Below are 115,343 nucleotides of genomic sequence, written 5' to 3'. Positions count from 1 at the left end.
TAACTTTGGGGGATCTGGATATTGAAGCTCCTGCTACGGTGAAGCTGGCGCCGCATGAAACCATTACAGTTCCTGTAAAGATCAAAGGGGGAAAGACTTCCGTGAACAATACCTATCCGCTGTCGGTTCATTTTGATGCCGGTGCAGATGGCATGGCAGTGCATGATGAAGATATGCATGTGAACCTGATTTCACGGTTAAGTATACACGTTGATGGCCAGCTGGACGACTGGAAAACGGCATTGCCTCAAACGGTAAGCAGCCAGGGCGTTGCAGAGGTTAGTTTAACAGAAGCTGCCTGGTATCCTTTCAAAAATTTTGACACCCGTGCCAATGGCTATGCCAACGGCTATTTTGCATACGACGATCAATACTTTTATTTTGCCGCCAAAACAGCGGACAGCACGCCGCATCCGGGCACTTACCGTTTTGAGCAGCGCCCGGACGATGAGTTCTTTTATCCCGATACCGCCTATGCCATGGATATGCAGGAGGCGCTGATCAGCAAAGAAGGCAGTGCGCCTGCAGAAGAAGAGGCGGCATTGCAGCTCCCCGCCGGCAATGGCCGTATCCTGCATTACCTGGAAAGCAGCGATAATACCAATTCATTCGGTGTAGACCTGCAATTGGATTCACTCACGCAGGTGGCATTGTACCTGCCTGCATTGCGTGTGCCGGGCGTGGTACTGGAAGTATACAGTAACGGCGGCCGTTTGTTGCAACGCAACATCAACAACCTCTGGAATGGCGCCTGGGAGGTATTGCAGCTTTCCGGGAAAGTGAGAATTGTATTGCATAGCAAAGGCTGGTGGTATACACCCAAACTGGCAGCGTTGTTATTCGATGCACCTACTGCTGCTGCCGGTTTTTTTGTAAAAGAAGATTTCGATACCCGTGGCAACTGGAGAAACGTATATGGCAAGGCAGGGTATTATATAGTAGGTGTGCCGCCGCAATTGCCGGCTGGTGTTGTGTTATCGCTGGTGAATAAAGAAGTGAAGTTTCCACTGATTTGGCCTTCGGGAGTGCGGCATTATACCTACCGTAAAAACCCGGTAACACCGGATAATTCCGGCCTGGGATATGCTTACGATAATGTGTTGCTGGCATTTAATGTACTGCCTGAAGGAAAAGACGGGATGCTGGCTTATCCGCCGGGTACCATGCCGCGTTACACCGGGTATAAATGTACTGATTACGAATATGCGCTCAACCAGGTGTCGCCGGAATATGGCGGTGGCACTGAAATATGGCGGTTGCTGGCGCCGGGCTTGAACCGTAAACACTTTTTTCCGCGACAGCCACGGTCGGAAGGGGAAGGACCGGTAAGAAATGGGAAGCTAGCGGTGCGCAGAGAGGGCAATACGCTGATCACAGAGTGTGCTATTCCATGGTCGGAGTTGCCGGAAGTAAAGGCGGCCATTGACAAAAGACAGGCAATTAAGCTATCATTCAGGGTAAACGATAACGGCGCGCCCGGCAGCTGCATGGAGCTGGCAAAGGAGAGGAGCGTATCAAAACTGAATGCGAGGGCGTTTCATCCCGATTGGAAAGCACATTGGGCCAATGAAGTAAAGTTCCGCGCGGAGTGATAGCAACGGGGAATTCCATCAGCCGAATGACTGCCTGAACTCCAAAGGTGAAAGATTGGTTTTGCTTTTAAACAATTTGCTGAATGATTGCGAATGTTCAAAGCCTAATTCATAAGCAATCTCGCTTACTGATAAATCGGTAGTGGATAATTTCTCTTTGGCTTTTTCAATCAGCTTTTCATGAATGTGTTGTTGTGCCGTTTGCCCTGTCAGTACCTTTAATAAACTGCTTAAATATTTAGGTGACACGTTTAATGTACCGGCTATATATTGAACAGTAGGTAACCCTTTTTCCATCAGGTTATCACTGCTGAAATAATCTGTCAGCAATTCTTCCAAACGGTTTAGAATTTTGTGATTGGTAATTTTTCTTGTAATGAACTGGCGATGATAGAACCTTTCAGCGTAGTTGAATAACGTTTCTATTTGCGGGATAATGATTTGCTGGCTGAAATTATCAATATTGGAATGATATTCCTGCTGAATGTTTTGAAAGATGTTATTGATAACTATTTCTTCTTTTTCGGAAAGCAGCAACGCTTCGTTTACAGAATAATCAAAATATTCATATTGCTTAATGGTTTTGGCCAAAGGAGTATTCCATAAGAAATCGGGGTGGATCAGCAGCATCCAACCTGAGCGTTTTGCCGTTAGGTTCGGATTAACTTCAAGCCTGAAAACCTGGTTGGGTGAAATAAAAAACATGACACCTTCATCGAAATCATATTCCTGTTGTCCATACACCACCTTGCCGCTCAAGCCCCGTTTTACAGAGATAGAGTAGAAGTCGCAAATCCAGTTTATCCCGCTGTTTTCTGGATGCGGCATCGTAGCATAATCTATCACACTGATTAGCGGGTGCTCAGGTTTTGGCAAATTCCGGAGTTGATGAAATTCGCTGATTGTTTTAATCCGGTATGTTTTTGTACCTGCCATAATATATTAAACCATTAAGGAACCAGGATTTCCTTAATTCCTTAATGGTTTTATTTTTTAATAATTAAAGATAGTCATTTTGCTATTGATTATAAACCGCCGCAAACTCCTTTACAAAATCAGTAAGTTTAACTTTTCCCAGTACTGGTTTATTCCGGTAATAGTCTTCATACAGCATACCTCTACCCATACCGGCCTGCATTTCTACAAATCCTTTCGCAATTTGCGGGTTCATCCCTGCCGACAGCCAACCGCCCAGCAACTGTTCATCAGGGATGACCAGCCATTTCAGATCAGGCTTCCCGATTGCCTGACCAAGAAAATAAGCAGCTTCATCCGGCGAAAATTCGTCGCTTGCGATATAACGGATTTGCCTCCCTTCAAAAGGTTGCTCCATTTCTTCAGCAATAACATCTGCGATGTCTAAAGGTGAAACCCAGGGTTCTTTGTTGGCGCCTCCGTAATTTTGTATGATAGCGCCTTGTGTTTTTATGGTGCGTACAAACGAAAACATATTGGTGTAAAAGCCAACAGGGCGCATAAATTTAATAGAAACATCATCCGGCAGTTGCTTTAATATGTTTTCTACATTGTGATGAAAGATAAGTATGCCGTTGTCTTTGTCCATATGCGCGCCAACACTGCTGAGATGCACCACACGCTTTACGCCCGATTGCAGGATAGCTTGTTTGTAATTATGGCCAATCTGGTTAATGGTAGCGATGAAGTCAACGTCCTGATCAAAGAAGCCGCCGGCAGCGTCGAGTGTTTCCATAACATACACGATATCTGCTCCTTTGAAAGCGACTGACAGAAAATCAGCGTCTTTTATGCTGCCGATAGCCGCTTTTGCACCTAATGCCTCAATGTCTTTTTGTCTTTCGGCGTTGCTGCTGATAACAGTAACCATATGTCCTTTTTGCACTAAATCCTGTGCGAGCGGTTTTCCAATGTTCCCTAACGAACCTGTAAGTACGATGTTCATATAATTGTTTTGTTGTTGATGCAAAGGTCCGCAGCAATCACAAAACAGATGTAGCCAAAGTACTCATTGTTGTAGTCAAAAGGATGGAATCAGGGAGATGTACTACAGCTCCATGAACTCCGCCGCTGTAATTACATTTGCATAGAGGCCATTAAGGGCGGTCATTCCGGCGAGGTAAGCACTGTTTATTGCTTCGGCCTTTATTGTTTTACCATACAGCTCACGGTTCCGGGTAGCACAGGCATCACCGATAACAATACAGGTGAAACCGAGGTCCATTGCAGCCCGTACAGTGGCATCCACGCACACATCCGTCATCATGCCACAAATAACGAGACTGGTCATACCGTTTTGCTGCAGATATGCCAGCAGTGCTGTTTCCCGGAAGCTATTCGGATAGTTTTTGATGATTACTTTTTCATCCGGGGTGGGACTTACACAGTGATGTATGTCAGCGCCGTTGGTGTTGGGAAGGAAAAAAACTGCGCCTTCGTTAGTGGCCAAGTGTTGTATATGAACAACCGGCATATGCTGTTTTCTTGCAGTTTGTAATACCAGCTGTGCCTGTTTGCCAGCTTCCGCAGCATTTACCAAGGCATGTTTTCCGCCATCAAAATAATCATTCTGTACATCAATAATCAATAGTGCTTTTTTCATATCCTTGTTTTTTAGGCCATAAAAGTAGCGGGCTTCTATTTCCTGGAATTTGAACTAGTTCAAAAAATGCACTATTTGCCGGACAGCTTCTTCCTGATTTTACTTAAAAATTCGTGTGATATACCGAGATAGGCGGCCAGCTGTTGCTGATTGAGGCGTTGTTCGAGGTCCGGGTATTTTTCTATAAATTCCAGGTAACGCTTATCGGCAGTTTTGCCTAATGAAGAAATGACCCTGCGTTGAAAGGTAACCAGTGATTTCTGGTTCATGATCCGGAACATCTTTTCTACTTTGGGGAGCGTTTCGTACAGGAAGTCTTTATCCGGCTTATTGATGAGGAGTACTTCACTGTCTTCCAATGCCTCAATATTCAGGATAGAGGGCTTCTGGTTAATAAAACTGTCTATATCTGTTGCCCACCAGCCTTCTACCGCGAAGTACAGGATCTGGGCATCGCCTTTTTCGTCAGAATAATAAATACGGAAACAGCCTTTGGTTACAAAAGCCTCATATTTGCAGGTGTCGTTTTCCCGCAGAAGAAATGCTTTTTTCTTTATCTTCCTGTGATGAAAATTAACAGTAAACTGATCAAATTCCGCGTCTGTAATCTGGATGTACTGTTCGACATTCTTTCTAAGCAGTTCAAAGTCGGTCATAAATATCTGTTGTGCATCAGCTTTTTGAAGCTGCCAAACTTTCAACGGGTAAACGTTTCTCTTTTCTATTTTTATTGCCTTTCTTCAGCCAATTCCTTACCGGCTCATCGTAAAACCGCAGCACCAGGTACGCGAGTAAAACAGATCCCGCAAATACGGCAGTGGCAGCCAGGTACATTTCTCCCTGACCAGGCTTCTTTGCATTAAGATAGTTGCCAAAGATCCATACCGCCCATATATGCGTCATGTACAAAGGATAAGACAAGCGGCCGGTAAAGGTGCAGAAACTGCGTATCCAGCCATGTGCCGCGGCGCCGGCGCCCAGCGATAAAAGTAACGGGAAGGCAAACATCACCAGTATCATCTCCGTAATCCAGTCGTTGGTACGGTGAGGCGACATAAATATGCCAATCAGCAAACCGCCCAACAGCAGGAAGTTCAGCTGGTTCCTGATGATCAGGTTAAAACGATATACCGAAAGCCCGGCCAGGAAAGAGAAGGATACCCGCGCAAAACCATCCGCAAAAGTAGGTGCATCCCAACCGGTAATGATCCAGCCCCGGTACCTGGCTACAGCCGCAATCCATATGGCTGACAAGCCCAGTAAAACCAGCAGCCAGCGCTTAGCAACGCGTAACAATACCAGCCCGTAAACGATGTTGATGATATACTCCATCAACAGCGACCACGCCGGGGTATTGTATGGAAATAACCCATTGCCTCTTCCCGGGAACCAGGGAAAAGGTAACATCAGCAACGAACATACGAAAGCAAGGACTATTTTGCCTATGCCCGCTTCTGCAACGGAAGCCGCACCGATATAGGGATCGAAGATAAAGCCAAGCAAACCAATTACGCTGCCCCATATCACCATAGGATGCAGGCGTATCAGGCGGTTACGGAAAAAAGTCCGCAGGCCGAGTTGCGGCGCCCGTTCATCGTAGGCATAACCGATCACAAAACCTGATAAGCAAAAGAAAAAATCCACCGCCAGGTAACCATGGCCAATCGGACTTTTGGTATAATCGGGAACCATGAATTCATACAGGTGGAATACCACAATGGAAAGAGCCGCCAGTCCTCTCAAACCATCCAGTACCTCAAAATGTTGCTTTGATTTTAGCAGGCTGCTGTCCATAACGATTGAATATAGTATGATTAAAATAGCTTACCATACCATCAAAGAAAAGCTTTTGATAAAATACAGTTAGTTTTGGTGAAGAAGGTATTATGAAGGGATATTATTTGCAACTTTTTTGTATTTTGTATCAAAAATATCAATATGGCTTTCCTTTTTAAATGTGCCCAGGAACAGACCTATCAGTTTGTTAATCTTGATAATGTTACGCATATTATGGTAGATGCAGATAGCAACGGGATACAGTTCTTTCTTGCTCCCGCAGGGCCTTCACAACAGAGTATTTATTGGAGTTATACGGCTCCGGAACCGTTTAATTATGACTTGAAGCGGCTGGCATCATTGGATGTTATGTTGCCCAGGTAAACTATCAACAGAAATGGCATGAAAAATTCTTTATAACATAAAAAAGCCGGCTATTACAGCCGGCTTTTTTATGCAGAATACTATTTTATTTCCAGCCACCTCCAAGATCCCTATAAACATTAATCACAGCATTGAGCTGTTGTTTTTTTGTTTCAATCAGGTCGAGTTTGGATTCCAAGGCATCCCGTTGTGTCATCAGCACTTCCAGATAATCGGCCCTGGCCGACTTGAACAGGTCGTTGGAAATATCGATGGAACGGGTGAGGGCATCCACCTGTTTCGATTTCAGATCATAGCTCTTTTCCAGGTTACTGATGCTGGAAAGCTGATTGGAAACTTCGAAGTATGCATTTAAAATGGTGCGCTCATAATTATATATGGCCTGCAATTGCCGTGCATTGGCGTTACTGAATTCGGCTTTAATGGCATTCCGGTTGATAAGCGGCCCTGCCAGGTCTCCTGCAAGAGAGTACAATAAAGACTCCGGCATCTTGAACAGGTAAGACGGCTTAAATGCCTGGAATCCTGCTCCTGCAGAAATGCCCAGGGAAGGATAGAATTCTGCCCGCGCAATTTTTACATCCAGTTTCGCAGCAGCCAATTCCAATTCTGCTTTCTTAATGTCCGGCCGGTTAGCCAATAATTGTGAAGGAATACCGGAACTTACCGCCGGAGGCACCGCGCTCAGGAAGTTACCCTTGTCCCGGGTAATCTCCTGCGGATAGCGTCCCAGCAGGAAGTTGATCTTGTTTTCTGTTTCTTTTATATTTTGAAGAATGTCGAATTCCAGGCTTTGCGACTTCAGTACTTCGGCCTGAAATTTCTGCACGGCCAGCTCCGTTACCCTGGTGGCTTCTTTCTGCACTTTTACAATCTCAAGGGCATTTTTTTGCAGCTCAATGTTTTGTTTAACAATCAGGAGCTGGTTGTCGAGAGCCAGGAGTTCATAGTAAGAATTAGCTACTTCCGCAACGAGGTTTGTCAGTACAAAGTTTTTGCCCTCCACGGTAGATAAATACCTGGTTACCGCGGCCTTTTTGGCGTTATGTAACTTCTTCCAGATATCCACTTCCCAGTTGGCATAAGCGCCGATAGACAAATCCGTTAACGGATCGGGCATTTCTTTACCGGGAGTGATTTCCGTAGAGGCGTCACCGGCGCCCTGGCTGGTATATCTTCCTACTTTTTCCACGCCAACACCCGCTCTGGCGGTCACTGTTGGCAGCAACGCACCCTGTCTGAACCGGATATCATTCCTCGCTATTTCCACTTCCTGCAGGGTGACCATCAACTCCTGGTTGTTTTTCAACGCAGTGTCTACCAGGTCCGCGAGGTTTTTATCGGTGAAAAAGTTTCTCCATTCAATAGCTGCCGTATTTGTCGTATCCCCGTTGCCGTTATAAGACCCGGGAACGGACCTGTTCTCAGCCGAGGGCAGGCTGGCCGGCACCCTGCAACTGGCGATGGCCAGGCAGATACCAACCAGGCCAACGCCGCTATGTATCCTGAATTTATACATTGTTATCAATTTCTTCTGTTAAAGGATTTTCTTCTTCGTCTTTCACAAGTGCATGTCCTTCTGCAAGTCTGCCGAAGATGTAGTACAGTCCGGGTATGATCAGCACGCCGAAAATAGTTCCGAAAAGCATACCTCCGGCAGCGGCGGTACCAATGGTACGGTTACCAACCCTGCCTGGGCCGGAGGCCAGTACCAGCGGGATCAGCCCTGCAATAAACGCGAAGGAGGTCATGAGGATAGGCCGGAACCTTACCTTTGATCCTTCCATGGCCGCTTTCAGCACCGTTTCCCCCGCGCGGTGTTTCTGCACCGCAAACTCCACGATCAGCACCGCATTTTTACCCAGCAAACCGATGAGCATCACCATGGCTACCTGCGCATAAATGTTATTCTCCAGTCCCAGGCATTTCAATAAAAAGAATGCGCCGAAGATACCGGGAGGTAAGGAGAGAATTACTGCCAGCGGCAGGATAAAGCTCTCGTATTGTGCAGCCAGGATCAGGTATACGAAACCAAGACAGATCAGGAATATATAGATGGCCTGGTTGCCCTGGGCCACCTCGTCTTTTGAAATACCGGCCCAGTCGATTCCAAACCCTCTCGGGAGGCTCTTTTGCGCCACTTCATTGATTACCTTGATGGCCTCACCGCTACTGTACCCCGGTGCGGCGGCGCCGCTGATTTCCGAGGCGTTGTACATATTATGCCGGGTGATCTCTGATAAGCCGTACACCTTTTCCATTTTCATGAAATCCGAAAACGGCACCATCTCATCACGGTCGTTCTTCACGTAAAGCTTCAGGATATCGTCGGGTAATGCCCTGTACTGTGGCGATGCCTGTACGATCACTTTATACTGGCGATCGAATTTGATAAAGCTGATTTCGTAGTTACTGCCCACCAGGGTGGACAGCGTATTCATGGCATTGTCGATGCTGACGCCTTTTTGCTGCGCGATATCATTATCAATTCTCAGCATATACTGCGGGAAGCTGGCACTGTAGAAGCTGAATACAGACGACAGTTCCGGGCGTTTGCCCAGTTCTTTCACAAAGTCGCGGCTCACTGTTTCCATCTTCTTATAATCACCTGATCCGGCTTTATCCAGCAAACGTAATTCGAAGCCACCGGCGGCTCCGTAGCCCGGCACAGCAGGCGGCTGGAAAAATTCGATAGTGGCGCCCGTGATGTCTTTGGATTTTTCTTCCAGTTCACTGATGATTTCCTGGACAGAATGTTTCCTGTCTTCCCAGCTCTTCAGGTTAATGAGGCAAGTGCCCGAATTGGAACCCGTTCCTTCAGTAAGAATTTCATAACCCGCCAGGGAAGAAACGGATTGTACGCCTTCCACGCCTTCAGCAATTTTCTGCAGCTTTTCAGCAATCTGGTTGGTTCTTTCCAGGGATGATCCGGGTGGCGTTTGTATGATGGCATAGAACATTCCCTGATCTTCGTTGGGAATAAAGCCCGAAGGGACCGTTTTATTCATGACCCATATTCCGGCACAGAAAGCCACCAGTATACCAAAGGTGAGCGCCCGCCTGTTAACGATGACACCCAGTATTTTCTGATACTTTCCGGAGGTGCGGTTGAATGAATTATTAAAGCCGTCCAGGAATTTGCTGAGCGCATTTTTCTTTTTGGCTTCTCCATGTGTATTCTTCAGGATCATGGCGCAAAGCGCTGGTGTAAGCGTAAGCGCTACCACCCCCGACAGGATAATGGCGGTGGCCATGGTGATGGAAAACTGCCGGTAGAAGATACCTACCGGGCCCGACATGAATGCAACCGGGATAAACACTGCTGCCATCAGAAACGTGATAGCCACGATAGCGCCGGCGATTTCATGCATGGCTTTTTTGGTGGCCTTCAGCGGTGAGAGGTGTTCTTCTTCCATTTTTGCATGCACCGCTTCAATTACCACGATCGCATCATCTACTACCACGCCGATGGCCAGCACCAGCGCAAACAGCGTGATGAGGTTGAGCGTGATACCCAAAAACTGCATGAATACAAATGTTCCGATGAGCGACACCGGTACGGCCATAGCAGGAATGAGGGTCGAGCGCCAGTCACCCAGAAACAGGAATACCACCAAACCTACCAGCACAAAGGCTTCCAGCAGAGTATGGATTACCTTTTCAATGGAGGCGTCGAGGAATTTGGATACATCATAGCTGATTTCATAATCCATTCCTTTGGGAAACGAATTGGCTTTGATCTCCGCCATTTTGGCCTTTACATCCTTGATCACCTGGCTGGCATTACTTCCGTACGATTGCTTGAGCACAATGGCCGCCGAAGGTTTGCCGTTCAGGTTGGAATAGATATCGTACATAGAGCTGCCAAATTCCACGTCGGCTACATCTTTCAGCCGCAGTATTTCGCCGTTCGGGCTGGACCGGAGGATCACATTTTCATATCCTTCCTTATTCGTAAACCTTCCGGGGTATTTCAGCACATATTCAAAGGTCTGGGATCTTTTCCCGGAGCTTTCGCCGGTTTTACCGGGAGATGCTTCCAGGCTTTGTTCACCCAGTGCCTTCATTACTTCGTCGGCGGAAATTTTGTAAGCCAGCATGCGGTCTGGTTTCAGCCAGATCCTCATGGCATATTCCCGGTTACCGAGAATGTCAGCGAAGCCAACGCCATCTACTCTTTTTAATTCCGGTAAGATGTTGATATCAGCGAAATTGAAAAGGAATTTCTGGTCCGTTTGCGGATCATCACTGTAAAGGTTGATGTACATGAGCATGTTGGATTCCTCACGGGTGATCTTTACACCTTCACGTACGACCAGTGGCGGCAGTTTGTTCACTACGGATGCCACGCGGTTTTGAACATTCAACGATGCCTGGTTTGGATCGGTACCCAGGTTGAATACGACCTGGATAGAAGCCTCTCCATCATTACCCGCATCGGAGGCAATGTATTTCATTCCCGGAACGCCGTTGATGGCCCTTTCCAGCGGAATGATCACTGATTTGATCATCAATTCACCGTTCGCTCCCGGGTATTCCGCGGTTACATTCACCTTTGGCGGCGATATGGAAGGGAACTGGGTTACCGGTAGCTGAGATATGGCTAAAGCGCCGAGGAAAACGATAATGAGCGATATTACTATGGACAGAACCGGTCGCTGTATAAACTTATTAAGCATTGATCTACACTATTAGATTGAACTATTCCGCTTTTAATCGCAGATGGGAAATAACTTCCTCGGGTTTCCGGTATTCATAGGTGATCTTATCATCATCTTTTACTTTCTGAACACCTTCGAGCAGTATCTTATCAGTTTCTGAAATGCCGTTTTCAACTACGTACATGTCGGGCATCTGCCCACGGATGGCAATGTTCCTGGATTTTACCATGTTGTTTTTGTCAACCACAAAAACATATAATTTATCCTGGATTTCGTAAGTTGCCTTTTGCGGTATGACCAATGCATTTTTAAGCGGAATGGTCATGAGCACTTTGCCTGTTTCTCCATTCCTTAAAAGCTTGTCAGGATTTGGGAATCTTGCCCTGAAGGCAATATTTCCGGTTTCATTGTTAAACTCACTTTCAATGGTTTCCACATCTCCTTTATATTGGAGGGGCTGGTTATTGGCGAGCAGCAGGCTTACTTTGTTGCTTCCGCGGCCTTTTGCATTGGTGGCATAGTCGAGGTATTCCGGCTCAGATACATTGAAATAGGCGAACATCTGGCTGTTGTCTGAAAGGCTGGTCAGCAGGCCACCTTCATCGATAACGCTTCCCAGTTTGAATGGAATACGGTCAATGGTGCCATCGAACGGCGCCCTGATTTCTGTGAACGAGAGGTGGAGTTTCGCCAGTGCCATTTCGGCCTTTGCCTGGTCAAGTTTGGCCTGCGCCATGGCCTGCTCATTTTTTGACACCACATTTTTATCGACCAGGGTTTTGGTATTCTGCAGTTCTATCTCTGCTGCTTTGGCTTCTGCCTCTGCTTTCTGGAGTTCCGCCTCATAAACTTTCGGCATGATCCTGAACAGCAGCTGACCTGCTTTTACAAACTGGCCCTCATCTACATAGATGTTCTGGAGATACCCCCGTTCCTGGACCCTGATCTCGATGTTCCTGACAGATTTTATCTGCGAAACATATTCGTTGGTAAATGAAGTGTCGATTCTTACCGGGCTGGTAACGGTAAACTTGCCCGCCTCTTCTTTTACTTCTTTTTTTGATTTACAGCTTGTATGGCATAACATGACAAACAAGCCCGTAAACATGACAATTCTACTCATAATATTAAATGGATATTAAGCGATGGGATGCTTGTAAGGCAGGGATGCCTATGGACGCAAAAGGATCAGTCGCCGGAGCGGGAGCCCGGAGGAAGTAAAATGAATATACATCCGCCAGGCATGAATAATCACACCCTCGGTAACTGATGTATACTATTGATCAGATTCTTAAAACGCTTTGCGTAATGTATCTATTGGAAAGATGCCCCAGATAAGGTGTGGGGGCTTTAAAGCATTTATGGAGATAACTTAAAACGTCGAGGTCGGGGAGTGTCAGGTAATACCTGGCCAGCAGTTTATATTTTCTGGCCAGAAAATTATTCGCATCTTCCTCTTCAATGTCATCACTTATCAGGCATTCTTCTTCATTGTCTAAATTGCTGACAACAGAATTATCCTGGTTGGTGTCGGTAAATTTAATCCGGTGTTTGTGTTCAACATTCCTGGCGAAAGAGTTGGAAATATCGTTATGATGGGTAGCTGTAAAAGCATAGCCTTCCCCCCGGAGCAGGAGGAAACACAGATATGCGAAAAATATAGCTACTCTCATTTGGGGGCCAAAAGTAATAAAACTTTGAGAGCAAACGAAAAAATCATGAGGTTTTGCTTGTGAAGAAACTGTTATTTTTCGTTTGAGGTGTTTTTATCAAATATGATTAATTATATGAATGTATTTCCCGGAGGGCCCGGAAGCCGTTAGTGGGCGGCATCTTAATCGATGCCCAGGTCACTTGTAAAAGATTTATCAGGAGTTATCTCATAGTAGTCAACGCCTGTTTTGGCAACGGTAATACCCATTACGATAACATATACTTCATATTTACTTTTGATCTCATTTTTATCAATCAGCGTTTTGAAGTTGCGGGCGCATATGGAGGTTGTGAATTGATCGATGGTAATGGTAGTCCAATCATATTTCGGTGCGCGGGCAAAAATATCAGGTTGGGGTACTTCAAGCCGGAGATGGTTTTTTAAAGCTGACCAGCTTTTTTGATCACCAGGAGAGAGGTAGGTGGAGATTTTGTCGGTCAGCTTAATCTCATGATTTGTTGATGAGATACTATCAGCCACCTGTTGAAAGACCTGCGCTTTAAGATCCATAGCATGATCAGCAACATGCAAATGCTTCGCTGCCACATCGACCATATTCTGAACCGTAAAGATTTCCGCCGCTTCAATATCCGGAATCTGAATGCCGAAATAATTCTCAATTTCGACCAATAGGTCAATGCTGTCCAGTCCCATTATACAATATCTTTCTTCGTTAAATCCCGGTGTTTGCCTCCCCAGGCACTTAGCTGTTTAAAGATAGGACCGAACTCCAATGCCATTTCAGTGAGTTCATATTCCACCCGTGGAGGCACTTCCGCATATACGGTTCGTTTAACCAGTCCGTCCTGTTCCATTGCCCGTAACTGCAGGGTTAACATGCGTTCCGTAATGTAGTAGAACTCGTGTTTCAATTCACTAAACCTCATTTTCTTCTCCGCTAATTTATCCAGGATAAGAATTTTCCACCTGCCCCCGATTTTATTCACGGCATAGGTAAGATCACATTCCACAATGATGTTTTCATTGCGGCTATAAGTTGAGTTTTTCTTTCTGGTTGCCATTACTTACACGTTTGTTAGTACCGTACAATTGGTTGTATAGCCTGTAAATTTAGATGCTACCCGCTACTTTTACAAAGAAATTTTCAGCCGTTGTTTTTGGGTATGAAAATGAGTTTTACAAAGATTAATCTAAAAATATGGATCTGTATTTAAGCGGGAAAACCGCAGTAGTAACGGGCGCCAGCCAGGGAATTGGCCGGGCAATTGCAAAAGAACTGGCTATTGAAGGAGTCAGGGTCCTGGCCGTTGGAAGAAACGAAGCGTTGCTGGATAGCTTTAAAGCGGAAGTGGCAGGGGCAGGTGGCATGGAGCCGGTCATTTTTGTCCAGGACCTGGTTGCGCCGGACGGGCCACAAAAGATTGCCGCCGCGGCGTTGTCCATTTTGGGGCACGTGGATATTCTTATTAACAATGCGGGCCGTAGCCGGCCGGTGGATGTTGTTGGGCCGGAGGAGCCGTGGGTAGAGTCGATGACACTGGACTTTGATCGCCAGCGGCAATTAACGCAACAGCTGTTGCCCCATTTTATAGCACGCAAGCAGGGGGCCATCCTGAACCTGATCAGCACGTATGAATTACGCACCATCAATGTGTCGGCGATAGCCAAAGCTGCGGTGGTAGCGTGGTCCAAACAACTTTCGGGTCAACTGGGGAAATATGGTATCAGGGTCAACTGCCTGCAGCCAGGCTTAATAGATACAGAAAATATACGGCCCTACTTTCCGGGCGAGGAACGCCGGAAATTTGCGGAGCGCGAAATCCCGCTGGGTGATTTTGGCACACCACAGGACATGGCCAACATGGCTGTTTTCCTGGTGTCGCCCCGTGCAGGGTATGTTACTGGTGCTGTTGCCACTGTTGATGGAGGAATGCGTTATCATGCGTTCTGATCAATGCCTTATGCTACATCAGGGGTTGGCGGATCCGGAGGGTAATGGATGGTGGTGAAGCTTATGATCTCGACAGTTACGTTGCCGATAAAATCCGGGTATTGTGAGCGAAGTAATGGAAACAGTTCTTCGGGCGCTTCATCACTCACATAGTAAGCATTAAACTGCTCTACAGACAAATTTAACCGGTCAGCGATCTGGGAGTGGGTTACTATAATGCTGTTGTCCTTTGCCCTTTGTTTTAAGGCCCGTATAGTTCCCCGGAAGGTTTCCTTCCGTGTGCAGGATTCTTCGTCTTCGTAGTCTTCTTCTGCCATCATCAGGAATAGTTGCTGGTGAATTTAAAGCTATTCAATTTTTTGTATCCTCACAAACTTTTTAATGGCTGCATTTAAAGTTTAGCTAAATTCATAGGTGGGAACGCTGACCTACCTCGAAGGACGCATATGACGTAAATGATTATACGGTGATTTCCTCCGGAATTATAAATCTCAAAGAATGGAAAAAATGATAGAAAGAAAAATAATGATCAATGCTCCCGTGGCAAAGGTGTGGAAAACCATTACAGATGTTAAGTTAATGACACAATGGATGGGAGGTGCAGAGCTAAATCTCAGTGTTGCAACTACCTGGGAAGTGGGATCACCATTAGTGGTCAGCGGCTTTCATCATGCAAAGTTTGAGAACAAGGGAACGGTGCTGGAATATTCACCAGAACATGCAGTGAGTTACGACTTTTTAAGTTCATTGTCCCGGTTGCCCGATGCCAGGGAGAACTATACCGTTATCCGGTTTGCACTGGCGCCAGAGGAGGAGCATACTTTGTTGTCGCTTACACTCACTAATTTCCCCACGGAGACTATATACCAGCATTTGAATTTCTATTGGAATGGTACGCTGGGGATTCTGAAAAAAATGATGGAAGGTTAAAAAGCAAGTAAAATATTCGGTTGGTTTCCCAAAGCTGGTCATCAGACCGGCTTTTTTTATTCGATAAAATTCGCGTTATCAAGATTGAATTCTGCTGATAATCAACTTGTTGGAAGCGATATTTACTTTTTCACCTGATACCTGTTCTCTTTTCCCGCCAAAAAAAATTCTCCAAATATTTTGCGCAACCGATTAGTTGCTTATATTTGCAACTGATCGGTTGCATGAATAAATTACGGAGAAATGAGAAGAGATGTTTTTCAGGCTATTGCCGACCCGACCAGACGGGCCATCATATTACTTATTGCGGTTCAGGCATTGACACCCAACGCCATAGCTGAACATTTTGAAATAAGCCGGCAGGCTGTTTCGAAACACCTGCGCATCCTGACGGAATGTGAACTGGTGAAACAGGAACAATCCGGCCGGGAAATTTTCTACCAGCTAAATGGTAATAAAATGCAGGAAATTGACAAATGGCTCGGGCAATTCAGGGAATTATGGGAGGGGAGATTTAATGAACTAGACCAAGTATTGTTAACTATAAAAAACAAAAAGAAATGAGTAAGAACTTATCATTTGATTTTTCTGTAAACAAGGAGAACAACACCATCACCGTTAAACGGGAATTTGCCGCGGAACTTCCTTTGGTTTGGGACGCCTATACGAAAAGCGAAATCCTTGACCTCTGGTGGGCGCCAAAACCCTGGAAAGCCAGAACAAAAACAATGGACTTCAGAGAAGGCGGACATTGGCATTATGCCATGGTGGGCCCGGAAGGCGAGGAACATTGGGCATTGGCCACCTACAAAAACATCCAGGTCCAGAAAAAATTCACGGGGCTTGATGCTTTTGCAGATGCAGCAGGAAATATCAATAAAGAGATGCCGCAATCGGAATGGAACGTCACCTTTGTTGACAAAGGGGCCGTAACACTGGTGCAATTGCACATCTCTTATGCCGATCTTGCTCAACTGGAAGCAACCATCCAAATGGGTTTCAAAGAAGGTCTGGGAATGGCTATGGAAGGATTGGACGAACTGTTGCCATCATTAAAAAAATAGAATTTCTCCACAACTCATATTGCGGATATACAGCAGATAAAAATGAAATGTATATTTACGGAAAATAAAAACTATGAAAAACAAAATCCTATTTGTCGTAAGTCTTCTTTTCGGACTTATGTTTATTAACGCGGGACTGAACAAATTCTTTAACTACATGCCGGTACCCAAAGACATGCCTGAAAGCATGATGAAGTTAATGGGCGCCTTTATGCAGATAAGCTGGTTAATGCCGCTTGTTGGAGCAGCTGAAGTGATAGGCGGTGCGCTTTTCATTCCTAATAAAACCAGGGCACTTGGCGCAATAGTTATTCTCCCGGTAATGGTAGGAATTGTTTTAACAAATATCTTATATGCTCCTTCAGGGCTGCCTATCGCACTTGTGATGCTGGCAATTAATATCTGGGTAATCATTGAAAACCGGAAGAAGTATTTGCCAATGGTAAGCTAAGTAGTGCATTGAGATCATTTAAAAAGCCTCCAGGTTATAGAACCTGGAGGCTTTTTGTTTCTTAAACCGGAAGCAGGGTTAAGGCTGAACGTTATACCGGCAAAAAAGATGCTACCAGTACACAAACTGGTAAGGATCAAAGAAACGATATCCTACCGGGTAAAAACTGTCTCCTTCCGTTGCATTGGTTTGCGCCTCGCCGGCTTCCGGATACGCCATATTAGCCCAGAAACCAAACCCGCCTTTGCCGGAGGCAACTTTGATAGTGAGAATATTTTCACCTGCGGAAAGAGAAACCGGGAGGATAAATTCGTTTTCCCTTTTCTGGTGGTTAGCGTCTACACGCAGGATGGATTTGCCATTCAGCCATACTTCCATCCAGTAGTCAACGCCCATACGAAGAATGGCTTTTTGTGCCACCGGGCTGTTCATACTTTTGGTTACATACGCTACCGCATTATCGTCTTTGCCGCCGAAGACTTTACTGAGGTCTACAAAGCCATGCTGACTGGCATTCACCGTTTGCCGCCAATCCAGCACTTTGCCCTCTGCTGTTTTATAAGTAAGGTTCGGATTCTCCGCGCCGGCAATAGCATCCTGCTGCCCCGGAAAAGTAGTCGCCAGTACCTTCGCGCCGCTGGATGTATTGGCAGTATAAGGTCCCAGCACTTTCCAGGAGCTGAGTGTTTGGAAAGAAAGCGGGCGGTTTACCTTACAGAGCCTGCGGGCAGTTGCAGGGGAAGGAGCAGCGCCAAGATTGGTGAGCAATTGTGCTGTCAACTGATGCAGGCGGATCACACTTAACCGGACGGCTTCCTGTTTCTCAGGAGCATTTGCATAACGTTGCGCCAGTTGATCCGGGGTTATTTGCAGATAGATGCTTTTGCCCTTACCGGTGTTTATTACTGAAAGAAGCCCGTCACATAATGAGGATGAAGTAAACGCGGTTACCTGTATGGTATCCCGCCACCGTAACAGGTTGGGGCCGATGGCCCTGAGTAGCTGTCCGGCTTTTCCAGGCTGCGCATGTACGATAGTTTTAGCGATCGTATTTAATCCCTGCTGTGATAAAAATGATGGCTGCTGTGGAAGATAAAATGCAATGCCACCGGCGGCAACAAATGCCTTGACCTGGGGCGGTATGGTCGTTTTGCCTGCACCAAATACCCATATGGCATTGCCGGCGCCGGGGACTTCCCGCAGGGCGATGCCCGCATCGGTGAGCAGTTTCCTGCCGGTGCTGTCGCCGCTATAATATACCTCGCGTAAACCGGGAAGCGACGGCGCCTGCGACGTAAACAGGTTTTTTGCCAGCAGTGTGGCTGCTGGATCAGTGCCAACGCGGCCGGTAAGATCGAGTGAACAAAAAGTTACTTTGCCTTTGCCATACCGCCATTCCAGCAACGGCGTGTACGCCATATCAAATTCAGTTTGCAGGATAGGCGTGAAGCCCGCCACTTCAGGGGTTTTCAGTACTACGGAAGCAACCGCATGGCGATTGGTCCACTTTGGCGCATGCTGCGTGTCGTAGCTTTTTACCTGCCTGCCTTCCGGTAAGAGGTCGGGACTGCCCCGCCAGTTGATCATATCTGCCGGCTGCAATCCCGCCAGGAGCGCACTTTCCCGGTCACGGATAAAAGTATAACGCGGCATGGTTTCTATCGTTTCAAAACCCATACCTTCCCATACGGCAGGTGACTGTTCCAGTATAATCACACGCAAACCGCGCGCAATATCTTTTTCATTATACGGCAGCGTGTCCCCCGGCTGCAGGGCCTCGCGGCCTATCACCAGTATGGCATCAGAGGAGATACGGCGACCTTTCTCCCATGCAGAATATTGTATGCCCAATTGCTTCAGTGATGCTGCCGATTTCCCCGCAGGATCATAAAGCAACACCGGTGCTTTCACCACAGCAGGTGCGGGCCGCGGGAAAACAGTGAGGGCAAACGTATCGTTAGGCACCCCGGCAACGGCAAGCACCAGTTGCATGTCCGCCCGGACAGTTACGGGCGGCGCTTTCAGCGAAAGCGGAAACTGCTTTATTTCGCCGCCATTTACCGCCAATGATACAGATCCCTGCTGAAACACTTTATCGCCTTGTTTAAGCATCCATTTTGCTTCCGGCGTTATTTTATGAGGACCATCCCATACTACGGCCACCGCTTTTTCAAAAGTTTCGCCGCTAAAGAAGGTATGCGTTTTATCGGTGTGCGCCGGCGAACCGGCCAGGTAAACCAGCAATGGCTGATTGGCCTCCTTGAAAATATCGAAGCGTGGGTTGGCCCATGAAGGTTTGCCGGTAAGTGGAGCGGTGAGTGATTTGTAACGTTGTGTGAAGCTTTTCAGTTTTTCCCCGTTGGGATTGCCATAGCCTTCCAGCAGCCAGTACAGCCAGCCTCCGTTGACGCCCCACGTGCGCCATGCACGGTTGGTATTGCGCGTAAATAATTCCTGGAAGCGCCAGAAACCGGGATACTGTTGAAAGTCCATTTGTTCCCAGGTAGCGCTGCTGGCAGCATTGCTTTTTTCTATCGTTTGCCGCAGCCCTTTTTCTCCCTCAGTGGCATAGGCGGCATCACCGAGGTACATGGATAAATATTCCGTGAGCAGGAACTGCTTTCCCTTCCAGAAGTTATTCCAGTAAGGAGGTCCGAATTCAACGGCGGAATAAGGCATATTACCTTCCCTGGCCCAGGCCATCGGCCATTCTTCCCTTTCCTGCAGGGGTACAAAATTCAGGTACACGTTGGCGGACGACATGTCGCCTACGCTGCCATCGGCATGCGCAAACACCAGCCGCGTGGGATCTTCCTTTTTCACGATGCTGCACGCCAGGTCTATCACCTTGCCTTGCGTGGAATAAACGGAATCGCGTTTCCCCATCCTGGCCGGATCAATATTTGATTTTGGATTGGCGCTGTTCATAGCTATCACCCAGGCGAGAATACTGGGGTGATTGCGGTAATGACGGGTAAAGTAAGCAGCTTCTTTTTGATAGTCGTTCTGCAACTCCGGATCATGCAGCAGTTTATCACGCAGCACGGAAACAGAAGGGCCTGGCACAGTACAGCCCATGCCCGTACGGTCCATCTCCTCGAGCATGTCTTCATGAAGGAGCGGCGTTTCTGCATCGTTCAGCCACCACAGTTTATGATGCGGCTGGAACTGTCCAACGTTGTAGCCAATCAGCCGGTAAAGCGACAAACCATATTGATTCGCGCCATACACATCTGTAACCCGCCAGCGCGAGAGATGACCGTTCATAAACAGCTGGTTGCCGGCAGTCCATATTTCCCTGAAACCGAAGGTCACTTCCGGGTAACGGCAAAGCGTTTTACCGCCCTGCACCAATGCCACTTTTGCCTTGTAGAGGTAAGGACTATCCAGTTCCCAGCACACTGGGTTTTGCCATGCGGCCGTTAGGCGGTACACGTGTTTCCCATTTATCAGCTGCATTGTTTTATTGGAAAGAGTGAGTACCCGTTTACTATGCTGATCAATGATCTCCGCCTCCAAGTCGTAGGCGCCGCTTACATTTTTGGCATCCACCTCTACTTCAAGCGTCAGCATTTTATTCCTGAAAGAAGTAATACAGAATACATCGATGATGGCCTGCTGTGCCCTGGCAATAATTGTAACAGGCGCCGTGATGCCCATTGGCCAATCCGCCATGGGAATGATGTTTCCCGCACCGTGCCTCGACACATAACGAAGCGGATCTTCTGTAAAGCCCCGGGAGATGCCGTTATAATCCCTGGTAACAAAAACACGGAGCGTGTTGGGTTGTCCGTAATGCAGGAATGGACCCAGGTTTACTTCACCACCGGGCCGGAGCACTTCTCCTACACGCTGCTGGCCCACAAATACAACAGCGTCGCCCTCTATCCGCCGGAAGTCGGCGATCACATTTTTGGGCTGCCAGTCAGCCGGGATGTTTACCTGCTGCTCATACCACAAACTGTTTACCTTATCCTGCGGCGTGTCGGCCCAGGCGCTGTTTTTACCGGAGGTGATCCTTCTCCAGTCGGTGGCGGCAACAGTGCCCCATTTGCTGCTATCGGGAGCAATATTCTGCGATTGTGCGGGCTGTACCTTCCAGGAACCGCTCAGTCGAAGCGTGTCCTGCGCATGTCCTGCAAGGGAGACCAGGAGGGCGGTAAAAGAAGCAATGATACGGTTGTTCAAAATAGTAAAACTTAAGTGCTGCATATACAACGCATCTTTAGGACTTAAATTCTACGGATATGGGTGAACGGTAAAAATGAATTATTTCAGGTGCAGCACGTTACCCTTGTAATAGTACTGAACACCAGAGGAAATAGCGATATTAGTGAGGAACACATCCAATGGCTTACGCTTGTCGATAGCGCCGGACAGCGTTTCGTTGGCCAGTGCCGGGTTGTCGAATATAACAGGCACTTCAAACCAGCGAGAGATGATCACGGCAATGCTGCTTAATTTTTCATCACGGAAGTGGGTGGTGCCGTCCATCCACGACAGGGTATTGTAGGTATCAAAAGAGGTGGTAACAAATTTTCCGTCTTCATATACCGACTGATAACCGGGAGATAATTTTACTTTGATATCTTCTTTGCTGCTGACTACCGCCCCATCAACAAGAGACGTGGTAACCTTTGCAGGGTCGTAGGCATGGATGTTGAAAGAGGTACCCAATACTTCCACCCTTGTTTCACCGGCATGCACAATAAAAGGTTGCTGCTCATTTTTTGCTACTTTAAAATAGGCTTCGCCAGACAGGTATACCTCCCGGTTACCGCTCTTGAAAGCATAGGGGAAGCGGAGGCTGGACTGTGAGTTTAACCAGACTTCCGTTCCGTCTTTCAAAACTATTTTATAATCCAGTTTTCCCGGTACCATCAGCGTGGCCCATTCATCTGCTGCATTTTCCGGCGCAGTATAAGTAAGACGGTTGCCGCTGGTAACCAGTTTTATAGCACCCGCCGTAATGGTGTTGCCGGCGGAAGCAGACAACGGGATATCTTTCCCGTCCGACAAGCGGAGCAGCAGCGTGTTTTGGGCGAGTGGTAAAGTTGCTGGCCCGGAAGAAATATTTCTGCCGGAAAAATACCAGATCCCGCCGGCAGCTATAATAAGCAATACAACGGCTGCGGCTACACGCCATTTCCGTAGCAGGAATACTTTTGAATGCGATCGCAGTTGCGGTTGTATGTTGTTCCAGCCCCGGGTTTCATCGATACCGGCCATGAAGCGCCGGCTTTTATCATTGTCCAGTTCCTCCCGGATGTTATGCCACATATCGGCTACCGCCGCATCATTTTCAATGGCAGCGGTCACCAGCCGGTTGTCTTCTTCGCTGATAGACCCGGTTACTTTTTCAAAAAGTAATGCTCTTATATGTTCTCTGTTTACTTCCATCTGTAACTTAAAGACGATTTTTGCGCAAAAACGGGTGATCGTTATTTGTAGCCCGCAAACTTTTTTTGTAAGATTTTTAGTGCCAGCTTAAGATGCGTTTTAACAGAGTTAATAGTAATACCCATTTCTTCTGCCGCTTCTTTATACTTTTTATCTTCCAGGTAAACCAGGCTGAAAGCCCGTAAGCGCTGGTTAGGAAGCTCATTGAGGAGAAGGTCCATCTGTTGTGCAGTCTCTTTATTCTCTACAATATTTTCATTGATCTTATCTTCCAGTGTATTGGCATACGCATGAAATCTCTTATGCTCATTTTTTCCCTTCTCAATAAAACTGAGGCATTTATTACGGATAGCAGTGTGGAGGTACGACTTAACGGAGTAGGTAATGTTAAGATACAGTTGTTTATCCCATATTTCGATGAAAAGGGATTGTACCTGATCTTCCGCTTCTGTTTCATCCTTTAACAGGTAGTAAGCGTCAACATTCAGTGATTTGTAGTATTTCTTAAATAATTGTTCATACGCTTTTATATCACCCTGCCGGAGTTGATGCAATAAAAGCCCGTCGTCGTTATTATCCATGAAGAGATACTTATTAACGTGGTAAAAATCTCTATAACGTGTACTTAAAGTTAATATCTCTTTGTTAAGTTTCCCTCATTTATTTTTTATTTCCGGATGCCGGAGCGCTTCATTATTGCTGCTGGTTGGTGATACTGCCCAATAGCAGCAGCCAGCCTGCGTAACAGGCATTTTCATTATATTTTTCCAGGTCGCCGGGCTGGTTATCACCTGTTTTCAGGATGGACATTTTATCTAACTTTTTACCGGATACTTCCAGGTTGATGGTGTGCGGTCCTGCTTCGAGCAGCGGCAGGAAAAAGTAATGCGTGCGATAGTACACGGCGTGACGGTCGAAGCGGGGATACGGTTTGGCGGCTTGTCCGTCTATCGTTACCTCATATTCACCGCATCCGGGGCCCACCAGGTCGTACAAACCTGCCAGGCGCCCGTTGAAATTTATCTGCAGTGATGACCCGGGGTATGTCGATTTAACAAGCAATGGAAAGCGCTGGCGGAATTGAACCGCCACGGTGTCGTTACTGTTGGAAAGATCAGACCACTGCCCGGTACGGGGCAGGTCTTTCACAGCCACCAGCTGTGCATCTTCCCAGTTATCTTTGGTATAGGGAGCAATAAGCGTGTGTTTCAGCGGATGGTCGTTGGTCCTTAGCTGCTGCATGGCGCGCACCAGCGCTTCGGTGTACAGGCGGTGACCTGTTGTGGTGTTAGGGTGTACATTGTCGCCGGAAAAAACAAGTTTGTCCGGGTACTGATCCGGTTTCCCCTGGAACACCAGTTTGCCTTCTTTCAACAGTGCCAATGCCTGCATCCCAAGTTGTACGGAAGGAATGCCATAGTGCTGCGCAATATGTTCCATGGCGAGCATGGTGGGCCATAGCTGTCCCTGTTGCAGCACCGGTAACATATTCCCCGACATGGTATATACAAAGCAAATGTCTGTCGACGGATTGACTTTCCATATCTGCCGCACAATACCTTCCATTGTTTGGTGTACATACGGGCCACCGTCATTTACCGCAAATTCCACAAAAACAAGATCCGGTTGCTGCGACAGCACATCGCGGCGGAGCCGGAAAACGCCCAGGTCGGAGCCGGTCCCGCCTACACCGGCGTTGATCTGTTTTATTTGTGCCTGCGGGTATTGTTGCTGAAACCATTTCACCGATTGATCGCGCCAGCCGCCGGAGGCGGCGGTAATGCTGCCGCCAAAATAGGCAATGGTAAGCGGACCGCCGGATTTCAATTTCGCAAAGAAGTTGGGTAAACCCTGGCGGAGGCGGTATTCCTGCATGGCGTTAAGCGAATCCGTTTGTGCATGCAGTGATAGCGATAGTAAAAAAAGAAGTACTACACCTGTCAATCTTATCGACATATCTATATCGTTAACTCATTTTAAATACCCACACGGCTTCCCCGGCCAGCTGCTTACGCACGGCCTCTGGAATGCTGATGGTGATGGAATCGCCCGTTTGCTCCCATGTCAGTTTTTTTTCTGTACCCAGCAGGGTGATACCGGTTTTACGGCTCACATCTTTCAAAGGTGCACTGATAGTGGCCGGTAGTATATTTTCTTTTTCCGCCGGGAGATAAGAAAGATAACGGGCTTTTTCACTTTTTGTAAAAGCCCATTTATCCTGGCGGTAAGGAGCAACAGGTTTGGTATTGTAAATAGACTCACTGTTTATTTTCATCCATTTGCCGATATCGGCCAGCCGCTGATAGGCTTCTGTGTGCCAGTCGCCATCAGGACCCGGCCCGATGTTGAGCAGGAGGTTACCGTTTTTAGCAACAATGTCCACCAGCATTTGTATCAGCTGCCGCGATGGTTTGTAATTTTCTTTTACAATGTACGACCAGGACCGGCCCAGTGTCATACAGGTTTCCCACGGAACAGGGATGTAGTGGTCCGGGATCTTTTGTTCCGGTGTGAGGTAGTTTACATATTCCGCCGCGCCGTGGCGGTCTACTACAATCAGGCCGGGCTGGTGTTTGCGCGCCATTGTTACAATGGGAGCCATATTGATGCCCGCCCAGCTGCCATCCAGCCAGAGGAGGTCTAATGCGCCGTAGTTGGTCATCAGCTCCTCTATCTGGTTGTACGTGAAATCGCAGAACCGTTGCCACCGCTCCGGATATTGTTTTTTATCGTAACTCTGGTGGCGGTCTTTAGGCGGAAAATACGACCACCAGTAATCTTCCGAGTGCCAGTCGGGTTTTGAAAAGTAAGCGCCAGCCATAAAATCTTTTTTACGGAAGGCATTAAAAATTTCCAGGGAAATATTGCTGCGCGGATTGGATGAAAAAGGTGTTTTGGCGCTGGTAATTTTATAGTCGGTGTACCTGGTGTCGAACATGCAGAAGCCATCGTGATGCTTGGTAGTAAACACTACATAGCGCATACCGGCTGCTTTTGCGGCGTCAGCCCATTTATCAGGATTAAAGTGCACGGGGTTGAAAGTGGTTTGCAGGTTTTCATACGCCTGTTTATACTGAAACCAGTTTGCTGCATAGGGGCCTGTACGTTTGGTAAAGGGATAGTCTTCCGGTGAAAGCGACCATGATTCTACGATACCCCACTGGCTGTAGGTACCCCAATGCATAAACAGGCCAAACTTCAGGTCCTGCCAATGTGATAATTTAGCTTTCACCCGGTCGTCTGTTGGCGCGGCATAGGTTTTTTCAGGGTCGTATGCCTGTGTACCCTGACTGCTGGCCGATAAATGACTGCTGCACCAAAACATGACTAACAGCGTATTCCGGATAATTGATTGCTTCCCCATTTGTATTCTTTTTTCCTGCGCGCTGGTATATAAATGTTATAGACAGATTCTTTCTTAAAACGGGTGAACGCCCGGAAAATTATCCACCACAGGCAGGGCCCGCCTGTGGTGAATGGTTTAACGGATACTATGACCACCAGGGTGGTGAATGGTTTAATAGGTGATGGTATATGGTATGGTAATACTATTGCCTGCACCTGGTTTGAGAAACAGGTTAATAGTAAAACCACTGGTGGTTCTGTTACTGATATAAGGAGTATTGATGAGCAGCAACGGCATACCGGCTGTTACCGCGGGCAGGCCCAGGGAGATAATTGCGGTGTCGGGCAGTAAAAAGTTAGGAACGCTGACCAGCGTAATATCGCTGCTCTGGAAGCTGGATGAATTTACATCTGCAGAAGTAGCCATATCACTGATGGTAACGCTGCCGCAAAAGGTGGTAGCTTTTTCCACGCGCACCGATCTTACGGCGATGTTGTCCCATAGCGGCTGACTGGCACTGTCCCGGAACCAGGCGGAGAAGTCTGCCACCGGCATCGTGGAGGGAATGGCGAAGCCGGTCACCACGTACTGTTTATCTTCGTTGAGCGGGATGTTATTGAAATCCCATCTTCCTAGTAGGTTAGTGCCACCACTGGAAGAACACTGCATGCTGAACCTGCCCGCGGAAGCGCCTGCTGCCAGCCGGCGTAATGTCACTGTTGCTTTCATGGGCGTGTTATAAGGCGGGGCGTTGTCGTATCGCAGTTTTATGCACGACTGGTTATCGCTGATACTACCGGGATCCACCGTTGCCTTAAAGAATCCCCAGGCCGCACCGAACCGCTCCGTAGAGCCGTTGGCGTTAATGAACTGGTTATCTTTCACGCCCCTGGCATCGCCCACAATGTATACGTCGTTGTTGGTTTCGCGGTAGCGTTTTAAAGGAAACGGACCGGTGTTTTCTTTTACAAAGCTCCATACCACCGTTCCGTCAGTAATACCGGCGCCGGTTCCGGTTGGGCCTCCCGCGGCATCAGAGATACCTGTGGTGGTTACGATATAAACATACAACCCGTTTTGTACGGTTTGCCCCATAGCATAGGCTGTAGCGGGCTTCCATCCGGCATACTCCGTATAATACGCCGTAGCGTAGTCGTTGCCTTGCACATCCAGTCGCTGGAAGTCGGTGCCGGAGGTGGCAAGCCCCGTGTTGCCGGCATTTGTGATCACGATCGGGTTATCTTTAAAAGACACACCCCTGGCCACAATCCGGGTAAACATGCCTGCTTCCGCAAGGATGCCGTATTGGGCCCTGCCGTTGTTGGCGCCGGTAGCCGCGGCAGTATTAAATACAGCGCCTCTTTCCAGCAGGAGGTCCGACCGGAAAGGCGACTGGGTACCATCTTTATGCAACCATATCAATGCTTTGGCGGCTGTGCCGGTGCTGCTGCCGTTGTTCACCTCCATAGCAGTGTCGCGGATAATCAGCCCGCCATCCGTATCAATCATTACGCTGTTAGCATCGGGCGAAATGATGAGCGGTTCGGATGTTTCTATTAAGTTCCTGCCGCCTATATAGGAGCCTGTTCTGCCTGCCCTGGTTTGCCGGGTGTAAATGGCCGCCACAGGCGGATTGCCATTGTTGTAAATACCCTGTTGCGTGGTTACATTGATGATGCGGTTCATGAAACACCCGATCAGCTTTATACCTATCCTGCCACCGCGGAGCAGGCACCTGTCGATGGTGCCGAGGTACACTGGCTCCCACCACACGCATGTTTGCGCAGGATCTGCAATTTCTTTTAACCGTATGTCTACATTTTGCAAAGTGGGGCGGTAGCAGTTGGAATAGTTGGTACTGTAATACCGGATGCCGGTAAGGGCTTCGCCGCAATTGAGCGTAAGATTCCTGATAGTGGGACCGGTAGCGCCGATGGTGGCGTCGAAGCTAAGACAATGAATGTTACCGGTGGCGGTGGTAAAGTCAAGAATGGTAGGCGTAGGAGAATCTACAATGCCATAGTCGCCTTGTTCGCCGGTGTAGGTTTGTCCTGTTTTAAGATTGATCTGCGCGGTTATTTTATAATTTCCTTTTGGAAAATAAATGATCCTGCCCGTGGCGGCGGTATCAATACATTTCTGAATGGCGGCGGTATCATCCGTGGAGGCGTTGCCTTTTGCACCAAACCATTTTACATTAAAGAGATTGGTGTCTGCCCGCAGCCACCGGCCATTGCCGGCAACAACGATGATGGTGCCCCGGTTATCACCGGTGGTGTTGGCAGGTTGCCAGTAAAAGTCTCCGCCGCCGCCATCGCCGGGCGCATAATAGCCGAGCAGATTGCAATGTTCATTGGCGGTGGTACCCGCTGTGGTTTCTAAAAGGGAGATGTTTGTGATAGTCATAGTTACAAGGGTTTAATGTATTAAGGGATCACCGGGAATACCGTCATGCGTAGCCTGGTAATACCATAGGGCACCAGGGTGATGGTATCGGTAGTTGTTTCATAGTGGAAAGAACCGGGTTTGGGTAATGGGGGCGTGTAGCGGTTTTCTGATAAATGCCAGTCGTTAATTTTCCTGGCCGGTACCTTAATGGTAACAGCGGCGGCGTCAAAGGGATAAGTATTGTCCTGTTTTTCTGTTACCAGCCATTGTCCGGGACGTGCCAGCAGTGCGTAGTTCCAGTCACCCGCAGGACGGATGTCCAGCGCCGGGAAACCAGGATCTGCAGATTTTTTGCCGCCAAGGTTAGCGTAAGTGGCGGTATCTGTGGTTACTTTTTCGGGAACGGGATAAGCGTACAACAACGGGCCGCGTTCCACGGCAACGCCCCACTGGCCCCATTGTACCAGTTGCGGCGCCATAGGGAATTGTATGCTGATCCGGTCGTTGTTATGAAATTTCCGGTGCAGGGTTACAAAGGAGCCGGGCTTTAACGCGCCGTTGTATCGTTTTCCGTTGATGCTCACCATCGCTGATTGACACCAGCCAGGTATGCGGAAGGTAAAAGGCATAGTGATGTCCTGTTGCATCCGGAAGGTGAACTGCAACTGGTCAGAGAAAGGATATTGCGTGTTTTCGGTAATGCTGAGTGGCTGCCCTTTGTAGCGGAGCGTTTCAACAGAAGGCCCGTAAAGTGCTGCCACCGGGGCTCCTGTGGTATCACGCATCCACATCCGCGCGGCGTAGTTGGGCATAAAGCGATGTACGTTGCCGGCGCAGCATTCTGTTTCATGACAGGGCCAGTAAGCCATCCAGGTAGAGCCGTGCGCAAATTTATTGTGGTTGGACTGCCCCGTAGCGATCACCTGGTTAACGCTGGAGAAGTACTGAAGATTTCTAAAATCTTTGGATACCGCACCAGGACCTGCATTGAAGATGGCCTTCTCCAGTTTATCGGCCCAGCGGCCGTCGCCGGTGGCCATCAGCAGGTAACCCACTGCCCAGGTATAGTCGGTGATATCGCAGGTTTCGTGGCTCTGTAACGGATCTTTCCCTGCCAGGAATTCGTTGGAGCTGGGGATGCCATCGGGTAACATATGATCGCGATCCAGTTTGTACATGGCATTCAGCGCTGCATCGAGATATACTTTTTTACCGGTGTAAGTATACAGGATGGCGGGCAGCTTAGCCATTTCCATATAGGTAACGCCATGCAGCACCAGCGTATCCGGCGAAGAAGCCGTTTGCATGTTCAGCTCAAAACCGCCTTTGGCATAAGCCGCTTCCGCAAGCGCCAGCAGTCGGGAATCATTTGTTTTGCCATACGTCCACAACATGCCTTCAATGTTTACAATGGCACGTTTGGCATTGCCTATTTCTTCGGGCATATAGCTCAGGTAATGTTTATGCAGGGCGGCAATGATCCGCTGATCGCCGGTAGCTGCGTATTCGGCCTGTAACACCCGGAAATATACAGCGATAGGCCATTGGCTGGTGAACATCTCCGGACCCAGGCGGCCATTGGATTGTACGTGTGCCAGCGTGTAGTTAATACCGGCGCGGGCTTTATTCACCAGCGCTGTATCACGCAGCAAATAACCCAACCGGAGTATACCATCGCTGTAGTAGGCAGTTTGTTCGTATCGCCACCAGTTGGCGCCGTGCTGTTCGCCCACCCGTTCTATAACGCCCGCCCATAAGGAGGAATTGAAGGGATACGATAATACTTCCGGATGCCCGGTAAGACCGCTCCGCTGCCGGAGCAGGAATTCTTTCAGCCATCCCTGCGGGCTAACATCAGTGATGGCCTGTTCCCTGAATATATCGAACCTGGCTTGCGCCATTGCGGGCATCACAAAATACAGGGCAGCGCTGATCAGTAAGCATGCTTTTTTCATGTGTGTGGTCTTACGGAAATTTTTATATCGATATTATTCGTTTCAAAGAGTAACGGAACGGCTTCGAGCCCGGGTACAAAATTGAAAGCGCGGTCTGTTAATGCGCGGGTTGTTTTTATGGGCGCACTGGCGGTTATCTCCACAATACTACCCGCTTTGCGTATTTCCAGCTTATTTTCTGAAAGAAGTGTGACGGGTTCGTCGTGCGTACTGATAACAGGCAAACTATAAACGGCCTTTTCATTTTTCGCAGTAGCGTGAATATGAAACACATCTTTCTCAAAAAGATAACTGATCGTACATTCCGGTGAAGCAGCCGGTAACTGGTTTTCATCTACCAGTAATGAACGGGTGTTGAAGGTTATCTGCCCGGTGCTTTCATGATATTCAACAGCGGCTTTCAGATCATTGGTGTGCCGGTACAGCTGTTCGCCGGCCATTATGGTAAAGCCAGGCGTAAAGCAAGCAGGCAACGGATCATTATCCCGCTGCATGTTAAAGCTCTCCACCATTTGATACCGGTTCATACTGGCCACAAGCAGGGGACCGGTATCCTCATGCCAGAGCATAGACAAAGCACCGCCGCTGGCATGACCGCCCTTCATAGAATATTCCTGGTCGTACCCCGTAATGGTGCCACGCCATTTATGCGTGGAGATCAGCCAGGTATTGATTTCAGGAAATGACTTCACCCCGTATATGCGTTCCCGTGGGAGCGGAGCTGTACTACTTTTTATTGAAGACGCCTGGATCAAAACGGTGGTCAATGCTTTACTGTGCGCCAGCGAATGGCTTACACAAGGCAATACCCCGTGTTGTACATAATGCGGCCCGCCATGCAATAATTTATTGTGCGTGCATTGCGCCAGCAGCCGGGTGTTTTGCAAGGCTGCTTTGTAAAATGCAGGGTCGCTGCCGGCCATCAGGGCATAGGCAGGCTGACAGCCATCGCTGGTTCTGCTGCCCCAATAGGTCCATTTAAAGTTCCTGGTTCCCCAGCTGTTGTCCCAGGCGCCGTCGGGCAGCATAAATTCCAGGTGTGCTTTTAAGGAGCGCGTCAACTGATCCAGCAGGGCGGTGTCATTCACCAATTTTGCATACAGCACAAAAGAGGGAAGCGACTCTTCCACGTTATAACCGAGGTCCACCGAATAACAGCCTTTTCCACTTTTCTCGGGCACCGGTTTTCCTTCCCCGTATATCAGGCCATTGGCAGTAAAGTAGGCGAGGCAATCCTTTGCCAGGCTTTTGCCCTTGGTAATAAAATGGGGTTGTTGGAGATAGGTGCCTATCAGGCACAAAGCATAACTGCCGGCGATAGGGTAGTTGATATTACCGGTGTTCACAGTAAAGTTTTTATAGAGATAGTCACCTGCTTTTTGTAACCTGTTTTTCCATTGCTGTGCTGTGGGTTTGTCCAGTAAATGTTCAAAATGAATCAGCGCTTCCGCAAGACTGGTAGCGCCAAACACCGTAATGCCTTTCCAGTCGCTTACATTTACTTCGTTTACCCACGCGCCATCGGGCGTGCTTACCATGTGTTCCATCCAGTTGTACAAACGGATAGCTGCATCTACATACTGTTGTTCTTTTCTTTTACTGGCAAGATATAATAACGGGAAAATGGCATCACCGCAGCGGCCGTGTATGGTGGCGCAGGCGGGGCACAGAATGCCGCCATGCAATCCTTTTGCCTGCGGTTGGTTTACCTGTAGCGCCAGTAAACTTTCACCCCATTGTTGCAGGAGCTGTTCACTCAGGGTTGCCAGTTCATCTTTATAAACGCCCGCCCATGCAGAGATAGGCGGTAATAACAAACCTGTACTGCCAAACGTGGTTATTTTCAGGAATTCCCGTCTTGATGTAAACATGCTTTTATTTTTTTGGTGCGGTACTGTCGGGCCGCGGCAAATGGGTAATGGGCCAATGGTTCACCTGCGCGTTTTCATTCAGCGCAATGGCTGCATCGGGACTGTTGCTTTCTTTTATATTTACATTAAAGCCATCCACCAGTATCATTGGCTTGCTGCCCTGAAGGGCGGCCTCACTGGCTTCTACGGTAATTGTTTTTGTTTCGTTGGGGCACAGGGAAACATAATTATCTGAATAAAAAACAGGTAACACCCTGTCGCCACCTTGCCGGTGAAGTTGCAGGTGCGTCATTACCGCGATATGAGCAGATGGATTATGCAGGCTTACATCCAGCAAACAGTTGCCATGCACACTGCGGCGTTTAACCGTTGCCGTGAGCGTAACCACTGGTATCTTTTCCAGGCCCGCCAGCTGGTCTGATCCCAACGGAAGCGTGTTCCAGTAGAAGTTATCGGAAAGCAGCGCGCCGTTGGCATCATGTAAAGTCAGTTTTACAAAGTGAACGGGCGACAAATCAGCGGGCCATTGCACCTGTCCGAGATCCGTTGCTACGGCGGGAAGGGCCGTAACATTATAATCCTGTTGCAGCACCGGCTTACCGTCTGCATTGAACAGGCTGAGATGTGCACGCGCATTTTTCAGCACCGCCGGTCCGTTATTGATCACCTGTATATTTCCTTCTTTTTCGTTCAGTTGAATATGTACCGGTTCACAGGCCTTTTGAACGGCAAATAAGGCTGAATTAGGCTCCAGGTCGTGATGATAAAGCTGCCATACAAAACTGGGCTGCGCAGGATTGCTCATCCAGGTGATAACACCAGTAGCAGGGTTAAACATTTTTGCATTGCGGCCCTCATACATAGCGCGGAACGATTCATAATTGGTGAGTTGTGATTTTCTTACAAAGTCGGCCAGGTTGGCTACTTCACCAAACCGTTTGGCAATCATGTTCCGGTAGTATTTTGTGGCGAGGTCATGTTCGGCCCAGTCGTCGTTGATCACTTCCCAGTCCTGCTGCGGCATCATGCCCTGCACGGACTCCATTGTTGGAATAGAGAAACTGCCGATTTCCGTTTTGAAAGATTCAGTAAAAACATAATACTCCGCCGGTTTGCGGGTGTAGTAAGGCCCGCCGGAGTGTACGCCGCGCCCGGAGGTAGAACTGGGCTGGTACAGCCGCAAGGGCTCCAGTTCAGCCATCAGGCTGCGAAGTGAATCGTCTATTACTTTAGGCGGGTTGCCTTCATTGCGGGCGCACCAAAGGATAATAGAAGGATGATTGCGGAAACGCAGCATTTTCTCCCGTACGTTGGCGAGGTACAAATTCACATCTGCGGGATCAGGTCCGTCGGAGGGGTTGGGCTGGAAAAATTCATCCCATACCATGAGGCCGTATTTATCGCAGAGGGCGTACAGGTCTTCGCTGGTGCTCTGGCCCACCCAGTTGCGGATGATATTGTAATGCGCCTGCTGATGCATGCGGATCTGTGTTTCCAGTCTCTCTTTTGGAATACGTTTCATCGCTTCATCCATACCCCAGTTGCCGCCCTTACAAAAAACCTTTACGTCATTCACGGAAATGGTGAGATCTTCTGAAGCCGGCGTGGTGTAACTGATTTCGCGGATGCCGAAATCCAATTGTTGTTCATCGGATATTTCTCCCCTGATGTTAAACTGTAGTTGAAGGGTATATAAATTTTGCGGACCGTAACCATTGGGCCACCAGAGTTTCGGCTGTTTTATTTTTAACTGCGGCAGTGTGGCGGGATCAAAGGTAATCCGCTGGCTGCTGTGTGGCGGCAATGCTACCGGCTTACTGAACACTACATTGCCAAAGGCGCCTTTCAGTATGCCTTCCTGCGGCTGGTCTGTTATATTTTCTACGGTAGCGGCTATTTTAACATCAGCGGTATTTAATGCGGGTAATGGAAGATCGGTAGTTACCAATGGATCTTTTACAAGCACAGGACCGGTGGCATCGAGATATACGGATTGCCAGATGCCGGTGTTCCGGTCGCGGATAGCGGGTATCCAGTCCCAGCCCATAGAGCAGAGGAACGTAGGACCATCCATAGCGGTGATGCCTCCGTTTCTGCCCATGCCTTGTGCAATGGTATGCTCGTGTGGCACACCCGGATTGGGTTGTGGGGATACCAATACAGCTATGGCGGCGGTTGCTCCGGGCTTTACGGCCGCTGTGATATCAAAGATGCCCCTTGCAAAGGCGCCACGTATCTCCCCGGTATATTTCCCGTTTACCCATACCTGCGCAATGTAATTAATACCGTTGAAGTGCAGCCAGCAGTTTTTATTTTTGTAAGATGATGGTATGGTTATTTCTGTGCGATACCACCAGTTGGTGCGGCAAAGGGAATCAGGAATCCTGTCGGGGCGGTTATTTTCGCCATATAACGGTTCCGGGTATACGTTGTTATGTACCAGCGTGGTGAGCACTGTTCCTGGTACCACGGCGGGATACCAGCCATTAGCGGAGAAGCCGGGTTGTGCTACTGCTGCGCCCGGCTGCGGTACTTTTGAAGCGTTCTGCAGCCACCAGCTACCGACCGCCATCACCTGTGCAAAGAGGATTTGCGAAAAGAGCAATAACGCCACCATGGCCGGAAGGAAAGATCGGTTCATATTTAATCAGGGTAGAATTTTTAATGTCAGCTGTTTAACCTGGCTTTTGCTGTCTTCCAGGCTGTTATTAGTGGCCACAAAGGTGACCTGGTAAGTGCCTGCTTTGTTAAAAGCGTATTTGAAGGTGGCCGACTTCAACGCAACTTCATTCTGTATCACCATACCTATATCGGGTTTGGTGGTTTTTAAGTCGATGGATGAAGTAATCAGCCAGTCGTCGTTGTCTTCATTATCAATATTGGTACCGGGATTGAACGTAATGGGATAACCGGTCCTGATAGGAATGCCGTTGCTGTTCCGGACACTGTCGGCCGCGGAAACGTTCCAGGTGCCCACGTTCCAGGCGTTGAAGCCAGTGTAGTTATTCTCCGCTGTTCCCGGTTCGCTGTTGTTAAGCAAACTGGCCTGTACCCAGCCGGTGTTGGCAAAATTTGTAAACAGGGGCGTGGTACTGCTGTCGGGTAATAAATTATAGAGGGAAAAGCTTTGGATAACCCATTTTCTTTGCGGCATCACACCGGTCTTTTTGTTCAGCACGCGGAAAGCGATGTTCACTTTATCTGCCTTATTAAAATCTGATATATCGATAGAATCAGAAGTTGTAAAACCGGTGGACAATGACTTCGGCCATTTGCTGTTGCGATTGGTAATATTTGTCCAGGTGGCCTTTGTGATATGTGCGGCATCATATCCTTCCAGGTTGGTGGAGATCAGCAGCTGTAGTGAATCCGGGCAAGGCTTTGGCGGCACCGGGCCTTGCTGCATGGATGTCTGGAACACGAGTTTTTCCACGCCGGGCATCAACTTCCTGTCCCGGTTTTCATATGCTTTGCCGGTTTCGCCGGAAAAGAAAACAATGGCGCCGGCATTGCCGGAGAGATAGAAAGTAACAGTGTCGCCCGCCTGGTAGGCCAGCTGGCCGGTGTTTACGTTGAAGTCCGGCATGATTGCTTCGTTTCTGCGGCAACCTGCAAACATAACAGCGGCGAGGAAATAATATATAATAGATCTCATACTATTTTGTTTAATCGGTTTTTATTGCCATCCGGGGTTTTGTGTTAATACCTGGTCCAGCACTATTTCATTGCCGGGGATTGGTAACAGTGAATACTTTTGCGGATCGACCAGGAAATTGGTCGCAGCCACACCGGCAGGCGTAACATAATTGGTAGGAGCGTAGTTGTCGTTGTTGGCAAGCACCTGTTGCATGGCCTGCGTCATTTTGCCCCAGCGTACCAGGTCCTGCCGGCGAACGCCTTCAAAGCAGAGTTCACGGGAGCGTTCATCCATAATATCCTGCATGGTGAATGTGGTTACATCAAAGCCTGGCGCAGGCGTGTTAGACGGATATCCGTATGCCCGTCTCCTTACCTGGTTATAATATTCCACGGCCGTAGCGCCTGCGCTGCCATTGGCTTTCAGTTCAGCTTCCGCTGCCATCAGCAGCACATCTGCATAACGCACAATGGGGAAGTTGCAGGAAGTATTGTTTTGGAGGCGGCTGGGTGGCAGGTTAATTTCGTATTCCCTTCTCCATTTACCCACACAGCGGTCGTATGTTGTTGGATAACCCGCACCGCCGGATATTACATTGATAGCCGTTACCTTTCCACTACTCACGGTGGCAGTGGCTACCGCTTCATTGGGCGTGGTAACAGAGGGATTGGTAGACGAATTGGTACCGTAAGCAGTAAAACTGATGGTGGGAGGAGTCGTATAGCCGTTGCCGGGGTTGTCGATTACTACGGAAGTAATGGCGCCCTGTGCATCGGTGTAAGCAGTGGCCGCAGCGCCGGTACCCCCGCCACCGGTGATGTTCACGGTGAGCGTGTAGTAACGGGTGGTAGCAGCGCTTTTATACACATAAGGCGCAATGGCCCAATCCCTCCGCTGATCGCCGGAACCATAAAGATTGTATAAACCCGGCAATACCCGGTACGTGCCGGGAGAGTACCCGTTCACACCCGAAATGCCCGCATCGGGGCAGTATACGCCCATTACTGCGCCCAGCTGCTGCGTAACAAGATACCCGGTGCCTGCATAGTTGCCGGTAACATTGGATTTGGATAAGAAAGCGGCGTCCCAGATGCTTTCCGAAGTGCCGTTATCATTCATGTTATTCTGCATCTTGTTGATGAAAATACGGGCATAGGCAGGGGTAGCGGGGTAAAGCGGATGTGGTGAGCTGATTAAACTATGTACGTTTGAATTAATCAGCTTCTGCGCCCAGAACAGCGCATCTTTATAACGCGCCACGTCATTCATGGGATTGCCGGCCATAGAAAGATACACCCTTGCGAGAATGGCTTCCACGGCAGATTGTGTAACAATAGTGGGCGTGTTTACCTGGGACATTTTGGGCACCAGGCTGTCGGCTGCCACCATTTCTTTCACGATAAAAGCATAAATATCTTTTGATGGCGTACGCGGGAGATTGTAATTGGTGCCCAGGTCGGTAGCCAGCATTGTTTTAAGCGGCACGTCCCCGAAATGGGTCACCAGCAGGTAGAAATAATATGCCCGCAGGAACCTGGCCTGTCCTTTAATCTGCGAGCGTTTTGTTTCATCTATTTGTGGTTTGTCGGCCACATCGAGGATCACGTTGGCATCTTCAATACCCTTATATAAGCTCCGCCATAACAGCAAAACATTCTGTTCAGTGTTACTGATATGATAAAACTCCGTGAGCGTGGTGCTGTAACTGGCGTTGTTACGGAAGCTTTCATCCGCACCGGCATTGATATATCCCCATAAACCAAAACCATACATCGGGTCTTGCTGGAGGATGTTGTACATCCCCGCCACTTGTTCATCCAGTTGCGCTTCGGTGGTAAATGTGATAGGGCGGAAGGTGACAGGATCCAGGCTTACATCCATCTTACAGGAAGCTGCCAGTATGCATATGAGTGGAAGTAGTAATTGCTGAAAAGTTTTCATAACAACATTTTAAACATGGAATCAGAATGTAGCCGTAATACCAAAGCTGAGTGTAAAGGCGCGTGGATAAGCCGTATAATCGAGTCCGCCGGATAAGGCGGAGTAACTACTGCTGGGTTGAAGAAACGTATAGCCGGTGCCGCTGGTAGCGGTAACGCCGGGAGTGTTTCCCGGTGCATTGGCAGGGTTTTGAACCCTGAAAGAGGAAACCTCCGGATCAATGCCGGAGTAATGGGTGATGGTGAAAATATTCTGCGCTGCCACATATGCTTTCAATCCTTTGAAGCCCGCACGGCGGATCAATTCGGGTGGCAGGTCGTACCCCAGCGAAATTGTTTTGAGCCGCAGGAAGGAGCCATCTTCTATGTAGCGGGAGGTTACCTTTGGCGTAGTGCTGCCCGCGTCGCCCCTGTTGTTATACTTTGCCCTGGGCACATCGTTGGTTGGATTATCGGGTGTCCACCGGTTAGCATATTCTGCAAACTGGTTGCCGTTCGGGAAATAACCTCCGGTGGAAGCAAAGGCCATCCTGTTGGCGTTCAGTATTTCATTGCCGTAGCTCCATTGCAGGAAAATATTCAGGTAGAAATTTTTATAGTTAAAATTATTGGAGAACCCGCCTGTATGAACAGGGAGAGGGCTGCCCAACGTAGTTTGATCGTTGGCATCTACTACGCCATCGCCGTTAATATCTTTGTATTTTGGATCCCCCGGCTGAATACCGGTGGCATAGCCAGGTACGCCGTTTTTCAGGATGTAGGCGCCATTCCCTTGTTTAACAAAATCATCATACTGGTAAACGCCGGCCCACTTATAACCATAGAACTGGGAGATGGGGGCGTCCACTTTTGCAATCCAGGCAGTGGTGCTGTTGCCGCCGGGCAGGTTATAACCTGTTTGCATTACTTCAAAGCCATCATAAAATTTATCAATCTTTCCTTTGTTAAAACTGATATTGAAGCTACTGCTCCAGTTGAAATTTTTTCCTTTAACATTAATGGTGTTGATGGTTAGTTCAAAACCTTTGTTGGTAATTTCCCCGGTGTTCTGGTATTGGGTATTGAAAGACGTGATACTGTAACCCGCGAAGTAAGGGATTTGCACCAGCAGCAGGAAGTTCTTTGTTTTCCGGTTGTAATAATCTGCATCCACGGAGATCCGGTCGTTGAAGAAGCTTAAATTCAACCCGAGATCCAGTTCTGTAGTGGTTTCCCAGGTGAGGTTGGCATTGCCGTTTCCAAATGGTACGGTGCCTCTCGTATAGGAATTGTTGAAAGGGTAGGCGAACTGCGTACCACCAGCGAGGGTAGCCAGGTAGCTGAAGTCTCCCACCTTGTTGTTGCCTACGCTGCCATAACTGGCCCTGAACTTACCATCATTCAGTATGGATCGCAAGCCTGCTGCGAAGGGCTCTTCTGTAAACCTCCAGGCAAAAGCGCCGGAAGGGAAGTAGCCCCATTGCTTGCCTGCCGCAAACTTTGAAGAACCATCGGACCGCGCAGTGGCGGTGAACAGGTATTTATCTTCAAAAGCATAGTTCAGCCGGCCTAAAAAAGAAAACAGCTGCCAGCGCGAGCCGCCGGCATTGGGAGATGCGGCGGTGCCGCCGCCAATGCTTTTAATGCCCAGGTATTCGGTCGACTGTGGCACATTAATGGACCTGAAGCCGGTATAATTGTTCGTGGCGTATTGATAAGTGAAACCTGCCAGCGCATCAATCATATGTTTTTTCCCGATAGTAGTTTTGTAGTTGAGAATATTTTCACTGAGATAATTACTGTTCAGCTGATTGTTGATAGTGCCGTTAATACCATTCACATTGGGCACTGCGCCTGCTTTGTTCTTGAATAAATTTCCCTGTTGTGTTTGTGAGTTATAAAAGGTTTCCGATTTCAGGTTGGTGGCATTATAGCCGCCTGATATCTTCAGTCTGAATTTCTTCAGAAAAGTATATTCCAGGAACGCATTAATAGTACCGGTGTTGTTGATGTTTTTCCGGTATTCATTCTGCGCCTGTAGCAGCGGGTTCACCAGGTTGTTTCCCAGGGTGGCATTGGAGGTGCCATTGTTGAAGTCTTCCAGCGCAAGACTGTCGATCACAGCGTTGAGCAGGTCCTGGTTACCTACGCCGGAAACGGGCCGGTATTGCCACATGCCCTGTACTACGCCGCCACTGAAAGATGCAGCGGGTATGGTGCCATAGGAAGAAGAATTGGAATACCCGGCGGTGATGCCCATCCGGAGATTTTTATTCAACCGTTGATCGAGCGTGAATTTGCCGTCATATCTTTTCAGGCCGGTATTGATAATGATTCCTTTCTGGTCGTAGTAGGAGCCACTGATGGAATACCGCGTGTCTGCGGTGCCTGCGCTGATATTCAGCGAATGGCTTTGGGTGAGTCCTGATTGCAGGAGGAGGTCCTGCCAGTCGTACCCGGGATTGTTTTTATAAGAGTCGAGCGTAATGCCTTTTGCAGGATCGAGGTAAATGCGTGCGTTGGTGTTAACGGGTGTGCCGGGCGTACTGGCCGCGCTGTCCAGTTCGAGCTGTAGTTTTACAAATTCGTAAGGACTCAGCATCTCCATTTTCTTCGTGATTTGCTGTATGCCCAGCGCATAGCTGTAAGTCACTCTTGGGGGACCTGGTTTTCCTCTTTTGGTGTTGATGATGATGACGCCGTTGGCGCCTCTTGCGCCATAAATAGCAATAGAAGAAGCATCTTTCAATACTTCCAGGGAGGCGATATCATTGGGATTGATGGAATTGATATCCATATTTTCAATGGGGAAACCATCTATCACAAACAGGGGAGATCCGTCCTGGCTTACGGAGCTTCCTCTCACTACAATCCGGGAAGCAGCGCCTGGCTGTCCGTCGTTGGAGCTTACTTCCACGCCGGCAATGCGACCGGCCAGCGCCTGGTCAAAAGATGCTACGGGGGCTTTCTGCATATCCTCCACATTGGCTTTGCCCACTGAGCCCGTGAGGTCCCTGCGGGTGGTGGTGCCATACCCGATCACAATTACTTCATTGAGACCGCTGTTGGCAGGCTTTAGTTTTATGTCCTGGAAACGCATGTCTGTAAGCGGTACTTCCAGCGGTTCATAACCGACAAAGCCGATCTGTAAAATGCCGGCAGGTTCCGGCATGACGATGGAGAAGCTGCCGTTATCATCTGTCTGCGCCGCCGCGGTCGTATTTTTAATTCTCACGGATGCCCTGGCCAGGGGCTGGCCGGTGTCGTCTGTTACCCTGCCCTGCAGCTTTTCCTGTTTGGGGGAAGGAGCCGCAACATTGTCCTTTCTCTTCAGGATGATATAGGTATCGTTAAACGTCCACTCAATATTTTTATCTTTCAGCAGCGTATTAAGTACTGCCGGTAAATCGCTTTTGTTGAAGTCTACTTTTATTTTTTCCTTATCGTTCAGGATAAGATTATTATAAAAAACAGTATAGCCGGTTTGCTGCCGGATGGCTTTGAATATATCTGCCAGGCTGATGGCGGCATTCCCGCTTTTCAGGGTTACCTGTTTTTGTCCCTGTGCAAAAACAACCGGCTGGTTAAGCCAAAAGAAGAGCACCAGTCCTTGCAGGAAAGGACTCCATTTGGGTGGAATTAGCTTCATAACGTAGCATTTGATATCTGTTAGAGACGTGATTTTATTTAAAACGGGTGAAGTGGGTCTGAGGAATCCTTCCGGGTCGCCATTTTTTCTGTTAGAAAATACAAAAAAATATAGGAGCCTATCTGTTATATTTACATACTGTAATAGCTGAGTTTCAACATGAAAGTATTTCCTGAACTGTATACCAGTAGATTAAAACTGCGAAAAGTAGAAAGGGATGACCTGGGCGCCCTGTTAAAGTATGCCAATAACAAGAGGATCTCCGAAAACATATTAAATATCTCCTATCCTTATAAAGAGGAAGACGCTGCCTTTTGGATAGACCTTGCGCTAAAGGCATACGTGACCGGGGAACGGGTTGTTTTCGCGATTAATTTAAAAGAGCACAATGAATTCATTGGTGCAGTAGGATTGAGTATTGATACCCGTCATAACCATGCTGAAATGGGCTATTGGATCGGGGAACCATTCTGGGGCAAAGGCCTCATGACCGAGGCGGTAAAAGAAGTCCTGAACTTTGGATTCCACACGCTACACCTCCATAAAATTTACGCGACTGTTTTTCCCGAAAACAATGCATCAGAAAAGATTTTGATTAATAGCGGCCTGGTAAAAGAAGGGGAGCTGGTGGACCAATATAAAATTGGCGATGTTTATAAAACTGTTTTCCAATACCGGTTAATAAAGTATGAGTACGAAAAGTAAAGTGTATTCATAGTGCATGGGGAGTGCATGAGTAGTGCATTGGAAGTGCATGGGAACAGTATTAATAGTGCATGGATTACCCATGGTATACCCATGGATGAGGTACCCGGGAAGTATTCGTGATATAACAAGGATATCAGGCTTATATTGGACAGACAAACTTAAATTGCCTTTAATGACCCATTTCCCAATAGACTATTTCCAGGTTGTATTACAGGAAAACATTCCTTTAAGCGAGGATGAGATAAAACATATTGACAAACAACGAAGTGAATTCTTTAAAGACGCCCCAGGTATTTTGATGACCGCCACACTTTTTATAATGGCGATCGCTTATTACTTTATACAACACGAAATTAATCTACAATATTACCATTACATTTTGTTTGTTTTTGCAGGAATAGCAATGTTCGGTCTTTTTTATTTATTTGTTTGGCTAACGTTCAGGAGTTTTAAAAACGATTGGAAGAAAGATATTATAAACGGGAAAAACAAATTGTCGAGTGTAATTATCAGCCGTCACAAAACAGAAAATGATGAATATATTGTGACCTTTGCAGGGCGGCATAAAGGCGAGAAATTCAGCCTGCCGGTTAAGAAAGCGGACTACTATCATTACCCAATAGGCACAAAAGTGCTCGTTTCCTATTTAAAATATAGCAAAGAAGTACTTGAAATTACGGAATTATAGCAAAGTATCAGTGACAACTTTAAGCACAAAAAACAGGACGATGCGTTTATTTTTTTGTTTCTTATTTCTTGTTACAATTAGCGTTGAAGCCCAGCATACCACATCAACAAAGGATTCGATTTACTCGAATAGCCTGGGTGAACTACGTAAAATTGAGATTATTTTACCGGACAATTACGCAGCAGACACTACTCATTATGATGTGTGGTACGTGATTGATGGGGAGTGGAATACGCATACGTTTACGAATATCTTCAATTTCCTGGTGGCGATAAAGTTCGCTCCGCAGGCGATCATTGTGAATGTCCCCAACCGTTATGTCAACGGTTTCAACCTGCGCGACCGCGATTTCACCCCTATCCAATCGAAAGATGTGGACAGCTCGGGTGGTGCGGACAAATTTCTTGCCTTCTTTGAAAAAGAGCTGATGCCCTATATTAATCGCAAGTATCGCGTGAGTAGCGAGAGCGGGTTGTTCGGTACATCATTGGGTGGGGTATTTGCTTTTTACACCCTGCTTCAGCGGCCGGACTTGTTCCGTTTCTATACGCTCGGCGACCCGGCTTTCCAGTTCGGCGACCGGCACCTCGTGCGGATGGCAGCGCAAAAACTAAAGTCGGTTCAATTCCGCAACACCGTGCTGAATATCGGTGGCCGCAGTGGTTTTTCCTACGGCGACATGGCGCGTGATGCAATGGACAGCATGCTGAAAGCGAATGCACCTTCAGGGCTGCACTGGCACTCGGCGCTCTACGACAATGAAACGCATGGATCGAGTGTGTTCAAATCGAACTATGATGGACTTAAATATGCTTACCTGGGGTATTACGTCCGCAACGCCCGTTATCAACCGACCGGCGGCATTGTGGTGAAGGGCCGGCCGATCCGCCTGTTTTTGCCAACTGATAACGCTGAGATCCGCTATACGCAGGATGGTTCATTGCCCAACCGCAACAGTGCGCTGGTAGATGATCATTTGATCACAGATGATCCTTCAGGTATCCGGGCAATATCGTTTTCGCCGGGCGGGCGATACGATCATGAGCTGCCAATGAACCTGCGGACAGGTGACTATCTGACGCCGGAAAAGATGTTGCGTGCTACCCGGCAATTGCCAAAGCTCGATCTGCAATCGAAGCCTGTGAATGGTCAGCTGACCGGGGTCGTCGCTATTCCGCGTGATGGCTACTATGTATTTCAACTAACGCCTTCGGAAGGCACACAACTCTATCTTAGTGATTCATTGTGGATTCAGTACAACCCGGCGGATGGCCATGTACGGCAAACGGTGATACTGCCACTGCGCAAAGGGAATTATATTTTAAAACTATTGCATCCCGCAAAAAAAGCGGACGATCCATCGCTGAACTTCGGACTCTACTCCAGCGAAAACGGGCAGGACGACTGGTGGCGAAATCCGTTAGTGAAGTGGTGAGCACTACACGATCTCCCACCTGCCGGTTTTTTTTGCATGGTCGATCGCTTGTTGCCCCTGTTGGGTCATAGCGCCTTTTTCAATCATTTTCCCGGCCATAGTGAGTTGGTTTGTTTTAACAAAAATAAAAGGGAGATATGACAACCCTATGTCAACAGGAAATACATTTTTTTTAAAAGTCCCGGATGGAGGTTACATATTCTTTAGTATATTGACTATCGACTTCTTCTTTCACTTTTTTAATCGTACATATGAAAAAAGTAACGGGCCTTGGGGGCGTTTTTTTTAAATGCGCTAATCCGCAGGAAATGAACGAATGGTATGCTAAAAACCTCGGATTGACTACCAGCGAATACGGGACTACGTTTGAGTGGCGGGAGGCCGATAATCCGTCGAAGAAAGGATCTACCTCCTGGTGTGCGTTTCCACAGGATACGGCATATTTTAAGCCATCGGACAAGCCGTTTATGATCAATTACCGCGTGGAAAATCTCGTTGCGCTGGTAGCGGAACTGAAAAAGGAAAACGTGACTATTGTTGATGAGATTGCGGAATATGATTATGGCAAATTCGTTCATGTGCTCGATCCGGAAGGCAATATTATTGAACTTTGGGAACCAAAAGAGGATTCAGAATAATACCTCCTATGAATACCGGCTCCCGTATTATAACTTAAAGCAAACATTCCTTATATATGCACAAATGGTTGCTGCTACTGCTGTTGACTCCTGTACTAGCTTTTTCGCAGGAGGACCGTAAACTTGAAAAAGGATTGAGAAATATTATCACCGGGTTTCACGGCGATGTGGGAATTTACGTAAAGAACCTGAGAACCGGCCGTTATGCCGCTATCAATGCCGACACTATTTTCCCCACGGCCAGCATTGTGAAAATTCCTATCCTGGTGGGCATGTTTGACAAAATCGAAAAAGGCGAACTGAAATATCATCAGCCGCTGGTTTACCGCGATTCCATTAAGTATGGCGGATCGGGCCTGATGCAGTTCTTTAAAGACAGCACCTCAACGGAGGTGAGTGTATTGCTGGCGCTGATGATGTCTTACAGCGATAATACCGCATCCATCTGGAACCAGTCGCTGGCAGGAGGGGGGCAACGCATTAATGAGCTGATGGAGCAGTACGGACTTGCTGTTACGCGGGTAAATTCGCGTACCCCCGGCCGTGCAGAGATCTGGAAAGTATACGGCTGGGGCATGACTACCCCCCGCGAAATGGCCACCCTGCTGGTGAAGATCCGTAATGGTGAGGTGATCAGCAAGGCCGCTTCCGAACGCATGTACCGGTTAATGACCCACGGGTATTATGATGAAACCGGGTTGTCGGCTATTCCGCCGTATGTACAGGCCGCCCATAAAACCGGTTCACTGGATGAGTCCAGGTCAGAAGTGATCCTGGTAAATGAACCGCGGGGGGAGTATGTGTTTTATGTGGGCACCAAAAATAATAAAGATCAGCGCTGGACAGACGATAACGAAGCACAGGTGCTGATCAAGAACGTTTCCGCCTACCTGTGGAAGTATTTCAAACACTAATCTTTTAAAGATAATTAAGACTGTTCCTAAAAAATATCTATTTTTGTAGTGATTAACACAAAATTTGTATTGTATGAGGGGACGGCCAGCCATATATGATAATAAGGATGTTGTAGAGAAGGCACAGAAAGTGTTTTGGACAAAGGGATATACCGCTACATCTCTGGAAGATATACTCACGGCTATGGGAATAGGCAGCGGAAGCTTTTATAATGCATTTAAAGGAGGAAAGAAAGAGCTGTTCCAAAAAGCCATCCAACAGCGCAGGGAAGCATTTAAGGAGTTTGAAACAGCGCTTAATCAAAGTGATGCGCCAATGGAGCTGATCAAAGACTTCTTCCGCAGCATGGCCCGGGCCGACCGGGAAACGCATCTGCAGGGCTGCATCATCGTTAACACCGTGGTGGAAATGGCGTCTCTTGACAAAGAACTGGAAGAGGAAGCCGTAACCATTCTGAAAGAAGTAGAACAACTATACACCAAAGCCATCCGCCGCGCGCAAAAGAATGGCACTATGAAAAACCAAACCGATCCCGTGATCCTGGGCCGCTACCTGGTTACACTCTGGAACGGGTTGAACGTTACCAGGCGGATGTATCCCGATAATAAAATCCTCCTCAAACAGATTGAAATGCAGCTGGAAATCCTCCGCTGATTTTTTTTGCTGATATTTGTAGTGATCAACACAGAACAAAATCTTTCGCTATTAAAATAATATAACAGGACGCTCATGGATTTACAATTAACATCAAAAACGGCTTTTATCAGTGGATCAACACAGGGCATCGGCTTTGCCATTGCCAGGTTATTACTGCTCGAAGGAGCGACGGTCATTATCAACGGAAGAACGCCTGAAAAGACAGCTGGGGCAGTGAACAGACTGAAGGAAGAAATACCGGAAGCTAAGGTATCCGGCATAGCAGCTGACTTTGCCAGCGCCGCGGAGGTGAACCGGTTATTGGATACGCTTCCAGGTATTGATATTTTAATTAACAACGTAGGAATATTTGAACTAAAGGAGTTTACGGATATCACGGACGAAGACTGGCAGAAAATTTTTGAGATAAATGTATTGAGTGGTATCCGGCTATCGCGGCAGCTGCTTCCCAAAATGCTGGAGCGTAACTGGGGCAGGATTGTTTTTATCAGCAGCGAATCCGGTATTCATATCCCGGGAAATATGATCCACTACGGTACCACTAAAACTGCCATGCTGTCGGTGAGCCGTGGACTTGCAGCGTTAACTAAAAACACCGGGGTTACGATAAACGCTATTCTTGGCGGGCCCACCTATTCCGAAGGTGTGGCGAACGCAGTGGAACAAATTGCAGGTGCGCAAAACCTGGGCGTGGAAGCAGTGAAAACAGGTATTATTAAAACAATGAATCCAACCTCCTTATTACAGCGGTTCATTGAGCCTTCCGAAATCGCCAGCCTGGTGGCTTATCTTTCCAGTCCTTTGTCGGTAGCCACCAACGGAGCTGCGCTCCGCGCAGATGGAGGTGTGCTCAATACCATTGTGTAGTATTAGCCGGGCCGGATGCGCCATCCGGCCCGGCTTTTATAAAGCTGTTAAGCCCAGTTGCAATACTTCTTCCAAAAACGCTACCTGTCTTTCATTGATCAGCTTTGCCGCCTCCTGCAGGGTAAACCAACCGGCTTTGTCTATTTCAGGATAGGTTTTATATTTCCCGCTTCTCGGCGGCCATTCTATTTCAAACGTATTGCTCACTATTTTCGCCGGATCCAGGTTACCGGATGCAGCCCAGCAATGTACCTGCTTGCCACCCTTTTGGGTAATGGTAGTCAGCCGGGTGAAAGGAGCGGCCGGCGTATACCCCGTTTCTTCTGCAAACTCCCGGATAGCCGTATTCAGCGGATCCTCTCCCGGCATAATTTCTCCTTTGGGAACCGTCCACCAGCCAGCGTCTTTCTTCGCGAAAAACGGGCCACCGGGGTGTACCAGGAAAAACTCAGGTCCGCTCCTGGCAGCACGGATGAGTAAAATACCGGCGCTTTGTTTCATACGGTGAAAAATTGTTGGTTTCCAAACTTACAACAATACCCATACCGGACCGCAAAAAAGTACCCGTAAAACTATGGGGTATTGTTTATAATTGTTAAATTGACAGTTATATACAGTAACCCATCAGAAGAATCTGAAATAAATTACCACGTATGAAAAGCCTGTTTATTACGCTATGTTTTATCAGCCAGCTGGCCTTTGCACAAAAGCTGCCGGCAAAAAAAGAGACCCTGGCGGCAATGCGCCTCACCAATCAATATTTTATGCAGAAATGGCCAGATCCGGGCAAGCCTACTTTTACCAATAAAGAACGTCCCTCTAATTTGTGGACCCGGGCGGTTTATTATGAAGGACTCATGGCGCTCTACAATATCGACAAGCAAGCCGCTTACTATGATTATGCCGTAGCCTGGGGCAATAGTCATCAGTGGGGACTTTGGGGCGGCACACAAGTACGGAATGCGGATAATCAATGCTGCGGACAAACCTACATAGACCTGTACCTCATCGATAAAAAAGAAGAACGCATCAGGGATATTAAAGCCGCCATGGATAATATGAAAGCCTCCCCGGAAGTGGACGACTGGTGGTGGATCGATGCGCTGCAGATGGCCATGCCCGTGTTCGCCAGGCTAGGCGTGATCTACAAAGATACCAGCTATTTTAACCGGATGTATACCATGTACGCCTACACGAAATATAATCACGGCGGTAAGGGTTTGTATAACCCGGCAGATCACCTGTGGTGGAGAGACAAAGATTTTGTGCCTCCCTATACTGCACCGAATGGGGAAGACTGCTACTGGAGCAGGGGCAATGGCTGGGTGGTAGCTGCACTGGTGCGCACGCTGGATTTGCTTCCCACCAGCGATCCGCATTACAAGGAATACCTGCAGGACTACCAGGATATGTTAAAAGCCCTGGTCCCCATCCAACGCCCGGATGGCTTCTGGAATGTAAGTTTGCATGATGCGGATAACTACGGCGGAATGGAATTGACCGGCACCTCGCTATTCGTATACGGAATGGCCTGGGGCATCAATCATCACCTGGTCGATAAGAAAACCTATCTGCCTATAGTCCGGAAAGCATGGAATGCCCTCCTGGAAAACTGTATCGATAAAGATGGACGATTAGGCTATGTGCAGGGCACCGGTAAGGAACCTAAAGACGGACAGCCCGTTACCTTTGATAAAGTACCCGACTTCGAAGATTATGGATTAGGCTGTTTCCTGTTAGCGGGTAGTGAAGTTTACAAACTGTGATTACCGGTGAAAAGTTTTTTCAAGGCTTCTGCCTTTCTTTAACCTGAAGTGCAGAAATAATAAGGCAATAGCCACCAACAGCACGCATAAACAAACAATGAGGCTCCATTCCAGGTGAATATTCCCGGTGTGGTACAGGGATAGTATGGCCTCTATAGCTATACATAATACCGCGCCGCCAATAAACGTATAGGCGATCAGGTTAACGCCTTTGGAAACCGAATGCCGGATGATGCTTAGCAAAACGGCGGTAATACCACTGGCTGTCAATAAAACAGGAATCGCTATGGGGGCCGCCCAGCTGAGTCCACCGGTTAGCGCATCCAATAATAACATAAGCACAGACGAGGTGATAAATCCTCCCAGCATACGGGCCGTGCTGCTGCCTGACCAAAAGGCAAAGAAGGAAACATAGGCGAAAATAGTAAGACAAACAGCCACCGGGTATTCCGACCAGGAAACGGTTTTGTTGATAATAAGATTAATCAGCAACGCAGCTACAATAGAGGAAATCAGCACCAGGGATACAATTTCCCACACCAGTTTCTTTTGTTGCTTTGTCAGCGTTTCAGCCGGGGCTGCTATTATTTTCCTGCCGTTGTCAACTGTTTCCTGCTTTTCGCTGTTGGTACCTGCTCCGGCGCCGCATAGCGGGCATATCAGCATATCGTCTTCCAGTATTACGCCACAGTTATTACAATACTTCATGAGTTTATTATTTTAACAGCGATATTCTGCTGCGCCATAAATGTCAGGAAATGTCTTTCCAGTTCTTTTGAGGTGGTGATATTGCCAAAACTTAATACGAGGTTGTCGCCGAACCCGGCAACACCGCAATTTACCTTCAATACTTTATTGGGCGGAGGGGCAATAAATACAAACTGCTCAATCAGGTGATTGGCGTCTGGTCCGAGGTCTATCTTTCCCAGGTTGGTGACTACGCCACTGTATTGTTTTGTACCAACAATATACAGCCTGGAAAGGAAAAGCGATTTCAGGAAAAGCGGGATATTTTTCACCAGCGTATTGCGTTCACCACCCACATTGCGGGAAATCATTTTATTGATCAGCTTCTGGTCGGTTTCCAGTTGCATCTGGTGATATACGGTTTTAACGATCTCCTCAAATGTATAATGTCCCAGCCTGAGATCGATTTGCGGAAGTACATACAATGAGAAGTTCCTCATCGACCGCGTGGGGTACAACTTACGTAGGTTCAGCGGAACTTCGATACGTAATATTTTCCTGTTGATATTCTTTTTTAAACGGGGTTGTTGTTCATGAATTTGCTGTAGTGCGTGAAGATAAACAGCGGTGAGATATACCGTGAGGCTCACTCCCAGCGCCTTTGCCTTTTTAGTAACCTGGGCTACAGGCATGATGGCGGTAAGCACACTGAACCTGGGTTTTCTTTTTAAAGAGAAGGGAACATGAAAGGCGCCGGGAGTTTTTATATGCGGCGCGTCTATTTTTTTAAAATACCTGCTATAGGCATCTTCGTATTCTTCCGGCGCCGGTGGTTGATCGGGATTGTAAAACGCCGGTTTATCTGCAAGTGGAATACAGCATTTTTCAAAATACACGAGTAATAATGTTTTCAGAAATTCAAACGCGCCGGTGCCGTCTGTCAGAATATGCGAAAATTCAACGCTGATCCTGTTTTTCTTTACAGTATGCGAAACATCAGTTCCTTTTTCCGGAAGGCGCGGCAGGGTGTTTGCAGATCTGCTTCTACGGGAACCGGGCCCTGTTGCTGTTCGAGGTAATACCAGAAGAACCCTGTTTTAAGCCTTACTTTGTAATAAGGGAACCGGTTTTCAATTTCGTGAACGGCTTCCAGCATAGCCTTTGCCTTTATCCGGTCTTTTAACACCACCGCTACGCGGAAAACGGAGGTAAGCTCGTTATCCTTAATAGCCGGATAAATTTTTGCTGCATTATCCAGGCGGAGCCAGAAATCGTTTGTCTGAATATTAGGCATACCTTACTGGTTGTAAATATTATGATGCGAGGCAGCACCGTTGTTATATTTAAAACAGATCAATTTGGCCAGTATACACAGCAAATTATTTGCCCTTTTTCTCCGGTTAATCGGGAAGAAGCACTTTCTAAAAACACTGCTGGCCGCAGGCAAGCAGAATTTTTACAGTAGTCCGGAGCCCACGGCTAAGGTCCACAAATTTTGCGTGGTAGCCAAACGGCAGCTAAACGGCCAGCCTGTTTTCACCCTGCAGTCCCGCACCGGGAAAGGGCGGAAGCATATACTGTATTTGCATGGAGGCGCTTATGTACAAAATTTTACATCGCACCACTGGTCTTTTATGGCCGAATTGGTAGCGGCCACGCATTGCACTATCTCAGCGCCGGATTACCCGCTGGCGCCTGACTTTACTTTTGAAGATACTTTTAAGATGGTGTTAGCCCTTTACAGGGAATTACTTGAAAAAGTAGCCAAAGAGGACCTGATCATCATGGGCGATTCTTCAGGAGGAGGGCTGGCACTGGCGCTATGCCAGTTATTGGTAAAGGAACAGCTGCCGCAGCCGGGACAACTGATCCTGCTTTCGCCCTGGCTGGATATCAGTTTGAGTAACCCGGAGATACACGAAATCGTTACGCAGGATCCCTTTATGGGACTGGATGGACTTCTGCAGGCCGGCAGGATCTATGCGGGTAACGCACCGCTGGACCATTACCTGCTTAGCCCGATCTATGGCTCATTTAAGGGATTGGAAAACATCACTGTTTTTGCAGGATCCAGGGAAATACTGGTAGCCGATGCCCGTAAACTGAAAAAGATGATGGCCCCGGAAGTGTTGCAGTTTACGTATGTGGAATACCCAGGGATGGTACACGACTGGATGCTCATTAACTTACCTGAATCCAGGCAGGCACGTCAGCAAATTATTTCCGTTATTGAAACCGGTGGATTGTAAAGCTGCAACCGATCCCATAAAATAAATATATGACCCTTGCTGAAATAAGCGGCTAAAATTTCGTTACTTGACGGGGAATTTCAACGAAAACCGATAGAACCCATGCACGAAGACATTGCGTCGTATCAACCGGAAGTAGCCGTGAACCGGAGTTTGCACATCAGGATCTTTACCAATCTCACCTTCTGGGTGCTCATTGCCATTATCGCCGGCATATTATTAGGCACCCTGGCGCCGGCCACCGGTGTGAAGATGGAAATTATAGGAAAAACCTTTATCGATATTATCAAGCTGTTTATTGCACCCATTATATTCCTTACCATTGTTTTAGGGATCAGTGGAATGGAGAACCTGAAAAAAGTGGGTCGTATTGGTGTTAAATCACTGCTTTACTTTGAGGTAGTTTCCACCATATCCCTGGCCGCCGGCGTTTTGATGGCCTTATTGATCCGGCCGGGAAAAATTGACAAGTCGTCCCTGCAAATCGAAAATGCTTCCAAATACACTTCCGGTGCAGCAAAGAGTTTCGACTGGCTCACCTTCTTCCTGAATAACATGACGCTGCAGGTATTGGTAGCCGCCATCATCATCGGGGTATTGCTCAATTACTCAAAATACCGGCAGGTGATTATTAAAGCTCTGAGCAAACTTTCCAAACTGGTTTTCACAGCATTGAAATACGTGATGTACCTGGCTCCGCTGGGCGCTTTCGGGGGAATGGCCTACACCATTGGCAGGTTCGGTTTACATACGCTGGTGCCGCTGGCCAAATTAATGGGCACCGTATACCTCACGATGGCTGTTTTTATTTTCCTGGTACTCGGTGGTATCCTGAAGTACTATAAAATGAGCATCTGGAGATTTCTGAAGTATATCAAAGAAGAGCTGTTATTGGTACTGGGTACTTCCTCCTCAGAATCTGCCCTGCCTTCCATCATGCTGAAGCTGGAGAAGATGGGCTGCAGTAAATCCGTAGTAGGACTGGTAGTGCCAACCGGCTATTCCTTTAACCTGGACGGGACCTCTATTTACCTGTCGATGTCCGTTATTTTTATCGCGCAGCTGTATGATGTGCACCTGACTATCGGGGAAATCCTCACTATTATCGGAATATTGATGATCACCTCGAAAGGCGCCGCAGGCGTAACCGGCAGCGGCTTTATTGTACTGGCTTCAACACTCACCGCTATTCATAAAATTCCGGTAGAAGGTCTTGCTTTCCTGTTGGGGGTAGACAAGTTTATGAGTGAAGCACGTGCCATTACGAATATTATAGGAAACGGTGTTGCTACGATAGTAATTGCAAAAAGCGAAAAAGAATTTCATCCGCCGGCGGAAAAAGCGGGGGAGTATACGGGGGAAACATATTAAAAAGCAGCCGGCCCAATTTATGGCGCCGGCTGTTTTCATTCCTTAGTCTATTTTTATGCGTAATACTTTACCCACAAGACCCTTGACCGGTATAAAGGTTACCACTACATAGTCATCTTCATAGCTTGGTACAAAAATGTTCACTGTATACTCCGGCATTGGGTTTTTTACATCAACAATGCAAAATTCATTCGATAAAGCGCCATCCGCTGAATCAAATATCCTGATGCGGCAACGGCCCCTGACATCAAATAGCCGCAGGGAGCGGATCTCAGCCTTTACCGGCTGGAAGTCTTGTCCGGGGTTGTCATTTACTGTTTGTACAAGGCTCTCCGTGCCATTGTTGCCTTCATAAAATGCGATCATACCCATTTGATAAATTTTGAGGGTGAATAATAAATATTTGAGGATCATCATACCAGCAATGAATGCCGGTCGGATACCAACTTAAGAAGAATGTTTAGTAATAAAAAATATTATTAGTATTCCTAACAAAAAATTCATGTTTACATGTGTTTATTTTTTTGATAGAAATCACTTATTATCATTATTTTTAAGTTAAGTAATCAGATAGTAATGAAAAGAACTGAATGGTTCAACAGAACATTCCCTGTTATTGAAGACAACGGCCTGCTGCCCGCTATTATAGAACGGCTTAGCGGAACGCCCGCCCGCATAGAAGAAATCATCCGCACCACAGCTCCTGAATTACTCATTATAAAACCAGGGGAGAAATGGAGCATCAAGGAGGAAGCAGGGCATCTTTCGGATATGGAACCGCTGTGGCTGGGCCGCCTGGAAGATCTTATCAACGGCGCCACTGAGCTGAGGGTAGCGGATTTAACCAACCAGAAAACACATGCTGCCAATCATAATGCAACACCCGCCAGCGTGTTGCTGCAACAGTTCCACGAGCAGCGGCAACAGCTCGTCAGCAGGCTTTGGAGCCTGGAGGATGAGCACCTGGCAAAAACAGCGCTGCACCCACGCCTGAAAACGCCTATGCGGATCATTGACCTGGCCTATTTTGTGGCAGAGCATGATGATCATCATCTTGCAGGGATCAGGCAGTTGCTCGGATAACAGCGATTGGCAACTACATTTTCCAACCGGATAACATTACTACCGGTTACCCATAAACGTTAAAATGAATCCTATGCGTACATTATTATTGCTTACTTTTTTATTTCCGCTGTCACTCCTGGCCCAGGATCACTTTGAACTGAAAGGAAAGGTAGATAGTTTGCATAATGGCGATAAAATTTATCTTGTTTACCAGATAGAAGACCAGCGGATAACGGATTCCGCCATGGTAACAGATGGCCGGTTTGTTTTCAGGGGAAAACTGGAATACCCCGTTTACTCCGGGTTATTCCTCCGCAAAAATCCCTATGTGGAACAAATGGGAAGAGGTGAGCAAATAGACTATGTTCGATTATACCTGGAGCCCGCTGCCTTTAACGTGGAAGCAAGGGATTCACTGAAAAACATCGTGATCAAAAACTCACCTGTAAACGATCAGCAAGCCGTGCTCCGGTCGATGTTGAAAAAGAATGATGAGCAGTTTTCCGCTTTGCAGAAGGAATTTACAGCGATGCCCGAAGCACAGCAGAAGGATAAAAAAGTATACGATGCTTTCATGGCACGGGAAAGCCAGCTGCTTAAAGAGTCGTATGAGGTATACCTGGAGTTTGCCCAAAAGTATCCCACCTCTTATCTCAGTGTGGTGAGTCTCGTCCAGGCAGCCGCCCATCCGGGAATGGCAGCGGCAGCAGGGAAGGCGTATGAACGTTTGCCCGCCCATCTGAAAAATTCACCGCTGGGAAAAAGGATACCGGTTTTAATTGCCTCAAGGGCAAACACGGAAATGGGCAAGGTGGCGCCCGACTTTACACAACAATCCCCCGATGGCAAAGCGGTAAAGCTTTCTTCATTCAGGGGCAGCTATGTACTGCTCGATTTCTGGGCCAGCTGGTGTGGTCCCTGCCGGAAAGAAAACCCCAACGTGCTGAAGGCCTACAATAAATATAAAGAGAAAGGTTTCACCGTATTGGGCGTATCGCTCGATATGCCCGGCCAGAAGGACGCCTGGCTGAAAGCCATTGACAATGATCAGCTAACCTGGCCACAGGTATCGGACCTCAAAGGCTGGGATAACGAAGTGGCGCAGCAATATGGGATCCGCGGTATCCCCGCTAATTTCCTCATTGATCCCAACGGTAAAATCATCGCACAAAATCTCCGGGAAGAGCATCTCCAGGAAGAATTGGCAAAAATCTTTAAAGAGAAATAAGCAGGTACCGGAAAATCAATTCTGTACCTCATCAGGATCCGCCGTTTCGTCCAGGTTATCTTTTTCGGAACCCCTGCGCAGCTGTACTTTTGGATTACTCTGTGTACCCGTAACGTTGAAGGGTATACCAAAAATGCCAAATGGCGGCAGCCCCAGGCGGCCTTTCAGGTTCAGTTTTCCATCAAGACTAACCTGTCCCTCGAAACGCGGGCGGAAGCCGGCTACCCGCATTTTTGTCCTGGCAATGGTGATGATATTATTTTTGATAGACGACTTAATATCTACTTTAGAGAGATCAGGATCTTTCACCTCATCCTTGCCGGTAGAGCTGCTCACGGCATTGAATAATTTAAAGCCTTTCATCTTTATTTTCTTTACAGACAGCACGCCTTCTCCTTTCAGGGAAGGGTATACCGGGTGCATGTTTTCATCAAGCTTACCGCTAAGCTGGTAGTCGAGTCCCACCATGCCGCTGGCGCTGGAAGCAGAGGAGGCGATGTCATGAAAGATCTTTATTTCGTTATAGGCCCGTTTTATATCAAACTCTTTTGCGCTGATGTGATAATCGAACGTGGCTTTCTTTGGCTGAATACTTACATAGGTGGCTTCCATTTCAACGGGTGCACCAATAACAGAGAAGCCGGTTTTACTGAGGCGTACTTTGTTACTGTCTACATTAAGTTGTCCGCGGAAGCTGTCGATGGCAATGCCCTGGAAGTTTATTTTATTCACGGCTGCATTCAGCGCCAGCGATAGGTTGCCGGGCACCATGATAACGCCGGTGGAAGTAGTGGTGGTGGGACTAGCGCTGGTTTTGGTGTCGCCGTTCACCATCAGTTCATCCACCAGGATGTAATTGCTTTTCAGATCGAACGTGCCGTGCAGCGTTTGATTTTTCAATGTGGCATAGCCTATTACATTGCTGAGGAATCCGTTCAGCGTAATAGCCGATTTGCCATAGCTGGCATCGAATTGATCGAACCACATTTTATCCTGGTCGAAACGGAAAACGCCGTTTTTAATATGGAATGGCAGCGGGAACAGTTCAGCTGTGAGAATAATATTCTTCACTACCAGTGAGCCTTTATTATTCAATTTGCCGTATCTGCCGGCGGTGGCGTCGCTTTGTGTGCCACGAAGCGAGAGGTCCGTTTTTATAAAACCCTGCACGTCGTAGCCCTGCAGTGCAAACACCTTGTATATTTTACCAAGGTCGATAATCCCATTGGACGTAATGTTATACCGGAGATCATCGAAGTTATTGAGATCCGCTTTCAGCATGAAGGGTTGTCCTTCAAACTCAAAGGCCACCGGTTTAAGATCTACCTCCAGGGAACGCATGGTGCCGGTGGTATTGGTGATGGTGGCATCCACATTTATTTTCTCCACCGGGTGAGGATAGTACTTCGTTTGTACGGTGCCGTTATTCATGGCCAGTTTGGCGGTAGTAACCGGGAACAGTCGTTTTGCGGGTACATAGCTGCCTTTGGTAACGATGTTGACATTCAGATCACCGGTTACGTCCAGGCTGTCCATTTTATAGAATTGTTTGATATCGCCGAGGTGCAATACGGATGCAAGCTGTGCATCCACTACCGGTTCCTGTGCATTGTGAAGCCGGAAGAAGCCTTTGATATAATTACTCAGCATCTCCGCGTTGATGTCGGAAATGTTGAGGTACGTATGTGCGTAGTCGTTATCCGGGCAGCCGGCGTCTACATTAAAGCTGATATTATTAAGCGCCTGCGGCATGGACGTAAATTTGAAGTAGCCATTCCGCAGGTTGGACTTCAGGCTGAATGCCGGGATGCTGGTAATCACGGTATCTGCCTGCTTCCGGAGGCCGTGGTATACAACGCCTTTGGCATATTTGCCGTAGGCCTGCAGGTGTGCCTGCAGCCGTCCTTTCATATCAAAGGACTGGCCGCCTGTGGCTTTGTTCCATTTTTCCAGGTCAATGTCGGTATTCAGCTTTATGTGAATGTCGGGAGTGGCAAGCCCTTGTACACGGATCACAGAGCTGAAATAATCTTTATCAATGTTAAAGAAGATAGAATCCACATTGATATAAAGGCTGTCCAGGTTGAGCTGTGGCAACCTCGACTGGAAATTGAGGAAGAGGTTCTTTATGGGTGCTGGGGCTTTGTCGTTTGTAATGACGCCTTCCCGTACTTTCATGTTGAAGGTTACATCGGGCATGGTGTTAGTTTCGGCGATGTATTGCCCGATCAGGCTGGCATTTACATCGGCCGTTCCCTGTATGTCTGTTTTATCCATCCAGGTAACATATTCCGCGGGTAATGCGCTGAAAATAGCGTGCAGGCTGGATTCCATCGAACTCAAACGGAAGTCCATCCGGTAGCCGTTCTTCAGGAATCCGAAAGAGCCATTCAACCGTACCGGCAGCTCATTCAGTTTCAGGTCATTCTTTTCAAAAATCAGGTCCAGGGAATTGGTGTTGATCTTGGTGATCAGTTCCCCGTTTAATTTCTTCGACAGGATATAGGAAGTGCCGGCATAGGTAAGATCAAAGGCCCCGATACGTACCCGTGAGTGCAGGTCGAACTGCGCTTTGCTCAGATCGCCTTTACCGGTATAGTTCACATCTTTGGCCTGGATGTACATGGGCAGCGACCGGTCATCATAAATGATGTTGCAGTTTTCCAGTTGTATGCGTTCTATTTTAAGGGACGCACTGCCGCTGTCTGCCTGGCTGGCAGCGCTGGCTGGCGCCGATTTGTAAACATTATAGTTGGGATGCCCTTCCGCATCTGTCAACACATGAATATCGCCACGGGTCAGGTAAATTTCATCGATGTTGATGGCGCTGGAAAAGATGCTGGCCAGGTTTACACCAAGGGCCACTTCGTTCGCAGCTATCAGCGTGTCCTGTTTAAAAGGAGCGGCGCCCTTCAGGCTGAAATCGTAGAGCGTGAGCGTCAGCGAGGGGAAGTGATTGAAAAACGACAGCCGTGCCCGGGAGAAGTTCAGATCCCCGGTAATACTGTTATTGGTCCAGGTTTTTATCTTATTGGAAATAGCCGTTGGGAAAAGAACGGGCAGCAAAAACAATAAAAGAAAGATGGCAGCAATTGATATTGAAATAATTTTCAATGTCTTGATAGCTGTTTTTTTTACGATAGCATTGCGCATAGCATTCCGGATATATAGAGGTTATTATCTATATGCGCAATCCCCCATTGTCCTGTATAGGAGAAAGAATATTATACCCAACAACCTCATATGGTTACGGGCTAAAGATAGTTATTTTTTATGAGCCCGCTTTATGGGGCGATGGTGCGGAAATAAATCGGCGCTCCTTCACCAGGAGCGCCGGAATGGAATTATCCTTTTAATATCTTCGCTTTCTCCTCATCAAATTCTGTGGCAGAAAGAATGCCGGCGTCCAGCAGTTCTTTGAGATCGAGCAAAGCTTGTTTTTTATCTGCCATGCTTTTTCCTGCAGGCGCTTCCGCTACAGGTACTTCGTTTTTCACTTCTTTTGCCTGGGGCGAATTATAACTGAGCAGCAGCGCGGCAATTTCGTTGTATCCCTTGATGGATGCATAGTCAATGGCCTTTTGTTCTTTGGTATTAACTACTGATACATCTGCCTGCTGTTCCAGCAGGTATTTTACGATATCCTTTTTACCATTGGAGGCGGCGTAATGCAGCGCTGTATTTCCCGATTCATCCTGGATATTTACATGGGCGCCGCGTTCCAGCAACAGCTTCACCATGCTGAGATGGCCGTTCTTAGCGGCCACATGTAGCAGGCTTTCTCCACCGTAGCTATAGGTGTGATTGAGGGTAAAGGCACTGTCCATAGAAAGACTGGAAGCACTTTCCACCCAATCCAGGTAGGTGTTCATACTGGCGGTGTCTGCGGAAAGCGGCTGACTGAAATTAACATCAATGCCCTTATCGAGGAACAGGGTGACGATCTCTTTCTGATTATTGGCGCAGGCGTACCATATCGGGGACAAACCATTTTTAGACGTGATCAGCACATCCGCGCCGTGCTGTACCAGCAGGTTGGTGAGTGCCCGGTTGGTATCATAACAGGCAATCAGCAGCGCCGATTCCCCCGCATGATTGGTATGATTTACGTTGGCATTATTTTGAATCAGGCAATCGGCCATCGCCAGGTTTTTGGAGCGCACTGCCACTATAAGGGGGCTATCGCCGGCTTTATTGGTGGTGTTCACATCCGCACCATGATCAATGAGGGTTTGCACCACTTCTTTATTGCGCCAGGCGGAAGCAATGAGTAAAGGCGTTTCGGCCTCGTTGTTTTCCAGGTCCACTGTAACGCCTTTTTCGAGCAATTTTTCTATCAGTTCCTTCTGACCGGTTTTAGCAGTCAGATGTAACAGGCTGTTTCCCTGGAGGTCGTTGATATCTGTACGCGCGCCTTTTTCCAGCAGGAACAGCGCGGTTTGTTTTTGTTTTTGCAGACAGGAGAAGTAAAAAGGCGTTTCCCCGTTATGGTCTTCGTAGTCGAGATCTGCCCCGGCATCGAGCAATAGTTTTGCAATATCCAGGTATCCGTGATGTGCAGCGTAATGCAGCGCGGTCCTTCCTTTCTCATCGGTATAGGCAACATCTACTTCGTTATTGGCAAGTAAAATTTCGGCTATTTTACGTTTGCCACTTTCACAGGCAATTATAAAAGACATGGACATAGTACTACGCTTTATTTTTTAAAAGTAACTCTACTGTTTTTGATTTCAGGTTGTCCTGGCTGGCCAGGTCAATAGGTCGCTGATCAAGATCATTGGTGGCATTTACATCTGCTCCATGTTCTATCAGCAGTTTTACTTTGCGGTAAAGTTGCCTGGCTGCTTCCTGCTCATAGTTTACGTTATAGGCGCACACTTTATGAAGGAGCGTGTTGCCTTCATCATCCCGCCGGTCCAGTTCTACCACACCTGTTTCCAGTATGGCCTCTAAAATATCTGCGGGGCGTTCCGCCACCCAGTCCAGTGCGGCTTTGTCTTTGGCGTAATAAGGAGAAGTCTGGTAAATATCTGCGCCATCACGGATCAGCGCTTTTAACAGCTGCACTTCAGATGGAGAACCCTGCCGGCGCATACGCATAGCGCCACTAAAAACGGTTTCCCCGTTTTTGTTGACAATATCGAAATCCACGGGGGCATATGCGGCCAGCTTTTCATACTTTTCCACACTGCATACCTGGTGTACGATGGCTGCATAGAAAGCCGTTTCATCGTCTTTTCCCGGCTGGTTCAGGTCAGCCCCGTTTTGCAGTAGTAGGTCGATATACTTTTCCTGCCATTTACTAATAGCCAGGTGCAGCGGCGTTTCTTTCACGATATTTCCTGCATTGGGATCCAATCCTTCTCCAATCAGGTACTCGAGGTAAACCACGCCTTTATCTTCTTTGATTGTATACTCCCGTACAATTTTATACAGGTAGTTTTGATCGTAATTATCTTTGTAATGAATATCACAGCCTGCTGCTACCAGTATTTTAATGTGCTCAATGGGAGCGGAGTTGTCGAAGGCAATGCTCAATAAGGTTTTATCCTGGAGCGCATCGTTGATATTATCCAGCTTCCCGGTGAAGGAAGTAAGAAAATCCAGGTCTGCCGGCTCAGTGCCCAGGTACCTGAACAGGCTCGGGAAGATCGTCTCATCAAATTTTTCGTACTCGTAAATATCCGTTTCAATGATACGGTCTTTTACCAGTGTGTCGATCAGCTCAAAAGCTTTTGCCCTGATCAGGGTATCATAGATTTGTTTTTTGTCATAGGATGAAAGGTCTTTGGGTAATTTTTCACCTTGGTCGATCCGTTCTTTTGCTGCTGACAGGTTGCCTCTTTTCAGTGCGTCTGTCAGTGGGTTTACTTCGTACATAAGCCTGGTTTACTTTTTTTTGGGTCCTTTGGGTCAATTTTCCTGCCAAATATACGATAGGATTGGTAATAGCAAAGGGGTTTGACACCGGCATAATCAAAACATAGAAAATTGTTAATAATTGAGGCCACCCTTGCTTATGTTTCTATCCTGTCTTAGATTGAGATGGAAATGAGTAAATTTTTACAAAGGATATTTATATTGATAGTATTGGTCTCGCTTCACCTGGTGTCTGCCGGGCAGGTGCGGGTCCGTGGCACTGTATACGATCGTACGGCCCGTTTCGGTATGGCGGGCGTAAGTGTGATGAGCAACTCGGGAGCCGGCACGGTGACTGATTCCGCTGGTCATTATAGTATTATATTGGCGGCCAATGATTCCATCAGCTTTTCCTACCAGGGGAAAGCAACCATGAAGTTTGCTGTGAAAGAGATCCCTGTTAACCGCACTTTCGATATGAGCCTGCATGTAAGTATTCATTCATTACGGGAAGTGGAAGTATCTGCCGCACGGCCGCGCAGTTACGGGCAGGATTCGGCGGAGTTCCGCAATGAATACCGCAAAGTGTTCGATTACTCACCGGATTATCTTACCAGTGGCGGCAATGGAATGGGCGCCGGCATTAACCTGGATGCGCTTTTCAGCATGAAGAAGATTAAGCGCATGGAGAACTTCCGGCGTTTCCTGGAACGGGAAGAACGGGAGAAGTACATCGATCACCGCTTTAATAAAACACTGGTAAAGAAGATTACCGGGCTGGAATCACCGGCACTGGAGGTTTTTATGGTGGAATACAGACCCAGCTATGAACTGCTGCTGAGTTTTGAAACAGATTACCTGTATTACAAGTACCTCAAAGAGTGCGGTAAATATTTTTCCGAGAAATGGGAAATAACACATCCGGCTAACAAGAGCCGCAGGAATAATATTCTTTTTCAATGACGGGCGACAACTAACACCGTTAGTTATCGCCCTGTAAGTATCTTATTCATATCCATTCTTCAGCACCAACACCGCTCCGGGAGTTGCCGTCAGGGAAAGGAATCCATCTCCCGGATTATTTATTACAAATCCTTTATTGCTGGCAGCAAAGAAAGTTTTAAACGGCAACTTTAAGCGGGTTTTTCCGCCTTTTTCCGCTACAATCTTTACTTCGTCCACCTGGCCGCCATCTTTTCTGGCACTTACCAGGAAAGCCCCTTCTGCGCGCAATTGCTCAAATGATACGTTCGTCCATGCGGCTGGTATGGCGGGCATGATCTCTATAAAGCCTGCATAGCTTTGCAGCAGCATCTCCTGTAATCCTGCGGCAAAGGCAAAATTACCTTCCAGCGTAAACGGCCGGTACTGGAATTTCGACAGCCCCGATTTTGTCTGGTCGCCGTTCAGGTGGAAGCTGTTCACAGAACAGAAGGCCTGGGCAAAGGTCTGGAGGTCTTTTGCTGCTCCTGCGCCATTTTTTGCGCGTGCTTTAAGATTGCCCATCCAGGCATAGGAGTAGCCGCACCAGTAATCCGGCCCGATACTGTCCGCCAGGTGAATGGTGTTGTTGATGATCGCCTGTGCGTTCGCGCCATCTTCCCATTTGATCAGCCCCAGCGGGTGAATGGCCATCATGTGGGAGAAGTGGCGGTGCGACTGGTTATACGCCATGCTGGGGGCAAACATCAGTTCTTTGCCGGGAGAGAGGGCGAAGTCCCCAAATTGGGAAAGTATTTTGTTCCAGTGCGCGGCCTCGTTGCTCAATCCCAGCACCGTAGCCAGTTCCGCGGCTTTGCTGAAAGTGAATTTCATCAGGGCGAGGTCGTAGTTGGTATTTTGCAGGAACCAGGCATCCAGGCTATTATCATTTATTTCGGGGCTTGAGCTAATTTTCAGTGAGCGATGTCCGTTGCTGTCTTTGATTGTAATATTTTCCAGGAAGGCGGCCGTACTTTTTATCCAGGGATACGCTTTCGTTTTCAGGAATTGCTTATCCATGCTGTAACGCCATTGCAGGTAATAGTGCTGGGCCAGCCACGACGACACGGTGGGGGACAGCGAGTACTGGATCCATCCGCCCATTTCAGTACCATCCAGCGTGGTAACGCCTGGCACGGCTAAACCATCTGCATTGAAGTACATTTTTGTGTAGCGTTTATAATTCGCTTTGTTGGCTTCAAGGTGATTAATATATCCCATTGCTTCGTCGAGGTGGTTGGCGCTGTAAGAAGGCCAGTAACTGAGTTGGGTGTTGAGATCGTGGTGGTAGTCGCCTTTCCAGGGAGCAATGCGGCCGTTGTCGGCAGTCCATACGGCCTGCAGGGAAATGGGCGGCGCATTTTTTCTTGCGGCGGAGCCAAACTTATATTGTTCGAGGTACCATTGTTTTTCGAGTAAGGTGTCCGGCACATGAATAGCAGATTGCTGCCAGAAGTGTTGCCACCAGCCGGTATGCGCTGCCAGTTCCCCGTTGAAGTTGTTGCCGGCGGCTTTGGCCGTTACTTTTGAAGCCGGTTCATTAACCGCTTTGCCGGGATATTGCGAGGAAATACTCCATACGCCTTCTATCGTAGTAGCGTTTATTTTTTTCCAGCGCACATTGATTTCATAGGTAAATCCACCCCAGCCTTCCTGCTGATAGGTAATGCTGTTGCCGGTTTGCCGGATGCTGCCTTGTTTGTAGCCGAGCCGGGACAGGTCATCGCCGCCCACCGGATCACCTGCATTTTTCACTGCACCCTGGTATTGCGGCGCCAGCAGCTGTGGCACGAAATCAGCGCTTACATTTTCAAAACGAAACCATCCCACCGGCTTTACAGCGTCTACAAAAGTTTTCATGCGCACGCCACCAGCCCAGGTTACTTCGCATAGCGCTGTAGACAGTGTAAGATGAACAGATTGCACGGCGCCCCAGTTCCGCGTATCAAATTCCAGTGCGCCGCCGGGTATTTTTGAAGGCGCGGCTTCCCGGTCGTAGGGTGCATCCAGGTATTCCTGTACGGGTTTGTAGTCTTTTTTATTGACCTGGTCTATCACCCACTGGTAGCTGAACTCTTTGCGATGAAACCCTTTCATGGGCCGCATATCCCAGAGGTCGGCCCTGTCCAGCGATATTCTCAGGTGATCGTCTTTTTGCCAGACAAGCGCGCCCAGCCAACCATTGCCCAAGGGGATGGCTTCATCCCAGCGGGTAGCCAGCTGATTAAATTGCAGATCGTGTTGGGAAGATTGGCCCGCGCTGGTCAATGCCAGCAGGGAAAGCGACAGTGCCGCAAAGAGTTTGTTCATCTGTTCTGTTTAATAATAGAATGCTATAGCACAAACAATTTAATACTTTAAACTAAAAAAGCAAAGTGACCTTCTTCCCGAAAGCCGCTTTGCTAGTTATAGCTGCAGATGATAAGTTTACACTTCCGAGCTGTCGATCACCGGGGCGCCGGCTATCTTCTCCATCACCGATGGCGGTAAATACGGACGGCCTCCGGAAGCCGGAATACAGGTGCCTGTAAAAACCGCTTTCGTCATCACCTTCCCATTCAGGAGGATGGATTGTTTGAAATGCAGTCGCGGCCCGCCCGACGGATCGGCAAATAAAGTACAGGTAACCGTGAACTGATCTCCTTTTTTCAGGGATCTTAAAAACTGGATCTTGTAACCAGATAAAACCATATAAACACCATTCCTGGCCTGTTCCTCAAAATCAAAGCCCAGTATTTCCCTGATGTAGTCGTGCCGGCAATACTCCATATAGAAAGGATAATATAACCCATCCATAATATTCTGAACATCTATATGCTCTTCTTTTGCGACGTATTCCTTTGTGTATTCCATTATCTGTTTAAATTTAGTTATTTTACAACTGTGCATTCAACGCGCTGTTGCCCGCCCAAAATAGTATTAAATTGTGAATCCTAAATAATGATGACCATATTGAAATTGAAATGCTTTATCACCATTGCGCTGTTAACTACCATCATCCATGCTGCCAATGCGCAAACCGATAAGTGGACCGGCATCTGGAAAGCGGCCCTTCATCCCTGGGGACTGCGAACACCCATCACCATGCAGCTGCATATTGGCGAGGCACAGCAAGGCGTGCTGTATCCGGCGGTAATCACTTTACAATACGGGGAGTTTACCGGTATTTATGAACTGCTGCTGGCAAAGAAAAACGACGGACAGTTGGGAATAGGCCGCAATAAATATCCATTAAAGGAAACGCCGTATAAGCTCGGCATCTGGATGTGGTATCTCAATGGCACTTTGGATTACAAGGACAACAGTATTTCGCTGAGCCGCATGTGGATCAACAAAGCCAGTTTCTGGATGCGGGGATTAGATGAAGGCGATGAGATTTATGAACAATCCAAAGTGGCGCTGCGCGACTTCCTCTACCGCGGCGATTTTAAACTGACTAAAGCCGGGAATAAGCCATTGCCTGATTCCAGTCTGCAACGGATCATGCACCCGGAAACCAGCCAGATCTATTTCGGCATCTACGACAGCATTGTGGCGAAAGACAGCGAAATTCCCCTCGAAATAGAAGACCAGGAAAAGTATGATCAAGATACCATAACGCTGCTTCACAATGGAAACGTTATTTTCGCCAGGGAACAGATCAATGATCATAACCGTCACCTGAAAGCGCGGCTGGACACCGGCCGGAACTACTTTGTTCTTTTTGCAGATAACTATGGCGGGCTTCCGCCCAACACCGGCCGTATTCGTACTACCATTAACGGTAGACCCTACGGATTTGATTTCAGCGACCGCTCCAATGCCTGGGCAACTTTCCTGGTGGCAAACATCTACCGTTCTTCTGCTGATAATAATGTGGATACCATTACCAGTAATGTGATCAAAAGAACAGCGGTGCCGGTAGCTACTATACCGGTTCGCACGGCTGATATTATTTTGGAACTGAAAGATACCCGGATGGAGGACGGCGACAGCATTTCGCTGCGGTTAAACGGCCAGTGGGTGGTTACCGGCTTCCCGGTGAAGAAAGCCATACAGCAAATTGCTATCCGGCTGCAGCCGGGAGAGAATATATTATTGTTTACCGCCGACAACCTTGGATCTATTCCGCCTAATACCGCGGAGCTGCGTATACGGTTTGGAAAGGAATCAAAAACGCTGAACCTTAGTACCGATATGAAGAGGAATAACGAAATCCGGCTGGTGCTGGAGTAAATGCAATCAGGAGAGCTTCATCAGCAGGCTTAGCCCGATGCCTGAAATGAAGCACCGCTCTTTATTGTTTCCAAGCAGTTGTTGTGTCCAGTCGACAAAGCCGCCATCTGCAATTTCTATTTCGTTATCATCCAGTTGTACTACCGCTTTAAATTGTATGCCTTTATAATAATTATTTTCCGCGGGGGCATCGTCTGAAATAATTTTGTACGGGAGATGGGAAGAAAGATAGTTCATTAAAGCATCCGTCAGTGCGCGGCCGTTTTTGTAACCGGACCGGGGTTGTATTTTAAAGTAGATATCAGTTATGTTGAACAGGGTATGCAGCAGGTAATAAATATGTTTCATCTGCTCTGCACAGGTGGTTAGTTCAAAATCAAAATTTCCGGTATCCTTTCCTGCGGCTACCATACAGGCAATTTTGAAGTGCGGCGTATAGCCTTTGCCGGGAGGAAGCTGCATGGCCCTTATATGCCGGTGAACGGTACAAAAACGCAGCCGTTCACCGGGAGCCGTGGCTATGCCACGCTGCTTCAGATCTGCAATATGAAGGGCAAGTGAATTGGTAGCATCTGCGAGCACTTCCGTGTGCCGGAGTGCGGTGATGATCTTTTTCTGGCTAACGGTGCCCACTGCCGCGCAACTGCCAAACTGCGCTACCGGCGACAACTCTACAGGTTCATATTGCTGTTGCCTTAAAAAGCGAAGGAGCTGCAATTCCTTTTCCAGCATATCAATCATGTCGGTGTCGGCCGGTTGCACGTAGATGTTTTGCCGGTATTGTTGCAGCAACGCCGCCGGCTGTATGTCTTCCGACTTCTGCTGATACACTTCCAGCAGCAGGGACGACAGCTCTGAGCTGCTGATTTGTCCGCGCAGCAATTGTACTAAGTTGGGTATGCCCGTTTTCCGGTCTGTTTTTTTTGAGATAAAGTCCTCCATATATGCTGACAGGTATTGATGGATTACCATCAAATTTACGCCATATCTGCATATAATGCGGCCAGCCTGGTATGTGTGCTCCAGAATGGGGGAGGTGTTACGCCTTCGAGGTTGGCGATTAAAATATCCAGGTGTGTATGCCATCCACCGCCTACGCTGCTGCGGGTTTTAACGTCGTCGGCCAGTTTGCGGTGTGTAAGGGTTAATAATACGCGGTCATCTTTCTCCGCTAACTCCATCGTCACTTCCGATCCGCCTTCCCATGTAAACGCCAGCAGGCGTGGCGATTCTACCTTTAATACCGTGCCTGTGAAATGATGACCATCTTTCATGTCGCGGTATTTTTCAGGAATATTATCCGGAAGCGGACTAAGTTCCTGGTGGAGGAAATGCAAATGAACTTTGCCTCCTTCAAATAACTCCATTTCGCCGCTGGCAAGCCATTTGCCGCGTTTTTCGGATTCGGTGAGATAGGCCCATACTTTTTCAATGGGACCGGGCAAATTGCGCTCAAAGCGAATGGTGCCGGGAGAGAGGATCTGTCCTGTTTTTTCCATGTCCTTTAGTTTAAAAGGTTGATAGTTATTTTAGTGTGCTGCCACACCTTTTGGAAATTTGTCTGCTATGAGGTTCAGGTTAATATTGTGTTCGAGGTAGGCTTTCAGGCCATCGAGCACGGTGGTGAAGCCACCGGTGCTGCCATTGATTTCACGCAGCAGCTCATCGCCGGTTTTATCAAAGCCATAATTCTTAATCACAACGTAAGTCGAATGATCATCTACCGCCTGAAAGTTGAAGTCGATCGTGGTTGCCGGCTCATTCCAGGTTACCGTTATCTTTTTGTTGGGTATGATCTCTTTTACGTTTACTTTGGAAGATACCTGGTACATCTCCCATTCCCAGGTCACCGTTTTCCCCACCGCTAATTTGTCGCTGCCTTTTGTAAACCAGAAGTGCTTCGTAACATCAGGGTCAATAAAGGCATTAAATACCGTTGATACCGGTTTGCGTATCAGCATCTGGGCTTCTACCCAGGGCGTTTCATTGCTTGCCATCGTGTATCGTTTTTTATGATGAATAAACAGCTAGGATCCTGGTTCGTTTAATAGTTGCTCCAGCGTGTCGAGCCGGCTTGTCCAGAAACGGCGGTATTGTTCCGCCCACTGTGCTACTTCTTCCAATGCTTCAAAGCTCGCCGTGCAATGCCTTTCTCTTCCCTGTTTTACAATGATCACCAGTCCGCATTCCGTGAGGATGCGCATGTGCTTTGATATGGCCGGCTGGCTCATGTTAAAGTTGTCTGCCACCGTGTTGAGGGTGAGCGTTTGCTGTGCCAGCAGGCCTATGATGGCGCGCCTTGTAGGGTCTGCGATCGCCTGGAACACGTCTCTTCTCGCTTTCATTCCTTATAATTAAAATACTAAACCATTTGGTTTAGTAAAAGTATATATAACCATTTGGTTTAGCAAATATTTTTTTTTGGGAGAGGGGTAGGGGCACAAAAAAAGGTGGCTTTACCAGCCACCTTCCATTTTTTAGTTGTGTTTATTTTATTGTTGTCAGAAATGCCCTAGTGTATGCAGGAATGTACTGCGTCCGCCACTTTCAGGAAGCGCTTTCTCCGCCACTTTCGGCGAAGTGCCATCTTCATCATAACCGATACGGCCGGAGCCTTCGGGAATAAAAATACCGGTTCCGCCAAGACTGTTATCTACATTGATAATCGCTACCCGCACGTTTTTCAGGTCCTGGCCTTCTTTGGTGCCCGTGAAAATAAGGGCGAATACAGCGGAGTAAGTACCAATGGTGGCTTTCACTTTGCCATATACTGTAAAGTTGTTACCGGAGCCGGAAACAGCAGTGGCAATACTGGTGTCGGCGTAGCTGATGAAATTTTTACCGATCAGCTTAATGCTGTAATCTGTTGTACTTTGTTCTGAAAGAGATACCAGCCCATCTCTGAAATATGTTCCGGGACGGTCGCCCGCAATATTACTGGTATCCAGTTTATGCGGTGCAATCTTGTAGCTGCCTTCTACATTGGGAGGGTTCACGCCCTGGTGAATATCCAGTCCCATCAGTTTTAAAGTGTCAAGATATTTCTGCGGAATGATGTCCGCAATTTTCTTTGTCAGGATTTCTTCATTGCTGGGGCCTTTTGCTTTATCGTCTTTACTGCAGGAAAACAAAACAATGGAAATCAGAAAGCTGAAAATAAGTGTACGTTTCATAATTAAGAAGATGGTTCCACCGCAAAATTACCCTACACCTGTTTATGTTTATATACCCGGAACCAGGTATTTTTTAATTCGTGGTAAATGGGTAAGCCCCCGCTTTACCAGTAACCCAAAGGTTAGTGGTAACCTTTAGCATACTCCGGGTAAAGCGAATGTAAAGATGGATAGTTTTGCAATATCAATATCAGCAAAAAATAACGACATGAAAAAGATACTGGAAATAATTTCGAGCGCACGGGGTAGTGCTTCCAACAGCACCCAACTGACCAACACCATCATTGAAAAATTAAAAGCGCAGTATCCCGGCAGCATGGTAACCCAACGGGATCTTGTACAGAAAAAGTATCCGCACCTGGAAGAGTCGCACCTCACTGCATTTTTCGCTCCTCCGGAAAACGAAAGCGAAGCATATAAAACGGCCATACAGCATTCTAATGAAGCCATTGCAGAGTTGGAAGCAGCAGATATCATCGTGATAGGAGTGCCTATCTATAATTTTCACATCCCTTCTGCGCTGAAAGCCTGGATTGATCACGTTGTGCGCGCAGGCAAAACATTCAGTTATGGTAACGGGCAACCTGAAGGACTGTTAAAAAATAAAAAGGTATACCTGGCCATCGCATCCGGTGGAGTGTACTCAGAAGGGCCGATGAAGGCGATGGATTTTGCAGAACCGTATCTCAAATGGATCTTTGGATTTATTGGAGTGCATGATGTCACCACCTTCCGTGTGGAAGGCGTGAGTTCGCCGACGCTGCGCGAAACTGCCTTACAAAAAGGACAGGAGAGTGTGGTTGTCTGAAAACAATAAAACAAAAAAGCGGCCGGAAGTGATCTCATCTGCCGGCCGTTTTATTTCCAATATGCTAACTCAGCTTACGGGTTCATTCTTTTGAACATCCCCTGTATCTCAACCGGTGTTGCTTTCGACAGCATTTCACTATATCCAAACGTCAGTTCATTTTTGCCTTCTTCCAGTTGTTGAAATATTGCCTTAATAAAATCAGCTACAGAAGGATGCTCGCTGTGCAACCCTTTACCACCCAGGTCAGTGTTGAGCGCAGGAGGGATCAGTTCAATGATCTCTATATTGCGTGCTTTCAGCAAATGCCTCAGTGAAATAGTAAACGAGTGGAAGAAAGCTTTGGTAGCGCAGTAAACAGGCACTTTGGTGAGTGGTACAAATGCCAGCCCGGAAGTTACATTGATAACGGTATCCAACGATTGGAGCCCGGCAAAGAGAGCAACCAGATGTAACGGCGCCAGCACATTTATTTGAATTTCATTCTTTGCTTTATCATAAAAGTCCTTGTCTGAAATATCCATCCAGTTTTGAATACCTGCATTGTTTACCAATACGTTCAGGTCAGGATGCTGTTCGGCAATCCAGTGATAAAGTTCTGTACGCCCGGATTCTTCAGATAGGTCGCACACCTTTGTGATGACTGCCGGGAATTTGTCGGACACTTCTTTCAACGCTTCTTTCCTTCTACCACAAATAATAACCTGGTTATTTTCCCGGATAAATCTTTCCGTCAACCCCCGGCCGATGCCGGTAGCTCCGCCGGTGATCAGAATTTTATTGTTTGATAATTTCATTGGTGCTTTGTTTTAGTCAATGATCAGATAGTGAGTTTTCTACTGTTGCATCTTTGAACTTTTTTTATATTCATTTTTCCTGATTTTTTGCAGAACTGCATCGAATGATTCAATAGTTCATGGAACGGTGCAAAGTTCTTCATACTTTTGCATCAGCATGTTATACAGATTCCTGTTTCTCTTACCACTATATCTGTTCAGGCATGCTTCAGCACGAATTTTCAGGATACTTCATTTATTTTTAATTAAAAACCGAAGCCATGGGCAAACCTCTTAGAATTGAAAGTGTGGCGCAGGTCAATAACGACCGGGGACAAAAGACCCTGCATCCTTTGGTAAGTGTGCTTGACCAGTCGTTGTCCACGCCTGTAAAAGAAACACGTTATATTACCGATGTATACCTGATCTTTTTAAAAGACGAAAAGTGCGGAGAATTAAAATACGGTCGCAATCATTATGATTATGAAGAAGGAACACTTCTTTTTATCGCCCCGGGCCAGGTATTCGGATTTAATGACAGCGAAAACATGATACAGCCATCAGGGTGGGCATTAATCTTTCATCCCGATTTAATCCGCGGCACCCACCTCGGTAAATGTATTAACGAATACAGTTTTTTCTCCTACAACGTCAATGAAGCGCTGCACGTGTCGGATGCAGAACGGGAAATTGTGTTGGAGTGTTTTAACAAGATCCGGTATGAATTAGCGCACCCTATTGATAAACACAGCAGGACGTTGATCGTGAGTAACATCGAAATGTTCCTGAACTATTGCGTCCGGTTTTATGACCGGCAGTTTCTTACAAGAGAACATATTCATAAAGACGTATTGACCGGATTTGAAGGATTGCTGAACGATTACTTCCAATCGGAAAAGCTGCAAACCCTGGGACTGCCGTCCGTTTCGTACTGTGCTGACCAGCTCAACCTGTCGCCAAAATATTTCGGTGACCTGGTGAAAAAAGAAACCGGTAAATCAGCACTGGAGTACATACAGCTCAAGCTGATTGAGGCTGCGAAAGAACGGATACTTGATGTAAGCAAATCTGTAAGCGAGGTGGCTTATATGCTTGGCTTCAAGTATCCTTCACATTTCACCCGTTTCTTTAAACAGCATGTCGGGCATTCCCCCAATGAATACCGCAGTTCGTTGAAGTGACAAGGTAGGTGCAATGCGCTTCCGCTTAGGACGCAACATGGAAAACAACTTTACCCAAAGCGCCCTCTTTGATGACCGTTTTATAAGCTTCCTTATAATCTGCCATTGGATAAGTTTTACTAATGTAAACATCCATCCCTTTTATTACCTCGTGTGCCAGCCGGCTCAAACTTTGGGTGCCTGATTTCATTAAAAGGATCTTATATTTTTTTCGGGATAACAGGTTGTTTGAAAATGAGTGTACAAAATTCCAGAGCGACGGCGTTACACTGATATAAGTTGAATTGGCCTTCATCAGTTTTTTAGCTTTCCCGAAAGATAGTTTTGCGGAGAGTTCAATGATAACATCAAACTTTTGCTTTAAATCTGTCACCTTTTCTTTGTTGTAGTCAATCACATAATCACTGCCCCATTTTTTTAACAGCGAATGTCCTTTGGCGCTCGAAACAGCGGTTACAATGGCGCCCTGGCTTTTAGCAAACTGTATGGCAAACATGCCCACTCCGGCAGATGCTCCATTTATCAGTACTTCTTTTCCACTAAGATTGCTTACGTTTTTAATGAGCATCTGTAAAGCCGACTGGCCGGCTGTTGGTATCGCGGCAGCCTGCTCAAATGACAGGTCAGCAGGCTTCGGGGCGATTTCGTTTTCAGTCACCAGGATGTATTCTCCGAGAACACCTTCTTTAAAAGGATTTACTACGCCAAACACATCGTCTCCTATCTTAAATTTTTGAATGTCCTGACCCGTACTTTCAATTGTTCCGGAGAAGTCGCAGCCCACAGACTTCGGGAACTTTTTCCCGGTCACCACTTTAACTTCACCCATAATGATCTTCCAGTCGAGCGGATTAATACCAACAGCCTTTACTTTAACCAGTATTTGTTCCTTACCGGGTACCGGCTTATTTACTTCCACGGAATGTAAAACATCAACACTACCGTATTGATCGTAAATTATCTTTTTCATAGATTTAATATTGTTCTTAAAAGAATGCACAAATCACAGTTGTCCTGATGCCGTGCTAAAAGCGTAGAAACATCGAGATTATCATTGTGATTGTTTTTCGCTGTAAAATTACCGGAAGGGAAATCGGATCTTGTTGACTTGAATCAACAAATCATAAGCGGGACACTCTTTTTCTAACCCTGCTCAGCGTTTCTTTCCGCATGCTAAGAAAATTAGCAATGTAATGCTGGGGGACACGCAGTAATAGGGAGGGTCTTTCTTTAAGTATTTCTAAATACAACACTTCAGGTGATGTGGATTTGATCCGGTTGAAATTTTCCGATATTAAAGCTGCATTATCAGCAAAACTTTTCTGAATGGTGTAGTGCTGGATCCAGGGCGTTTTTACCGCCTCACACATATCTTCGCCTGTTATACACAATAACTCGCAATCCTCCAGCGCCTGCAGGCTCATTTCCGTCGGCTTCCGCGTAATCATGCTTTCCACCTGGCCCACCCAGGTGTTTTCCTCATAAAATTGAAAGATCTGCTCATTGCCCCAGGTATCAACCAGGTATTCACGCAGGCAGCCTTTTAAAATAAATGACCAATACTTAGGAACTTTACCTGCAACATAATGGAGCTCACCCTTTTTTAAATGAACCGGTTTAAACAGCTGGAGAAAGTGTTCATACTCCTCCCTGGATATTTTGACATAGGAGCAGATATGTGTATAAAGTATATCGGTATTCATTTTAATTAAGATTTATAAAACACTTTGTATCCGAAGCTACCGCAAGTATCTTTCCGGGAACTTATTACCGGTTGTAATCAGAAATAAAGGTAAATGAAACAGGAATATGTATAAGCACCTGCCTTTTTTTGAGGCCGGAATTTGTGTTATGTGAAAATTACGTATTTATACGTAGGGTATGGTAGATAGGAATCATAACTTAACTGAAGTTGAAGTGCCGGAATAATTTTCCTGTAATGCTTTGTGGTGGCTTGTTTAATATGAATGGTAAATGTAGTTTACCGGCAACCTGGAAGCGTATTTCCCGCAGGGGGATATTTTAAAAAAGAATAATTTAGGGAGATGATTGAAGATGCTTGCTGGTATTGTGTTCTGTGGTGTGTTGCCGCAAAATACAGTTGCGTGAAAATTACATCTTAAAAAAATATTTATTTCCCAATTAAAAAATGTTCTTTAACTTAGTTAACAAGAACGTTTTGAAAGACATAGAAGAGACAGGTAATTGAAACCCCAAATTTACTGAACCCCAAATCCCCTCGTCATTCGTGATAAGTAACGCGCTTACATTGATACGTGATCATTTGCAGGCATTCTTTGCGCTCAGAGGATTCCCTGCCAATAGTGTGATCGTTGAAAACATTGGTTTGCTGGAAACAACGCATGCCAATAACTTCAATGGTAACGTTATTATCTCCCTTGTAAATGTAGAAGAGGAGAGTACCCTTAAAAACAGCAAGGCGTATACCACATGGCCGGATAACCGCGCCCGGTACCAGCACCCGCCGGTGTACCTCAACCTGTACGTGCTGTTCACCGCCGTGCTTTTTGGAGACGCCACGCACGACTACTACGAAGAAGCACTGCACCGGTTGTCGGCAGTAATCAGTTTTTTCCAGGCACAGAAGACTTTCAAGAATGCTGATGGCTCGCTGGACCTCACCCTGGAATTGTACACACTAACATTCGAACAGATTAACCATCTCTGGGCATCGCTCGGCGGACGCCAGGTCCCCTTTGTGATGTATAAGGTAAGACTCGTTGCTATCACGGAAAATGCTGTACTCAGAGTAGTACCGCTGATAGAGGAAATAGAAGACACACAACACCCTACTTCTTAAAGTTTTATGTCTGTTATTTACAAGATATTGTTTGAAGTGCAGTTGCTGCACGAATACTATCTGCAAAACAGTAAAGGAATTTCCTTTTTTGAGCAGGCCACCGATCAGCAACGTGCAGATTTCCTGATGGAAAAGCTGCGGCAGGACCAGTACCGGTTACTGCGCGACTGGGACATTCAGCCCCTGCCGGCTACCGCCGTACTGATGAAAAACTATCACCTCCGGTTACTGCCTACTGCTACAGGTTTCAAAGGAGCCATAGAAGTGAAGAAGGTGATGCAGGGAACCACACTCGCATACACGCCCTTTGTGCCAATCCCCCCGGATACGGCCTTCCGGTTTGCGTTGGTGCCCCGGAGTGCAGGCGCACTGGCCTTTACCAGCATGCGGATGCGCCGTGCGCTGCCGGCGCAATACTATTTCTCCAACGATAACACCGATAACACTAAAACATTTCCATCGCTCTCTGTTCCGGTTCCGGTAAATGATAATACCCGGCAATATGAACAGGGAGAACTCGCCAGGGTAGGCGCCGATATATCCGAGTATCTCAACAAACCGGGTACACCCGTCAATGATCCTTCGCAATGGCGCAAAATTAAAGGCAGCGGATTTGTACATGAAGGCGACCGGCTGTTATTGCCTTTCTCCTTCCAGTATTTCTTTCCGCCCGCCGCACCCGTGACCGCCGGAACCGCCGTGCTGGAGAGCATTACAGGTAATCCTTCTTTGCAGCAATCCTTTACTTCCACCAGTATTTTATCACAGGTGAAACTCGATTTCTCCGGGCTGCTGCCGGATAAAACCCTGCTCCCTGATGGCTGGTATAATCTCAAAGTAACCGGCAGCAATAACTTCGCCGCGCAGCACCTGGTATATGTGAGTAGAAATGACCTGTACAGGGCAGGCAATATCGGGGTGGTGGATCTTCTCGTAAATACCACCGGTGGCGACTTTGCCATGCTGGACGCCGATGGTACCCTCAAAACAAAACTGCAACAGAACGGTACAAAAATTCCCCATACGATTTACGAATTGCGCTTTAAAAGCAGGAATTCCTATTGGCGCTATTCCCCCCAATACGGGCAAACGCTGGTGTTCAGTAACCATGCCAACACACTGCTCTCCGTAGCAGACGACAACGGCGCACGCACCACCAAGGAGCCCTGGCCGTTTTCATTCAATAACCGGTTGTTCCCCGTTACAGAAAACAATATTACTAACTACGAACAACTGTTACCCAATCCAAGGGGACTTTCCATCACCAGTGATGCCGATCAGCGGCTGTACGCGGATGTGGTAGTGCTGCTCTCAAAAATATTTCCGCAAGGGCCTTAAGTTCAGCGTATGATCTATTCAAACAACAATTAAAAACAGTTAAAACCCCAAACATATGGCAGAATATAAAACTCCCGGCGTCTACATCGAGGAGATCGTAAAATTCCCCCCCTCCATAGCCTCTGTTGAAACAGCTATTCCGGCTTTCATCGGCTATACGGAATCTGCTCAGAACAAAGTGCCAGGCGATCTGGTGATGGTTCCTACACGTATCACTTCCATGCTCGACTACAACCGTATCTTCGGTGGCCCGCAGCAGGAAGAAGAAAGTATTACGGTGAACATCGACAGCTCTCAGCCACAGGCAGTGATCAAAGCAGTGATAGATCCGTTAAAAGCATCCAAATACCTGATGGCTTACCAGCTGCAGATGTTTTTCAACAACGGCGGCGGCCCTTGCTACATCGTTTCCACAGGCGATTACAGCACCGGTGGCGTGATTTCCCTTACCACGCTCACCGACGGACTGAATGCCGTGGAAAAGATTGATGAAGTAACGCTCATCCTCTTCCCCGATGCCATCAACCTCACAGATGCGGCTTCCTATTACACGCTGCATAAGTCGGCATTGGATCAGTGCAGCCTGCTGAAAGACCGCTTCACCGTTTTTGATATATGGATGGACCCCGCCATAGGCCCTGCTGAGAGCATCATCGATCATAACGTTACCCTGTTCAGGGACGCCGGTTTTGGTGAGATAGAAACCAAAAAATATGGCGCCGTTTATTTTCCGCGCGTGAATACCCAGCTGTCCTACGCATACGACGAAGCTACGGTACAGGTGGTGCAAACCGGCGGCGATGGCTCTCTCAACGGTACCCTCGCGGCATTGAAAGGCATCAACAATGCTTATTACTACCAGGCATTAAATGCCATTACACAGATAAGAATGCTGCTGCCATCATCTGCTGCAGTAGTAGGTAAATACGCTGAAACAGACAACAGCCGCGGCGTATGGAAAGCCCCCGCCAACATCGGCATTGATTACGCCGTAAGCCCTGAAGTGATTGTTACGAAACGCGAACAGGACGACCTGAACGTGGATGTACGCGACGGTAAATCCGTTAACGTGATCCGGTTCTTCCCCGGCCGTGGTCCTGCGATCATCTGGGGCGCCCGCACGCTGGCAGGTAACGACAACGAATGGCGCTACATCTCCGTCCGCCGCTTCTTTAACATGGTAGAAGAATCTGTGAAAAATGCCACCCAGCAGTTTGTGTTTGAACCAAACGACCTGAACACCTGGGTACGCGTGAAATCTATGATAGAAAACTACCTCACACAGCAATGGAAGGCCGGCGCATTAATGGGCACCACCACCAGGGAAGCCTATTTTGTAAAGGTTGGACTTGGTGAAACCATGACAGAGCTGGATGTATGGGAAGGACGTATGATCGTTGAGATAGGAATGGCAGTGGTACGCCCTGCAGAATTCATCATCCTGCGCTTCAGCCACAAAATGCTGCAGGAATCTTAATCCTTTTACATTCAGACCAAATAAACTGAATACTGTATGAACACAATGAACCCCACGACATCAACGGCCAGCAATGGCTGCGGTGACTCCACCAATAAAACCCAGCAATACATCGATAACAACAAACGCGGGATCTGCAGCGCCTTCTCAGATTCGCTGAATGTATTGCGTATGCGGGAGGGCGAGTACAAAGGCAATAAGCCGGTGTACAAATACAAACAGTGTTTCTTTATCAAAGCAGAAGAAACCTGGCGCTTTTACCGCTCCATCGACCTGTGCGCCACATTACCCGCCCAGAAAGATGCAGACCTGATAAAAGAAAAACTGAGCAAAGCAAATGACGTGAATAAAGCCATTGCCGCCGCTCTCGCCATTGTTGCCAAAAATATCCAGGATGCCAAGCAAAAGTTTGCCCTGCTGAGTGAAGCAGCCCATAAGCTGAACAACAAAGCAGAAGACAACTGCAACAAAGCACAGCGTGCGGCACTGGGTAAACTGAAAGCCGGCAGCAAGGATTTCAAAACCTGCTTCGATAACATCGTAGACGGTTCACAGGAAATGTACGCCTCTGAAGGCGGTTGCGGCGACGGCGAAACCGTTAGCATCAACAAGCTGCACTGCGCCATCGGCGACGTTTCCGGCATACAGTCGTTTACCAGCCTGGAAAACGTGATCGCCCTGCACAAAGATCTCGCAGATGCAATCAAAACCTTCCGGGATGATGTACTGCAGAATATCAAAACAGGAGAGGAAGATCAGAAGAAAACCTACGGCGAACTGGGCGATGCAAAGATCCAGAAAGTAACGATCCGCGAAACACTCTGGTCGGCCAGAACCCAGACACAGGGAATCGACGATATCCGCGAATTCCTTTGCACACTGCCCTGCGGCGATTTACCCACTATCAAATCCATCTGCGAACAGGCACAGGGGAATTACTGCAACAGCAACGGCAATGGAGGACACTGTGATGACTGATTCCCATCCCGCAGAAAATAAATATTCCTGATCACAAAAAAATATTCACCATGAATTGCGATAAAGTGTATGACCCCTTTATAGAAAGTGAAGACTCCTGTTGCGCTACCATCCCCGGCAGCAACGAAACGGAGTGCGGCTGTGTGGATGACTGGAAAAAAGAACTGAAAGCAAAAGGCAGCCTGTATCAGCAGAAAGCAGCCGAAGCCGCCAAGAAAAAAGAAGAGCTGGCCCGCGCACTCGACTGGCGCAATAAAGTAAAGCTCTACTTCGATAACGTACAGAAAAGTGCCGAGAAAGCAGACGCCATCACCAGCAAAGTGAAAGTAGTGCTGGACATCCTGGAGAAACTCTGCAAAAGCACCGGCTTCTCTGTAACCGCCATCGAAATCTTCTTCTGTATGACCAAAGAGTTATATACAAAAGTGGATGAAGTAGCAGCCTGCTACAATAATATTTCCAAAGCCATCGACTGCTCCAACGACCAGGTATTGAAAAAAGGCGGTATCACCGACGCCTGGGTAGACTATGGCAAAAAACTCCAGGACGTGATCACCATCGGCAATGATATTTTCAATAATATCGTGATTGCCCTGAAAGCGGCTACCATCCTGGATGAAACTATCTGCGAAAAGGACTACGGGATCAAGTCGGCCATCGCTGGTATCGGTTGCATCTTTAATCCTCCCGCCAACGGTAATTCAGGCAACGGTGGTATCAAAGCCGGGGAAGATGACAGCATGGAAATATGCTGCACCGACAAACTGGTATGCCCCGTATTCCCGCTCAAAAATGATCATTACTATACGCTTACTGAAAAGCATCTTACCAATGCGGATACCCGGCTGGCGGCCATTAAACCGGAATACGATAAAGTAAGCCAGGAAGCAAACCGCCTGCAGGCATGTACGGATAGTCTTACCAAAGCTATCAAACAGGCCCAGGAAGCCAAAGCCTGTAAATAACGGCGCCTGACCAATAAGCACTGTTCAATTTTTTATCATCTTTTTAAATTTAAAGATATGCCCGCAAAAGGAACATACCCGTTACCCAAATTTCATTTCCTGGTAGAATGGGGAAAAGACGTACGCCTTGGATTCACTGAAGTTTCCGGCCTCGACTTTGAAACAGAAGTGATCGAATACCGGGAAGGTAACAGCAAGAAATACAATAAAAGCAAACAGCCAGGGCTTACCAAGTATGCCAATATCAGCCTGAAACGCGGCATATTTGAAGGCGACTACGACTTCTACAAAGCCTGGCGCGAAACCTACTATTTCCAGGAAGGCAACAAAGCCGGTAGCAAATACCGCCGCGATGTAACCATCAAACTGCTCAATGAAAGCCATGAGCCGGTGATCACCTGGAAAGTACTGAACGCATGGCCTTCTAAAATAACTTCCACTGATCTGAAAGCCGACGCCAACGAAGTAGCCATTGAAACAATGGAGCTGGTGCACGAAGGGCTGGAGATCATGAACGTAGACTAACATGGCACAAGCAGTGATAAAGCCCGATAACTTCTGGCAAACGGTAGGCTTCCATTTCTCTGTCACCTTTTTTGGATTACCCAAAAACAGCGGTGGCAAAGATTCCGGTTCGGATCTCGATATCCGCTTTCAGAGCGTCACCGGCCTGGAAGCCAGCATCGGTACCGAACAGGTAAAGGAAGGCGGGGAGAACAGGTTTGAGCACAACATCCCCGTACGGCGCACCTATTCGCCGCTGATACTGAAAAGGGGACTGCTCCGGCCGGATGATTCTTCCTTGTCGGCCTGGTGCCGCAGGGCGCTGGAAGACCAGCAGATCAAGCCTTTGCAACTGGTAAAGGTGGCGCTGCTGGATGAGGAACACAACATCCTCATGTACTGGAACCTCGCCTGGGTATGGCCCCGCAGCTGGAAGCTGGGAGAGTTACATGCAGAACGCAGCGAAGTGCTGATAGAAACACTGGAACTGAACTATAACCGGTTTGAATTTAAAAACAGCTGAGTCATGCCCATAGAAATCCGTGAACTGATCATCAAGGCTGAAGTAGCGCCGGATAACGCCTCCGGCGGATCGGCAGGCAGCAATACTACCGCAGCGGGCGATGGCAGCCATGCAACAGAAGCCATGATCGCGTTGTGCGTGGAAAAAGTATTACAGGCACTGAAAGAAAAAAATGAACGATGACAGACGCAAAAGTGGAAAAGATCTACATCCTCACGTATTCCGACAGGTTGCAGCAGCAACTGGATAACAACCACAAATTTACCGTTCCGGTAAATGCGGAAACTTATACCCGGTCGCTGAAGGTAGACTATGACATCCGCCGTGAGCCAGGCAGCCAGAAAACGGAAGCGCGTTTTATTTCTACCATCCCGGAAGAACTGAAGCTCGACTTTGTACTCGACGGTACCAACACCATAGAAGGATACGGTTATCCCGGTATGGATGTACAGGCGCAGGTAAAGCTGCTGCTGGATACCGTGTACTACATGGATGGGGAAACACACCGGCCGCGTTTCCTGAAAGTGTTCTGGGGCAAACAGATCGCATTTCCCTGCGTTATGTCCAACCTCGACCTGAACTACGTGTTGTTTAATGCAGACGGAAGTCCGCTCCGGGTAAAAGTCAGCGCTACCTTTCTCAACTACCGCGCAAGGGAAGCTAATGAAAGGGAGCAAAGCAAAGCTTCGCCTGACCTTACACACCACCGCGTTTTTAAACAGGGCGACCGGCTGGATCTTTTCAGTTTTAAAATCTACCAGGAACCTAAGTACATGTTACAGGTAGCCCGGCAAAATAACCTCACCTCTTTCAAAAGAGTACCGGTTGGCAAAGAGATCTATTTCCCTCCATTCGATAAAAGCGAAGTATCATGAACGAAACAGGAATACCCAATACTTCTGCACATGATGTAGCGAGTTACAACATCCTGTTGAACGGTACTACACCGCTGAATCCCGTGTACGAGGTACTTTCGCTCACACTTACACAGGTGGTGAATAAAATTCCGATGGCAAAGATCGTGTTACGAGATGGCGCCGCCGCCGACCAGGACTTTGCTATCAGCAACACCGGCGACCTGCTGCCCGGTACCAAACTCACCATCAAAATCGGCCGCGATGGCTCCAATAAAGTATTATTCAAAGGCGTCATCGTACATCAGGGCATCAAATTCCGCCAGGATGGCAACCCCGTGCTCACGGTGGAATGCCGCGATGAAACCGTGAAAATGGCCATCGGCAGGCATAGCCGGTACTATGAAAAAGTAAAGGACAGCGAGGTGATAGAACAGCTCATCAGGGGATACAGCAGTTTAAGCGCAGACGTGGAGGCAACAACTGTTCAGCACAAAGAACTGGTACAGCACCACAGCACCGACTGGGACTTCCTCCTGCTTCGCGCAGAAGCCAATGGCAAACTGGTGATCGCCGACCAGGGAAAAGTAAAGGTAAAGAAACCGGATACCACTGCATCGGCTGTATTACAGCTCACCTACGGCGCCTCCCTGATGGAACTGGAAGCAGAAATGGATGCCCGCTATCAATGGAGCTCCGTACACGCCAGCGCCTGGGACTACACCGGCCAGCAGTTATACGAGGCAGAAACCTCTTCGGCCGATTATACAGAGCAGGGCAATGTTTCCGGCAGCACACTGGCAGATGTGATCGGGTTGCAACACTATGAACTGGCACACAGCGGCCGCCGTGCAGCGGAAGAACTGCAGCAGCTCACCAATGCCGCCATGCTGAAAAGCAGGCTGGCAAAGATCCGCGGCAGGGCAAAGTTCCTCGGCTTCTCCGGCGTGGCCCCCGGCGATATGGTTACGCTCCAGGGCATCGGCAACCGGTATAACGGCAACGCTTTTGTAACCGGTGTGCGGCATGAAGTAGCACACGGCAGCTGGGACACTCATATCCAGTTCGGACTGGAACCCGACTGGCTCGCGGAAGCTTATAAAGATATTTCAGATATTCCCGCAGCAGGAATGCTGCCCGCTATCCACGGCCTCCAGATCGGGAAAGTGGTACAGCTTCAGAATGATCCCGACGGCGAACACCGCATCCTGGTAAAGATACCGGTGATAGACAACGCCGCCCGCGGCATCTGGGTAAGAGTCGCCAGCCTCGATGCAGGGAATAACCGCGGCGCTTTCTTCCGCCCGGAAATTGACGATGAAGTGATCGTGGGCTTTATCAACGATGATCCCCGTGACGCTATTGTGCTGGGAATGCTTAACAGCAGTGCAAAACCGGCACCCATCACCGCGCAGGACGCCAATGATGAAAAAGGATTTGTGACAAGAAGCGGCATGCGTATTCACTTCAACGACAGTACGAAAACAATCACTATAGATACCCCCGCAGGAAACAGCATTACGATCGATGAAGCGAGTACCAGCATCAAATTGAAAGACCAGAACAGCAACACGGTCACGATGGATACTTCCGGTATCAAACTGGAAAGCCCCATGAACGTGGAGTTGAAAGCAGGCGTAAACCTGGTGCTGTCGGCCGGCGCGGCCTTATCGATAGGAGGCGCCAGCATTTCCGCAGCAGCAGATGGCGCAGTGGAATTGAAAGGAGCGATCGCAAAATTATCTTCCCAGGGTATCACAGAAATAACAGGTTCTTTAGTAAAAATAAATTAACCGGCAAACCCCAAAATGAACAACGATTGCCGGTCACTTAAATTGTTAATCTCATGCCTCCTGCAGCACGCATCAGCGACTTTCACACCTGCCCCCTGTTTTCGGGACCGGTACCTCATGTGGGCGGTCCGGTGGTAGGACCAGGCGTAGCCACGGTGATGATTGCCGGTATCCCGGCAGCCGTTACCGGCGATATCTGCACCTGCGTGGGCCCGCCGGATGCGATCGTGAAAGGATCTGCCACGGTGATGATAGGAGGGCGGCCCGCCGCAAGAATGGGCGACCTCACAGCACATGGCGGCGTAATTGTAATGGGAGCTCCCACAGTGATTATTGGCGGTTAAAAAATATTCAGAAACATGTTACAAAATGATCCCCGTTCATTCCTCGGCACCGGCTGGAAATTCCCGCCAACATTTGATCTGCAGAGCGGAGCAGTGGAACTGGTAAGCAACGAAGCCGATATCAAAGAAAGCCTCGACATATTGCTGTCTACCAGTTTGGGAGAAAGAGTGATGCAACCCCGCTACGGATGCGACCTGCAGGACTATATTTTTGAACCGCTCAATGCTACTATGATCGGCTTCCTGCGAGACCTCGTGGAAAATGCCATTCTCTTCTATGAACCCCGCATCAAAGTAGAAGAAATAGGCGTGGTGCCCATGGATAGCCCCGACCTGATAGAAGGAAGGTTTACTATCTCTATCGACTATACGATTGCAAGTACTAATTCAAGGTACAATTATGTGTATGATTTCTATTTGCTGGAAGCAGCGCAAAAACCCTGACAGGCGCCTCCGCTGCAGGGTCATCAATTAATCAGTTAAATCATGATCGTACATCCTTTTCAATATGAACCAGGCATCAGTCAGCGCAACCGGCTACTACCGGCCCTGGATGCTGCCTCCGCACCAATAGACGGGAGAAAGCTCGCGGACCTGCTCCATTATTTCGTACAAATGGCGCCGCAGATCAATTACTATCAATATAAAGACGCGTACCTGATCAACGACTGGCAGCCTTTCTTCCGGAACAGCCTCCCTTTCCTGCTGGCGCAGCTGACTAAAACAAATACCAGCCAGCTGAAAGATAATTTTGAAGGATATGTAAAACAGGTACATGAACGACCCGCAAAAGATACGCTTCAACTCCTGATCAATTTTTTATATGATGATGTAATCGTTCCCATTGCACAGTGGCAGGTAGCTTTTCAGGGTACCGGGCTGCTAATGGAACGTAGTATAGAAGCCATTATTCAGCAAAAGCTCCGTACACCGCTGTCACGGTTTATCCAGTTCACCAACGGCGCCGTGAAGTGGTTTTGTGTTCGTCCCCTCGATCTTTCACAAATTACAAATGAAGAAATATGGGGCATCGATCCGCTGTTCGCTTACCTGGAATGGAACGAAAGTTTTCATTACGCAGCCACCTCCCGCGAAAAAGCACTACTGCTGTTGCAGGCCTACCAGTCCATCTTTCAGCCATTCCTGGATGCTATTGCCGCTGTTGCCACACTGGCGCCGGACAGTATCTCAGAAAGCCTGCAACCACTGAATGAAGCCTATAAAAAGAATCATACGCCGCACCTGGGTCTGCTCTTTGCATTCCTGTACCTCTTCTCACACGTACAGCAACAGCTGAACGGATTCACGCAAAAACATCTCGATTTCTTCTTTCAACAGGTATTAAAATTAGTACCAAAACCCCTCACGCCGGATAAGGCGCACGTGGTGTTTGAAGTACAGCAACCCTTTCAACAATACCTGCTTTCTAAAGGAACCGCGCTGCGCGATGGAAAGGACAGCCTGAAAACAGATGTTATCTTCCGGCTTGAAGATGAAATAGTGGTAGATAATGCTGCAATCTCCAGTTTACTTACCCTGTATGTAAACCCGGTAACTGCCTTCAAAAGAACGCTGGCAGATGGCAACCAGCTTTGTTACAAAAGAAATTTCATCGAAGGATTGTATATCGCCACCAAAGCCAATATGGCGGATGGGGTAGACAAACCCTTCCAGGAAAATATGCCAAAGAACTGGTTTACCGCCGGTTCCCGCTACAGTAAATTTATTGCGCCGGGCAAAGTACAACCGGTGCAGCATCCTTACGCCCGTCTCGGATTTATGCTGGCTTCGCCGGTATTATTGCTGCAGGAAGGTACCCGGAATATCACGGTAGATATTGAGTGCGTGCTTTCTGAAAACTGCGACGATAATGTTTTGCTGCAGGATACCGATTACTTCGATGCATTGAAAATAATCCTGAAAAATAAATACATCTACCTGTCGGACGACCTCATTGCGAAAGCAGAAGAAATGGGTGTGGATGCCGCTACCATCAACATACTGCGGGATGCGCTTACGGATGTAAGATATGCCTCAGATGGCACACATGCGGTGTTAACAGACAACGGCGTAACCCCTGATGCGCCTTTGGCAAACATCAACACATTACCGGCGGCAGTAAAAGAACTGTTCAAACCTCGCAGCGTATTGCAGTTGTTTTTCAGCGGTGCAGAAGAATGGATTGCACCGCCAAAGCTTGCAGATATTACAATTGTTCCTTCCGGCAGCGGCTATAAATTAACACTTCAGATAGGGCTTCCGCCGGAAGTGCCTGCGGTTACTTTTTATGATAAGAAAGTGCTCAATGGCAACTACAATACCACGTTGCCGGTATTGCGCGTGGAGGTGGATCAGCAGGTGAAGCTAAGCCTGGATGATATACTGATCGAGAAAGTAGGCGGCGATTGCGGCCAGTGCCAACTGGAACGCCAGCCAAAGAATACGGTGACGGCTATTGCATTGTATCATTTTCTGCGCGACTTCCGCATCCGGAATGTATCTATTAAAGTAGATGTTTGCGGGGTTAAAAATGTAATCGTGCAGAATGATGAAACCGTGCAGGATGTTAACTCGCCTGTTTATCCCTTTGGCACCCGGCCTGCGCTGATTGACTTCGAAATACTGAAAGGTAAAAAGGAATTTTCCAACACCGCCAAAGGCCCCAGTTTTTATATCGGCTCCACAGAGATCTTCGGGAAAAAATGGGATAAGGTATATGTGAATATGAACTGGAAAGACAAACCGGCCAGCTTTGAAGGATACTATGCAGGCTACGTCCAGGGCGGGTTAGCGGAAACCGACTTCAAGATTAATAAGTATGTTTTGCAGGATGGAAAATGGTTTAAGGAGAATGCTTCGGCAGAAGAACTGTTCACTAAAAATGTGGATGTTCCCTGCGATCCGCAGAAGATATACGATTATTCCATTGCATTCGATCAGCCAACAGCTTTAGGGTTCAAGGATCAGTTCAGTCTTACCAGCGAAAAGGTAGCCCGGTACAATGCCGATACCCGTAATTACTTCGCCAAAATAACCCTCGCCCGCCAGGACTTCATGCATAAGGATTATGCGTTCGTACTCGCCCGTCAAATGACGGCGTTTAACCGCCTGCTGGACGATCCGAAAGATCCTAAGAACAGGATTGATACCGCCGCTTACTACAATTCAGTAGGGTCCCCGGTAGTGTTCAATTTAAAAGAATTAAAACAACTGGTACAGGATACTTATGCAGATGCCTTAAATCTTAACAAATATATCCAGGGGCCCAGTGGCCTCGATGGCAGGATTCCATCCGACAGCATGTCGCCGCCCTGGGCATGGACGCCCACCCCGGCGGAAGCATTAACGATCCGCTACATTTCAAGAGGCCCCAATCCACCGGACTTCCCCACACGCGGCGGTTTTTTCCAGGGATTTGAAGGACTCACCGAGCTGGCAAAAGATATCAAGGAAAAATTGGAGGATATCCAGGTATCCGTGGTAGACACCAACACCCTGTCGGCCATCATCCCCAATGAACCCTGGACGCCGGTGATCAGCCAGATCTCTATCGACTATAGCGCTACTGCTATAAAGGAAGATGTGCAGCTGCTGCACCTGTATCCTTTTGAAAATACTTTTAAGGAAGAAGTGCTGGACCTGGAACCCTCGCTGTTACCGGTATTCTGCGACGAAGGCACTTTGTTTGTAGGGCTTGACCGTTTGCAGCCATACGGCAATCTGAACCTCCTGTTCCAGCTGGCAGAAGCTACGGCCGACTCGGAGTCAAAGAAAGCGGAAGTGGAATGGTTTTACCTGTGCAGCAATGTCTGGAAGCCGCTTCGCAAAGGATTTGAAGTGCTCAATGACGATACCGACGGATTAACCCGCTCCGGCATCATTAAAATAGCCGTGCCCGGCGATATTAATATAGTCAATACCGTTATGCCCGCCGGTACCTACTGGCTGAAAGCCGCCATCCCCGAAAACGTGGCCGCTGTGTGTGAAACCATTGGCGTGCATACACAGGCCGCACTGGCCACATTCACCGTGCTGCCGGAAAATGATCCGATGCGCCTGGGAGATGTATTAAAAGCCGGCAGCATTACCAAACTGGCGGAAGCAGATGCACATATCAAAACCGTGACCCAGCTGTATGACGCTTTCAACGGACGGTTACCGGAAGCCGCAGGGCATTTCTATGTACGCGTGAGCGAACAGCTGCGGCACAAAGGACGCGCTATCCAGTCGTTTGATTATGAAAGACTGGTACTCGAAGAGTTTCCGCAGCTGTATAAAGTGAAATGCGTAAACCATACGCTGGGCCTCGGCGCCAAAGTGTACCAGCAAGACCTGGTAGCCGCCGGCGGTTATGTGGTAGTGGCGGTAATTCCGGATCTGCGCCAGCTGGCAGCAGGCAATCTCATGGAACCCAAAGCGCCGTTAAGCCTGCTGGAAAAGATTCACACCTTCCTCAAACAACGTTCATCTCCTTTTGTACGGCTGAAAGTCACCAATCCAAGATATGAAAGAGTGATGGTCGACATCTCCATTCAATTATATAAAGGGAAAGATGAAAAATATTATACCGAAAAACTGAAAACAGACCTGCAGGAATTTTTCGCCCCCTGGGCGATAGGAAAACTGGATAAACTGTCGTTCGGACAAATCGTGCACCAGGCAGACGTTGTACGGTTTGTGGAGCAACTGGATTATGTGGACTATGTAGAGTGCCTTACCATGCAGCATGAGCTGGAAACAGCGCCATCGCAGCATATGGAACCGCATACGCCGCGTTCCATCCTGGTAAGCGGTAACATTACCGTGAGTACACAAAAGAACGCAGTGGTTTGCCCCGATGTGGTAACACGCATCCCTGAACGGGAAACAGACTGTAATATTCCGGAACCCCTGATCCCGCCATGTAATAATACACGGCAGGAACCGCCGTCAACGCCGCAGGACCCTATCATTAATTAACTACATCGTTATGGCTGAGGACACAAATACCAAGAACGTGATCATTAAAAATGATCCTGCTTTTCCACCGGAACTGGATTTCGAAAAGTTGCGGAGTGAAGGCATCGACTACCTGGGAAAACTCTCCGGCAAAATATGGACCGACCACAACGCGCACGATCCTGGCATCACCATCCTGGAAGTGTTGTGCTACTCCCTGCTGGATATGGGCTACCGTACCAGTTTGCCGTTGGAAGACCTGCTCACCATGAACCCTGCGGGAACCGGGAAAGAAGATAATTTCTTTACACCGGCAAAGATTCTCACGGTTAACCCGCTCACCATTACCGACTACCGCAAACTGCTTACCGATATCGATGGCGTAAGGAACGCATGGCTGGAAATTGCTGCCAACATTCCGCCGGAAGTACACTGGTTTGGCGATGAAGGCCTGGAGTGCCGCAGCCGCAACCCGCAGCTGGCGGCTACCAATGAAGATATTTCCCTGCTGGAACTGAATGGGCTTTATAATATTTTCATTGAACCGGAAACGCTGCCGGACGACAGCCAGGAAAGAGCAAAAGCGCTGGCCGACCTGAAAGAACGCATTCGCAAGGCATTAATGGCGCACCGCAATTTGTGTGAAGACTTTTATAAGATCACCATTCTGTGCCATGAAGAAATTGGCGTATGCACAGAAATCCAGCTCGAGGAAAATGCAGATGTAACCACTGTGCTCAACGAACTGGTACTTCAGCTTTATCACCTTTTTTCTCCCCGCGTTACTTTTTATACCCTGCAACAGATGCTGGAAGAAAAGAAGGTAACGATGGAAGAAATTTTTGCGGGAAGGGCCTATTCAGCCGGGAGCCATGGTTTCATTGACACCGCCGAACTGGAAGCGATCAAACCCCTCCGCGAAATCCGCGTATCAGATGTATATCACGTAATGTTCGAAGTGCCGGGAGTATCCACCATTTCCGGTCTTAGTATAGCCGGCTATGTTACAGGCGACCATACGCCCGTTGCCAGCACAAACGGCACCGCCTGGATACTGCCTTTGCTGGATGGCCACCTGCCGCTGCTGTCGCTGGTATACAGCCGCTTTGTGTTTAAACGCGGCAGCGCCACCTTTACTTTTGATGGCACCAACCTGCAGCAATATTTAAACGCTTCCCTGCTCAACGGCACCAAAGTGTGGTACGACCAGTCATCCGCATATCTTGATCATGCGGTGCCTTCTGGTTTTTACCGGGAAGACCTGGGCAACTACTATTCCCTGCAACGTGATTTTCCACGGGTATACGGCATTGGCAACGGGGAGTTGGGTAACGATGCGTCGCCGCAGCGCAAAGTGCAGGCATGGCAGCTGAAAGGCTTCCTGCTGTTCTTTGATCAGCTGTTATCTAATTACCTGGCGCAACTGCAACACCTGCGCGACCTGTTCTCTATGTCGCCGGATGCGCCGGCACAAACGTATTTCAGCGGCGCTGTTACCGACGTTCCGGACCTCGACAAACTCCTGCGTTTTCAGCAGGGCGGCTTTTATGCTGACCTGGGCTGGAAACAGCATGATACGCTCATGCTGCCGGTTGGAAAAGAACTGCTCAATGAACTGCATACAGGCGTTACCGTTAAGAAAGATGTGATCCAGCGCTGGCGTAACAAATACTACAGCTTCGATTATCTTTCTGCACGGAATACCGCGGTGGAACAGCTGCTGCTGGATATGAGCCACCAGGATAATACCACTAACATTACCACTTATCTTTATGGCGATGGGTGCTGGTGCTTTGTGATAGCCACTCCCGGAAGGGAATATGTATTGCTCGGCTGCCGCTATTATCCCTCCCGGCAAAAAGCAAAGGAAGCTGCGCAATCCGCCATCTTCCTGGCAGCATACCCGGAAAATCTCCGGTCGTTCGGATTTAAAAATGCGGCTAACAAAGAGCAGTACGCCTTCGACGTGGTATTCAGCCTCGCCGACTACCAGGGCTACCTGCAAAAGATTGTGGAAGACAAAGCCCTGTATCAGCAGCGCCGCGAAACCATGCTCAATCACCTGCTCAGCCGCTTCGCAGAAACTTTTACCGATTATGCATTGGTGTTATATGGCATCAGCGACCGGCAGAAGGCTGCAGAGAAGGGTTTGCGCGCCAAAGCAAAATTTCTTTCTTCCTATGATAAATTAAGCAGGAACCGCGGTAAGGCTTACGACTACCGCGTTAATAAATGGAATACGGCCAATACTTCCGGCTACGAACAACGGGTAAGTGCATTAGCTGGCATAGAAAAAAGTGACCGTCATTACCTGTGCCCCTTTATTGTAGGACCTTATGAAACTTTTTTTTATGCAGAAATAAAAGATGCAGATAGCCAGGTGTTGTTCAGAACAAGTAACTACGTTACAAAGGAAGATGCATCTGCTGCATTGGTGCATCTTGCGCAACAATTAAAACACCCGGAACTTCTTATCCGGACAGATGATCCCGTGCAGGGAAAATTTGGCTTGCAGGTGCCTTTGCTGGCAGGCAACGCATACCTGGCATCTCCGGCCACAACGCCGGAAGAGCGGGAGGCACGCCTGTTACAGTTACAGGAACATTTTACGCAACAGCCACTGAATGGTACCGTGGAAATCAGCCGGTATGATCATTTTATTGAAGTGACCAGCCCCGACGGGAAACCGCTGCTACATTCAAACCAGGCATTCCCCGATCAGCAGAAGGCCATTGCAGCTACCGACGATTTACTGGCAGCAGTACAGGAAGACGACTGGAGCATTCCACCAACAGAAGATTTGCCGGCATTGCAGTTGTTACCCGTAAATGCCACCCACACTACCTTTATCAATCTTGCTGCCTTCCAGGCAGATAATATCCAGCAGAAAGGCGGAAAATTACAAGTGCAGATCAGCATCGAAGAAGATGCGTTTATTATGTTTACTTCGGCATCGGCGGTGAAAAATGAACAGCAGGCAACCGAAGAATTTCACCTGCTCCTGCAACTGGCGGCCACTCCCGCAGGTTACCTGGTGCGGCAAACCACCGATGGCAGGTATGAAGTAGTGTTGGTAGAACGCAGCAACGTAAAAGCCATGCACCCGGCCTTATTTGATGAAGAGCTGCAGGCAGATAATACCGTATTGCATATACAACAGCTTATACAGGCGCAGTTATACCAGGTATCTTATTCCAGGCAGCCCGCTGCATGGAAATACAAAGTGCAGTTGCAGGGCATGGAAGGAAAGCCGTACCTGTTCAACAGCGAAGAAGAATATGCCACAGAAGAGCTGGCAAAAACAGAGATGGATACTTTCACTGCATCGCTGGACCAGCTGGAACTGAAAGCAGAAAAGGGCGCCAAACCCGTTTTACTGCATGCCGGCCTGAATAAGAAGATCATCCTGCCCACGGCAACAGCAGCCGGTAAACTGCAGCATGCTTTGTCACTCGCGCAGCTGAGAACCGGCGCCGCCCCGGCCGATATCGATTCCTATATTCATAGTACAACAGCCAGCGCGGAAGGCGCCTTTGTATACCGCGTAATCAATAAAACCGGTTGCTTTGCCAGGTTCCCTAAAACCTTTGCTGCCAAAGCCCCGGCAACCGACCGCCTGGCCGCCTCGCGCAGCCGCAACCAGCAGGGAATCGATTACCTGGAAATATGTATGGGGGGAGAAGAAGTGGTTACCTGCGTGAAAAATCCGCAAACACAGGCAGTTAACTACTATTATGTGATCCGCGGCATTGAAAAGAACTATCATTCACCCATCTATCCAAAAACAGAAACGGAATACTTTCGCAGTTACAAGGCTTACAAATCTGCTGCGGAAGCATTAACCGCCTTCCGGCAGCAATACCTGCAACTGGTACATCTGGCAGGCAACCCCGCAGCCTGGGGTACCAGCATTATCCTGGAAGGAGACCCGGTAACGGATACAATTCCATTGGCTATTGTGCCCACAGATACGATTGCACAATTCGGCGGAAAAGGGCCGCTGCTGGACGTTGTACCGCATATCATGCGAAGCTTCCCTTATCATTGGCTGAGCAATGTGCAGCAACTACGGGTAAGCCTGTACGATATTACCAAAAGGGAAAAGATCTGGAAACTCTGCAATGGCTTTGCAGATATGGCCGCCGCCAGCGAAGCGCTGAAATTATTCCTGGCATTGGCCCGGTACGCCGGTAACAGCGGCGTACGGCTCAATGAAACCAGTTGCCGCTACCAGGTGGTCATGAATGAAGTGCTGCTGGAAAGTGTACAACAGTATAATTCTTTGGAAGATGCCTGGGGCAGCGCTACGAAAAACGCCAATGGAGATTACGTGTACACCGGGCTGGAACTATTGCTCGATGCTACCCGCCATGGCAACAGCGCGTATTATGGATATGTAAAAGATGATGGCTGCTATAGTTTTAACGCCGTGAAGAAAGGCTACCGGCTGGCAGTACATCCCTATGAATACAACACAGAAGAAATCAGGGCAAAATACCTGGAGCAATTACAAATGATCGGGTTGAAACTCGGTAAAAACTGCCAGGTATCGTTGGAAGTAAAACCTTATTACGCCGGTAACTATTTCCAACTACAGTTGATGGCAGGCGGAGAAGTGATCTTAATATCCGGGCAGCAATATACGTCGGCTGTCAATGCTGAAAGGGCACAGGACGATTGGCTGTTTGAAGTATTATCGTTATTGTGGAAAGACGGCAACTATTCCCTGAACACCACTGCCAACCGGTTTGAGCTGTTGAACGGCAGCGCCGTGAGCGGCTATTTCAAACCATCAGGCGACGCTGTGCTGTCGGCGGATGACCTGAAAGAATGGAAAGCAAAAATGCAGCAAAGCGCGCTTTATTACCCGGTACGTCGTGTAAAAACGGCCTTCGGCTTTACTTATTCTTTCCGTTTGTACCACGATGATTTCATCCCCGAAGAGCCCCTGCCGGATGAAAACAACGGATGCGCCTGTGATGCGCCGCCACCGGTGCGTAAACCCGGCGCCATCATCTGGGAAAGCGCAGAACTATATGAGTGCCTGAATGCGGCTATCCGTGGATTTTACCGGTTCTGTGCCGCATTGTCGATCCCCGGTAATTACAAACCCTCTCTGGGAGAAGGTTGCGGCCCGTTCGGTATTGAACTGGTAGACAGCAGTTATGTGCTCGCCGCCAACCCGCAGTGTTATGCCACACTGCCTGCGATGGAGGATGCCATTGACCGCACGGCTGCGGCCATTAATGACGAAGGCATGCATGTGGTGGAACACATCCTGCTCCGGCCACGCGTAGAAGATGATTGCCAGTGTTTATTGCCGGTGAAGCCTGAACCGCTTTGCAGGCTGCCCTGGGAAGAAGAAGTGGTAGGCTATGATGTGGATCCGGAAGATGCGGTATTTAAAACGACCGTAGTTCCTTTTACAGATCCCTATTCTTTTGTAGCCACCATTGTGTTGCCCGGATGGCCCGTGCGTTTCCGCAATACCAGCACCCGTGCGATGATGGAAAACCTGCTCCGGAAAGAAGCGCCCGCGCATGTGCTGCTGAATATATTATGGCTGCGGCCACGCAGCTTCTGCGAGTTTGAAACCCTTTACCGCCGCTGGTTGCAGCACCTTGCCTGCAAACCTGTTTGTGGTGATGACGCGCATATCCAATGCTGCCTTATCTGTTACCTCTTCGGGCAAACCGGCATCATGGATGCGGTGCCTGATACTGAAACAGATCCCGATTGCCAGCAGATCACCCCATCCTGCTTTGATGATAACAGGCAAAATAAGCTACCTGAATCTGACTTCGGCGTCTGGATCAATCGCCTGTTCCGTAAAAACTGCGACATGCAGGAGATTGATTGTCTTTCCAATGAAACCACGCCGCCACCCGGACGCATCCTGGCAAACAAACGGGGTAGCGCGCCGGCAACAACATCGCCGCAGTTAGCAGCGCCAACGTCGCCTCAACTGGTGGAAGACCCTGCGTCGCCGGCTGCTGCCACGCACAGAAGCAATTCCCCGGAAGATGTGCTGCTACGCGACCGGAAAGGCCGTCAGCGTATTTCAAAATACAAACAACAGATCCTGCCGGTGGATGCCGATAATATTGTAGACACGGAAGCATACGACCGCACCGGCAAATTTATGGAAGCAGGCCCGCTGAATATGCATAAGTACAGTACGCTGGCCGACTTCTTACTAAAAAATATGCCTGCCGGGAAAAAAGCCGCTGCAAGTGAACAGGCATTGCTGCTGCGCAACGCCACCTGGCTTTGCCTGGATCAGCTGCTGCTGCGTGTGCCGGTAAGCATTGCCGCCCACGAAAAGAAACAGCTGCAGCAAACACTGCGCAAAATGAAAGACAAAGGAATCAACCTGGCGGCGCTGGCAAAAGACTGGAAACCGGAAGACCTGGTCTCTGATGAAAATGAAGACCTCGTAGCACAATGCCTGCGATGGATGAAATAAATAATCATGTTGCATAAGATCCGTAAACAAACATTCCTGCTGACAGTGCATAACAAAGACACTGTTTTTACCTGGCAACACCAGGTAACAGCGCTGTATTGGAACAAGATCATTCCTGCACTGGAAAAGCTGTTCGATAGCTATAGCAGCGGCGACACGGTTATTTATATAGATCGCCTTGAAATTGACCTCGGAAAAATCAAGGCGGCCGATCTTAATAATGATCATTACGTGGCCCTGCTGCTGGAGAAAATGACCGCTGCACTAGCCACGCTCCATGTAAAAGAAACACCGCGTAAATCCTTGCCGGAACACGCTTTTGATCAGTGGTGCTACTACATGGAACATGGCACGCTTCCCTGGAATGCGTCACGGCCCGATGAGATATGGTACCAGCAGGTATTACAGGTGCTGGCTACCAGTCACCAGGCAATTACCTCGCTGCGCCAGCAATTGTTGAACAACCGGGATTATCTCCCGCGCATCCTGATGCAGCATTCACCGGAATTTATTACGCAGCTGCTGGCCATCATCACCGCCAGAAAACAAACGAGCTGGCCGCCCGTAATGCACCAGCTTTATGATGCCTACCGCCTGTTACAACTCGCGCACAGCGATGGAATGAACCGCCGTGCCTTCGAACAGGCATGCTGGCATTCATTGTTATTACTGGCGGCACAGGACCCAACGGTAAGTGAATCTGCACAAATGAATCAGCTGTTAATCCAACAGCCGGTATTTGTTACGCAGCTACAGGAACTGATAACGGTATGCCGCAATAATGGCTGGGATAAAGTATTAGCCGCGGCTACCTCCGTCAACATACAACAAGCGGCAGCGCTGCCAAAAGAACCGGTCGCTGTACCATTAACCAACGAACCATTATCCAAACCGGAAACTGATATGCCTGAAGAAGAAATATCAGCGACTACTATCGGCGCCAAAACTTTTTACGTGGTAAATGCGGGGATCATCCTGTTGCATCACTGGTTGCAGCCATTGTTCCGTCAGTTGGAATGGACGGATGGTAAACAGTTCCTCAACGCCGCCTGCAAGCAGCAGGCCACTATGCTGTTACACTACATGGCAACCGGGCAAACCGAAGCCGATGAATTTGAAGTGGTGTTGCCAAAATTATTATGTGGCTGGCCGCTGAAAAGGCCACTGGATACCAAGCTGGCCCCAACAACAGAAGCCATGGAAGAAGCCGACGGACTGATGGAAAATGTCATCAGCCACTGGAAGGCATTAAAAAGTATTTCTGCAGACGGGCTACGGGAAGGGTTCCTGCAACGCCCCGGAAGATTGATCACCGGCACAGATAAGCATCAGTTACAAATGGAATCAGACACCATCGACATCCTTTTGGATCGCCTGCCCTGGAACATCAGCATCATAAAACTAAAATGGATGAAAATACCACTACACGTACAATGGCGATAAGCTTCTTAAATCAATAAAAATCCAAAAGATAAAATCAAGCTAATCAATATAATCAGCGTAATCCTGGGAAAGACAACATCCGCATGAGTACAAAAACATTATCACCCGCAAATATACAACGAGCCCCCGCCTCCGGCCTTAAACAGCCGGCAGTAACCCCTTTCTGGGGAAAGCCCGCGGCGCAACCGTTTTTCCAGCCGGTTATTCAGCGTAAATGTGCTCACTGCGAAGAAGAAGAAAAGAAGAACAACGTGCAGCGGAAGGAAACTTCTCCGGCCGCCATCTCCCCAACAACAGTAGAAAGTAATATCAACAGTACCAAAGGACAGGGAGAAGGATTGAAAGGAGATACCCTGCAGGAAATGAACGGCGCTTTCGGGGCTGATTTCAGCAGCGTAAAAATCCATACTGGCAGCAACGCAGCGGGACTTAACCGCCAATTGAATGCACAGGCATTTACCACCGGCAATGATATTTATTTTAACGAAGGAAAATATGCTCCGGGCAGCAGCACCGGTAAGCACCTGCTGGCGCATGAGCTTACACATACTTTACAACAAGGACAGGGAACAACAGGCATAGCACGGCAGGTAGCTCCCGTGAAAGAACACGGGGACCTGTCGCAGGTGCCTGCAGGATTGGCCTGTCCCGTAGATACCAGTGCACCAAGGGTGGAAGACAGCTATCCGTTCACGGTATCTTCTTCCGGTTTATCGCCTGCTAACCAGCGGCTGATCAGCGGATTTGCGGCCAACTGGCATCGCCTCGGGGCCAGTGCTACCGTACGGATAGATGGCTTTGCCAGTGTGGATGGCACTGATGCGTTCAACTGGGGGCTGTCGTGCCACCGTGCCCAGGCAGTAAGGGACGAGATGATTACTCCAACTGATGGCAGCCCCGGTATTGGCGCCGGGTTTATTTCCATTTTTGCACATGGTGAAACCAATCACTTCTCCCGTACCGATCCGGTGGCCAACAGGGTAGCCGTTATCAGTTCGGTAGTGCCCGTACCACCGCCGCCACCGCCAGGTCCAACGCCTCCCGTTGTTCCTGAAAGAAAGTGCGGTCCCAATGTTACTTCAGAAATAGCACGGGTATGGGCGCAGGTACAAAGTAATTTCAACAGCTGGGGATTCACGGATAAATTGAATGCCTGCCGTTATCTGGTACAGCCTGTGATTATGGGCAGCGGCGGACCGCAACTTAATAAAGACGCATTTGATACGTTCGGCTTATTCCTGAATACTGCCGGTTGGACACAGCAAGGACCTTATCATCCGCCATGCGGTGTGCCGGGATCAGCCGGGGATCCCTGCTGGAGCCGTGATCCGCTGCATGAAGCAGACGACGTATGTTCCAACACCGTGCAAACAGGCAGCAGCTGCTGGAAATCCGGTACCGTAAATTACGGTACCTACGGCATCATGATGCGGTTGTGCAACGGCTTTATTTCTCCTATCGGATTTTTACCGCCGCCATTCGGCCTGCTGAGCGGCGCCTTCTCTTATGCTTCTATGGTGGCGCTGATCACCGCCTATAAGCTATACGATCATGAAAATCCGATGGATCCTATCGCCTGGGCAAGCGCTACTTATAACGGCGGGCCATCAGGCGTGGCGTCCGGTGGCAACAAACCAAATTGCCCCGCCACCTGTAACGTACCATTTACAACACCTTCATTTGATTACGTATGGGAACCCGTAAGACAACGCACTTCGCTGAATCCCGCACCTTACGGATACCCGTGTACAACACCCTGATGAAGACGACTTAAATAGTAATTGCATGAAAAAATCTCCGAAAAACGTTAAAAACAAACAGGCAGAAAATGATAAACCTTTTTTCAGCAAAGCTGAAAACGGGGAATCTTTTTTTAGTAAACCTGGAGATAATACACTGCAATTACAACCGGCGGATGCAAAAGCCAAAGACACTGCGCCCGCTGCAGCCGTGGCGGATGCGTGTAAAGCCAGCAGCACACCTGAATCCAAATGGGCCAATGATAACCCGGGACAGGTATTTGGCGTAGAAGACACATCCGCCGGCAAATCAGAAAGTAATGAGCTTATTTTCTGGAATTATTGTGTGGGAGAAGCAGCTATGCGCGCCGCCCACCGTGAACGGCTAAACGAAGTAGCCGATCGCTGGGTAGAGATATTGAAAAAAGACGGCGCACTGAAAGTAAAACTGCAGGGAGCTGCCAGCACCTCCGGCAATGTAGACAGTAACAAAGCCCTGGCGGCAGAACGGGCTGGCATCATCCGGGACTTTCTCATCGCTAAAAAAATTCCCGACAGCCGGATCGTGATAGATAATACATCCACTCCAAGGAGTATGGCGCCGGAAACATCGCCGGAAAACCAGGCCCGCAACAGGAGAGTAGAACTCTTTCTGTTCCGCTCCACCCCCGTAGTCAATAAATTACCACCCTGGGTAGATGTGCAGGTACAAAACCTGTTCATTGGTCAGCAGGGAGTGCCTACACCTAAGCCCACCTTTAACGAAAAGGATAACTTTTTTGCCCGGAACCATTTTTCCATGAAGGCATCGGCAGATATCACACTTACTTCGCTGGGAGGTACCGGCGTCGGCTTTTCGCAGGTGCTCACAAGAGATACGCTCATGGCGCAGTACAGCGATAATGCAGGCCGCACATTGTTGCTGGATTATGGCAACTGTAACCTGTTGCCCTGTAAGGATCTGGAAAATGCTACCAGTCATTTTGCCATTGATGGCCTCAGTATGTTTAACTCCGGCCCCGGCACCACTCAGGGAAAAGTAGCCATCAGGGACCGGCCGGGCGCAGCGTTCCCACTGCATTACCCCGACTCAAAAACGGGTCCTTTTCATCTCACCAATTATTTCTGGCTGATGGATTTTACCGTAATACTTGGTGTTAGGGAGATGGGGGCTTTCATTCCATTAAACCACGCCTTCTGGAGTGTGGCCGGATCGGAAGACGTGAATATTAAACAGAAGTCTGTAAGCGGGATGGCGCCTATTTCTGTGGTAAGTGACTGGCAGCCGGGCATGGCGCCGGGAATGAACCTGGAAGCTATTTATGCCGGTCCTACCTGCAGATATGTAAGAAGATCAGAACAGTTTTCCGCCAGGGAAAACGTATGCAAACCCAATGAAACGATTGAATAAAAGTTTTTATAAGTGGCAGCAGCAAATACACAGATACAACCACCCGGACTAAAATCCTCTGCACCGCAGCAGCGGGAAGGCCCTTTCTTTGGCCCCACCCCCGTGAAAGATCCTTTCTTTCAGCGGAAAGAGCAGCATGGAGAAGAAGACGGCACCCTGCAACGCGAAGCTACTGCTAATGCAACACCGGATGTAACACCAGCGGTAGAACAACAGCTGTCGCAAAGTAAAGGTAACGGAGCGCCGCTGCCATCGCGCCGTAATGAAGAAATGAGCCGCGCCTTTGGTACAGACCTCAGCGGCGTGCGTATTCATGAAGATGCAGGCGCTGCGGATATGAGCCGGCAATTGCAGGCAAAAGCCTTTACACATGGAACGGATATTTATTTTGGCGCCAATCAGCATAACGACAGCGCTGAAGGAAAACACCTGCTGGCGCATGAGCTGACCCATATAGTGCAGCAAAGTCCGGCGCAGATGATTTCCCGCGCGCCTTTGGCCTATGCGTATTCCAAATTTAAACTGGCGAATAAAGTGGAACTTCTCGGTGACGGTACAGCCGCCAACACGGGTATGTCGCTGGATGAATTCAACAGCTACATACGCCGCCGGGCCGATTGGTTTGCCGAGAGTACACTAATAGAAGCCGACCGGAAAGCATTGTGGAAGATGATCGCTAAAATAGACGAGGGGCCTCATATACTGGCTGGCGCCTCGGATCTGAAGCTAAAGGACCTGATTCCGCTGACGCCGGATGAATGGACAAAGCTGGGCGCCTTTGGTAACGGCTGTAACCAGGGCGACACGGTAATAATACTAAACACTACGCCACCGGTAGCGCGGCGAATGGCATTGGGCAAAACCATGCTGGAACTGGAAAAACTGATTGGCGGCAAAGTGCTGCACGAAACAGTGTCTGAACTGCAATTGATAGATGTGGAGGCAAGACCCGTTTTACTGACGAACCTGAAAGATTACTGGAAAGACTTTCAGCCTCACCTGCAAAGAGGGTATTCTCCCGGCGCAGGTGCCAGGGGAGCGGAATTCCAGAAGATGATCAATATGTTCACAGCTCTTTCGCCATCCGTTTATTCCGACCTGAAAGGCCGAATACGGAACCTGCATCGCTTCAGCACATTGGCGCTCAATAAACTGGTGGCTAATTACGGCAACAGGCTGAAGTTATTTCCGTTGCACCTCATCATTCACACCGGTATCGATGCCAGCGCATTCCAGGATGCGGCGCCGAAATTTGAAGACGTGATCATCAACTCACCGAACCTGGTGCTGATGCTGGAAGGTCAAAATTCGATCGCTGATATTATTAAAGAGGTACCTAAAATTGCTGCTACATACGGCAAGGGCTCTCAGATTGCACAGGTGATCATCGCAGGGCATGGTTCGCCGCATAGTCTTGAACTGGCGGGTACAAGTTTACCAAACGTTGTGAAAGGCCGTGTTGACTACAACTCTGAAAGTCTTGATATCAGCAAACCTCTGGAAAAGTTAAAAACAAAGGCGCTGCTGGATGTGCTGATCAATAATCTTGATCCTGCCACTGCCCGCATCGTATTTGCGGGTTGTCTTGTTGGGGCACACCCGGTTCCTACAGGCACCGCCGCGGCCAATGTAGCGCCGTATTTAGCCGCTAATCCAAATGTTGTGGAGTATACACAGCAAAGGGCGGCAGCCCTTGGAAAACCGGTGCAGGTGGAAGGAGCCCGTGCATCCGTAGGACTCTCAGCAACCACCTTGAGAGATCCTGTCAGCAATGATCTTCATATCGATTATCCTTTTGATCCGCAGGCTTTTGGTACCGCTGCAGCTTACCTGGCTGTAGGCCGTGAGCCGGAAGGTGTCATGAGGGCGGCAGTGGAAGTAGCGGCTGCAAATGCTGCAACAGCCACCGTGCTGTTGAATAACAGAATGGGAATAGCCACTACATCATGGTGGGATGAATGCGTAGTAGCCTTTGTAAAGGTAGCATTGAAGGGACTGGGCCCCAACCCGGTAAGCCTCGCCAAATTGCTGGAACTTGCCCAGGTAGCGCAGTTCCCGTTCCTTGCCGGTTTCGGAACAAAATATGGTATATCAGTTGCGCACTTCAAAGGCTGGATCAACGACCGCCTTGCATTTGCGGCAGAGATCTACGACGAAATGCTCAAAACGCCGTCAATGATGGCGGCAGCAGATACGGAGAAACGGATTGGCAGATTTTTGATGGAACAGGCATGGCTCAACTTTGATCCTGCAAGAGCAGGAGCATTCGTAACTTTCCTGGAAGGCGTACCATCCGATTTTGTGCGGCATATGGAAGTACATCTCGACGTAGCAATTATTAAACCGTCAGATGCTACACTGTTTGCTCCGGCAGCTCCGCACACGTCCGGAAGGATCAGGCTTGCACTGGCATGGCTGCACAACGAACCGGCAAATGCCTTTGTAAAAGCATTCTTCAGAAATGAGATTTCAAATACAGCAACCGGTCCCAAGCTGTCGGCACTCGTTACAGCAGAACTGGCCGGCCGCCAGCCGGATGAAATTCTCGGGCCACTGGGTCGCCTGGCGCCAAGATCCGATAAGCCGGGCGACGACCGGCCACTGGCCAATGCACGCATCCCCGGACGTGGATTTAATAACTTACTCATTGATCAGAAAGCATATATCGCAACAGTAACGGCACTGAAAAAACTCCCCGTGTTCAGAGGTCCCGGTCCAAAACACAAAGGTATTGGCTGGGTAAAGCCGGGTGATCTTTTACAGGTAGCCGGCTTCACCGGTGCATGGGCTGCATTTGATTTCAACGGCAAACTGGGGTATGTGGATAAAACGCAGATTACACCACCATAGCAATAAACCAATACAAACACCCCGTGAATAAATGTTGTTATAGGAAGTAGTGCAGCAGTTGCACATCTCCCGGAAACAAAATGATAAAAAGAAAGATGAAGAACTGGAAAACATTGACAGGTAACGGTGGCAACAAACTGGTGCTCAAAGACAACTATTCGATAGCTGCCTCCCTGCACCAGGTAACGGTATGGAAAGAAGACAAGCCGTTGCTGCAACATCATACGGATACGCCACAGCCGGGCTTTCCAACGCTCATCGGCGATCAGCTGTATTGGGGCGCCGGTGTCCTCGACCTGGCGGCCAACGTACGGCACGAAATCCCGGGCATGCAGGAAGCTATCAGAACGGCAGGCGGACAATATCAGGTGTCTCACGGCAACGAATATACGCCAAGCGTGTTTGCCTGGGCGCCCGATGGCAGTGCCGTGGCTGTATCAGTACAATGGATAGGCATACCAGGCCCGCCACCCGCAAAGGTGCTGTTGCTGGACAAGGAAGGCCACCTGCTGCAAACTCTTTGGGAAGACAGCAACCTGCCGGTGGCAGCGTTGTATATCAGCGATAAATGGATACTGGCAGGCACGCCGCAGTTCCGCGTGTTCGATAAGGCAACTTTTAAAGCCACCATCATCCCGGAACAATTGCCCGCCGTGAGAATTGAAATGACAGCAGATGAAAAACAACTGCTGCTGTTACAATACAATCACATCGGCCTTTGGGATACTACGGCAGGAAAAGAAATAAACCACTGGAAAGGAAACTGGAATGATGCCACCATCACACCGGACGGCAAATACATCATAGCGGTGGATTTTGAAGGTAAAACGTTTCTTATCAATACCGCCGCACCCCATGAACAGCAGCAGGTAGAAGCCCCGGGCGCTATCTTCTCCGTGGCAGCAGACAACAACCGGTTGCTGGCGTTTTTTATGCACGGTGCAGTCGTCAGAATTACTACATTATTATAAAATGAAAAGATGATATGTCAACCCCGACAACACTCGTAGTGCAATGGAACCAACTGGCAGTGGAAGCGATCCGCTGCTCGTCACTTCCACCATCATTGGCCGCACGCGCACTGGCTATGGTACACACCGCCATGTACAATGCGTGGACGGCCTACAACCCCTGTGCCATCAGTACCGCCACCGGCGCTTATATTAAACGGCCCAAAGAAGAACACAAAGCTGCCTATAAACGCAAAGCATACAGCTACGCCGCTTTCCGCGTGCTCACGGAACTATTCCGGCTGATTTTACCCGCGGAAAATAAAAACATGTTTCATGATATGATGCTGCACCTCGACTATGACCCCGCCATCACCACGCTGGATATTTCCAATGCAGCGGGCATTGGTAACCTCGCAGGACGTTGTATACTGGAAGCCTTTGCGGGAGATGGTGCCAACGCTTATGGCACCCTGCAAATGCCTGCCTGGTCGGATTATACAGGATATAAACCAGTGAACACACCGGAGCAGCTGAAGGAACCGGGCCGCTGGCAACCACTGCTTGTTCCGGACGGCAATGGTCATTTTAAATCACAACAGTTCCTCACGTCACATTGGTCGCTGGTGCATCCTTTTGCGTTGCAGCACGCGGCACAGTTTCGTCCGCCGGTGCCTTACCTGCCCGGTAGTACCGAGTTTCAGCAGCAGGTAGACCAGGTGATAGCGATCAGTGCCGGCCTCACCGACCTGCAAAAAGTAATCGCGGAATATTGGTGGGATGGTCCCGGCACCGTAACGCCGCCAGGTCATTGGTGCCAGATCGCACAGTATGTATCTAACCGGGATCAGCATTGTAATCACCAGGACCTGAAACTATTTTTTGCCCTCAGCAATGCAATGCTGGATGCCAGTATTGCCTGCTGGGAAAGTAAACGACATCATGATGCCGTACGCCCGGTTTCAGCCGTGCGCTATGTATACAAAGGACGCATAATAAAAGCCTGGGGCGGTCCGGGGCAAGGTACTAAGGAAATAAAAGGAGAGGAGTGGCTGCCATTTCAGCCACCGGCCGCTATTACGCCGCCCTTTGCAGAATATGTTTCCGGTCATAGCACCTTTAGCAGCGCCGCGGCCTATATCATGGCGCAGTTTACCGGTGGCGATAAACTGGGCGCCACCGTATTATGCAGCAAAGGTGGTTCGCTGATAGAACCCGGTTATACGCCTTCACGCGATATTTCATTAAGCTGGAATACATTTTCGGAAGCAGCCGCGCAAGCTGGACTGTCGCGGTTATACGGTGGAATCCATTTTCCGCGCAGCAACCAGGAAGGGCAATATCTCGGGCAAAAAGTAGGCAGGATCGTATGGGAAAAAGCAAAGTATTTTTTCAACGGAACATTATGATTAACTGATTTCTTATGACGGTAATATCGTTGGCTATTCAGAAAGGAGGCTCCGGCAAAACCACCACCGCTATTAACCTGGCTGCCGCCTTGCAGCAGGCAGGTAAAAAGGTGCTGCTCGTGGATGCCGATCCCCAGGCGAATCTCACGCAGGCACTAGGATATGCAGAAGACCCGCCCCAGCACCTGTACACCGCACTGAAAAAAGAGATCGCAGGTGAAGAGGCATTGTTGTCGCAGGTGATACTCACATCGTCCTGCGGACTGATGCTCATACCCTCGTCGCTGGACCTGGCAGGTGCAGAACTGGAACTGGTGGGTATGTACGGACGTGAACAGGTATTCAGCTGGATGCTGAAACCGTTGCTGCCACAGTTTGATTTTATCCTGATCGACTGCCCGCCCGCCATTGGCATGCTTACCGTAAATGCGCTGGTAGCCAGCGATTACGTACTGTTGCCACTACAGGCAGAATTTCTTCCGCTGAAAGGCGTTCGCAGTTTTATGTATCATTTTGAGAATATAAAAAAGAAGCTGAACACCAACCTTGAAGTGCTCGGTATTGTTTTAACCAAGTACGACGACCGGAAATCCATGAACCGGCAGGTGTTGAAACAACTGGAAACAGAGTACAACGGCAAAGTAATGGATACCTATATCCGTTCCAATATACAGCTGGCCAAAGCACAGGAAGCAGGAATGGATATTTTCAGCTTTGATCCCGTGTCGCATGGCGCAAAAGATTATCGCAGGCTGGGAGAAGATTTTCTAAGCAGAATAAAATAGTTGGTTATGTTTGATAGTAAACAGTCTTTACCCGCCGCCGCTTCCGCGAAAGAACCCTTTTTCAGCGGCGTGCAACAGAAGAAAGAAAGTACTTTCTTCCAGACAAAATTATCCGTCAACACACCCGGAGACGCATTTGAGCGGGAAGCCGATTCGGTAGCAGATAAGGTGGTGAGCGGTGGCAGCGGCGCCGGCCCGGTAGTACAGAAAAAAGATATCAGCTCAGTACAGCGGCTGGCTACTTCCGAAGCAGAAGAAAAGCTGGGCACCAACGATGCCCGCATGCGCCGCGATAAAGATATTCAAACCAAGCCCGAACTGCAACGCAAATGTGCTGCCTGTGAACACGAGGAAGAAGGCCAGGTGCAAAAATCCGAAGCTACCGGAGGCGGTAGTGGCAGCAGTTCCGCCACACCGCAGCTCTCTGCGCAGATTGAAAGTGCTGCCGGTAAAGGCAATCCCATGAGCCGGCAAACAACACACGAAATGCAGCATAAATTCGGGGTAGATTTCAGCCACGTAAATATTCATACGGGCACCTCCGCCATACAAATGAGCAAAGAACTGGGCGCGCAGGCATTTACCCACAGGAATGATGTTTTTTTCAATGCAGGAAAATATAATCCTGACACCAGTAACGGCAAACACCTGCTGGCACATGAACTTACACATGTGGTACAACAGGGCGCTGCTAAAGAAAAATCCGCTACACAACCGGGAGGGACAAACATATGAGTAAGATTAACAACAAGGTATCTCCAAAAAAAACAACCGCGAAACAGCCAATAACCGCGGTACCCATCGCCGAAACCACCGCCACGGCGCCGGAACTGGCCTATTTGCAGGCATTGATCAACTATCAGCTGGGTGTCTACTTTAAAAAAGAAGGCACGCCTTCCAAACCGCCTGCTATACCCGACAGGACTACCTGGCAAATTGTACGGCCGGAAGCCATGCAGCAAAACAAATGGAGCGACGAAGAACTCACCCTGCTGCTGATAGCATTGGTGCCGCATATCCTGCCGGAATTTTACGACACGGCTATCCAGCAATTCCTGCCACAGGCGGGCGAATTCCCGCAACTGGGCGGTGTACGCGGTAAACAATTCCGGGGCTTCCTGCCCACCGGAGAAACAGCGCTTTTCTTGCTGGCAGGCACCAACTGGAAAAAACGCCTGGAGGTACAGGAGCTGTTTGAACCCGATCATGAATTTGCGCTCAAAAGAATATTATGGCTGGAAGATGTGCAGGCAGGAGAACCTCTGATGAGCGCCCGTATTATGATGGACATCGACTATGTAAATCTCTTTATAAAAGGAAAACCCGGCAGGCCGCATTTCAGCATGAGCTTCCCCGCCAGGCTCATCGCCACGGAGCTTAGCTGGAACGACCTGGTGCTGGATGAATCCATTATGGTGCAGATCCGGGAGCTGGAAACATGGCTGCATCACAACGATCAGCTGATGAATGAATGGGGCATGAAACATAAGCTGAAGAAAGGCTACCGCGCATTGTTCTATGGACCTCCCGGTACCGGCAAAACTTTTACGGCCAGCCTACTCGGTAAATATACCGGCAGGGATGTATATAAAATTGACCTGTCGATGGTCGTTTCCAAGTACATCGGGGAAACAGAAAAAAACCTGGAAACATTGTTTGCAAAGGCAGCAGATAAGGGCTGGATCATTTTCTTTGACGAAGCAGATGCGCTGTTTGGAAAACGCACCAGCGTACGGGATGCACATGATAAATACGCCAACCAGGAAGTATCTTACCTGTTGCAGCGGATCGAGGATTTTAATGGCCTGGTAATACTGGCTACCAATATGAAAAATAATATTGACGACGCCTTTATCCGTCGCTTCAATGCCATCATACAATTCCAGGTACCCGGAGAACGGGAGCGGGCGGCTATCTGGCAGAAAACCTTCCCGCCAAACGTAAAGTTCCTGGATGAAGAAGATATTCCCGGAAAAGTGAAAAAGTATGAAATCACCGGCGGAAATATTATCAATGTAGTACAATACGCCTGCCTGAAAGCGCTGGAACGGAAATCAACATCGGTTGCCCTGGAAGATGTGGTAAATGGCATCCGGAAGGAAATGAACAAAGAAGGACGGTCGTTTATTGTTTAATATCGGTGTAAGTGAACTGCACTACATTTTCCGGCGCACCGCCGGTAGCACGGTAAAATTCCACGGCATGTACATCCGTGGCTACTGCCTGTACAAAGAACGTGGCGTAGTTATTCTCCCGGCAGTATTCCGCGAAGGCAGATAGTAAATGTTTGCCAACACCCTTTCTTTGAAATTCGGTATGCACCGCAAAGTCATACACATATATATCAGCAGCGCGTGCGTAACAGGAGGGCAGTACATAGGCGGTAAGTCCGCCTATAACGGCATTTTCATGCATGGCGGTATACATAATCAGATAGTCCCCGCTCAACAGGTTTTTGAGATAACTCTTATCGGGCATTTGGAAGTCCTGCATGTCAAATACCGCTTCATATACCTGGAGCAATTCAATAAATTCGGCGAGGTGATGCGTAGTTAACCGCTGCGTGGTAATATTCATGGCTATTGTTTGATGGGTGTTAATACACTATAATGTAACTATTTTTTCCGGCAACCGACACCTATGATTACTAAGATTATTTTTTTATTAAGCCGGTAGGGATCTTCTGTGAAATAATATACTTTCACAGGAACATCCTGTCTATCGCTGTAAAAAAATAAATACCTGATGAACCGTTTATTATTAGCAACCTTATGTGCCATCAGCCTGCCGGTAACCGCACAGCAAAAAACGCCTGCAGACGCTATCCTCGACGAGTTTAAACATCACCCGGAACATATCATGGTGGCGGCACACCGTGCTTCGCATAACAAATACCCGGAGAACTCACTCGCTGCTGTGAAGGAAGCTGTTGAACAGGGTATTGATATCGTGGAAATAGATCTGCATGAAACAAAAGATCATATCCTCGTGCTTATGCACGATGAAACCATTACCCGCACCACCGGGAAACCCGGCAAGGTAAGGGATTATACCTACCACGAACTGCAGCAGTTTCCCTTACTTTTTAAAGGAAAACCCACCACGGAGACTATCCCTTCTTTTGAACAGGTATTAAAGATCACCAAAGGAAGAATTATTGTAGATGTAGATTTTAAGGAAGAGAGCGAGCCGGCAGCCAGGCAGGCCTTTGCCCAGATTGCGGCACATGGAATGGAAGAACAGGTCCTGTTCTTTATCTATGATCATCATACAGCGCCCACCCTGTACAGCTGGAATCCGGAGATCCCGGTAATGCCCCGCGCGCACAGTGTGGCGGAAATAGCAGAAATACAACAAATGGCCGCGAAGCAGGGCAAGTTCCCGGTTATTCACGGAGACGCTTCTTTTTACTCCGATTCCCTGGTGAAAAGCATTACCACCGGCGGCACACGGGTATGGATGAACGCTTTGGGAAAGTATGATAAACTGGAATCAGAAAAAGACGATGCCGGTTTTGATCAGCTGCGTAAAGACGCGGCCTTTGCCAATGTGATCCAGACAGATTATCCTGAAAAGCTATTGGCTTATCTGCGCAGGAAAGGACTGCATAAATAAACAGCTCTTATAACAGCCCTTGTTGAGCAGCCATTTTAATCAGCGCGGCCACATTTCTTACCTGGAACTTCTGTATCAGGTTTTTCCGGTGCGTTTCTACGGTTAACGGGCTAAGGTTAAGCTGCTGCGCAATGTCGGGGGTGGTTTTACCATCTGCTATCAGGTGCAGTATTTCCTTTTCCCGTTTAGTGAGCTGCGGAATACCTTTTAGTTCGCTGATGGAAGGGCGTGCCATAATTTCTTTGGCGCCTTTGCTGAAAGTGATCATTCCGCTGAGTGCTTCCTGGATACAGGCCACCAGTTCTTCGGAAGAAATATTTTTCAACAGGTACCCCGTAGCGCCGTTCTGGATCATCTGGAGGATCATGCTGCGTTCAGAATGATTGCTTAGTGCCAGTACGTGTGTGTCGGGCGACAGCGCCTTAATTTCCCGGCATAGCTCTATCCCGTTGGCATCCGGCAGCGTGATATCCAGCAGTAGTACATCTACTTTATTTTCTTTCAGGAAAGACATAAAAGCCATTCCGGAAGTGAAGCACCCGGTAATCTGTATGCTCTTCACATTCGTGAGCAACTTCTGCAGTCCCTCAAGTACAATCGGATGGTCGTCTACAATAGCGAGTGTAGCGGGATTAATCAACATGTAATTCAATATTTATGGTGGTGCCTTCGTTCGCGGCAGAGTCAATATCAATTTTTCCTTTCAGGAATCCCACCCGGTTACGGATGTTGCTTAAGCCAATGCCTTTCTCCTTACCCGCCGCCTGCGTGTCAAAACCTTTGCCATTATCTTCCTGGGTAATAAAAAAGATATGGTCGTTCTGGCTGCATTGCAGTATGATATTGGTCGCCTGCGCATGGCGGATAGCATTGGACAACAGCTCCTGTACAATGCGGTAGATGTGGATCTGTACTTCTTCCCGGAGGGTATCTTCAATTCCCAGGTCCTGGAAGTCAATACGGGTAGCGTCATTCATGAGTGATTCGCAGAGATCTTTGAGCGCTGTCTTCAAACCAAATTTCAGCAGGTTAACGGGCATCATATTATGTGCGATGCGCCGGAGTTCTGTAACAGAATGATCCAGCTGAAGCGTGATCTTTTCCAGTTCGGCCCGTTGGTCCTGCGAGTAGGTATCTTCAATTTGTGCAGAGAGGTTTATCTTGGCGCCGGCAAGCATGCCGCCCAGGCCGTCATGCAGGTCCCTGGCAAGCCGGCGGCGTTCCTGCTCTTCGCCCTGTAACACGGCCTGGCTGAACTGTAATTGTTGTTGTTGTTCTATTTCGTGCAGGTGTTGCCGGTAGCTTAGCTCTTTTTGCGCCGCCAGTTTCTGCTTGCTGCGGTAAACGAAAACGGCAAACAGCAATACCACCAGTAAAATGACAATAGCGGCGCCCAGCAATGAGTTTACCAGCCGGGCATTTTTGGTATGCAGCGCATCCTGGATGCTTTTGGCTTTCAGCGCATCTATTTCTTTCTGCTTCTCTGCGTTCCGGAATTTTATTTCCAGGGCATGAACATCGTTGGTAAGCTGTGCTTTGGTAAGACTGTCGCTAAGCTCACTGTAACGCTTCATCCATGTATAGGCGGGCGCCATCTGCCGGAGGTTTTCGCAGGTAAGTGCCATCCCGTAAAACAACTGGAGGCGGTTAGTTACCAGCTTCATTGTTTCATTCTGCTGCATCAGCAGCGTGGCCATCTCTTTCGCTTTTACAAAGTTATTATCATTGAAATAAGCGTAAAACTGCTGCATTTGTAACCGTTGCTCTTCATAACGCAAACCTTTCTTCCGGGCCAGTTGTATTCCTTTGTCCAGGCTGGCAAGCGCCTCTTTGAATTTCCCTTCAAGGGTATAATACATCCCTTCGGCGGCATAATGATCCAACAGGTACTCAGATTCCGGGAAAGGCGCCAATAGCTTCCAGGCGCTGTCCAGCGCAGGCTTTGCTTTGGCATTCTGGGCCGACAGCGAATAATTTTCTGCGATGGTATGATAGGCAGTTACCAGTTCATGCGTAGGGGAGTGCGCGTTTTTGAAAGTTTCTATCGCCTTCAGGCAGTAGGTTTCTGCTTTGTCGAACTGTCCCGCATTTTTAAAAACGATTCCCACCGCCAGGTAATCTTTCCCCACTACCGTTTGATCGCCGGCCTGTTGTGCCAGCGGAATCGCCTTATTTAGTAAGACATCTGCAAATGCTTTATAATCGTCTTTCCGTTGGGCAATAGCGCCATAGTCGTACCAGGCTTTAGACCGGAAAGAATAGGCTTCGGAAGTGTTAAACCTGCTGAGTAAGGTATCTGCTTTCAGGAAGGCGGACTGGCTTCTGTCAGGCGCGGATTTCTTCAGCATATTCGCTTCATAGTAATAGTAAAGCGCCTGCAGGAAGGAATTCTTTCCACTGTATTGCTTTCCTTTTTCCAGGTGTTGTGATGACTTCAGCGAATCGTTGACAGCCCAGTATTCCGACAGGGAATAGTGTGCCCGGGCACGGATACTGTCGGATGTAGTCCGTTGCAATACATTTTCCAGGCTGTCTGTAAGCGCCTTTTCATTCAGCGGAGGCGCCTGTCCACTGCACCAGGAAGTTGCTGTAACCAGGAAAATCAGGAAAGATAGTCTTCTCATAAAGCCAAAATATAAAACAATTGGGTATACATGATCGTTGCCGGCAAAAATACCTGAAAACAGGTATAAATAAATCATAGTATGCCGGTATTGTGGAAACTCCGCGTCCATGTTATATTTGGGGTATACCTGGAAACGTTTTTGATCATCATATTGAAAAAAGGAATACCAGCAGTTTTGTTTCTTAAAAGCCGCCATTCTTTTTTTCAGGGTTACCCCGTTTTTGCGAGGCACCTGTTAAAGGAACCTGACTGAAAAAGGATACGAAATGATGCCGGCCGGTATCTACCGCCAGGCAGGACTACATTTACATAATCAGATTTACTTTGAGTTAGCAGCCTTTGGATCGCAAGGATTCAGAGGCTTTTTTTAGGGCGCCAAAAATACAATGTTTTGACCTTACGGCAAGGGGGGCCGCGAAACTTTATCCCATAACCTGTTCATGACCACCTGTTGGATCACTGCCTCGCGGTAATTGCGGCTGATAGGGATCTGGTGCGATTGTATACAAATTTCATTCCCCTGGATACTGTCTATTTTATTCACTGCTACAATATAAGATTTATGCACCCGGATAAATGCCTGGGCGGGTAATTGCTGCTCCAGGTTTTTGAGATATAACAGGGTTATATATTTTCCCTTGCGGGTATAGATGCTTACATAGTTCTGCATGCCTTCCACAAAAAGAATATCTTCCACCTGGATCTTTTCATACCGGCTGCCACATTTAATAAAAAAGTGATCCGCGCCGGCTTCCACGGGCGTGGAGTTGTTTTTGGCGGGCGGGTTTACCAACTGGTGATAGTCCCTCGCTTTGGTGGCCGATCTGAAGAACCGGTCGAACGTAATGGGCTTCAATAAATAGTCCAGCACATTTAACTGGAAACCTTCCAGCGCATATTCGGGGAACGCTGTGGTGATAATCACCATCGGCGGATTTTGTACCATCTTCAGAAAATCCAGCCCGCTGAGTTTAGGCATTTGTATATCCAGGAAGATAAGATCGGCTGGTTGCCGCTTTAACAGGTTTACCAACTCCACAGGATTTTCACAGATGCCGGTCAGCGTGAGGAAATCTATTTCCTTTACATAACTGGCGATGCCTTCCCTGGCCAGTGGTTCGTCGTCTGTAATCACGCAGTTGATCATAATAAAGGCATTTTAGGTAGATAGTAATTGTGGTACCGTGAGTTCGGCCAGTTCCAGCTGCAGCCGTATTTCAAAGCTGCCGGCTTCGCGGAGTATGTCCAGTTCATATTGACCGGGATATACCAGGTCCAGCCGCCGCTGCACATTTTTTAAACCGATACCGCCATAATCAATAATGGGTGCGCTGTATTCGTCTGCCGCACAGCTGTTGGAAACAGTGAATGCCAGCTGCGGTCCGTCGAGGTGCAGCTGTATCCTGATCCAGTTAGGCCCATCGGCCTGTTTGGATACATGCTTAAACGCATTTTCCACAAAGGTCATGAGTATAAACGGGGCGATGCTCAGGTGTGATACAGGCTGCCGGTGATACGCAAACGAAACTTCCACGTTATTGTTAAGCCGCAGTTTTTCCAGTTCGATAGAATTTTCCAGGTAGCCGATCTCTTTGCTGAGGGCAATCTGTTTATCATTGCATTCATATAGCTGGTACCTCAGCAACTCTGAAAACTTCGCCAGGGAAGCAGAGGCCACATCCGGGTTTTTATGGATCAGGAAGAAGATGGAGTTAATAGTATTAAAAAGAAAATGAGGATTAAACTGGTTCTTCAGGAAGTTAAGTTCTGTTTCCAGTTTTTCTGTTTCCAGCAGTTGCTGTCTCCTTTTGGTTTGCAGCCAGCTTTTGGTCAGCTTTATGCTCATGGCCAGTGTCATGCTGGCAAGGGTAGAGGGCAGGGCATTGCCAAAGAAGTGCAGGAAGCAGTAATCTCCCGGCCCGAAAAGTACGGCAAAGCTTTTTCCTGATACTGCTGAACAAAGATAATACCCGCCAACAATAGCGCAGGCAGTTGCCGCGATGGTAAGCACCAGCAACGTAATATAGGCGGTATACCTGCCCTTTTCCAGGTATTTTGGAATCAGGTAATAGAGATTGAAATATACCGCGGCTGCCTGGAATATCACATAAAACGCAAACTTGATATAGAAAGGGAATAAGATAATGGAGTTGGCAGCTTTCACAGGATTCCCTATTGCCACTACCCACCACAGGTAATGGTAAAGACACCAGAAGGGGATGTGGTAAAGTTTATATTTCAGCAGCCAGTTCCGGCTTGTATTAGTGTTCAGCATATAAAAAATTACCTGTTACTAAAGATAACCACATTTTGCTGATTCTCTCCCGGTACTATGTCAATGGCAGCAAATAAATGATGACCCGCATACCGCAGCTGCTGAACGGCCGTATTCCCGGCTTTTCAGGGATTTAGCCGGGAAACGATGCCTTTTGTGCAGGTGGTCAATCTCCTGCCGCCCGTGGTCATTCGGGTTTTTCCGGCGTTGCGGATACGCATTTATTTGCAGCAGAAGTGATCTCTTATGAACTATGTACTCCTTACCTTATTACTGTTGTCCCCGGCCCTGGATACCCGGGCACAGGCATCCGGGAAATCCGCCACGCCGGACAGCCTGCCGGCGCTGAAACAGCTGAAAGAAGTGATGGTGCGGGCAAACAAGCCCCTGTTGCAGCAGCAGGCGTATGGCACGGTGGTGAATGTACAAAGCAGTGTGCTTACAAAAGGGAGCTCGGTCCTGGAAGTACTGGAACGCTCACCGGGCGTAAATATCGACCGGAGAACCAACGGAATTGCACTCAATGGCAAAAGTGGGGTGATGGTGATGCTGAACGGCAAGTTGCTGCGCATGTCTGCCGATCAGCTGATGATCTACCTGCAGGGCATGACCGCCGCCGACGTGGAAAAAATTGAACTGCTCAATACACCACCTGCAAAGTACGATGCTGCCGGCAATGCCGGGATGATCAATATTGTCATCAGGAAAAACAGGAACCAGGGAAATTTCTCCCTTACCGGCGGAT

At 48.2% G+C, this 115,343-nt stretch carries 94 protein-coding genes (2 of these 94 running past the window's edge); 47 read left to right on the top strand and 47 right to left on the bottom strand.

The annotated features are described in order from the left end of the window. Nucleotides 1-1,592: the 3' portion of a hypothetical protein gene (locus ACLHR0_RS11225; protein ID WP_436486580.1), read on the top strand. 1,939 nt of this gene lie to the left of the window's left edge; the window shows 1,592 of its 3,531 coding nt (coding positions 1,940-3,531); its start codon lies beyond the left edge, outside the window; the stop codon is at nucleotides 1,590-1,592. An 18-nt stretch (nucleotides 1,593-1,610) separates the two neighbouring features. On the opposite strand, the gene ACLHR0_RS11220 is transcribed toward ACLHR0_RS11225, so the two are convergent. From ACLHR0_RS11220 to ACLHR0_RS11170, 11 genes are all read right to left on the bottom strand, one after another. Continuing rightward, nucleotides 1,611-2,528: an AraC family transcriptional regulator gene (locus tag ACLHR0_RS11220; RefSeq protein WP_429048438.1), complete on the bottom strand. Its 918-nt coding sequence runs from the start codon at nucleotides 2,526-2,528 to the stop codon at nucleotides 1,611-1,613. A gap of 82 nt (nucleotides 2,529-2,610) precedes the next feature. Beyond that, nucleotides 2,611-3,513, bottom strand: a complete 903-nt coding sequence (locus ACLHR0_RS11215) for an NmrA family NAD(P)-binding protein (RefSeq protein ID WP_436486578.1) — start codon at nucleotides 3,511-3,513, stop codon at nucleotides 2,611-2,613. Nucleotides 3,514-3,615: 102 nt separating this feature from the next. Beyond that, on the bottom strand, nucleotides 3,616-4,170 hold the full coding sequence (locus ACLHR0_RS11210) for a cysteine hydrolase family protein (protein ID WP_436486576.1): 555 nt from the start codon (nucleotides 4,168-4,170) through the stop codon (nucleotides 3,616-3,618). Nucleotides 4,171-4,241: 71 nt separating this feature from the next. Beyond that, on the bottom strand, nucleotides 4,242-4,826 hold the full coding sequence (locus ACLHR0_RS11205; RefSeq protein ID WP_436486574.1) for a Crp/Fnr family transcriptional regulator: 585 nt from the start codon (nucleotides 4,824-4,826) through the stop codon (nucleotides 4,242-4,244). A 16-nt stretch (nucleotides 4,827-4,842) separates the two neighbouring features. Continuing rightward, nucleotides 4,843-5,964 carry an acyltransferase family protein gene (locus ACLHR0_RS11200; protein ID WP_436486572.1) on the bottom strand — a complete coding sequence of 374 codons (1,122 nt, stop codon included), beginning with the start codon at nucleotides 5,962-5,964 and terminating at the stop codon, nucleotides 4,843-4,845. A 451-nt stretch (nucleotides 5,965-6,415) separates the two neighbouring features. Continuing rightward, on the bottom strand, nucleotides 6,416-7,849 hold the full coding sequence (locus tag ACLHR0_RS11195; RefSeq protein ID WP_436486570.1) for a TolC family protein: 1,434 nt from the start codon (nucleotides 7,847-7,849) through the stop codon (nucleotides 6,416-6,418). Then, nucleotides 7,842-11,009 carry an efflux RND transporter permease subunit gene (locus ACLHR0_RS11190; protein WP_436486569.1) on the bottom strand — a complete coding sequence of 1,056 codons (3,168 nt, stop codon included), beginning with the start codon at nucleotides 11,007-11,009 and terminating at the stop codon, nucleotides 7,842-7,844. Before ACLHR0_RS11190 ends, ACLHR0_RS11195 begins: the two co-directional genes overlap by 8 nt. A gap of 22 nt (nucleotides 11,010-11,031) precedes the next feature. Continuing rightward, on the bottom strand, nucleotides 11,032-12,114 hold the full coding sequence (locus tag ACLHR0_RS11185) for an efflux RND transporter periplasmic adaptor subunit (RefSeq protein ID WP_429048423.1): 1,083 nt from the start codon (nucleotides 12,112-12,114) through the stop codon (nucleotides 11,032-11,034). 160 nt (nucleotides 12,115-12,274) lie between these two features. Beyond that, entirely contained in the window at nucleotides 12,275-12,664 is a 390-nt protein-coding gene (locus tag ACLHR0_RS11180) for a hypothetical protein (protein ID WP_370910682.1), read from the bottom strand. Between the two features lie 161 nt (nucleotides 12,665-12,825). Then, a complete protein-coding gene (locus ACLHR0_RS11175) occupies nucleotides 12,826-13,359 on the bottom strand; it encodes a hypothetical protein (RefSeq protein ID WP_436486566.1) in 534 nt (177 codons plus the stop codon). Then, nucleotides 13,359-13,727, bottom strand: a complete 369-nt coding sequence (locus tag ACLHR0_RS11170) for a winged helix-turn-helix transcriptional regulator (protein ID WP_436486564.1) — start codon at nucleotides 13,725-13,727, stop codon at nucleotides 13,359-13,361. Before ACLHR0_RS11170 ends, ACLHR0_RS11175 begins: the two co-directional genes overlap by 1 nt. Before the next feature lie 137 nt (nucleotides 13,728-13,864). Here ACLHR0_RS11170 and ACLHR0_RS11165 point away from each other — a divergent pair, with 137 nt between their 5' ends. Next, entirely contained in the window at nucleotides 13,865-14,617 is a 753-nt protein-coding gene (locus ACLHR0_RS11165; protein ID WP_436486562.1) for an SDR family NAD(P)-dependent oxidoreductase, read from the top strand. Between the two features lie 8 nt (nucleotides 14,618-14,625). Here the strand turns inward: ACLHR0_RS11165 and ACLHR0_RS11160 are convergent, their stop codons facing one another. Beyond that, the gene (locus tag ACLHR0_RS11160) at nucleotides 14,626-14,937 is read right to left on the bottom strand and encodes a hypothetical protein (protein ID WP_436486560.1); all 312 of its coding nucleotides are present in this window, start codon (nucleotides 14,935-14,937) and stop codon (nucleotides 14,626-14,628) included. Nucleotides 14,938-15,115: 178 nt separating this feature from the next. Between ACLHR0_RS11160 and ACLHR0_RS11155 the strand changes: the two genes are divergently transcribed. The 4 genes from ACLHR0_RS11155 (at nucleotide 15,116) to ACLHR0_RS11140 (ending at nucleotide 17,062) form a co-directional block, all read left to right on the top strand. Then, nucleotides 15,116-15,547 (top strand): SRPBCC family protein, encoded by a 432-nt coding sequence (locus ACLHR0_RS11155; RefSeq protein ID WP_436486558.1) that lies wholly within the window; start codon nucleotides 15,116-15,118, stop codon nucleotides 15,545-15,547. Nucleotides 15,548-15,790: 243 nt separating this feature from the next. Next, entirely contained in the window at nucleotides 15,791-16,111 is a 321-nt protein-coding gene (locus tag ACLHR0_RS11150; protein ID WP_370910687.1) for an ArsR/SmtB family transcription factor, read from the top strand. Next, nucleotides 16,108-16,611, top strand: coding sequence for an SRPBCC family protein (locus ACLHR0_RS11145; protein WP_370910688.1), 504 nt, complete (start codon nucleotides 16,108-16,110; stop codon nucleotides 16,609-16,611). Before ACLHR0_RS11150 ends, ACLHR0_RS11145 begins: the two co-directional genes overlap by 4 nt. A 73-nt stretch (nucleotides 16,612-16,684) precedes the next feature. Beyond that, nucleotides 16,685-17,062 (top strand): DoxX family membrane protein, encoded by a 378-nt coding sequence (locus tag ACLHR0_RS11140; protein WP_370910689.1) that lies wholly within the window; start codon nucleotides 16,685-16,687, stop codon nucleotides 17,060-17,062. A gap of 111 nt (nucleotides 17,063-17,173) precedes the next feature. On the opposite strand, the gene ACLHR0_RS11135 is transcribed toward ACLHR0_RS11140, so the two are convergent. From ACLHR0_RS11135 to ACLHR0_RS11080, 12 genes are all read right to left on the bottom strand, one after another. After that, nucleotides 17,174-21,274 (bottom strand): hypothetical protein, encoded by a 4,101-nt coding sequence (locus tag ACLHR0_RS11135; RefSeq protein WP_436486555.1) that lies wholly within the window; start codon nucleotides 21,272-21,274, stop codon nucleotides 17,174-17,176. Between the two features lie 57 nt (nucleotides 21,275-21,331). Beyond that, nucleotides 21,332-22,462, bottom strand: a complete 1,131-nt coding sequence (locus ACLHR0_RS11130) for a FecR family protein (RefSeq protein WP_436486553.1) — start codon at nucleotides 22,460-22,462, stop codon at nucleotides 21,332-21,334. 41 nt (nucleotides 22,463-22,503) lie between these two features. Then, nucleotides 22,504-23,043 carry a sigma-70 family RNA polymerase sigma factor gene (locus ACLHR0_RS11125; RefSeq protein WP_370910692.1) on the bottom strand — a complete coding sequence of 180 codons (540 nt, stop codon included), beginning with the start codon at nucleotides 23,041-23,043 and terminating at the stop codon, nucleotides 22,504-22,506. A 112-nt stretch (nucleotides 23,044-23,155) separates the two neighbouring features. Next, complete coding sequence (locus ACLHR0_RS11120) at nucleotides 23,156-24,418, bottom strand: SGNH/GDSL hydrolase family protein (protein WP_436486551.1); 1,263 nt, start codon at nucleotides 24,416-24,418, stop codon at nucleotides 23,156-23,158. A gap of 10 nt (nucleotides 24,419-24,428) precedes the next feature. Then, nucleotides 24,429-25,826: an alpha-L-fucosidase gene (locus ACLHR0_RS11115; protein ID WP_436486549.1), complete on the bottom strand. Its 1,398-nt coding sequence runs from the start codon at nucleotides 25,824-25,826 to the stop codon at nucleotides 24,429-24,431. A gap of 153 nt (nucleotides 25,827-25,979) precedes the next feature. Beyond that, nucleotides 25,980-28,214, bottom strand: coding sequence for a glycosyl hydrolase family 28-related protein (locus ACLHR0_RS11110; protein WP_436486547.1), 2,235 nt, complete (start codon nucleotides 28,212-28,214; stop codon nucleotides 25,980-25,982). A gap of 20 nt (nucleotides 28,215-28,234) precedes the next feature. Further along, complete coding sequence (locus ACLHR0_RS11105; RefSeq protein ID WP_436486545.1) at nucleotides 28,235-30,151, bottom strand: beta-L-arabinofuranosidase domain-containing protein; 1,917 nt, start codon at nucleotides 30,149-30,151, stop codon at nucleotides 28,235-28,237. Beyond that, nucleotides 30,148-32,022, bottom strand: coding sequence for a hypothetical protein (locus tag ACLHR0_RS11100; RefSeq protein WP_436486543.1), 1,875 nt, complete (start codon nucleotides 32,020-32,022; stop codon nucleotides 30,148-30,150). The genes ACLHR0_RS11105 and ACLHR0_RS11100 overlap by 4 nt, the downstream gene beginning before the upstream one ends. A gap of 4 nt (nucleotides 32,023-32,026) precedes the next feature. Continuing rightward, nucleotides 32,027-34,663, bottom strand: coding sequence for a glycoside hydrolase family 2 protein (locus tag ACLHR0_RS11095; RefSeq protein ID WP_436486541.1), 2,637 nt, complete (start codon nucleotides 34,661-34,663; stop codon nucleotides 32,027-32,029). 6 nt (nucleotides 34,664-34,669) lie between these two features. Beyond that, nucleotides 34,670-35,677, bottom strand: a complete 1,008-nt coding sequence (locus ACLHR0_RS11090; RefSeq protein WP_436486539.1) for a DUF5017 domain-containing protein — start codon at nucleotides 35,675-35,677, stop codon at nucleotides 34,670-34,672. A gap of 21 nt (nucleotides 35,678-35,698) precedes the next feature. After that, a complete protein-coding gene (locus ACLHR0_RS11085) occupies nucleotides 35,699-37,600 on the bottom strand; it encodes a RagB/SusD family nutrient uptake outer membrane protein (protein ID WP_436486537.1) in 1,902 nt (633 codons plus the stop codon). Between the two features lie 21 nt (nucleotides 37,601-37,621). Next, on the bottom strand, nucleotides 37,622-41,227 hold the full coding sequence (locus ACLHR0_RS11080; protein WP_436486535.1) for a SusC/RagA family TonB-linked outer membrane protein: 3,606 nt from the start codon (nucleotides 41,225-41,227) through the stop codon (nucleotides 37,622-37,624). A 159-nt stretch (nucleotides 41,228-41,386) separates the two neighbouring features. On the opposite strand from ACLHR0_RS11080, the gene ACLHR0_RS11075 reads away from it, so the two are divergent. From ACLHR0_RS11075 to ACLHR0_RS11045, 7 genes are all read left to right on the top strand, one after another. Continuing rightward, the gene (locus tag ACLHR0_RS11075; RefSeq protein ID WP_436486533.1) at nucleotides 41,387-41,932 is read left to right on the top strand and encodes a GNAT family N-acetyltransferase; all 546 of its coding nucleotides are present in this window, start codon (nucleotides 41,387-41,389) and stop codon (nucleotides 41,930-41,932) included. Nucleotides 41,933-41,981: 49 nt separating this feature from the next. Beyond that, entirely contained in the window at nucleotides 41,982-42,623 is a 642-nt protein-coding gene (locus tag ACLHR0_RS11070) for a hypothetical protein (protein ID WP_436486531.1), read from the top strand. Further along, on the top strand, nucleotides 42,604-44,058 hold the full coding sequence (locus ACLHR0_RS11065) for an alpha/beta hydrolase-fold protein (RefSeq protein ID WP_436486529.1): 1,455 nt from the start codon (nucleotides 42,604-42,606) through the stop codon (nucleotides 44,056-44,058). Before ACLHR0_RS11070 ends, ACLHR0_RS11065 begins: the two co-directional genes overlap by 20 nt. 251 nt (nucleotides 44,059-44,309) lie before the next feature. Beyond that, entirely contained in the window at nucleotides 44,310-44,696 is a 387-nt protein-coding gene (locus ACLHR0_RS11060) for a VOC family protein (protein ID WP_436486527.1), read from the top strand. Nucleotides 44,697-44,752: 56 nt separating this feature from the next. After that, entirely contained in the window at nucleotides 44,753-45,610 is an 858-nt protein-coding gene (locus ACLHR0_RS11055; protein ID WP_436486525.1) for a serine hydrolase, read from the top strand. Nucleotides 45,611-45,683: 73 nt separating this feature from the next. Then, nucleotides 45,684-46,265, top strand: a complete 582-nt coding sequence (locus ACLHR0_RS11050; RefSeq protein ID WP_436486523.1) for a TetR/AcrR family transcriptional regulator — start codon at nucleotides 45,684-45,686, stop codon at nucleotides 46,263-46,265. Nucleotides 46,266-46,340: 75 nt separating this feature from the next. Then, complete coding sequence (locus ACLHR0_RS11045) at nucleotides 46,341-47,135, top strand: SDR family NAD(P)-dependent oxidoreductase (RefSeq protein WP_436486521.1); 795 nt, start codon at nucleotides 46,341-46,343, stop codon at nucleotides 47,133-47,135. A 36-nt stretch (nucleotides 47,136-47,171) separates the two neighbouring features. Here the strand turns inward: ACLHR0_RS11045 and ACLHR0_RS11040 are convergent, their stop codons facing one another. After that, entirely contained in the window at nucleotides 47,172-47,636 is a 465-nt protein-coding gene (locus tag ACLHR0_RS11040) for an NUDIX domain-containing protein (protein WP_436486519.1), read from the bottom strand. Nucleotides 47,637-47,788: 152 nt separating this feature from the next. Between ACLHR0_RS11040 and ACLHR0_RS11035 the strand changes: the two genes are divergently transcribed. Continuing rightward, the gene (locus ACLHR0_RS11035; protein ID WP_436486517.1) at nucleotides 47,789-48,901 is read left to right on the top strand and encodes a glycoside hydrolase family 88/105 protein; all 1,113 of its coding nucleotides are present in this window, start codon (nucleotides 47,789-47,791) and stop codon (nucleotides 48,899-48,901) included. On the opposite strand, the gene ACLHR0_RS11030 is transcribed toward ACLHR0_RS11035, so the two are convergent. The 3 genes from ACLHR0_RS11030 to ACLHR0_RS11020 all read right to left on the bottom strand — a co-directional run bounded on the left by ACLHR0_RS11030 (nucleotide 48,902) and on the right by ACLHR0_RS11020 (nucleotide 50,882). Then, entirely contained in the window at nucleotides 48,902-49,609 is a 708-nt protein-coding gene (locus tag ACLHR0_RS11030) for a DUF6320 domain-containing protein (protein ID WP_436486515.1), read from the bottom strand. Then, the gene (locus ACLHR0_RS11025) at nucleotides 49,606-50,484 is read right to left on the bottom strand and encodes a hypothetical protein (RefSeq protein ID WP_436486513.1); all 879 of its coding nucleotides are present in this window, start codon (nucleotides 50,482-50,484) and stop codon (nucleotides 49,606-49,608) included. The genes ACLHR0_RS11030 and ACLHR0_RS11025 overlap by 4 nt, the downstream gene beginning before the upstream one ends. An 83-nt stretch (nucleotides 50,485-50,567) precedes the next feature. Next, the gene (locus ACLHR0_RS11020; protein WP_436486511.1) at nucleotides 50,568-50,882 is read right to left on the bottom strand and encodes a hypothetical protein; all 315 of its coding nucleotides are present in this window, start codon (nucleotides 50,880-50,882) and stop codon (nucleotides 50,568-50,570) included. Between the two features lie 64 nt (nucleotides 50,883-50,946). On the opposite strand from ACLHR0_RS11020, the gene ACLHR0_RS11015 reads away from it, so the two are divergent. After that, on the top strand, nucleotides 50,947-51,837 hold the full coding sequence (locus ACLHR0_RS11015) for an alpha/beta hydrolase (protein WP_429064388.1): 891 nt from the start codon (nucleotides 50,947-50,949) through the stop codon (nucleotides 51,835-51,837). A gap of 102 nt (nucleotides 51,838-51,939) precedes the next feature. Further along, the gene (locus ACLHR0_RS11010; RefSeq protein ID WP_429048373.1) at nucleotides 51,940-53,208 is read left to right on the top strand and encodes a cation:dicarboxylate symporter family transporter; all 1,269 of its coding nucleotides are present in this window, start codon (nucleotides 51,940-51,942) and stop codon (nucleotides 53,206-53,208) included. Nucleotides 53,209-53,250: 42 nt separating this feature from the next. On the opposite strand, the gene ACLHR0_RS11005 is transcribed toward ACLHR0_RS11010, so the two are convergent. Then, nucleotides 53,251-53,574 (bottom strand): hypothetical protein, encoded by a 324-nt coding sequence (locus ACLHR0_RS11005; protein WP_436486509.1) that lies wholly within the window; start codon nucleotides 53,572-53,574, stop codon nucleotides 53,251-53,253. Between the two features lie 210 nt (nucleotides 53,575-53,784). Here ACLHR0_RS11005 and ACLHR0_RS11000 point away from each other — a divergent pair, with 210 nt between their 5' ends. Further along, on the top strand, nucleotides 53,785-54,291 hold the full coding sequence (locus ACLHR0_RS11000; RefSeq protein ID WP_436486507.1) for a DinB family protein: 507 nt from the start codon (nucleotides 53,785-53,787) through the stop codon (nucleotides 54,289-54,291). Nucleotides 54,292-54,364: 73 nt separating this feature from the next. Further along, nucleotides 54,365-55,501 carry a redoxin domain-containing protein gene (locus tag ACLHR0_RS10995; RefSeq protein ID WP_436486506.1) on the top strand — a complete coding sequence of 379 codons (1,137 nt, stop codon included), beginning with the start codon at nucleotides 54,365-54,367 and terminating at the stop codon, nucleotides 55,499-55,501. 15 nt (nucleotides 55,502-55,516) lie between these two features. Here the strand turns inward: ACLHR0_RS10995 and ACLHR0_RS10990 are convergent, their stop codons facing one another. The 3 genes from ACLHR0_RS10990 to ACLHR0_RS10980 all read right to left on the bottom strand — a co-directional run bounded on the left by ACLHR0_RS10990 (nucleotide 55,517) and on the right by ACLHR0_RS10980 (nucleotide 61,381). Next, nucleotides 55,517-58,654, bottom strand: coding sequence for an AsmA family protein (locus ACLHR0_RS10990; RefSeq protein ID WP_436486504.1), 3,138 nt, complete (start codon nucleotides 58,652-58,654; stop codon nucleotides 55,517-55,519). A 191-nt stretch (nucleotides 58,655-58,845) separates the two neighbouring features. Next, on the bottom strand, nucleotides 58,846-60,180 hold the full coding sequence (locus tag ACLHR0_RS10985; protein WP_436486502.1) for an ankyrin repeat domain-containing protein: 1,335 nt from the start codon (nucleotides 60,178-60,180) through the stop codon (nucleotides 58,846-58,848). 10 nt (nucleotides 60,181-60,190) lie between these two features. Next, nucleotides 60,191-61,381 (bottom strand): hypothetical protein, encoded by a 1,191-nt coding sequence (locus ACLHR0_RS10980; RefSeq protein WP_436486500.1) that lies wholly within the window; start codon nucleotides 61,379-61,381, stop codon nucleotides 60,191-60,193. Between the two features lie 171 nt (nucleotides 61,382-61,552). On the opposite strand from ACLHR0_RS10980, the gene ACLHR0_RS10975 reads away from it, so the two are divergent. Then, nucleotides 61,553-62,323, top strand: coding sequence for a hypothetical protein (locus ACLHR0_RS10975; protein ID WP_436486498.1), 771 nt, complete (start codon nucleotides 61,553-61,555; stop codon nucleotides 62,321-62,323). 42 nt (nucleotides 62,324-62,365) lie between these two features. Here ACLHR0_RS10975 and ACLHR0_RS10970 read toward each other — a convergent pair whose 3' ends face one another. Then, complete coding sequence (locus ACLHR0_RS10970; protein WP_436486496.1) at nucleotides 62,366-64,651, bottom strand: glycosyl hydrolase family 95 catalytic domain-containing protein; 2,286 nt, start codon at nucleotides 64,649-64,651, stop codon at nucleotides 62,366-62,368. A 117-nt stretch (nucleotides 64,652-64,768) separates the two neighbouring features. Continuing rightward, nucleotides 64,769-65,194, bottom strand: coding sequence for an acyl-CoA thioesterase (locus ACLHR0_RS10965; RefSeq protein ID WP_370910724.1), 426 nt, complete (start codon nucleotides 65,192-65,194; stop codon nucleotides 64,769-64,771). A gap of 87 nt (nucleotides 65,195-65,281) precedes the next feature. On the opposite strand from ACLHR0_RS10965, the gene ACLHR0_RS10960 reads away from it, so the two are divergent. Then, nucleotides 65,282-66,556 carry a hypothetical protein gene (locus ACLHR0_RS10960; RefSeq protein ID WP_436486494.1) on the top strand — a complete coding sequence of 425 codons (1,275 nt, stop codon included), beginning with the start codon at nucleotides 65,282-65,284 and terminating at the stop codon, nucleotides 66,554-66,556. Nucleotides 66,557-66,562: 6 nt separating this feature from the next. Here the strand turns inward: ACLHR0_RS10960 and ACLHR0_RS10955 are convergent, their stop codons facing one another. The 5 genes from ACLHR0_RS10955 to ACLHR0_RS10935 all read right to left on the bottom strand — a co-directional run bounded on the left by ACLHR0_RS10955 (nucleotide 66,563) and on the right by ACLHR0_RS10935 (nucleotide 69,729). Continuing rightward, nucleotides 66,563-67,498, bottom strand: a complete 936-nt coding sequence (locus tag ACLHR0_RS10955) for a hypothetical protein (protein WP_436486492.1) — start codon at nucleotides 67,496-67,498, stop codon at nucleotides 66,563-66,565. 35 nt (nucleotides 67,499-67,533) lie between these two features. Then, the gene (locus ACLHR0_RS10950; protein WP_370910727.1) at nucleotides 67,534-68,055 is read right to left on the bottom strand and encodes an SRPBCC family protein; all 522 of its coding nucleotides are present in this window, start codon (nucleotides 68,053-68,055) and stop codon (nucleotides 67,534-67,536) included. Between the two features lie 30 nt (nucleotides 68,056-68,085). Continuing rightward, entirely contained in the window at nucleotides 68,086-68,553 is a 468-nt protein-coding gene (locus ACLHR0_RS10945; RefSeq protein ID WP_429048357.1) for an SRPBCC family protein, read from the bottom strand. A 30-nt stretch (nucleotides 68,554-68,583) separates the two neighbouring features. Further along, nucleotides 68,584-68,901 (bottom strand): ArsR/SmtB family transcription factor, encoded by a 318-nt coding sequence (locus ACLHR0_RS10940; RefSeq protein ID WP_429048355.1) that lies wholly within the window; start codon nucleotides 68,899-68,901, stop codon nucleotides 68,584-68,586. Between the two features lie 156 nt (nucleotides 68,902-69,057). Next, nucleotides 69,058-69,729 carry a hypothetical protein gene (locus ACLHR0_RS10935; RefSeq protein WP_429048353.1) on the bottom strand — a complete coding sequence of 224 codons (672 nt, stop codon included), beginning with the start codon at nucleotides 69,727-69,729 and terminating at the stop codon, nucleotides 69,058-69,060. Between the two features lie 208 nt (nucleotides 69,730-69,937). On the opposite strand from ACLHR0_RS10935, the gene ACLHR0_RS10930 reads away from it, so the two are divergent. Beyond that, a complete protein-coding gene (locus tag ACLHR0_RS10930) occupies nucleotides 69,938-70,537 on the top strand; it encodes an FMN-dependent NADH-azoreductase (RefSeq protein ID WP_436486491.1) in 600 nt (199 codons plus the stop codon). A gap of 74 nt (nucleotides 70,538-70,611) precedes the next feature. On the opposite strand, the gene ACLHR0_RS10925 is transcribed toward ACLHR0_RS10930, so the two are convergent. Next, nucleotides 70,612-71,334 (bottom strand): SDR family oxidoreductase, encoded by a 723-nt coding sequence (locus ACLHR0_RS10925; RefSeq protein ID WP_436486489.1) that lies wholly within the window; start codon nucleotides 71,332-71,334, stop codon nucleotides 70,612-70,614. A gap of 260 nt (nucleotides 71,335-71,594) precedes the next feature. Between ACLHR0_RS10925 and ACLHR0_RS10920 the strand changes: the two genes are divergently transcribed. Beyond that, nucleotides 71,595-72,494, top strand: a complete 900-nt coding sequence (locus tag ACLHR0_RS10920) for a helix-turn-helix domain-containing protein (RefSeq protein ID WP_436486487.1) — start codon at nucleotides 71,595-71,597, stop codon at nucleotides 72,492-72,494. 25 nt (nucleotides 72,495-72,519) lie between these two features. Here the strand turns inward: ACLHR0_RS10920 and ACLHR0_RS10915 are convergent, their stop codons facing one another. Beyond that, entirely contained in the window at nucleotides 72,520-73,464 is a 945-nt protein-coding gene (locus ACLHR0_RS10915; protein WP_436486485.1) for an NAD(P)-dependent alcohol dehydrogenase, read from the bottom strand. Between the two features lie 151 nt (nucleotides 73,465-73,615). Beyond that, nucleotides 73,616-74,197: a Crp/Fnr family transcriptional regulator gene (locus tag ACLHR0_RS10910; RefSeq protein WP_436486483.1), complete on the bottom strand. Its 582-nt coding sequence runs from the start codon at nucleotides 74,195-74,197 to the stop codon at nucleotides 73,616-73,618. A gap of 566 nt (nucleotides 74,198-74,763) precedes the next feature. Here ACLHR0_RS10910 and ACLHR0_RS10905 point away from each other — a divergent pair. The 23 genes from ACLHR0_RS10905 to ACLHR0_RS10795 all read left to right on the top strand — a co-directional run bounded on the left by ACLHR0_RS10905 (nucleotide 74,764) and on the right by ACLHR0_RS10795 (nucleotide 108,217). Then, complete coding sequence (locus ACLHR0_RS10905) at nucleotides 74,764-75,315, top strand: DUF4255 domain-containing protein (RefSeq protein ID WP_200817336.1); 552 nt, start codon at nucleotides 74,764-74,766, stop codon at nucleotides 75,313-75,315. A 6-nt stretch (nucleotides 75,316-75,321) separates the two neighbouring features. Beyond that, on the top strand, nucleotides 75,322-76,653 hold the full coding sequence (locus tag ACLHR0_RS10900) for a hypothetical protein (RefSeq protein ID WP_436486481.1): 1,332 nt from the start codon (nucleotides 75,322-75,324) through the stop codon (nucleotides 76,651-76,653). 55 nt (nucleotides 76,654-76,708) lie between these two features. Further along, a complete protein-coding gene (locus ACLHR0_RS10895) occupies nucleotides 76,709-78,130 on the top strand; it encodes a phage tail sheath family protein (protein WP_370910740.1) in 1,422 nt (473 codons plus the stop codon). 36 nt (nucleotides 78,131-78,166) lie between these two features. Continuing rightward, a complete protein-coding gene (locus tag ACLHR0_RS10890) occupies nucleotides 78,167-79,108 on the top strand; it encodes a hypothetical protein (RefSeq protein WP_429048345.1) in 942 nt (313 codons plus the stop codon). Between the two features lie 50 nt (nucleotides 79,109-79,158). Then, the gene (locus ACLHR0_RS10885) at nucleotides 79,159-80,073 is read left to right on the top strand and encodes a hypothetical protein (protein ID WP_429048343.1); all 915 of its coding nucleotides are present in this window, start codon (nucleotides 79,159-79,161) and stop codon (nucleotides 80,071-80,073) included. 57 nt (nucleotides 80,074-80,130) lie between these two features. After that, entirely contained in the window at nucleotides 80,131-80,598 is a 468-nt protein-coding gene (locus ACLHR0_RS10880; RefSeq protein WP_370910743.1) for a phage tail protein, read from the top strand. Between the two features lies 1 nt (nucleotide 80,599). Then, on the top strand, nucleotides 80,600-81,100 hold the full coding sequence (locus ACLHR0_RS10875) for a phage tail protein (protein ID WP_370910744.1): 501 nt from the start codon (nucleotides 80,600-80,602) through the stop codon (nucleotides 81,098-81,100). Nucleotides 81,101-81,103: 3 nt separating this feature from the next. After that, a complete protein-coding gene (locus tag ACLHR0_RS10870; RefSeq protein ID WP_429048341.1) occupies nucleotides 81,104-81,283 on the top strand; it encodes a DUF5908 family protein in 180 nt (59 codons plus the stop codon). Beyond that, a complete protein-coding gene (locus tag ACLHR0_RS10865; RefSeq protein ID WP_429048340.1) occupies nucleotides 81,280-81,975 on the top strand; it encodes a CIS tube protein in 696 nt (231 codons plus the stop codon). Before ACLHR0_RS10870 ends, ACLHR0_RS10865 begins: the two co-directional genes overlap by 4 nt. After that, nucleotides 81,972-83,747: a type VI secretion system tip protein VgrG gene (gene vgrG / locus ACLHR0_RS10860; RefSeq protein WP_429048339.1), complete on the top strand. Its 1,776-nt coding sequence runs from the start codon at nucleotides 81,972-81,974 to the stop codon at nucleotides 83,745-83,747. Before ACLHR0_RS10865 ends, vgrG begins: the two co-directional genes overlap by 4 nt. Nucleotides 83,748-83,800: 53 nt before the next feature. Next, nucleotides 83,801-84,091, top strand: a complete 291-nt coding sequence (locus ACLHR0_RS10855) for a PAAR domain-containing protein (protein ID WP_370910748.1) — start codon at nucleotides 83,801-83,803, stop codon at nucleotides 84,089-84,091. A gap of 15 nt (nucleotides 84,092-84,106) precedes the next feature. Further along, the gene (locus ACLHR0_RS10850; protein WP_429048337.1) at nucleotides 84,107-84,535 is read left to right on the top strand and encodes a GPW/gp25 family protein; all 429 of its coding nucleotides are present in this window, start codon (nucleotides 84,107-84,109) and stop codon (nucleotides 84,533-84,535) included. A gap of 42 nt (nucleotides 84,536-84,577) precedes the next feature. Beyond that, on the top strand, nucleotides 84,578-89,050 hold the full coding sequence (locus ACLHR0_RS10845; protein ID WP_436486475.1) for a hypothetical protein: 4,473 nt from the start codon (nucleotides 84,578-84,580) through the stop codon (nucleotides 89,048-89,050). 10 nt (nucleotides 89,051-89,060) lie between these two features. After that, nucleotides 89,061-95,495 carry a hypothetical protein gene (locus ACLHR0_RS10840; protein WP_436486473.1) on the top strand — a complete coding sequence of 2,145 codons (6,435 nt, stop codon included), beginning with the start codon at nucleotides 89,061-89,063 and terminating at the stop codon, nucleotides 95,493-95,495. 6 nt (nucleotides 95,496-95,501) lie between these two features. Then, nucleotides 95,502-96,938: a contractile injection system tape measure protein gene (locus tag ACLHR0_RS10835; protein WP_436486472.1), complete on the top strand. Its 1,437-nt coding sequence runs from the start codon at nucleotides 95,502-95,504 to the stop codon at nucleotides 96,936-96,938. Nucleotides 96,939-97,021: 83 nt separating this feature from the next. Next, nucleotides 97,022-98,698 (top strand): eCIS core domain-containing protein, encoded by a 1,677-nt coding sequence (locus ACLHR0_RS10830; protein WP_436486470.1) that lies wholly within the window; start codon nucleotides 97,022-97,024, stop codon nucleotides 98,696-98,698. A gap of 25 nt (nucleotides 98,699-98,723) precedes the next feature. Then, nucleotides 98,724-100,088: an OmpA family protein gene (locus ACLHR0_RS10825; RefSeq protein ID WP_436486468.1), complete on the top strand. Its 1,365-nt coding sequence runs from the start codon at nucleotides 98,724-98,726 to the stop codon at nucleotides 100,086-100,088. Between the two features lie 12 nt (nucleotides 100,089-100,100). After that, nucleotides 100,101-102,938, top strand: a complete 2,838-nt coding sequence (locus ACLHR0_RS10820; protein WP_436486466.1) for an eCIS core domain-containing protein — start codon at nucleotides 100,101-100,103, stop codon at nucleotides 102,936-102,938. 95 nt (nucleotides 102,939-103,033) lie between these two features. Next, nucleotides 103,034-103,909, top strand: coding sequence for a hypothetical protein (locus ACLHR0_RS10815; protein ID WP_436486464.1), 876 nt, complete (start codon nucleotides 103,034-103,036; stop codon nucleotides 103,907-103,909). 14 nt (nucleotides 103,910-103,923) lie between these two features. Next, entirely contained in the window at nucleotides 103,924-105,297 is a 1,374-nt protein-coding gene (locus ACLHR0_RS10810) for a DUF6851 domain-containing protein (RefSeq protein WP_436486462.1), read from the top strand. 14 nt (nucleotides 105,298-105,311) lie between these two features. Beyond that, on the top strand, nucleotides 105,312-106,082 hold the full coding sequence (locus ACLHR0_RS10805) for a ParA family protein (RefSeq protein ID WP_436486460.1): 771 nt from the start codon (nucleotides 105,312-105,314) through the stop codon (nucleotides 106,080-106,082). Nucleotides 106,083-106,088: 6 nt separating this feature from the next. Beyond that, on the top strand, nucleotides 106,089-106,817 hold the full coding sequence (locus ACLHR0_RS10800; protein WP_429048323.1) for a DUF4157 domain-containing protein: 729 nt from the start codon (nucleotides 106,089-106,091) through the stop codon (nucleotides 106,815-106,817). Continuing rightward, a complete protein-coding gene (locus ACLHR0_RS10795) occupies nucleotides 106,814-108,217 on the top strand; it encodes an ATP-binding protein (protein WP_429048321.1) in 1,404 nt (467 codons plus the stop codon). The genes ACLHR0_RS10800 and ACLHR0_RS10795 overlap by 4 nt, the downstream gene beginning before the upstream one ends. Here ACLHR0_RS10795 and ACLHR0_RS10790 read toward each other — a convergent pair. After that, entirely contained in the window at nucleotides 108,207-108,659 is a 453-nt protein-coding gene (locus tag ACLHR0_RS10790; RefSeq protein ID WP_436486458.1) for a GNAT family N-acetyltransferase, read from the bottom strand. The genes ACLHR0_RS10795 and ACLHR0_RS10790 overlap by 11 nt on opposite strands. Nucleotides 108,660-108,827: 168 nt before the next feature. Here ACLHR0_RS10790 and ACLHR0_RS10785 point away from each other — a divergent pair, with 168 nt between their 5' ends. Next, on the top strand, nucleotides 108,828-109,697 hold the full coding sequence (locus tag ACLHR0_RS10785) for a glycerophosphodiester phosphodiesterase family protein (protein ID WP_436486456.1): 870 nt from the start codon (nucleotides 108,828-108,830) through the stop codon (nucleotides 109,695-109,697). A 7-nt stretch (nucleotides 109,698-109,704) separates the two neighbouring features. On the opposite strand, the gene ACLHR0_RS10780 is transcribed toward ACLHR0_RS10785, so the two are convergent. The 4 genes from ACLHR0_RS10780 to ACLHR0_RS10765 form a co-directional block, all read right to left on the bottom strand. After that, nucleotides 109,705-110,340, bottom strand: a complete 636-nt coding sequence (locus ACLHR0_RS10780; RefSeq protein ID WP_429048317.1) for a response regulator transcription factor — start codon at nucleotides 110,338-110,340, stop codon at nucleotides 109,705-109,707. After that, a complete protein-coding gene (locus tag ACLHR0_RS10775; protein WP_436486454.1) occupies nucleotides 110,330-112,321 on the bottom strand; it encodes a tetratricopeptide repeat-containing sensor histidine kinase in 1,992 nt (663 codons plus the stop codon). Before ACLHR0_RS10775 ends, ACLHR0_RS10780 begins: the two co-directional genes overlap by 11 nt. A 399-nt stretch (nucleotides 112,322-112,720) precedes the next feature. After that, on the bottom strand, nucleotides 112,721-113,470 hold the full coding sequence (locus ACLHR0_RS10770; RefSeq protein WP_436486452.1) for a LytR/AlgR family response regulator transcription factor: 750 nt from the start codon (nucleotides 113,468-113,470) through the stop codon (nucleotides 112,721-112,723). Nucleotides 113,471-113,482: 12 nt separating this feature from the next. Further along, on the bottom strand, nucleotides 113,483-114,598 hold the full coding sequence (locus ACLHR0_RS10765; RefSeq protein WP_436486451.1) for a sensor histidine kinase: 1,116 nt from the start codon (nucleotides 114,596-114,598) through the stop codon (nucleotides 113,483-113,485). A gap of 246 nt (nucleotides 114,599-114,844) precedes the next feature. On the opposite strand from ACLHR0_RS10765, the gene ACLHR0_RS10760 reads away from it, so the two are divergent. After that, nucleotides 114,845-115,343 carry the beginning of a TonB-dependent receptor domain-containing protein gene (locus ACLHR0_RS10760; RefSeq protein WP_436486449.1) on the top strand. 1,724 nt of this gene lie beyond the right edge of the window, so the window shows 499 of its 2,223 coding nt (coding positions 1-499); it begins with the start codon at nucleotides 114,845-114,847; the stop codon falls past the right edge of the window.

The organism is Chitinophaga sp. ARDCPP14 (genome assembly GCF_051362515.1).
Lineage (GTDB): Bacteria > Bacteroidota > Bacteroidia > Chitinophagales > Chitinophagaceae > Chitinophaga.
Note: the sequence above shows the minus strand (reverse complement) of the source record. Positions and strands in the feature narration are given on the sequence as shown.

Bases quoted from the DNA above. Each gene is read 5' to 3' on its own strand.
- ACLHR0_RS11220 (WP_429048438.1), bottom strand. From the start codon at position 2,528: ATGGCAGGTACAAAAACATACCGGATTAAAACAATCAGCGAATTTCAT.
- ACLHR0_RS11215 (WP_436486578.1), bottom strand. From the start codon at position 3,513: ATGAACATCGTACTTACAGGTTCGTTAGGGAACATTGGAAAACCGCTC.
- ACLHR0_RS11210 (WP_436486576.1), bottom strand. From the start codon at position 4,170: ATGAAAAAAGCACTATTGATTATTGATGTACAGAATGATTATTTTGAT.
- ACLHR0_RS11205 (WP_436486574.1), bottom strand. From the start codon at position 4,826: ATGACCGACTTTGAACTGCTTAGAAAGAATGTCGAACAGTACATCCAG.
- ACLHR0_RS11200 (WP_436486572.1), bottom strand. From the start codon at position 5,964: ATGGACAGCAGCCTGCTAAAATCAAAGCAACATTTTGAGGTACTGGAT.
- ACLHR0_RS11195 (WP_436486570.1), bottom strand. From the start codon at position 7,849: ATGTATAAATTCAGGATACATAGCGGCGTTGGCCTGGTTGGTATCTGC.
- ACLHR0_RS11190 (WP_436486569.1), bottom strand. From the start codon at position 11,009: ATGCTTAATAAGTTTATACAGCGACCGGTTCTGTCCATAGTAATATCG.
- ACLHR0_RS11185 (WP_429048423.1), bottom strand. From the start codon at position 12,114: ATGAGTAGAATTGTCATGTTTACGGGCTTGTTTGTCATGTTATGCCAT.
- ACLHR0_RS11180 (WP_370910682.1), bottom strand. From the start codon at position 12,664: ATGAGAGTAGCTATATTTTTCGCATATCTGTGTTTCCTCCTGCTCCGG.
- ACLHR0_RS11175 (WP_436486566.1), bottom strand. From the start codon at position 13,359: ATGGGACTGGACAGCATTGACCTATTGGTCGAAATTGAGAATTATTTC.
- ACLHR0_RS11170 (WP_436486564.1), bottom strand. From the start codon at position 13,727: ATGGCAACCAGAAAGAAAAACTCAACTTATAGCCGCAATGAAAACATC.
- ACLHR0_RS11165 (WP_436486562.1), top strand. From the start codon at position 13,865: ATGGATCTGTATTTAAGCGGGAAAACCGCAGTAGTAACGGGCGCCAGC.
- ACLHR0_RS11160 (WP_436486560.1), bottom strand. From the start codon at position 14,937: ATGATGGCAGAAGAAGACTACGAAGACGAAGAATCCTGCACACGGAAG.
- ACLHR0_RS11155 (WP_436486558.1), top strand. From the start codon at position 15,116: ATGGAAAAAATGATAGAAAGAAAAATAATGATCAATGCTCCCGTGGCA.
- ACLHR0_RS11150 (WP_370910687.1), top strand. From the start codon at position 15,791: ATGAGAAGAGATGTTTTTCAGGCTATTGCCGACCCGACCAGACGGGCC.
- ACLHR0_RS11145 (WP_370910688.1), top strand. From the start codon at position 16,108: ATGAGTAAGAACTTATCATTTGATTTTTCTGTAAACAAGGAGAACAAC.
- ACLHR0_RS11140 (WP_370910689.1), top strand. From the start codon at position 16,685: ATGAAAAACAAAATCCTATTTGTCGTAAGTCTTCTTTTCGGACTTATG.
- ACLHR0_RS11135 (WP_436486555.1), bottom strand. From the start codon at position 21,274: ATGCAGCACTTAAGTTTTACTATTTTGAACAACCGTATCATTGCTTCT.
- ACLHR0_RS11130 (WP_436486553.1), bottom strand. From the start codon at position 22,462: ATGGAAGTAAACAGAGAACATATAAGAGCATTACTTTTTGAAAAAGTA.
- ACLHR0_RS11125 (WP_370910692.1), bottom strand. From the start codon at position 23,043: ATGGATAATAACGACGACGGGCTTTTATTGCATCAACTCCGGCAGGGT.
- ACLHR0_RS11120 (WP_436486551.1), bottom strand. From the start codon at position 24,418: ATGTCGATAAGATTGACAGGTGTAGTACTTCTTTTTTTACTATCGCTA.
- ACLHR0_RS11115 (WP_436486549.1), bottom strand. From the start codon at position 25,826: ATGGGGAAGCAATCAATTATCCGGAATACGCTGTTAGTCATGTTTTGG.
- ACLHR0_RS11110 (WP_436486547.1), bottom strand. From the start codon at position 28,214: ATGACTATCACAAACATCTCCCTTTTAGAAACCACAGCGGGTACCACC.
- ACLHR0_RS11105 (WP_436486545.1), bottom strand. From the start codon at position 30,151: ATGAAAAAAGCATGCTTACTGATCAGCGCTGCCCTGTATTTTGTGATG.
- ACLHR0_RS11100 (WP_436486543.1), bottom strand. From the start codon at position 32,022: ATGTTTACATCAAGACGGGAATTCCTGAAAATAACCACGTTTGGCAGT.
- ACLHR0_RS11095 (WP_436486541.1), bottom strand. From the start codon at position 34,663: ATGAACCGATCTTTCCTTCCGGCCATGGTGGCGTTATTGCTCTTTTCG.
- ACLHR0_RS11090 (WP_436486539.1), bottom strand. From the start codon at position 35,677: ATGAGATCTATTATATATTATTTCCTCGCCGCTGTTATGTTTGCAGGT.
- ACLHR0_RS11085 (WP_436486537.1), bottom strand. From the start codon at position 37,600: ATGAAAACTTTTCAGCAATTACTACTTCCACTCATATGCATACTGGCA.
- ACLHR0_RS11080 (WP_436486535.1), bottom strand. From the start codon at position 41,227: ATGAAGCTAATTCCACCCAAATGGAGTCCTTTCCTGCAAGGACTGGTG.
- ACLHR0_RS11075 (WP_436486533.1), top strand. From the start codon at position 41,387: ATGAAAGTATTTCCTGAACTGTATACCAGTAGATTAAAACTGCGAAAA.
- ACLHR0_RS11070 (WP_436486531.1), top strand. From the start codon at position 41,982: ATGGGAACAGTATTAATAGTGCATGGATTACCCATGGTATACCCATGG.
- ACLHR0_RS11060 (WP_436486527.1), top strand. From the start codon at position 44,310: ATGAAAAAAGTAACGGGCCTTGGGGGCGTTTTTTTTAAATGCGCTAAT.
- ACLHR0_RS11055 (WP_436486525.1), top strand. From the start codon at position 44,753: ATGCACAAATGGTTGCTGCTACTGCTGTTGACTCCTGTACTAGCTTTT.
- ACLHR0_RS11050 (WP_436486523.1), top strand. From the start codon at position 45,684: ATGAGGGGACGGCCAGCCATATATGATAATAAGGATGTTGTAGAGAAG.
- ACLHR0_RS11045 (WP_436486521.1), top strand. From the start codon at position 46,341: ATGGATTTACAATTAACATCAAAAACGGCTTTTATCAGTGGATCAACA.
- ACLHR0_RS11040 (WP_436486519.1), bottom strand. From the start codon at position 47,636: ATGAAACAAAGCGCCGGTATTTTACTCATCCGTGCTGCCAGGAGCGGA.
- ACLHR0_RS11035 (WP_436486517.1), top strand. From the start codon at position 47,789: ATGAAAAGCCTGTTTATTACGCTATGTTTTATCAGCCAGCTGGCCTTT.
- ACLHR0_RS11030 (WP_436486515.1), bottom strand. From the start codon at position 49,609: ATGAAGTATTGTAATAACTGTGGCGTAATACTGGAAGACGATATGCTG.
- ACLHR0_RS11020 (WP_436486511.1), bottom strand. From the start codon at position 50,882: ATGCCTAATATTCAGACAAACGATTTCTGGCTCCGCCTGGATAATGCA.
- ACLHR0_RS11010 (WP_429048373.1), top strand. From the start codon at position 51,940: ATGCACGAAGACATTGCGTCGTATCAACCGGAAGTAGCCGTGAACCGG.
- ACLHR0_RS11005 (WP_436486509.1), bottom strand. From the start codon at position 53,574: ATGATCGCATTTTATGAAGGCAACAATGGCACGGAGAGCCTTGTACAA.
- ACLHR0_RS11000 (WP_436486507.1), top strand. From the start codon at position 53,785: ATGAAAAGAACTGAATGGTTCAACAGAACATTCCCTGTTATTGAAGAC.
- ACLHR0_RS10995 (WP_436486506.1), top strand. From the start codon at position 54,365: ATGCGTACATTATTATTGCTTACTTTTTTATTTCCGCTGTCACTCCTG.
- ACLHR0_RS10990 (WP_436486504.1), bottom strand. From the start codon at position 58,654: ATGCGCAATGCTATCGTAAAAAAAACAGCTATCAAGACATTGAAAATT.
- ACLHR0_RS10985 (WP_436486502.1), bottom strand. From the start codon at position 60,180: ATGTCTTTTATAATTGCCTGTGAAAGTGGCAAACGTAAAATAGCCGAA.
- ACLHR0_RS10980 (WP_436486500.1), bottom strand. From the start codon at position 61,381: ATGTACGAAGTAAACCCACTGACAGACGCACTGAAAAGAGGCAACCTG.
- ACLHR0_RS10975 (WP_436486498.1), top strand. From the start codon at position 61,553: ATGAGTAAATTTTTACAAAGGATATTTATATTGATAGTATTGGTCTCG.
- ACLHR0_RS10970 (WP_436486496.1), bottom strand. From the start codon at position 64,651: ATGAACAAACTCTTTGCGGCACTGTCGCTTTCCCTGCTGGCATTGACC.
- ACLHR0_RS10965 (WP_370910724.1), bottom strand. From the start codon at position 65,194: ATGGAATACACAAAGGAATACGTCGCAAAAGAAGAGCATATAGATGTT.
- ACLHR0_RS10960 (WP_436486494.1), top strand. From the start codon at position 65,282: ATGATGACCATATTGAAATTGAAATGCTTTATCACCATTGCGCTGTTA.
- ACLHR0_RS10955 (WP_436486492.1), bottom strand. From the start codon at position 67,498: ATGGAGGACTTTATCTCAAAAAAAACAGACCGGAAAACGGGCATACCC.
- ACLHR0_RS10950 (WP_370910727.1), bottom strand. From the start codon at position 68,055: ATGGAAAAAACAGGACAGATCCTCTCTCCCGGCACCATTCGCTTTGAG.
- ACLHR0_RS10945 (WP_429048357.1), bottom strand. From the start codon at position 68,553: ATGGCAAGCAATGAAACGCCCTGGGTAGAAGCCCAGATGCTGATACGC.
- ACLHR0_RS10940 (WP_429048355.1), bottom strand. From the start codon at position 68,901: ATGAAAGCGAGAAGAGACGTGTTCCAGGCGATCGCAGACCCTACAAGG.
- ACLHR0_RS10935 (WP_429048353.1), bottom strand. From the start codon at position 69,729: ATGAAACGTACACTTATTTTCAGCTTTCTGATTTCCATTGTTTTGTTT.
- ACLHR0_RS10930 (WP_436486491.1), top strand. From the start codon at position 69,938: ATGAAAAAGATACTGGAAATAATTTCGAGCGCACGGGGTAGTGCTTCC.
- ACLHR0_RS10925 (WP_436486489.1), bottom strand. From the start codon at position 71,334: ATGAAATTATCAAACAATAAAATTCTGATCACCGGCGGAGCTACCGGC.
- ACLHR0_RS10920 (WP_436486487.1), top strand. From the start codon at position 71,595: ATGGGCAAACCTCTTAGAATTGAAAGTGTGGCGCAGGTCAATAACGAC.
- ACLHR0_RS10915 (WP_436486485.1), bottom strand. From the start codon at position 73,464: ATGAAAAAGATAATTTACGATCAATACGGTAGTGTTGATGTTTTACAT.
- ACLHR0_RS10910 (WP_436486483.1), bottom strand. From the start codon at position 74,197: ATGAATACCGATATACTTTATACACATATCTGCTCCTATGTCAAAATA.
- ACLHR0_RS10900 (WP_436486481.1), top strand. From the start codon at position 75,322: ATGTCTGTTATTTACAAGATATTGTTTGAAGTGCAGTTGCTGCACGAA.
- ACLHR0_RS10895 (WP_370910740.1), top strand. From the start codon at position 76,709: ATGGCAGAATATAAAACTCCCGGCGTCTACATCGAGGAGATCGTAAAA.
- ACLHR0_RS10890 (WP_429048345.1), top strand. From the start codon at position 78,167: ATGAACACAATGAACCCCACGACATCAACGGCCAGCAATGGCTGCGGT.
- ACLHR0_RS10885 (WP_429048343.1), top strand. From the start codon at position 79,159: ATGAATTGCGATAAAGTGTATGACCCCTTTATAGAAAGTGAAGACTCC.
- ACLHR0_RS10880 (WP_370910743.1), top strand. From the start codon at position 80,131: ATGCCCGCAAAAGGAACATACCCGTTACCCAAATTTCATTTCCTGGTA.
- ACLHR0_RS10875 (WP_370910744.1), top strand. From the start codon at position 80,600: ATGGCACAAGCAGTGATAAAGCCCGATAACTTCTGGCAAACGGTAGGC.
- ACLHR0_RS10870 (WP_429048341.1), top strand. From the start codon at position 81,104: ATGCCCATAGAAATCCGTGAACTGATCATCAAGGCTGAAGTAGCGCCG.
- ACLHR0_RS10865 (WP_429048340.1), top strand. From the start codon at position 81,280: ATGACAGACGCAAAAGTGGAAAAGATCTACATCCTCACGTATTCCGAC.
- vgrG (WP_429048339.1), top strand. From the start codon at position 81,972: ATGAACGAAACAGGAATACCCAATACTTCTGCACATGATGTAGCGAGT.
- ACLHR0_RS10855 (WP_370910748.1), top strand. From the start codon at position 83,801: ATGCCTCCTGCAGCACGCATCAGCGACTTTCACACCTGCCCCCTGTTT.
- ACLHR0_RS10850 (WP_429048337.1), top strand. From the start codon at position 84,107: ATGTTACAAAATGATCCCCGTTCATTCCTCGGCACCGGCTGGAAATTC.
- ACLHR0_RS10845 (WP_436486475.1), top strand. From the start codon at position 84,578: ATGATCGTACATCCTTTTCAATATGAACCAGGCATCAGTCAGCGCAAC.
- ACLHR0_RS10840 (WP_436486473.1), top strand. From the start codon at position 89,061: ATGGCTGAGGACACAAATACCAAGAACGTGATCATTAAAAATGATCCT.
- ACLHR0_RS10835 (WP_436486472.1), top strand. From the start codon at position 95,502: ATGTTGCATAAGATCCGTAAACAAACATTCCTGCTGACAGTGCATAAC.
- ACLHR0_RS10830 (WP_436486470.1), top strand. From the start codon at position 97,022: ATGAGTACAAAAACATTATCACCCGCAAATATACAACGAGCCCCCGCC.
- ACLHR0_RS10825 (WP_436486468.1), top strand. From the start codon at position 98,724: ATGAAAAAATCTCCGAAAAACGTTAAAAACAAACAGGCAGAAAATGAT.
- ACLHR0_RS10815 (WP_436486464.1), top strand. From the start codon at position 103,034: ATGAAGAACTGGAAAACATTGACAGGTAACGGTGGCAACAAACTGGTG.
- ACLHR0_RS10810 (WP_436486462.1), top strand. From the start codon at position 103,924: ATGTCAACCCCGACAACACTCGTAGTGCAATGGAACCAACTGGCAGTG.
- ACLHR0_RS10805 (WP_436486460.1), top strand. From the start codon at position 105,312: ATGACGGTAATATCGTTGGCTATTCAGAAAGGAGGCTCCGGCAAAACC.
- ACLHR0_RS10800 (WP_429048323.1), top strand. From the start codon at position 106,089: ATGTTTGATAGTAAACAGTCTTTACCCGCCGCCGCTTCCGCGAAAGAA.
- ACLHR0_RS10795 (WP_429048321.1), top strand. From the start codon at position 106,814: ATGAGTAAGATTAACAACAAGGTATCTCCAAAAAAAACAACCGCGAAA.
- ACLHR0_RS10790 (WP_436486458.1), bottom strand. From the start codon at position 108,659: ATGAATATTACCACGCAGCGGTTAACTACGCATCACCTCGCCGAATTT.
- ACLHR0_RS10785 (WP_436486456.1), top strand. From the start codon at position 108,828: ATGAACCGTTTATTATTAGCAACCTTATGTGCCATCAGCCTGCCGGTA.
- ACLHR0_RS10780 (WP_429048317.1), bottom strand. From the start codon at position 110,340: ATGTTGATTAATCCCGCTACACTCGCTATTGTAGACGACCATCCGATT.
- ACLHR0_RS10775 (WP_436486454.1), bottom strand. From the start codon at position 112,321: ATGAGAAGACTATCTTTCCTGATTTTCCTGGTTACAGCAACTTCCTGG.
- ACLHR0_RS10770 (WP_436486452.1), bottom strand. From the start codon at position 113,470: ATGATCAACTGCGTGATTACAGACGACGAACCACTGGCCAGGGAAGGC.
- ACLHR0_RS10765 (WP_436486451.1), bottom strand. From the start codon at position 114,598: ATGCTGAACACTAATACAAGCCGGAACTGGCTGCTGAAATATAAACTT.